This is a genomic window from Nocardia paucivorans NBRC 100373, assembly GCF_000308675.1.
GTDB lineage: Bacteria > Actinomycetota > Actinomycetes > Mycobacteriales > Mycobacteriaceae > Nocardia > Nocardia paucivorans.
Genome location: NZ_BAGE01000044.1, coordinates 1 through 115,343 on the forward strand (window position 1 = coordinate 1; position 115,343 = coordinate 115,343).

General features: G+C 67.0%; 102 protein-coding genes, 2 tRNA genes and 1 pseudogene (1 of these 105 running past the window's edge). 34 read left to right on the top strand and 71 right to left on the bottom strand.

Annotation, left to right across the window (positions count from 1 at the left end; translation table 11 throughout):
• The 14 genes from smc to ON32_RS14480 form a co-directional block, all read right to left on the bottom strand.
• A partial coding sequence (gene smc, locus ON32_RS14425; protein ID WP_040791444.1) for a chromosome segregation protein SMC occupies positions 1-2,410 on the bottom strand: 2,410 nt, incomplete at its 3' end.
• Positions 2,411-2,691: 281 nt separating this feature from the next.
• Positions 2,692-3,123, bottom strand: a complete 432-nt coding sequence (locus ON32_RS14430) for a DUF1707 SHOCT-like domain-containing protein (RefSeq protein ID WP_040791445.1) — start codon at positions 3,121-3,123, stop codon at positions 2,692-2,694.
• Between the two features lie 146 nt (positions 3,124-3,269).
• Positions 3,270-3,719, bottom strand: a complete 450-nt coding sequence (locus ON32_RS14435; protein WP_040791446.1) for a DUF350 domain-containing protein — start codon at positions 3,717-3,719, stop codon at positions 3,270-3,272.
• Positions 3,720-3,788: 69 nt separating this feature from the next.
• Complete coding sequence (locus ON32_RS14440; RefSeq protein WP_040791447.1) at positions 3,789-4,952, bottom strand: glutathionylspermidine synthase family protein; 1,164 nt, start codon at positions 4,950-4,952, stop codon at positions 3,789-3,791.
• A gap of 1 nt (position 4,953) precedes the next feature.
• Positions 4,954-5,607: a hypothetical protein gene (locus ON32_RS14445; protein ID WP_245551049.1), complete on the bottom strand. Its 654-nt coding sequence runs from the start codon at positions 5,605-5,607 to the stop codon at positions 4,954-4,956.
• A 31-nt stretch (positions 5,608-5,638) separates the two neighbouring features.
• Positions 5,639-5,935: an acylphosphatase gene (locus ON32_RS14450; protein WP_040791448.1), complete on the bottom strand. Its 297-nt coding sequence runs from the start codon at positions 5,933-5,935 to the stop codon at positions 5,639-5,641.
• Entirely contained in the window at positions 5,935-6,456 is a 522-nt protein-coding gene (locus tag ON32_RS14455; RefSeq protein ID WP_040791449.1) for an OsmC family protein, read from the bottom strand. Before ON32_RS14455 ends, ON32_RS14450 begins: the two co-directional genes overlap by 1 nt.
• Before the next feature lie 45 nt (positions 6,457-6,501).
• Complete coding sequence (locus ON32_RS28865; RefSeq protein ID WP_157224196.1) at positions 6,502-6,678, bottom strand: hypothetical protein; 177 nt, start codon at positions 6,676-6,678, stop codon at positions 6,502-6,504.
• A 199-nt stretch (positions 6,679-6,877) separates the two neighbouring features.
• Positions 6,878-7,483 carry a dihydrofolate reductase family protein gene (locus ON32_RS14460; protein WP_040791576.1) on the bottom strand — a complete coding sequence of 202 codons (606 nt, stop codon included), beginning with the start codon at positions 7,481-7,483 and terminating at the stop codon, positions 6,878-6,880.
• Positions 7,484-7,685: 202 nt separating this feature from the next.
• Entirely contained in the window at positions 7,686-8,594 is a 909-nt protein-coding gene (mutM, locus tag ON32_RS14465) for a bifunctional DNA-formamidopyrimidine glycosylase/DNA-(apurinic or apyrimidinic site) lyase (protein WP_040791450.1), read from the bottom strand.
• A 1-nt stretch (position 8,595) separates the two neighbouring features.
• On the bottom strand, positions 8,596-9,318 hold the full coding sequence (gene rnc / locus ON32_RS14470) for a ribonuclease III (protein ID WP_040791451.1): 723 nt from the start codon (positions 9,316-9,318) through the stop codon (positions 8,596-8,598).
• A 17-nt stretch (positions 9,319-9,335) separates the two neighbouring features.
• Complete coding sequence (gene rpmF / locus ON32_RS27770; RefSeq protein WP_083865003.1) at positions 9,336-9,518, bottom strand: 50S ribosomal protein L32; 183 nt, start codon at positions 9,516-9,518, stop codon at positions 9,336-9,338.
• Between the two features lie 2 nt (positions 9,519-9,520).
• Entirely contained in the window at positions 9,521-10,180 is a 660-nt protein-coding gene (locus ON32_RS14475; protein WP_040791577.1) for a YceD family protein, read from the bottom strand.
• Positions 10,181-10,293: 113 nt separating this feature from the next.
• Positions 10,294-11,046: a polarized growth protein Scy-related protein gene (locus ON32_RS14480; protein ID WP_040791452.1), complete on the bottom strand. Its 753-nt coding sequence runs from the start codon at positions 11,044-11,046 to the stop codon at positions 10,294-10,296.
• Between the two features lie 221 nt (positions 11,047-11,267).
• On the opposite strand from ON32_RS14480, the gene ON32_RS14485 reads away from it, so the two are divergent.
• Positions 11,268-11,795, top strand: coding sequence for a GtrA family protein (locus ON32_RS14485; RefSeq protein ID WP_040791453.1), 528 nt, complete (start codon positions 11,268-11,270; stop codon positions 11,793-11,795).
• An 88-nt stretch (positions 11,796-11,883) separates the two neighbouring features.
• Here ON32_RS14485 and coaD read toward each other — a convergent pair whose 3' ends face one another.
• The 3 genes from coaD to ON32_RS14500 are packed head-to-tail and all read right to left on the bottom strand — an operon-like array spanning position 11,884 to position 16,358.
• The gene (coaD, locus tag ON32_RS14490) at positions 11,884-12,369 is read right to left on the bottom strand and encodes a pantetheine-phosphate adenylyltransferase (RefSeq protein WP_040791454.1); all 486 of its coding nucleotides are present in this window, start codon (positions 12,367-12,369) and stop codon (positions 11,884-11,886) included.
• Positions 12,370-12,372: 3 nt separating this feature from the next.
• Positions 12,373-12,963 (bottom strand): 16S rRNA (guanine(966)-N(2))-methyltransferase RsmD, encoded by a 591-nt coding sequence (gene rsmD, locus ON32_RS14495; RefSeq protein ID WP_040791455.1) that lies wholly within the window; start codon positions 12,961-12,963, stop codon positions 12,373-12,375.
• Entirely contained in the window at positions 12,960-16,358 is a 3,399-nt protein-coding gene (locus tag ON32_RS14500; RefSeq protein ID WP_040791456.1) for a pyruvate carboxylase, read from the bottom strand. The genes rsmD and ON32_RS14500 overlap by 4 nt, the downstream gene beginning before the upstream one ends.
• 565 nt (positions 16,359-16,923) lie before the next feature.
• Between ON32_RS14500 and ON32_RS14505 the strand changes: the two genes are divergently transcribed.
• Positions 16,924-18,417, top strand: coding sequence for a short-chain fatty acyl-CoA regulator family protein (locus ON32_RS14505; RefSeq protein WP_174361635.1), 1,494 nt, complete (start codon positions 16,924-16,926; stop codon positions 18,415-18,417).
• 3 nt (positions 18,418-18,420) lie between these two features.
• On the opposite strand, the gene recG is transcribed toward ON32_RS14505, so the two are convergent.
• Both recG and fakA read right to left on the bottom strand, forming a co-directional pair.
• Positions 18,421-20,688, bottom strand: coding sequence for an ATP-dependent DNA helicase RecG (gene recG, locus ON32_RS14510; RefSeq protein WP_040791457.1), 2,268 nt, complete (start codon positions 20,686-20,688; stop codon positions 18,421-18,423).
• Between the two features lie 144 nt (positions 20,689-20,832).
• On the bottom strand, positions 20,833-22,614 hold the full coding sequence (gene fakA / locus ON32_RS14515) for a DAK2 domain-containing protein (RefSeq protein ID WP_245551051.1): 1,782 nt from the start codon (positions 22,612-22,614) through the stop codon (positions 20,833-20,835).
• Between the two features lie 281 nt (positions 22,615-22,895).
• Here fakA and rpmB point away from each other — a divergent pair, with 281 nt between their 5' ends.
• Both rpmB and ON32_RS14525 read left to right on the top strand, forming a co-directional pair.
• The gene (gene rpmB, locus ON32_RS14520) at positions 22,896-23,087 is read left to right on the top strand and encodes a 50S ribosomal protein L28 (protein ID WP_040791580.1); all 192 of its coding nucleotides are present in this window, start codon (positions 22,896-22,898) and stop codon (positions 23,085-23,087) included.
• 111 nt (positions 23,088-23,198) lie between these two features.
• Positions 23,199-23,732, top strand: coding sequence for a GNAT family N-acetyltransferase (locus ON32_RS14525; protein ID WP_051133252.1), 534 nt, complete (start codon positions 23,199-23,201; stop codon positions 23,730-23,732).
• Between the two features lie 7 nt (positions 23,733-23,739).
• Here the strand turns inward: ON32_RS14525 and ON32_RS14530 are convergent, their stop codons facing one another.
• Genes ON32_RS14530 through ON32_RS14545 form a run of 4 tightly spaced genes read right to left on the bottom strand, consistent with a single transcriptional unit; the run spans position 23,740 to position 26,659 of the window.
• Positions 23,740-24,642, bottom strand: a complete 903-nt coding sequence (locus ON32_RS14530) for an alpha/beta fold hydrolase (RefSeq protein WP_040791582.1) — start codon at positions 24,640-24,642, stop codon at positions 23,740-23,742.
• Between the two features lie 48 nt (positions 24,643-24,690).
• Positions 24,691-24,954 (bottom strand): hypothetical protein, encoded by a 264-nt coding sequence (locus ON32_RS14535; protein ID WP_040791458.1) that lies wholly within the window; start codon positions 24,952-24,954, stop codon positions 24,691-24,693.
• 35 nt (positions 24,955-24,989) lie between these two features.
• On the bottom strand, positions 24,990-25,673 hold the full coding sequence (locus ON32_RS14540) for a uracil-DNA glycosylase (RefSeq protein WP_040791459.1): 684 nt from the start codon (positions 25,671-25,673) through the stop codon (positions 24,990-24,992).
• An 11-nt stretch (positions 25,674-25,684) separates the two neighbouring features.
• Complete coding sequence (locus tag ON32_RS14545) at positions 25,685-26,659, bottom strand: thiamine-phosphate kinase (RefSeq protein WP_083874523.1); 975 nt, start codon at positions 26,657-26,659, stop codon at positions 25,685-25,687.
• A gap of 170 nt (positions 26,660-26,829) precedes the next feature.
• Between ON32_RS14545 and ON32_RS14550 the strand changes: the two genes are divergently transcribed.
• Entirely contained in the window at positions 26,830-27,456 is a 627-nt protein-coding gene (locus tag ON32_RS14550; RefSeq protein WP_040791460.1) for a DUF3515 domain-containing protein, read from the top strand.
• Between the two features lie 9 nt (positions 27,457-27,465).
• On the opposite strand, the gene ON32_RS14555 is transcribed toward ON32_RS14550, so the two are convergent.
• Positions 27,466-28,578 carry a D-alanine--D-alanine ligase family protein gene (locus tag ON32_RS14555; protein ID WP_040791461.1) on the bottom strand — a complete coding sequence of 371 codons (1,113 nt, stop codon included), beginning with the start codon at positions 28,576-28,578 and terminating at the stop codon, positions 27,466-27,468.
• Positions 28,579-28,643: 65 nt separating this feature from the next.
• Complete coding sequence (locus ON32_RS14560) at positions 28,644-29,639, bottom strand: NAD(P)H-dependent glycerol-3-phosphate dehydrogenase (protein WP_040791462.1); 996 nt, start codon at positions 29,637-29,639, stop codon at positions 28,644-28,646.
• Between the two features lie 30 nt (positions 29,640-29,669).
• On the opposite strand from ON32_RS14560, the gene cofC reads away from it, so the two are divergent.
• The 3 genes from cofC (at position 29,670) to ON32_RS14575 (ending at position 33,620) form a co-directional block, all read left to right on the top strand.
• Positions 29,670-30,413: a 2-phospho-L-lactate guanylyltransferase gene (cofC, locus tag ON32_RS14565; protein ID WP_083874524.1), complete on the top strand. Its 744-nt coding sequence runs from the start codon at positions 29,670-29,672 to the stop codon at positions 30,411-30,413.
• Positions 30,414-30,483: 70 nt separating this feature from the next.
• A complete protein-coding gene (locus tag ON32_RS14570; protein WP_040791463.1) occupies positions 30,484-32,652 on the top strand; it encodes an RNA degradosome polyphosphate kinase in 2,169 nt (722 codons plus the stop codon).
• A 20-nt stretch (positions 32,653-32,672) separates the two neighbouring features.
• Positions 32,673-33,620: an NUDIX hydrolase gene (locus ON32_RS14575; protein WP_040791464.1), complete on the top strand. Its 948-nt coding sequence runs from the start codon at positions 32,673-32,675 to the stop codon at positions 33,618-33,620.
• A gap of 323 nt (positions 33,621-33,943) precedes the next feature.
• Here ON32_RS14575 and ON32_RS14580 read toward each other — a convergent pair whose 3' ends face one another.
• The 3 genes from ON32_RS14580 to leuC all read right to left on the bottom strand — a co-directional run bounded on the left by ON32_RS14580 (position 33,944) and on the right by leuC (position 36,858).
• The gene (locus ON32_RS14580; RefSeq protein WP_040791465.1) at positions 33,944-34,567 is read right to left on the bottom strand and encodes an HU family DNA-binding protein; all 624 of its coding nucleotides are present in this window, start codon (positions 34,565-34,567) and stop codon (positions 33,944-33,946) included.
• 156 nt (positions 34,568-34,723) lie between these two features.
• On the bottom strand, positions 34,724-35,332 hold the full coding sequence (gene leuD, locus ON32_RS14585) for a 3-isopropylmalate dehydratase small subunit (RefSeq protein ID WP_040791466.1): 609 nt from the start codon (positions 35,330-35,332) through the stop codon (positions 34,724-34,726).
• 110 nt (positions 35,333-35,442) lie between these two features.
• On the bottom strand, positions 35,443-36,858 hold the full coding sequence (gene leuC / locus ON32_RS14590) for a 3-isopropylmalate dehydratase large subunit (protein ID WP_040791467.1): 1,416 nt from the start codon (positions 36,856-36,858) through the stop codon (positions 35,443-35,445).
• Positions 36,859-37,026: 168 nt separating this feature from the next.
• Here leuC and ON32_RS14595 point away from each other — a divergent pair, with 168 nt between their 5' ends.
• The 3 genes from ON32_RS14595 (at position 37,027) to ON32_RS27775 (ending at position 38,682) form a co-directional block, all read left to right on the top strand.
• Positions 37,027-37,728, top strand: a complete 702-nt coding sequence (locus ON32_RS14595; protein ID WP_040791468.1) for an IclR family transcriptional regulator — start codon at positions 37,027-37,029, stop codon at positions 37,726-37,728.
• Positions 37,729-37,809: 81 nt separating this feature from the next.
• Entirely contained in the window at positions 37,810-38,334 is a 525-nt protein-coding gene (locus tag ON32_RS14600; RefSeq protein WP_040791469.1) for a pyridoxamine 5'-phosphate oxidase family protein, read from the top strand.
• A gap of 165 nt (positions 38,335-38,499) precedes the next feature.
• On the top strand, positions 38,500-38,682 hold the full coding sequence (locus tag ON32_RS27775) for a DUF5302 domain-containing protein (protein WP_083874525.1): 183 nt from the start codon (positions 38,500-38,502) through the stop codon (positions 38,680-38,682).
• Positions 38,683-38,766: 84 nt separating this feature from the next.
• On the opposite strand, the gene ON32_RS14610 is transcribed toward ON32_RS27775, so the two are convergent.
• The 4 genes from ON32_RS14610 to ON32_RS14625 form a co-directional block, all read right to left on the bottom strand.
• Positions 38,767-38,839: transfer RNA gene (locus tag ON32_RS14610), tRNA-Glu, on the bottom strand.
• A gap of 186 nt (positions 38,840-39,025) precedes the next feature.
• Positions 39,026-39,097, bottom strand: a tRNA-Gln gene (locus ON32_RS14615).
• Between the two features lie 280 nt (positions 39,098-39,377).
• Positions 39,378-40,850 carry a glutamate--tRNA ligase gene (gene gltX, locus ON32_RS14620; protein ID WP_040791471.1) on the bottom strand — a complete coding sequence of 491 codons (1,473 nt, stop codon included), beginning with the start codon at positions 40,848-40,850 and terminating at the stop codon, positions 39,378-39,380.
• Positions 40,851-40,863: 13 nt separating this feature from the next.
• Positions 40,864-41,640 carry a fumarylacetoacetate hydrolase family protein gene (locus ON32_RS14625; RefSeq protein ID WP_040791472.1) on the bottom strand — a complete coding sequence of 259 codons (777 nt, stop codon included), beginning with the start codon at positions 41,638-41,640 and terminating at the stop codon, positions 40,864-40,866.
• A 232-nt stretch (positions 41,641-41,872) separates the two neighbouring features.
• Between ON32_RS14625 and ON32_RS14630 the strand changes: the two genes are divergently transcribed.
• Positions 41,873-43,069, top strand: coding sequence for an MFS transporter (locus tag ON32_RS14630; protein WP_217998061.1), 1,197 nt, complete (start codon positions 41,873-41,875; stop codon positions 43,067-43,069).
• A gap of 316 nt (positions 43,070-43,385) precedes the next feature.
• On the opposite strand, the gene ON32_RS14635 is transcribed toward ON32_RS14630, so the two are convergent.
• The 3 genes from ON32_RS14635 to ON32_RS14645 form a co-directional block, all read right to left on the bottom strand.
• Positions 43,386-44,393: a 3-isopropylmalate dehydrogenase gene (locus ON32_RS14635; RefSeq protein ID WP_040791473.1), complete on the bottom strand. Its 1,008-nt coding sequence runs from the start codon at positions 44,391-44,393 to the stop codon at positions 43,386-43,388.
• Positions 44,394-44,477: 84 nt separating this feature from the next.
• Entirely contained in the window at positions 44,478-46,076 is a 1,599-nt protein-coding gene (serA, locus tag ON32_RS14640) for a phosphoglycerate dehydrogenase (RefSeq protein ID WP_040791474.1), read from the bottom strand.
• 721 nt (positions 46,077-46,797) lie between these two features.
• Entirely contained in the window at positions 46,798-47,001 is a 204-nt protein-coding gene (locus ON32_RS14645; protein WP_040791475.1) for a cold-shock protein, read from the bottom strand.
• Between the two features lie 451 nt (positions 47,002-47,452).
• On the opposite strand from ON32_RS14645, the gene ON32_RS14650 reads away from it, so the two are divergent.
• The gene (locus ON32_RS14650; RefSeq protein WP_040791476.1) at positions 47,453-47,749 is read left to right on the top strand and encodes a hypothetical protein; all 297 of its coding nucleotides are present in this window, start codon (positions 47,453-47,455) and stop codon (positions 47,747-47,749) included.
• Between the two features lie 79 nt (positions 47,750-47,828).
• On the opposite strand, the gene ilvC is transcribed toward ON32_RS14650, so the two are convergent.
• The 3 genes from ilvC to ON32_RS14665 form a co-directional block, all read right to left on the bottom strand.
• On the bottom strand, positions 47,829-48,842 hold the full coding sequence (ilvC, locus tag ON32_RS14655; protein ID WP_040791477.1) for a ketol-acid reductoisomerase: 1,014 nt from the start codon (positions 48,840-48,842) through the stop codon (positions 47,829-47,831).
• Between the two features lie 166 nt (positions 48,843-49,008).
• Positions 49,009-49,512, bottom strand: coding sequence for an acetolactate synthase small subunit (gene ilvN, locus ON32_RS14660; RefSeq protein WP_040791478.1), 504 nt, complete (start codon positions 49,510-49,512; stop codon positions 49,009-49,011).
• On the bottom strand, positions 49,509-51,449 hold the full coding sequence (locus ON32_RS14665; RefSeq protein WP_040791479.1) for an acetolactate synthase large subunit: 1,941 nt from the start codon (positions 51,447-51,449) through the stop codon (positions 49,509-49,511). The genes ilvN and ON32_RS14665 overlap by 4 nt, the downstream gene beginning before the upstream one ends.
• A gap of 539 nt (positions 51,450-51,988) precedes the next feature.
• Here ON32_RS14665 and ON32_RS14670 point away from each other — a divergent pair.
• The 3 genes from ON32_RS14670 (at position 51,989) to ON32_RS14680 (ending at position 55,231) form a co-directional block, all read left to right on the top strand.
• Positions 51,989-52,540, top strand: coding sequence for a PH domain-containing protein (locus ON32_RS14670; RefSeq protein ID WP_245551053.1), 552 nt, complete (start codon positions 51,989-51,991; stop codon positions 52,538-52,540).
• Between the two features lie 359 nt (positions 52,541-52,899).
• Positions 52,900-54,741: a dihydroxy-acid dehydratase gene (gene ilvD, locus ON32_RS14675; protein ID WP_040791480.1), complete on the top strand. Its 1,842-nt coding sequence runs from the start codon at positions 52,900-52,902 to the stop codon at positions 54,739-54,741.
• 67 nt (positions 54,742-54,808) lie between these two features.
• Positions 54,809-55,231, top strand: a complete 423-nt coding sequence (locus ON32_RS14680) for a nuclear transport factor 2 family protein (RefSeq protein WP_040791481.1) — start codon at positions 54,809-54,811, stop codon at positions 55,229-55,231.
• Between the two features lie 31 nt (positions 55,232-55,262).
• Here ON32_RS14680 and ON32_RS14685 read toward each other — a convergent pair whose 3' ends face one another.
• Positions 55,263-56,225, bottom strand: coding sequence for a DoxX family protein (locus ON32_RS14685; protein ID WP_245551054.1), 963 nt, complete (start codon positions 56,223-56,225; stop codon positions 55,263-55,265).
• Positions 56,226-56,331: 106 nt separating this feature from the next.
• Between ON32_RS14685 and ON32_RS14690 the strand changes: the two genes are divergently transcribed.
• Complete coding sequence (locus ON32_RS14690) at positions 56,332-57,438, top strand: PQQ-dependent sugar dehydrogenase (RefSeq protein ID WP_040791482.1); 1,107 nt, start codon at positions 56,332-56,334, stop codon at positions 57,436-57,438.
• Positions 57,439-57,665: 227 nt separating this feature from the next.
• Here ON32_RS14690 and gatB read toward each other — a convergent pair whose 3' ends face one another.
• From gatB to ON32_RS14725, 7 genes are all read right to left on the bottom strand, one after another.
• Positions 57,666-59,171: an Asp-tRNA(Asn)/Glu-tRNA(Gln) amidotransferase subunit GatB gene (gene gatB, locus ON32_RS14695; RefSeq protein ID WP_040791483.1), complete on the bottom strand. Its 1,506-nt coding sequence runs from the start codon at positions 59,169-59,171 to the stop codon at positions 57,666-57,668.
• A gap of 89 nt (positions 59,172-59,260) precedes the next feature.
• Positions 59,261-60,640: an alpha/beta hydrolase family protein gene (locus ON32_RS14700; protein ID WP_040791484.1), complete on the bottom strand. Its 1,380-nt coding sequence runs from the start codon at positions 60,638-60,640 to the stop codon at positions 59,261-59,263.
• Positions 60,641-60,712: 72 nt separating this feature from the next.
• Entirely contained in the window at positions 60,713-61,747 is a 1,035-nt protein-coding gene (locus tag ON32_RS14705) for an ATP-dependent 6-phosphofructokinase (RefSeq protein WP_040791485.1), read from the bottom strand.
• An 89-nt stretch (positions 61,748-61,836) separates the two neighbouring features.
• Positions 61,837-62,601 carry a serine hydrolase gene (locus ON32_RS14710; RefSeq protein WP_174361636.1) on the bottom strand — a complete coding sequence of 255 codons (765 nt, stop codon included), beginning with the start codon at positions 62,599-62,601 and terminating at the stop codon, positions 61,837-61,839.
• A 274-nt stretch (positions 62,602-62,875) separates the two neighbouring features.
• Positions 62,876-64,825 (bottom strand): serine/threonine-protein kinase, encoded by a 1,950-nt coding sequence (locus ON32_RS29600; protein ID WP_040791486.1) that lies wholly within the window; start codon positions 64,823-64,825, stop codon positions 62,876-62,878.
• 48 nt (positions 64,826-64,873) lie between these two features.
• Positions 64,874-65,569 (bottom strand): response regulator, encoded by a 696-nt coding sequence (locus ON32_RS14720; RefSeq protein ID WP_051133254.1) that lies wholly within the window; start codon positions 65,567-65,569, stop codon positions 64,874-64,876.
• Between the two features lie 16 nt (positions 65,570-65,585).
• The gene (locus ON32_RS14725) at positions 65,586-66,905 is read right to left on the bottom strand and encodes a sensor histidine kinase (RefSeq protein WP_051133255.1); all 1,320 of its coding nucleotides are present in this window, start codon (positions 66,903-66,905) and stop codon (positions 65,586-65,588) included.
• 259 nt (positions 66,906-67,164) lie between these two features.
• Between ON32_RS14725 and ON32_RS14730 the strand changes: the two genes are divergently transcribed.
• Both ON32_RS14730 and ON32_RS14735 read left to right on the top strand, forming a co-directional pair.
• The gene (locus ON32_RS14730) at positions 67,165-67,470 is read left to right on the top strand and encodes a hypothetical protein (RefSeq protein ID WP_040791487.1); all 306 of its coding nucleotides are present in this window, start codon (positions 67,165-67,167) and stop codon (positions 67,468-67,470) included.
• A gap of 82 nt (positions 67,471-67,552) precedes the next feature.
• Positions 67,553-68,278, top strand: coding sequence for an ABC transporter ATP-binding protein (locus ON32_RS14735; RefSeq protein ID WP_083874527.1), 726 nt, complete (start codon positions 67,553-67,555; stop codon positions 68,276-68,278).
• 24 nt (positions 68,279-68,302) lie between these two features.
• Here the strand turns inward: ON32_RS14735 and ON32_RS27095 are convergent, their stop codons facing one another.
• The 3 genes from ON32_RS27095 to ON32_RS14750 all read right to left on the bottom strand — a co-directional run bounded on the left by ON32_RS27095 (position 68,303) and on the right by ON32_RS14750 (position 72,271).
• The gene (locus ON32_RS27095; protein WP_051133256.1) at positions 68,303-70,228 is read right to left on the bottom strand and encodes a serine/threonine-protein kinase; all 1,926 of its coding nucleotides are present in this window, start codon (positions 70,226-70,228) and stop codon (positions 68,303-68,305) included.
• Positions 70,229-70,344: 116 nt separating this feature from the next.
• On the bottom strand, positions 70,345-71,007 hold the full coding sequence (locus ON32_RS14745; RefSeq protein ID WP_040791488.1) for a response regulator: 663 nt from the start codon (positions 71,005-71,007) through the stop codon (positions 70,345-70,347).
• Between the two features lie 49 nt (positions 71,008-71,056).
• Positions 71,057-72,271, bottom strand: a complete 1,215-nt coding sequence (locus tag ON32_RS14750) for a sensor histidine kinase (protein WP_083874528.1) — start codon at positions 72,269-72,271, stop codon at positions 71,057-71,059.
• Positions 72,272-72,436: 165 nt separating this feature from the next.
• Between ON32_RS14750 and ON32_RS14755 the strand changes: the two genes are divergently transcribed.
• Positions 72,437-73,162: a hypothetical protein gene (locus tag ON32_RS14755; RefSeq protein WP_157224197.1), complete on the top strand. Its 726-nt coding sequence runs from the start codon at positions 72,437-72,439 to the stop codon at positions 73,160-73,162.
• 29 nt (positions 73,163-73,191) lie between these two features.
• Complete coding sequence (locus ON32_RS14760) at positions 73,192-73,626, top strand: SRPBCC domain-containing protein (RefSeq protein WP_245551056.1); 435 nt, start codon at positions 73,192-73,194, stop codon at positions 73,624-73,626.
• Between the two features lie 58 nt (positions 73,627-73,684).
• On the opposite strand, the gene gatA is transcribed toward ON32_RS14760, so the two are convergent.
• Complete coding sequence (gene gatA / locus ON32_RS14765) at positions 73,685-75,157, bottom strand: Asp-tRNA(Asn)/Glu-tRNA(Gln) amidotransferase subunit GatA (RefSeq protein ID WP_040791490.1); 1,473 nt, start codon at positions 75,155-75,157, stop codon at positions 73,685-73,687.
• The gene (gene gatC / locus ON32_RS14770; protein WP_040791491.1) at positions 75,154-75,453 is read right to left on the bottom strand and encodes an Asp-tRNA(Asn)/Glu-tRNA(Gln) amidotransferase subunit GatC; all 300 of its coding nucleotides are present in this window, start codon (positions 75,451-75,453) and stop codon (positions 75,154-75,156) included. Before gatC ends, gatA begins: the two co-directional genes overlap by 4 nt.
• 322 nt (positions 75,454-75,775) lie before the next feature.
• Between gatC and ON32_RS14775 the strand changes: the two genes are divergently transcribed.
• On the top strand, positions 75,776-76,426 hold the full coding sequence (locus ON32_RS14775) for an ACT domain-containing protein (protein ID WP_040791492.1): 651 nt from the start codon (positions 75,776-75,778) through the stop codon (positions 76,424-76,426).
• 40 nt (positions 76,427-76,466) lie between these two features.
• Here ON32_RS14775 and ON32_RS14780 read toward each other — a convergent pair whose 3' ends face one another.
• The 6 genes from ON32_RS14780 to ON32_RS14805 form a co-directional block, all read right to left on the bottom strand.
• The gene (locus ON32_RS14780; protein ID WP_040791594.1) at positions 76,467-76,811 is read right to left on the bottom strand and encodes a hypothetical protein; all 345 of its coding nucleotides are present in this window, start codon (positions 76,809-76,811) and stop codon (positions 76,467-76,469) included.
• A gap of 131 nt (positions 76,812-76,942) precedes the next feature.
• Positions 76,943-78,187, bottom strand: coding sequence for an AAA family ATPase (locus tag ON32_RS14785; protein WP_040791493.1), 1,245 nt, complete (start codon positions 78,185-78,187; stop codon positions 76,943-76,945).
• Positions 78,188-78,302: 115 nt separating this feature from the next.
• Complete coding sequence (ligA, locus tag ON32_RS14790; RefSeq protein ID WP_083874547.1) at positions 78,303-80,435, bottom strand: NAD-dependent DNA ligase LigA; 2,133 nt, start codon at positions 80,433-80,435, stop codon at positions 78,303-78,305.
• Between the two features lie 164 nt (positions 80,436-80,599).
• Entirely contained in the window at positions 80,600-81,637 is a 1,038-nt protein-coding gene (locus tag ON32_RS14795) for a methionine synthase (RefSeq protein WP_040791494.1), read from the bottom strand.
• Complete coding sequence (gene mnmA / locus ON32_RS14800; protein ID WP_040791495.1) at positions 81,634-82,734, bottom strand: tRNA 2-thiouridine(34) synthase MnmA; 1,101 nt, start codon at positions 82,732-82,734, stop codon at positions 81,634-81,636. Before mnmA ends, ON32_RS14795 begins: the two co-directional genes overlap by 4 nt.
• Before the next feature lie 3 nt (positions 82,735-82,737).
• On the bottom strand, positions 82,738-83,964 hold the full coding sequence (locus ON32_RS14805) for a cysteine desulfurase family protein (protein WP_051133259.1): 1,227 nt from the start codon (positions 83,962-83,964) through the stop codon (positions 82,738-82,740).
• A gap of 1,042 nt (positions 83,965-85,006) precedes the next feature.
• Here ON32_RS14805 and egtD point away from each other — a divergent pair.
• The 4 genes from egtD to ON32_RS14825 all read left to right on the top strand — a co-directional run bounded on the left by egtD (position 85,007) and on the right by ON32_RS14825 (position 89,183).
• Positions 85,007-85,981: an L-histidine N(alpha)-methyltransferase gene (gene egtD / locus ON32_RS14810; protein WP_040791496.1), complete on the top strand. Its 975-nt coding sequence runs from the start codon at positions 85,007-85,009 to the stop codon at positions 85,979-85,981.
• A complete protein-coding gene (locus ON32_RS14815) occupies positions 85,978-87,525 on the top strand; it encodes an MFS transporter (protein WP_245551058.1) in 1,548 nt (515 codons plus the stop codon). Before egtD ends, ON32_RS14815 begins: the two co-directional genes overlap by 4 nt.
• A 456-nt stretch (positions 87,526-87,981) precedes the next feature.
• Positions 87,982-88,401 carry a hypothetical protein gene (locus ON32_RS14820; RefSeq protein ID WP_157224198.1) on the top strand — a complete coding sequence of 140 codons (420 nt, stop codon included), beginning with the start codon at positions 87,982-87,984 and terminating at the stop codon, positions 88,399-88,401.
• A 122-nt stretch (positions 88,402-88,523) separates the two neighbouring features.
• Positions 88,524-89,183, top strand: coding sequence for an endonuclease V (locus tag ON32_RS14825; RefSeq protein WP_040791498.1), 660 nt, complete (start codon positions 88,524-88,526; stop codon positions 89,181-89,183).
• Between the two features lie 286 nt (positions 89,184-89,469).
• Here ON32_RS14825 and ON32_RS30690 read toward each other — a convergent pair.
• From ON32_RS30690 to ON32_RS14840, 3 genes and pseudogenes are all read right to left on the bottom strand, one after another.
• A pseudogene (locus ON32_RS30690) lies at positions 89,470-90,180 on the bottom strand (lysophospholipid acyltransferase family protein); the annotation flags it as partial.
• 6 nt (positions 90,181-90,186) lie between these two features.
• Positions 90,187-91,014, bottom strand: a complete 828-nt coding sequence (locus ON32_RS14835) for a GNAT family N-acetyltransferase (RefSeq protein WP_040791499.1) — start codon at positions 91,012-91,014, stop codon at positions 90,187-90,189.
• A 248-nt stretch (positions 91,015-91,262) separates the two neighbouring features.
• On the bottom strand, positions 91,263-92,576 hold the full coding sequence (locus tag ON32_RS14840; RefSeq protein WP_051133260.1) for an NAD(P)/FAD-dependent oxidoreductase: 1,314 nt from the start codon (positions 92,574-92,576) through the stop codon (positions 91,263-91,265).
• Positions 92,577-92,686: 110 nt separating this feature from the next.
• On the opposite strand from ON32_RS14840, the gene ON32_RS14845 reads away from it, so the two are divergent.
• Positions 92,687-93,544, top strand: coding sequence for a LysR family transcriptional regulator (locus tag ON32_RS14845; protein WP_040791600.1), 858 nt, complete (start codon positions 92,687-92,689; stop codon positions 93,542-93,544).
• A 479-nt stretch (positions 93,545-94,023) separates the two neighbouring features.
• Here the strand turns inward: ON32_RS14845 and ON32_RS27100 are convergent, their stop codons facing one another.
• From ON32_RS27100 to ON32_RS14855, 3 genes are read right to left on the bottom strand one after another with little or no spacing between them, the layout of a single operon-like run.
• Entirely contained in the window at positions 94,024-95,373 is a 1,350-nt protein-coding gene (locus ON32_RS27100; RefSeq protein WP_051133261.1) for a hypothetical protein, read from the bottom strand.
• Between the two features lie 2 nt (positions 95,374-95,375).
• The gene (locus ON32_RS27780) at positions 95,376-95,987 is read right to left on the bottom strand and encodes a DUF3558 domain-containing protein (protein ID WP_083874529.1); all 612 of its coding nucleotides are present in this window, start codon (positions 95,985-95,987) and stop codon (positions 95,376-95,378) included.
• Positions 95,987-96,355, bottom strand: coding sequence for a hypothetical protein (locus tag ON32_RS14855; protein ID WP_051133262.1), 369 nt, complete (start codon positions 96,353-96,355; stop codon positions 95,987-95,989). Before ON32_RS14855 ends, ON32_RS27780 begins: the two co-directional genes overlap by 1 nt.
• A gap of 423 nt (positions 96,356-96,778) precedes the next feature.
• On the opposite strand from ON32_RS14855, the gene ON32_RS14860 reads away from it, so the two are divergent.
• Positions 96,779-97,966, top strand: a complete 1,188-nt coding sequence (locus ON32_RS14860; RefSeq protein ID WP_040791603.1) for a GDSL-type esterase/lipase family protein — start codon at positions 96,779-96,781, stop codon at positions 97,964-97,966.
• Between the two features lie 50 nt (positions 97,967-98,016).
• Here the strand turns inward: ON32_RS14860 and ON32_RS14865 are convergent, their stop codons facing one another.
• On the bottom strand, positions 98,017-98,595 hold the full coding sequence (locus tag ON32_RS14865; protein WP_040791500.1) for a hypothetical protein: 579 nt from the start codon (positions 98,593-98,595) through the stop codon (positions 98,017-98,019).
• A gap of 366 nt (positions 98,596-98,961) precedes the next feature.
• Positions 98,962-102,243, bottom strand: a complete 3,282-nt coding sequence (locus ON32_RS14875) for an arabinosyltransferase domain-containing protein (protein ID WP_083874530.1) — start codon at positions 102,241-102,243, stop codon at positions 98,962-98,964.
• 240 nt (positions 102,244-102,483) lie between these two features.
• Here ON32_RS14875 and ON32_RS14885 point away from each other — a divergent pair, with 240 nt between their 5' ends.
• A complete protein-coding gene (locus tag ON32_RS14885; protein ID WP_157224199.1) occupies positions 102,484-103,374 on the top strand; it encodes an SDR family oxidoreductase in 891 nt (296 codons plus the stop codon).
• 206 nt (positions 103,375-103,580) lie between these two features.
• Here ON32_RS14885 and ON32_RS14890 read toward each other — a convergent pair whose 3' ends face one another.
• Positions 103,581-104,537 (bottom strand): electron transfer flavoprotein subunit alpha/FixB family protein, encoded by a 957-nt coding sequence (locus ON32_RS14890; protein ID WP_040791503.1) that lies wholly within the window; start codon positions 104,535-104,537, stop codon positions 103,581-103,583.
• A 42-nt stretch (positions 104,538-104,579) separates the two neighbouring features.
• Positions 104,580-105,365: an electron transfer flavoprotein subunit beta/FixA family protein gene (locus tag ON32_RS14895; protein ID WP_040791504.1), complete on the bottom strand. Its 786-nt coding sequence runs from the start codon at positions 105,363-105,365 to the stop codon at positions 104,580-104,582.
• Between the two features lie 179 nt (positions 105,366-105,544).
• Here ON32_RS14895 and ON32_RS14900 point away from each other — a divergent pair, with 179 nt between their 5' ends.
• From ON32_RS14900 to ON32_RS14910, 3 genes are read left to right on the top strand one after another with little or no spacing between them, the layout of a single operon-like run.
• Positions 105,545-106,372 carry a class I SAM-dependent methyltransferase gene (locus tag ON32_RS14900; protein ID WP_373284305.1) on the top strand — a complete coding sequence of 276 codons (828 nt, stop codon included), beginning with the start codon at positions 105,545-105,547 and terminating at the stop codon, positions 106,370-106,372.
• Entirely contained in the window at positions 106,369-107,910 is a 1,542-nt protein-coding gene (locus tag ON32_RS14905; RefSeq protein ID WP_040791506.1) for a 1,4-alpha-glucan branching protein domain-containing protein, read from the top strand. Before ON32_RS14900 ends, ON32_RS14905 begins: the two co-directional genes overlap by 4 nt.
• Entirely contained in the window at positions 107,907-109,169 is a 1,263-nt protein-coding gene (locus tag ON32_RS14910; protein WP_040791507.1) for a glycosyltransferase family 4 protein, read from the top strand. Before ON32_RS14905 ends, ON32_RS14910 begins: the two co-directional genes overlap by 4 nt.
• 37 nt (positions 109,170-109,206) lie before the next feature.
• On the opposite strand, the gene ON32_RS14915 is transcribed toward ON32_RS14910, so the two are convergent.
• On the bottom strand, positions 109,207-110,541 hold the full coding sequence (locus ON32_RS14915; protein WP_245551060.1) for an outer membrane protein assembly factor BamB family protein: 1,335 nt from the start codon (positions 110,539-110,541) through the stop codon (positions 109,207-109,209).
• Positions 110,542-110,680: 139 nt separating this feature from the next.
• On the opposite strand from ON32_RS14915, the gene ON32_RS14920 reads away from it, so the two are divergent.
• Both ON32_RS14920 and ON32_RS14925 read left to right on the top strand, forming a co-directional pair.
• A complete protein-coding gene (locus ON32_RS14920; RefSeq protein ID WP_040791607.1) occupies positions 110,681-111,430 on the top strand; it encodes an acyltransferase in 750 nt (249 codons plus the stop codon).
• Positions 111,431-111,820: 390 nt separating this feature from the next.
• Positions 111,821-112,357, top strand: coding sequence for a hypothetical protein (locus ON32_RS14925; protein WP_040791508.1), 537 nt, complete (start codon positions 111,821-111,823; stop codon positions 112,355-112,357).
• A 36-nt stretch (positions 112,358-112,393) separates the two neighbouring features.
• Here ON32_RS14925 and ON32_RS14930 read toward each other — a convergent pair whose 3' ends face one another.
• The 3 genes from ON32_RS14930 to ON32_RS14940 all read right to left on the bottom strand — a co-directional run.
• A complete protein-coding gene (locus ON32_RS14930) occupies positions 112,394-113,602 on the bottom strand; it encodes a THUMP-like domain-containing protein (protein ID WP_040791509.1) in 1,209 nt (402 codons plus the stop codon).
• Entirely contained in the window at positions 113,603-114,577 is a 975-nt protein-coding gene (locus ON32_RS14935; RefSeq protein ID WP_040791510.1) for a class I SAM-dependent methyltransferase, read from the bottom strand.
• A 79-nt stretch (positions 114,578-114,656) separates the two neighbouring features.
• Positions 114,657-115,343: the 3' portion of an enoyl-CoA hydratase-related protein gene (locus tag ON32_RS14940; protein WP_040791511.1), read on the bottom strand. 90 nt of this gene lie beyond the right edge of the window; only the last 687 of its 777 coding nucleotides appear in the window; its start codon lies beyond the right edge, outside the window — the gene reads right to left on this strand; the stop codon is at positions 114,657-114,659.

Genomic DNA, 115,343 nt, shown 5'->3' on the forward strand with positions numbered 1-115,343 from the left:
GCCGGGCCTCCACCTCCATGGCCCGCGCCTCGGCCAGGGCGGCGGCGGCCTCCTCCCGGGCCGCGGCGGCGGCTTCGGTACCGGCGGCGCCGAGACCATCGGCGTCGAAACCGTCCTGTTCGCGTTCCGCGTGCCGCAGCCGGTCCTCGAGTTCGGCGAGCGCGGCCACCGTCTCCTGGCGGTTCTGCTCGGCCTGTGCTCGCTGGGTGGTGAGACGTTCGCATTCGGCCTGTGCGGTGCGGGCGGCCTGGCCGAGCCGGCCGAGACGGTCGTAGACGGCCAGCAATGCCTGATCGGATTCGTGAAGGGCGAGCAGGGCGTGGTCGACGGCCTCTTTGCGCTCGGTCTGTTCCTCCAGTGCCCCGGCCAGGGCCGCTTCCAGTTCCTCGGCATGTCGGCGGGCCGCGACCAGTTCGGCCTCGGCCGCATCGATATCGGACTGAATCTCCAACCGGCTGGGCACCCGTTCGGAACCGCCGATGAGCCAACCGGCCCCGGCCAGATCACCGTCGCGGGTTACCGCCCGCAGGTTCGGGTGCGCGACCAACAGCTCGGCGGCGGCGTCCAGATCGTCCACCACGACCACCCGATCGGTGAGGGCCACGATGGCGGCGCGCACCGACTCCGGGCAGTCCACCACATCGACCAGCCGATGCGCCGTCTCGGGAAGGTGTGGGATCTGCGACTCCGTGAAGTCGCCCGACCCGGCGTAGACCAGTGCCGCGCGGCCGCTGTCGGCCTGTTTGAGATCCCGCAGGGCCGCGTAGGCGTCGGTACGGGATTCGGCTGCCACGGCATCGGCAACCGGCCCCAGCACCGCGGCCACCGCAGCCTCGAAACCGGTGTGCACCCGAATGAGCCCGGACAGCGGACCCAGCAACCCGTCCGGGTGGTGCTCGGTGAGCCAGGCGGCGCCGTCACCACGGGCCAGGTTCATCCGCAACGCCTCGATGCGAGCGGCGAGCGAGGCGACCCGTTTACCGGCGTCACGGTCCTGGGCGCGAAGTTCGGCGACCCGCTGATCGGCCAGGTCGAGCGCTTCGACGGCATGTTCGTGCTGCGCGTCCAATCCGGCCTCGCCCGCGTCGAGTTCGGCGAGTTCGTCCTGGACGGCGTCGTATTCCGCCTGCGCCTCCTCTCCACGGGCCCGCGCTTCGGTGATGGCCGTGGACAACCGGGCGATATCGGCATCCATCGATTGGGCCTTGGTGCGCATGTTCTCCACCTGCCCGGATAGGCGCACCAGACCTTCCCGGCGGTCGGCAATGGCCCGGACGGCGGCCAGATGCGCCTGTTCGGCGGCCTTGGCGGCATGCTCGCGTTCGGCGAGGGCGTCGCGGGCGGCTTCCAGGGTCTCGACCGCCATCTCCACCGCGGCGCGCAACTCCACCTCCTCCGCTTCCACCCGATCGGCCTCGGCCTCGAGCTGTTCGGGATCGCGGCCGGTGGCGGCGGGCGCGGCGGTATCGAGGTGTCGGGCCCGGTCGTGGGCGATCCGAATGGTGGCGTTGACCCGTTCGGCCAGCGCCGACAGCTGGAACCACAATTGGCCCGCGGCCTCCGCGCTGGGGGTGAGCCGGGCCAGCTCGAACTCCTGCTCGGTCAGGGCCGCATTGGCGGCGTCCAGCTCGGCCTGCACCGTGATCTGCTGCTCCCGGGCGTAGGCTTCCTTGCTCTGTTGGCTTTCCAGTTCGGCGCGCCGGGTGACCAGGTCGTCGGCGGCCAGGCGCAGCCGAGCGTCCCGCAGGTCTGCCTGAACGGTCTGGGCGCGACGCGCCACTTCGGCCTGCCGGCCCAGCGGTTTGAGTTGGCGGCGCAGTTCTCCGGTGAGGTCGGTGAGACGGGCCAGATTGGCCTGCATGGCCTCCAGTTTGCGGAGGGCCTTTTCCTTGCGTTTGCGGTGCTTGAGGACCCCCGCGGCCTCTTCGATGAAGGCGCGGCGGTCTTCGGGGCGCGATTCCAGAATCGCCGAGAGCTGCCCCTGGCCGACGATCACATGCATTTCCCGACCGATACCGGAGTCGCTGAGCAGTTCCTGGACATCCATCAGGCGGCAGGAGTTGCCGTTGATCTCGTATTCCCCCGCACCGTCGCGGAACATGCGCCGGGTGATGGATACCTCGGCGTAGTCGATGGGGAGCGCACCGTCGGAATTGTCGATGGTGAGGGTGACCTCGGCCCGCCCCAGTGGGGCCCGACCGGCCGTGCCGGCGAAGATGACGTCCTGCATCTTGCCGCCGCGCAGCGCCTTGGCGCCCTGTTCTCCCATCACCCAGGTGAGCGCGTCGACGACATTGGATTTACCGGAGCCATTGGGGCCGACCACGCAGGTGATACCCGGTTCGAATCGCAGTGTCGTCGCGGACGCGAAGGACTTGAAGCCCTTCAACGTCAAGCTCTTCAGATGCAATCCGGCGACCCTTCCGTGTGTGCTCGCACCGCTCGGCGGCGGCGCGGGGTCGAGCCCTCGTGACCTCGGGGCCCGCCGCCCTCCACGATGCCGCCGACACGAAATCGTTCCGGTCGGCCGAACCCCGAGACGGACCCGACCACCATGGCGAACAGGTATGGACAGCGATGTTATGCGACCAGGGTATGAGGCCGGGTGCGGGCCCGGTCCTCATACCCACGACGCCACGCCGGATCCCCCACGGACGGTTCGACGGGTTACCGCGCTCGGACCGATACGGTTCAGGTCCGCCGTTTCCCCAAACCGGCCTCGATACCGGTGACGGCCCGGAATGCCAGGACCACACCCCATGGAACGATCACCCAGAAGGGCCAGAAGTAGGTGATTTCCCCGACCCCGATCGAGATGGCGGCCCAGATCAGCAACACCAGCACACTCACCGACAACCAGGCGCCCGCTTCGATCCGCTGCCAGATCGGGATGCGAGACCGCCGGGAGGGCCCCTTGTCGAGGCCGGCGGACTCGGCGGGCAGCTCGGGCAGATCCGACAGGACCCGCGTCAACTCCTCGCGGATCGGGGTGCGGTAGACCTGCGCGACCCGCTGATCGTATTCGGCGATATCGATCCGACCGTCGGCCATATGCCGGCCGAGGAGGCGCACCACGCGATCCCGCTCGGCGTCGGAGGCCCGGGTGCCCGACGAAATATCCATGACCACTCCCCTTGGGACATATTCACACTCCACAGTGGAATATGACCAGAATGGTCATTCCACTGTGGAATGTCAAGGGGTTGTCGGGGAAACCACCGAACCCCCCGGCCGTCATCACACCGACCCCGGGATATCCGAAGCGAATGTCACAAAATCGCGAAGGCGACCACCAGGCCGAGTGCGAAATGCGCCGCCGCGACCACCAACACCTCGGTCGTATAGCGGTCCGCATGCAGCACGGCGCCGATATCGACACCGGTCACCCGCTCGATCACCCGCACCGAGACCACCTGCGCGACAATCCCGACCAGGCCGAAGACCAGCGTGGCGATGAGTCCCTCCAGCAGTCGTCCCTCCGAGGAGAAGATCGCCAGGACCACGATCAGCGCCATGCTCACCATGCCCGCCGCGGCCACGATGACGGCGTTCGGCTTACCCTCCAACACCAGATCGCGCAGCCGGCCCGGGGTGGTCAGATCAATGGCGAAAAAGCCGACCAACATCAACACCAGGCCGCTGAGGGCGTAGAGGAGAATCGCCCCCACGCCCTCGCCCAGCGAACTCCAATAGCCCGATTCGAGGGAGAGTGCGGTCATCTATATCCCTTTCGAGGAGTGACTCCCTTTCGAGGAGTGACGAAACGAAACGGGCGCCCGCGGGCGCCCTCAGGTGACGATCCGATGCGGCACGAAAGCGGCACCGTCATCGGTGATCAGGCCCGCGGTCTCCCGGATACCGAGCCCGGCGGCACTGTCACCGACGATCCAGGCACCCAGCACCGGACGCATATCGTCGAAAACCGGCAGCGGATCGAGCAGCTGGTACACATAGCCCTCTTCGCCGTAGACCCCTCCGGTGGAGGTCTCCATCCCGGCGCCCACAATCGTCATATTCGCGCCCTCACGCCCGAGCTTCGGCTTCTTGATGTATTCGGTCAGCTCGTTCGGCCGGTCCAGATAGGCGGGCAGCAGATTCGGGTGACCGGGGTACATCTCCCACAGCACGGCCAGAATCGCCTTGTTGCTGAGCAGGGTCTTCCACAGCGGCTCGATCCACAGCGTCTCCGGCAGGCTCTCCACCACGCGCCGACCGAACTCGTCGTCGAGCACCCACTCCCAGGGGTACAGCTTGAAGATCGACTCGATCGGCGCCTCGGCCAGATCCACGAACCGCTCCAGCTCGGTGTCGAATCCGACCTCCTCGATGGGCAGCGCGATGGTGTCGAATCCGGCCTCGGCCGCGGTCTCCTGCAGATAGGCCGTGGTGACATTGTCCTCACCGGTGGCGTCGGCACCCGACCAGCTGAAATGCAGATGAGCGCCGGGCAGCGTACCCCGCAACGAACGCCAACGATCCACCAACTGTTCGTGCAGCGAGTTCCACTGGTCGTCATCGGGATACACATCGGTGAGCCAATGCCACTGCACAATGGCCGCTTCCAGTAGCGAGGTGGGGGTATCGGCGTTGTACTCGAGCAGCTTCGGGGGGCGGCGGCCGTCATAACGCAGGTCGAACCGCCCGTAGACGTGCGGGTCGGCACGCCGCCACGATTCGGCGATCGGCCCCCAACTCCATTCGGGCAGGCCGAAATCGGCAAAACGTTCGGTGAGCACGATCTGCTCGACCGCTTTCAGACACATGGTGTGCAGCAGTTCGACGGCGGCCTCGAGGGCGAGGATCTCGTCCATCTCGAACTCGTAGTGCACCGATTCGTCCCAGTACGGCCGCGGTTGCCCACTCGCGTCCCGACCCGGTGCGCCGTAAACCAGTCCCTGGTTCTCGATTGTCTGTTGCCACCCCGGCCTGGGGGTGCTCCGGACCCGACGCATATCAGGTGCCCCCACCGAATCGGCTACCGAGCCCACCGCGCTGGATAACCGTTCCGCTCTTGGTCTTGATCTCGGCCCCCTTGGGTTTGACGGTGGTGCCACCGGTGGGCGGTTTGCCGACCGTATTGGGTCCCCCGTAGTAGTACCGGTACTGACTGCCGTTCAGCCACATGACCCCACCGGTGGAGCCGGAACGTGAGGCACGTCGGCAGTAGTCGTCGTCCACGACGACCTCTTTGCCCTTCTCGTCACGCACGATGCAGTAGGCGGTGACCCGATCCGGGGCGGCGATTGCCCGGTAGGCGAGATAACCGCCACCCACCAGCGCGGCGACACCGACCACGGCGGCCCCGCCCATCATCGCCCGCTTGCGGGTGCGCTGTTTGGCCTGCGCCGCGGCCGCTTCGGCCCGGGCTGCCGCCTCGGCCCGCCTGCGGGCCTTGTCCCTGGCCCGCGCCTCGGCAACCGTCGGCGGACGCGGACGGGTGGCCCCGGGTTCCTGGCGTTCGATACGGCCCGACTCCGAGCGCTCCTCGGGCTCCGGCGCCGATTTATCGAGCCAGGACCCATTGTCACCCGAGGTATTACCACTATTCGGTGGCTGCGGCCCCTCCGCACCTGGGGGTCCCTCCGCACCTGGGTACTGATTGCTCATCGTCGCCTCCCCCGAGTCACCGAACCTCGCACTATCGTTCCTCGAAACCGCGCATATCGCCACGCGCGGGCTCCCAGCTTTCCACAACCAGAGTCACCCGCCCCGGCGTTTCGCCGGATCGCAACAACTCGAGCAACCGCTCGGCGGCGGGCCGCGGCCCCTCCGCGACCACCCGCACCCGCCCGTCGGCGGTGTTGGTGGCATGCCCGACCAACCCCAATTCCAAAGCCCGGGAGCGGGTCCACCACCGAAAACCCACTCCCTGAACCCGTCCGTGCACCCAGGCGGAGAGCCGAACTGTCTCCGCGGCGCTCGCCGAGCCGGTCATCACGCAGGCGTCTCGCGCTCGTCGAGGGTATCGATATCGAACGACAATGTCACCGTGGTGCCCGCCTTCAGGGTCCGCCCCACGGTGCAGACCTTGTCCACCGCCCGCTGAACGGTCACCAACAACCGTTCCCGCGCCTGTTCGTCGAGTTCGCTCAGATCGAGTTCGACGACCTCGTCCAGCTGCGGGTAGACCTCGTTCTCCCGGTCGGCGGCGCCGGAGACCCGGATGGTGGTGTCGTAGTCGTCACCCAGCCGGCGCGAGAGCGGGAAATCCGTGCTCATACCGGTGCACGCGGCCAGGGCGATCTTGAGCAGTTCACCGGGCGTGAAAACCCCGGGGACCCCCTCCGAACCGATCAGCACCTCCGCGCCACGGGAGCTGCGGCCGATGTAACGCCTGGTTCCGGTACGTTCCACCCACAAGGTGGTGGGCCCGGGCGCGGCTGCCGTGGACGATCCCGCACCTGCGGCCGGCGCGGTGGTATCTGCTGTCGCTGGGGTGGCGGTGTGTTCGGCCATGGCCTCGATCCTGCCATGTAGGCCTCGGCGCGCCCGGCGCGGATCTCACCGGCTCCGGACGGCGCCGAGGTGAACTCGTGGTCCACCGCACCGTACCGTCGTCGCCGGTCGGGTGCCGCCACCCTCCGGGTGTTGCCGATCGACCGCGGCCCTGCCCGCCACCCGGATGAGCAGGATGGCGCAGACGAAACCGATGATCAGCGCATATGTCACCAGCAACATCGCATCACCTCTTCGTACCCGATACAACGACCGGGTACGGCGGTGTGTTTCCACCCGAGCGGGCCGCCGTTCCCACCCGCGAACACCGGAAAACCGGTTCCGCACGGCGCCGCGACCGGATGCGCGGCCCGGACCGGTGACCGTGCCACCGGGATCATCGGCCGGCGATCGGATCGGCCGGCAGGTCGTAACCCGACGCCTACGCCGAGCCACCCACGCCGAACTCGGTGGGCCGCGAATATTTCACGAATACGACCCCATCGTCGAACACCTGGCTGGTGACCACCCGAAACCGCTCCGGTTCGGGTAGCTGTCGGCCGGGTCCGAACAACGACCGTCCGCGTCCGAGCACGATCGGATACAACTTGAGGAAGATCTGATCGATCTCCGGCAGCAGCGTCTGGGCCAGTTCACCGCCGCCGCACAACCAGATCCCCAGTCCGGGTTCTCGTTTGAGTTCCCGCACCCGACCGACCGGATCTTCCGAGATCAGCTCCACCGCGGGGTCCGGGCTCTCGGGCAAGGTGGAGGACACCACGAACTGGCGCAGATGCGCGTACGGGCTCGAGGTGCCGGTACGCACACCGAAATCATGGGTTTTGCGGCCCATCAGCACGGTGTCGAACGTGGTGTTGCGTTTATCGATGCCGAGGGCTTCCCGCACCTTGGTCGGCAGTGTTTCCGGATATTGGGCAGTGATCGCCGGCCCGTGGTCACCACCGACCGGGAAGAAGTCCACGGCCCCGTTCTCGGTGGCGATGAAACCGTCGATGGTCGCGGCGACGTAATAGGTGAGCTTGCGCATGGCTCCTTCCCGGGCGACCGGGACGGCCCGGTTCGTCAGGGCACGAACGGCACGCTCCACAACTCGGCCACCCGGGCGGGGCCGACTCTCGTACCGCTTTCCGGTTCACCCGTTGAAAACGGTAACTCGCCCACGGGCATCAGGGCGACCCCGCGGTGTGGACCGAATGGCCGCACCGCCGTCCGGATGCGCTCGCCGAGGACTATCGTCGTCGACCTCGAGCGGTGATCCGCGCGGGCCGGCATCGAGGAGCGGGCTGGCACCGAGGACAGGAATACGAAGAACGGTTCATGAACTTCTCGCGCACGATCGGCGCACCACAGCGGGTGCAGGGCTCGTCCCCCCGTCCGTATACGGCCAATGATCGCTCGAAGTAGCCGGACTGTCCGTTGACGTTCACATACAGGGCGTCGAACGAGGTGCCGCCCGCGGCCAGGGCATCGGTCATCACAGCCCGAACCTCACCGAGCAGGCTGCGGACCACGGGTCGGGTGAGATCGGCGGCCGGATGCCCACCGTGGATACGGCTACGCCACAACGCCTCGTCGGCATAGATGTTGCCGATGCCCGAGATCACCGTCTGGTCCAGCAGGACCCGTTTGATCTCGGTGCGTTTACCGCGCACGGCCGCCACCGCGGCCTCGATATCGAAACGAGGATCGAGCGGGTCCCGGGCGATATGAGCGACCGGCTCGGGTACGGCGGTACCGTCCACCTCGACCAACGGCACCAGCGCCCATCCGCCGAAGGTGCGCTGGTCGACGAATCGGAGCTGGGTACCGTTGTCGAGGTCGGCACGAATATGGGCGTGCTTCTCCACCGGCGCGTCGATGGGTCGCACCAGCATCTGCCCGCTCATTCCCAAATGGACGACGAGCGCGATATCACCGGAGCCCCATCCGGACTCGTCGAAGGTCAGCCACAGATACTTGCCCCGCCGCCACACCGCGGCGAACCGCAGTCCGGTGAGTCGCGCCGCCAGGTCCGCGGCCCCGGCGATATGCCGCCGCACCGACCGCTGGTGGGTGATGGTGACCGAGTCGATGACCCGGCCCCGCACATGCTCGTCCAGACCACGTCGGACGACTTCGACCTCGGGTAGTTCCGGCACGTCAGGATTCGGCGGTCAACGCCCGGTACGCCGCGCCGGCAGCCTTCTGCTCGGCTTCCTTCTTCGACCGGCCGACGCCCTGACCGTAAGGATTACCACCGATCATGGTGGTGGCGGTGAACTCCTTGTCGTGGTCGGGCCCGGTGGAGGTGATCTCGTAACTGGGCACCCCGAGACCACGTTCGGCGGTCAGCTCCTGAAGGCTGGTCTTCCAGTCCAGGCCGGCACCCATGCGGGGACCGCGTTCGAGCAGATCGGCGAACAAACGCAGCACCACTTCGCGGGCCACATCGATACCGTGCTCCAGATGCACCGCGCCGAGCAGCGATTCCATCCCGTCGGCGAGAATGCTCGGTTTGTCCCGACCGCCGGTGAGTTCCTCGCCCTTGCCGAGCAACAGATGCGCACCCAGTCCACCCTCGCCGAGCCCACGGGCCACTTCGGCGAGCGCGTGCATGTTCACCACGCTCGCGCGCAGTTTTGCCAGCTCACCCTCGGATTTGTCCGGATGCTCATGGTAGAGCCGCTCGGTGATACTCAGGCCGAGCACCGAGTCACCGAGGAATTCGAGGCGCTCGTTGGTCGGCAGGCCGCCGTTCTCGTACGCGTAGGAACGATGGGTGAGCGCCAGCCGCAGCAGATCCGGCGATATCTCGACGCCGAGTGCCGCGAGCAGGCTCGTGTGGTCACCGGTGGCGCGGGGTGTGTTCTTGCTCGCTGTCACAAGTACCCCGCCCCGACTCAGACGGCCGAGGCGACCTGACGGCCCCGGTAGGTGCCGCAGGACGGGCACGCGATATGCGGCAGGGTCTTCTCACCGCAGGCCCGGTTCGGGCAGGTGATCAGGGTAGGCGCGGCAGCCTTCCACTGGCTGCGCCGCGACCTGGTGTTGGAACGGGACATCCGGCGCTTGGGAACGGCCACGACTACTTCTCCTCTGTGCTCTTACCTGGTGTATGGGCGGTATGGTCTTCGGTGGCCGCACCCGGTTCGGTGCTGCCGCTGCCGGGCGATCCGGTGGCGAATTTCGCCAGCCCGGCCCAGCGGGGATCAAGTATCTCATGCCGATGCTCCGGACCTGCAATCGCCATCCGCACGCCGCATTCCGGGCACAGTCCCGCGCACTCGGGGGCGCACAGCGGCTGCAGGGGCAATTCCAGCCCGAGAATGTCGATGATCAGCGGTTCCAGGTCGATCAGATCCTCGTTCATCCGATAGACCTCGTCATCGGAGGCGGTCCGATCGGTGGCGCTGTCGGGGTAGGCGAACAGCTCGGTCACCGACAGTTCGATGCGGTCGGTGAACGATTCCAGGCAACGCGAGCACTCACCGACCAGCGGCGCCTCGACGGTTCCGGTGACCAGCACCCCTTCCGATACCGCCTGCAACCGCAGATCCAGTTCCACCTCGGCGCCCGCGACCACTCCGATCAGGTCGAGGCCGATATGGTCGGCGACGGTAACCGTTCGCCGCAGCTCGCGCATGGTTCCCGGCACACGGCCGAGACTGCGCACGTCCAGCACGAAACCGGAGGCCGGCGCATGGCGCGTGCCGCTGCGTGAACGCGAAGCGGAATCGGCGGGCATCGAGATCACTCCAGAAAGGGTCGGCTGTTCGGTACGGTCGCTCGAAGGGCAACCACTCCACCGTACGCGAACAGAATACCGCCCACCACAGTGCCCGGGACCACCTCGATCCGTCAGAGACCCCGCCGATACTCGGTGGCGTAGTCGGGAATGGAGACCCCGCTGCGCAGTTGTTGCCGGCCGCGGCCGACGGTGCGCAGGGTGGTGGTGAGCGTCTCCTCCAGTTCGGCGAGTTTGGTGTCGACATAGTGGTCGCAGTCGGCGCGCATCCGATCCGAATCGGCGTGCGCGGCGTCGATGAGCCGTGCCGATTCGGCATGCGCGGCCCGCACCACCTCGGTCTGTTCCACCAACCGCGCCTGTTCCGCCTTCCCGTCGGCCACGGAACGGTCGTAGGACGCCTTACCCGCCTCGATCATCCGCTCGGATTCGACCCGGGCCCGCTCGGTCAGCGTCTCGTATTCGGTCTTGGCCTCGGACAGGATGCGGTCGGCCTCCGCCTGCGCGGTATCGACCAGTCGATCGGCGTGGGCGGTGGCCTCGGCGACCATCCGATCGGCGTGGGCCTTGGCCTCGGCGAGAATGCGGTCGGCCTCGTTTCGGGCCTCCGTGAGGGTTTCGGATGCCTGGGCGTCGGCGGTGGCCACGGCCTGCTCGGCGCCCGTGCGGGCATCGGAGATGATCTTGTCCCGATGGTCGAGCACATCCTGGGCATCGTCGATTTCGCTCGGCAGCGCCTCACGCACATCGTCGAGTAGATCGAGCACCTCACCCCGCGGAACGATGCAGTTGCGGGTGGGCGGGATACCCCGCGCCTCTTCGACGATGGCGACCAGCTCGTCGAGCGCTTCGAATACCCGATACATGCTCTCTACCCTCCTGCGGCTTTCGGCGACATACCCGCCGTGCCCAGTGTGCCTGTCGTCACGGCCTGCCGCCGGGGCAATTTCGGGTGTGTCGCGGATTCGGTCGGATGTTCGATGTGACGGAAACCAAGTGGAGGGATTTTCTCCACTTGGTGTTTAATGCATGAGAGTCCGGCGCCACCGCGCCGGACCTCGTATACCCGTGCTCGATCGGAACGACCATGACCGTCCTACCACTGCCGCAGGCACCACTCACCATGAGTGATCTGGGCACCGCGGTCGGGGAATTGGGAACCGAGTGGACCGATCGCTACACCGGACGACGGCGCGCCCGAAAGCCCGGCCGACTCCTGCGCTATCTGCGCACGGACCGCGCACTCCCCCAACTGATTCGATTCGCTCTGGTGGGCGGCACCAGCAATATCACCTATGTGCTGCTGTTTTTGACCATGACCGCCGCCGGTCCCCTGGCCGCGAATATCGTGGGTTCGGTTGTCAGCACCGTACTGGCCAACGAATTGCACCGGCGGCTGACCTTCCACGCCGCCGACCGGGTCGGCTGGTTCACCGCGCAATGGGAAGGCGGCGGGCTGGCGCTGGTCGGTCTGGGCATCAGCACTGCGGCGCTGGCCGCGCTGGGATTCTGGGTCCCCGGGCTCGGCGAGCTCGGCCAGGCCACGGCCGTCCTGGCGATCACCGCGGCGGTCGGCGGGTTGCGCTTTCTGGCCTTGCGGGGACTCGTCTTCTGACCATCCCACCGCCGGCGTCCCGGTGACCGGGCTACGCCTCGATGTCCGTGGACGACGAGGTGCGGACCGACCGCGGAACGGGAATCGTTCAGTCCGTTCGCTCGGACAGGCGTTCCAGCAGCCGCTTGTGCACCATGGGCGGCAGCATATCGCTCACATCCCCGCCGAAACTCGCCACTTCCTTGATCAGAGAGCTGGACAGATAGCCGAAGGCCGGATTGGTGGCGACGAAGAAGGTGTCCACCCCCGACAGCTTCTTGTTCATCTGCGCCATCTGTAGTTCGTAGCCGAAATCGGTGGCATCGCGCAGACCTTTGACGATGGTGGTGATGCCCTGTTCCCGGGCGAAGTCGACGAGCAACCCGTGCCAGGATGCCACCCGAACGTTGGACAGATGCGCGGTGGCGTCCCGCAACATCTCCATCCGCTCGGCGATATCGAACATGCCCTTCTTCTTCTTGTTGACCATGACCGTGACGACGACCTCGTCGAATTGGGCGGCCACCCGCTCGAAGACGTCGATATGCCCATTGGTCACCGGGTCGAACGAACCCGGGCACAGCGCTCCAGCCATGTCTCAGACGCTAGCAGGCGGAGCCACCTCCGACTCCGAGAGCTCGTACTCGGCCATCTCGATGCGCGTCTCCCCATAGCGGCGCGCGCGCCGAACGAGAAAACCCGCCGGCCAGGTGAGCTCCTCCGACCGATCGGATCGTTCCACCACCACCAGGGCCTCGGGCGCCAACCACCCGGTTTCTGCCAATGCGGTCAGATCCGCGACCACGGCGGACGTCGGCAGATCGTAGGGCGGGTCGGAGAACACCAGATCGAATTCACCGGCGCCCCCGGATGCCAATACCTGCGCCACCGCCCCGATGCGCACCTGCGCCCCGGACAAACCCAGATCGGCGATATTGCCGCGGATCACCGCCGCTGCCCTGCGATTGGTCTCCACCAACAGGGCGGTACGCGCGCCGCGGGACAACGCTTCCAAAGCGAGCGCACCGGAGCCGGCGTACAGGTCGAGCACTCGCGCGCCGTCGAGATCCATTCGCGCCTCGATCGCGGAGAACAACGCCTCACGAACCCGGTCCGAGGTGGGGCGGGTGCCGGCCGGCGGAACCCGTAACCGGCGCCCACCCACCGCTCCGGCGACGATGCGGGTCATTCGGACTGACGGACGGTGAGCTCGACCAGCAGGTCACCGCCTTCGACCTGCTGCACCCGGCCGATGGCCACCCGGCCGACCACACCACCCCGGGGAGCAGTGATGGCGGCCTCCATCTTCATGGCCTCGATGGTGCCGATGGTGTCCCCGGCGGAGATGGTGTCCCCTTCCTCGACCGCCAGGGTCACCACCCCGGCGAACGGGGCCGCGATATGGCCGGGGTTGGATTTGTCCGCCTTCTCCGCGGTCGGGATCTCGCCGGCGATCGACCTGTCCCGGACCTGCACCGGACGCAGTTGACCGTTCAGAATGCACATCACGGTGCGCATACCGCGATCGTCGGGTTCGGAAATGGCCTCGAGCCCGATGAGCAGGGTGACGCCCTTCTCGAGCTGCACCCGATGCTCCTCACCACGGCGCAGGCCGTAGAAGAACTGGTTGGCCGACAATCCCGAGGTGTCACCGTATTTCTCCCGGTGCGTCAGGAATTCGGCGGTCGGGCCGGGGAACAGCAAACGGTTGAGGGTGGCGCGGCGGCGGCCGGAGTCGCCGGAGAGTCCGGCCTCGTCCTCGGGACTCAACGGGGTTTCCGGTTTGGCCGGGGCTCGGCCGGCCAGGGCCTTGCTGCGGAACGGTTCCGGCCAGCCGCCGGCCGGGGTGCCGAGTTCGCCGCGCAGGAAACCGATCACCGAATCCGGGATGTCGTACCGACCCGGGTCGGCGGCGAAGTCCTCGATGTCGACCCCACTGCCGACCAGCGCCAACGCCAGATCGCCAACCACCTTCGAGGAGGGGGTGACCTTGATCAGCCTGCCCAACAGCCGGTCGGCCGCAGCGTAGGCGACCTCGACCTCCTCGAACCGGTCGCCCAATCCCAGTGCGATGGCCTGCTGGCGCAGGTTCGACAGCTGACCGCCGGGGATCTCATGGGTGTACACCCGACCGGTGGGGGACGGCAGCCCGGACTCGAACGGCGCGTACACCTTGCGCAGCGCCTCCCAGTAGGGCTCCAGATCGCAGATATTGCGCAGATTCAGACCGGTGTCGTATTCGCTGTTGGCCGCCGCCGCCACGATCGCCGACAGTGCCGGTTGACTGGTGGTGCCGGCCATGGGGGCGGCCGCGCCGTCGACGGCGTCGGCCCCGGCGGTCCAGGCCGCCAGATAGGTGGCCAACTGACCGCCCGGGGTGTCATGGGTGTGCACATGCACCGGCAGGTCGAAGTTGGCGCGCAGCGCGGTGACCAGTTTGGTCGCCGCCGGGGCGCGCAGCAGTCCGGCCATGTCCTTGATCGCCAGCACGTGCGCGCCGGCATCCACGATCTGCTCGGCCAGTTTCAGGTAGTAGTCGAGGGTGTAGAGGGTTTCGTCCGGATCCGCCAGATCGCCGGTGTAGGACAGGGCCACCTCGGCGATCGCCGTTCCGGTCTCGCGCACCGCATCGATTGCCGGACGCATCTGATCGACATTGTTGAGTGCGTCGAAGATACGGAAGATATCGATACCCGTCGCGGTCGCTTCGGCAACGAAGGCGCGGGTGACCCGCTCCGGATACGGCGTGTAGCCGACGGTATTGCGCCCCCGCAACAGCATCTGTAGGCAGATATTCGGAATCGCCTCCCGCAGTGCGGCCAGTCGCTCCCACGGATCCTCGTACAGAAACCGCAGCGCCACATCGTAGGTGGCCCCGCCCCAGCACTCCACCGAGAGCAGCTCGGGGGTCAAGCGCGCGATATGCCCGGCCACGTCCAGCAGACCGTTGGTCCGGACTCGGGTGGCCAACAGCGACTGGTGCGCGTCCCGGAACGTGGTGTCGGTGACCGCGACCGCCTTCTGCTCGCGGAGCGCCCGCGCAAATCCCTCCGGCCCCAACCGCAGCAGCTTCTGCCGTGACCCGTCCGGCGGCGGCGCAGACAGATCGATGGTCGGCAACTTGTCGTGGGGATACACCGCGGTCGGCCGTTTGCCATGCGGGGAGTTGACGGTGATATCGGCCAGGTATTTCAGGATCTTTGTCCCGCGGTCGGCCGGCTCCGGCAACTTCAGCAGCTGCGGACGTTCATCGATGAACGAGGTGGTGACCCGGCCCGTCGTGAAATCGGGATCGTCGAGCACCGCCAGCAGGAAAGGAATATTGGTGGTCACCCCACGAATGCGGAACTCGGCCAACGCCCGCCGCGCCCGAGCCACCGCAATGGGGAAATCACGTCCCCGGCAGGTGAGCTTGACCAGCATGGAGTCGAAGTAGGCACCGATCTCCGCGCCCAGGTTCGCTCCGCCGTCGAGTCGAATCCCCGCCCCGCCCGGGGTGCGGTAGCCGGTGATGCGACCGGTGTCGGGTCGGAATCCATTGGCCGGGTCCTCGGTGGTGATTCGGCATTGCAGCGCCGCGCCGCGGACGGTCACCGACTCCTGACTCAACCCCAGATCCGCCAAACTCTCCCCGGCCGCGATCCGTAGCTGTGCCTGCACCAGGTCCACATCGGTGATCTCCTCGGTCACCGTATGTTCCACCTGGATCCGCGGATTCATCTCGATGAACACATGGTTGCCGCGCTCGTCCAGCAGGAACTCCACCGTCCCGGCGCAGCTGTAGCCGATCTGTCGGGCGAACGCCACCGCGTCCGCACAGATCCGGTCGCGCAGCTCGGGGTCCAGATTCGGTGCCGGCGCCAGCTCGATCACCTTTTGATGCCGGCGTTGCAGCGAACAGTCCCGCTCGAACAGATGCATCACATTGCCGTGGGTGTCGGCCAGGATCTGCACCTCGATATGGCGCGGATTCACCACCGCCTGCTCCAGGAACACCGTCGGATCGCCGAACGCCGACTCGGCCTCCCGGCAGGCGGCCTCGATCGCCTCGCGCAGCCCTTCCGGTGCGGCCACCCGGCGCATACCGCGCCCGCCGCCACCGGCCACCGCCTTGACGAACACCGGGAACTCCAACCTCTCGGCGGCCGCCAGCAACTCCTCGACATCGGAGGAGGGCGCGCTGGACTGCAATACCGGCAGACCCGCCGCCCGCGCCGCTTCCACCGCCCGGGCCTTGTTTCCCGCCAACTCCAGCACCCGGGCCGAGGGGCCGATGAAGGTGATGCCTTCCCGCGCGCACGCCGCGGCGAGATCGGGATTCTCCGACAAGAAGCCGTATCCCGGGTAGACGGCATCCGCACCGGCGGTCTTGGCTGCCTCGATAATCGCCTCGATCGACAGATACGCCCGGACCGGATGCCCTTCCTCCCCGATCTGGTACGCCTCGTCCGCCTTCAGACGGTGAACCGAATTGCGGTCCTCGTACGGAAACACGGCCACCGTACCGATGCCGAGCTCATAGGCCGCGCGAAAGGCGCGAATAGCGATCTCGCCACGATTGGCAACCAAGACTTTCGAGAACATTGATCCAAAGTACCCGCCCCCACTACCTGAGGGTACATCGAAGTCCCCTTCGCGGGATTTTTCACAAAACATCCTCGCAAGGATGCGAAGGCGCGGTGATCCCGGCTCGTCCTCGCCGAAGCGGAATCACCGCGCCGTATTCACGACGGAATAGCGGCTCAGTCGAGTTCCTCCGCTTCGCCCTTTCGCGAAGGCCGGCACCGACACCCGCGCTCACCGAGCATTCGTAACACCGGACGCCGCCGCTGTTCGCCCCCCATTCGCCGTCCCACCGATCGACAGCCGCGTCGTCGTTCCATGATCCCCCTCCTGTTCTCACGCCGACATATCCCTTTCGCCATATTTCGACGCGGCCGATGCGCCGGCGGTTCCCTCTACGTGCTTTTCGCCGGATATTGCGCACTCCGTCCCGCGCCACACCCTGTGGAACACGGCGCTTCCACGGCGGTGATTCGCACGCTACGCATAAATGGCCGAGAGCAAACCGCCATGCAAACCGACTAGTCTTGAACAACAAGTGGCCATCTTGCGATGTTTGCGAAGCCGAACTGGGTACGATCTCGCCGTGCGCAAGATGTACGCGGGGGCCCGACTTCGGCGGCTCCGTGAGGAACGCCGGATGACCCAGGCCGCACTGGCCAAATCGCTGGACCTGTCGCCCAGCTACCTCAACCAGCTCGAGCGCGACCAGCGTCCGCTCACCATTCCCGTACTCCTCAAACTGAACTCCACCTTCGATCTGGACGGGGACTTCTTCACCGCGGATGCCAATGCGCGACTGATCTCGGAGTTGCACGAGGTCCTGATGGATGCGGCCGGCGGTGCCGGCGCACCGGCCGCGCAGATCGAGGAACTGGCAACCCGGCAACCGGAGATCGCCAAACTGGTCGTCGCCATGCACCGGCGGCTCCGGGCGGCCACCGACCAACTCGATCTCCTCTCGGCCCGGGCCACCGCGACCGACGGTGTATCGACCCCGGCCATGCCATACGAGGACGTCCGCGATTTCTTCTACGACCATCACAACCACATCGACTCGCTCGACCTGGCCGCCGAGCGACTGTTCGACGAATGCGGACTCACCATCGGCTCCCTGGACCGCCAACTCGCCCGAGTCGCCGAGGAACGCGCCGGAGTGAAGGTATTGGTCCGCGGCGACGGAGCCGATACGTCCATCCCGAAACGCCACTACGACCCGGCCGCCCGCACCCTCGTCCTGGCCCGGCGACTACGGCCGGGCCAGCGCGCTTTCCAGATCGCCGCCACTCTGGCCTTCCTGCTGTACGGCACCGAACTCGACGAGGTGCTGAACGAAACCCCTTCGCTGACCGGCGAATCCCGCGCCCTCGCCCGCGTCGCGCTGGCCAATTACTTCGCGGCGGCGCTGATACTGCCCTACGGTCGCTTCCTGCGCTCGGCCGAGGAATTGCGCTACGACATCGACCTGCTCGGATTACGTTTCGAGGTCGGATTCGAAACCGTCTGCCACCGGTTGACCACGCTGCAGCGCCAAGGACAGCGCGGGGTGCCGTTCTTCCTCGTCCGCACCGACCGAGCGGGCAATATCTCCAAACGCCAGTCCGCCGCCGCGTTCCATTTCTCCCGGGTCGGCGGCAGCTGCCCGCTGTGGGTGGTGCACGAAACCTTCGCACATCCGGGTCGGACCCTCACCCAGATCGCGGAACTACCGGACGGCCGCCGCTATTTCTGGGTGGCACGCACCATTACGCCCGCCCCTCAGGCATTCGACACCGCGACCCACCGTTTCGCGATCGGCCTCGGCTGCGATATCGAGTACGCCGACCGGCTGGTCTATGCCCGGGGCGTACCACTCGCCGATCCGGCCGCCGCGGTCCCGATCGGGGCCGGCTGCAAGGTCTGTGACCGACCGGCCTGCCCACAGCGGGCCTTCCCACAGATCGGCACCCCGCTGGCGGTTTCGGAACACACCTCCATGGACCTGCCCTATCCCCGGGTGATCCGCACCAACGGCCAACCCGCCGCAGACCCGCCCACCGAGCAGCAGCGCCCCGGATCGCTCACCCGCCGCCGCCCCTGAAGATCAGGATTTGGCCAGATACTCGAGCCGCTCGGCATCGACCGCGGCGTGCATCATGGCCGCCAGTCCCGGATGTCGCACCAACCCCGGATCCTCGTCGACCACGCGCCGCGCGAGATCCCGGGCAGTGGTGATGACCTCCAGATCGTCCAACAGCGACAGCAGTCGTAGCGAGCGCGTGGTACCCGACTGGGCTGCGCCCAGCACATCGCCCTCGCGACGCTGCCGCAGATCCAGCACCGCCAATTCGAATCCGTCGGTGGTGCCCGCCACCGCCTCCAGCCGCACCATGGCCGAACTCCCCGGCCCCGCATCGGTGATCAGCAGACACAGACCCGGGTGTCGACCACGTCCGACCCGGCCCCGCAGCTGGTGCAGCTGGCTCACCCCGAACCGGTCGGCGTCCATGATCACCATGACCGTCGCATTGGGCACATCGACGCCGACCTCGATCACCGTGGTACATACCAGCACGTCGATCCGGCCCTCGGTGAAGGCACGCATCACCGTGTCCTTCTCATCCGCCGGTAGCCGTCCGTGCAGCAGACCGACCCGCAGTTCGGACAGCGGTCCGGTGCGCAGCTTGTCGTACACCTCCACCACGGCCTGCGTGGTAGGGGGTTCCTTACCGTTCGCGCCCGCCCGTCGGGACCTGCCGGTGCCCGAACCGTCCTCGTCGTCGCCGATCCGCGAGCACACCACATACGCCTGACGTCCCTCCCGCACCTCCTCGGTGATCCGTTCCCAAGCGCGATCCACCCAGTTCGGATGCAGCCGTCGGGGCACGACCCGCGAGGTGATGGGGGACCGCCCGCGCGGCAGCTGGGTGAGGGTGGAGGTCTCCAGATCCCCCAGGGTGGTCATGGCGATGGTGCGCGGAATCGGGGTGGCCGTCATCACCAGCAGATGCGGGCTCACCCCGGCTTTCGCCTTGGCCCGCAGGGCATCTCGCTGTTCCACACCGAACCGGTGCTGTTCGTCGACCACCACCATGCCCAGATCGAAGAATTCCACCGCGTCCTGGATCAGGGCGTGGGTGCCGATCACGATACCGGCATCGCCGTTCACGGCGGCCAACAGCGCGGCCCGTTTCGCCGCGGCGGGCATGGAACCGGTCACCAGCACCACCCGCGTCGCTTCCTCGGCGGCGCCCAGCTCCCCCGCCGTGCCGAGATCACCCAGCATCGAGCGCAGCGACCGATAGTGCTGGGCGGCAAGCACTTCGGTGGGCGCCAGCAGCGCGCACTGCTGGCCGGCGTCGACCACCTGGAGCATGGCGTGCAACGCGACGATGGTCTTACCCGAGCCCACCTCGCCCTGGAGCAGTCGGTGCATGGGCCGACTCCGGGACAGATCCGCGGCGATCTCCGCGATCACCTGCCGCTGCCCCTCGGTGAGTTCGAACGGCAGCCGTTTGCCGAAGGCGGCGGCGATACCGTCGGAACGTGGCGGGCACGGCCGGGCGGTGCGGGTGGCGACCTCGTGTCGCCGATCGGCCAACACCAGTTGCAGGGCCAGGGCCTCGTCGAAACGCAGCCGGGCCCGCGCGGACTCGATATCGGATTTACGTTCCGGCAGATGGATCAACCGCAGAGCGTCGACGACGGGCAGCAGGCCCTGATCGTCCCGAATCCGTTGCGGCAGTGGGTCCTCGATCGGGTCGAGCTGGTCGAGCACCTGCCGCACACAGGCCAGGATCTCCCAACTCTGCACCTTGGCGGTGGCCGGATAGACCGGGATGAACTCCCGCTCGAAAAACGACATGTCCACACCGTCGGCGCCTTTGGCGCTCTGCGCCAGCCCGCGCAGATCCCCACCGCCGCGTACGGTGGTGAGGGCGAGTTCGTCGTCGCCGGTCTCGGGCAGGATCAGGTATCCGGGGTGGCTCAGATTCCACTGGCCGGGTCGCCAGTAGTTCACCGTGCCCGACATCATGGCCCGCACCCCTTGGCGGATCGCGTATTTCACTTTGTCGCCGTTGAAGAACGTCACATCGACACCGCGACCGGAACCGGTGTCGAGCACAACCTTGAGCAGCGACCCCCGCCGCTGCCGCATCGGCCGCAGCTCCGCCTTGGTGACTCGCCCGATCACCGTGATATGCGAACCGTCCTCGGGGGCCTCCTCGGTGAGGGGTTGCCCCTGGGTGGCATAACGCAGCGGATAGTGCCGCAACAAATCCTCGACGGTGCGCATATCGAAGGCATCGGCCAACGAGGCGGCGGCCTTCGCGCCGAGCAGATGATCCAGCCGGTCGCTCAGGGTCGCCATGGCCGCACCCCCGTCGTCATCCCGCGCCCACTCACCCGACCATCTCGTTCCACGCCTGTCCGCATCCGATCACCCGACGCCCATTTACTCGATGCCCATTTACTCGATGCCCGTTTACTCGATGCCCGTTTACTCGATGCCCGTTTACTCGATGCCTATCTGCACCAGATCACCGTGCTGGCCCCCGGTATACACGGTGACCTCGACACCGGGGAATTCCGCGCCGATATGTTCCACCAAACCGTCGACGAGCCCGACCGGCGCGACCGCACCCACCAACAGGGTGACCAGTTCACCGCCCAGACCGAGCATGCGATCCAGCAGTGTCCGTCCGGCCGCCCGGACATCCCGATCGATCACGACCACATCGTGTCCGACCAATCCCAGTCCGTCTCCGGCCGCGCAGGTACCGACCATGGTGAGCGCCCGCCCCTGGGCCACTCGCAGCGAACCCCAACGGGTCGCCGCGGCCGCCTCCGACATGGCGAAGGCGTCGTCCACCGCGATCCGCGCCCGGTCGTGGACGGCCAGCGCCGCCAACCCCTGCACCATGCAGGCGCTCGGCAGCAACAACACATCCCGACGCGCGTGCCGGGCCGCGACACCGACCGCGACCAATTCCTGCGCGGGCAGCGCTCCGTTGGGCAGTACCAACACCTCCCGGTGCGGCATCCGACGGATCGCCGTCAGCAGCGTCCCGGTATCCACCGGACCGTCACCGCCCACCACCACCGCGCCCGCCGCCTCGAACAGAGCGACGGCGCCCGCCCCCGACGCCACGGCGAGCACCCCCCGGTCGTGCTCGGCGCCAACGACCCGCGACGACCCGGGGACCGGGCCGACTCCGGCGCGCGCAGAACTCGCACGCTCCCCTCCCGAGCACACGCCGCCGTTTCCCGCCGATCGGCCGGCGTATTCGGCGCGCCGGTGCGGCTCGACGGTGAAACTCTCGATCCGGATCTCATGCAGCGCACCCGCCGCCAATCCGGCCTCCACCGCCGCGCCGGCGTCCGTGCAGTGCACATGCGCCGACCAGGCACGGTCGCCGTCACCGACGACGACCACCGAATCGCCCAGTTCTCCTAGTCTGCTCCGCAACGCCGCCACCCGGCGTTCATCGGTCTCGGTGAGCCGGTACATCACCTCGTACCCGATCGACGGACGACGCTCACCTACGGCGGCACCCCCGGGCTCGGCGCGCCGGTACTCCGGTCGGGCAGGTGCTCGGCCCGTGGTGAGGGCAACCGCGCTGTCCAGCAGCACCAGCAAACCGCGGGCACCCGCGTCGACGACACCCGCCTCGGCCAATACCCCGAGTTGTGTGGGCGTATCCTCCAATGCCCGCGCTGCGGCCTCCGCCGCCGCTGCCACGACCGCGGTCAGTTCGGGGTCGGCGCAGTCGACGGCCGCGCGTCCGGCCCGTTCCAACACGGTCAGCACGGTCCCCTCGACCGGCGTACTGAGTCCGGCACGCACCAGGGCGGCCGCACGCATCAGCGCCGTCCGGTACGTCACCCCGGTCAGCGGGCCCGCCTCGGCCGCTTCGGCGATACCCCGCAACACCTGGGACAGGATGATTCCCGAGTTCCCGCGTGCTCCCGCCGTCGCGCCCCGTGCCATGGCCATCGCCACCGGATGGGCCGGCACCCGCGCGATATGCCCGCCGCCCGATGTCACCGCGTCATCGTCGGGATCGTCGGGCACGACCGACTCGGCGGCGGATACGGCGGCGCGCATGGTGGCCAGTAGATTGGTCCCGGTGTCCCCGTCCGGGATCGGGAAGACATTGAGCGCGTCGATCTCCGCACGTCGATCCTCGAGCCCGGCCAGACAGATCCGTCCCCAACGCAGCAACGCCGCACCGTCGAGCGCTTCGCGATCGAGGACTTCGGGACCGCTCACCTGCCGGGATTCGGGCAACGCCACCTCGTTCCTGTCGTCGGGTCGGTGCCCGCCAGGTTAGTCGGCAACGCTCGCGCCGCCGCCGTCACCCGAGGACCTGCCCGATCGCCGGATGCGTCCGGCAGGGTGAGCAAACCCCGGTTTGGTGGATCGACGCGCGGGCGGATACTCTTGCAGGGTTGCCTCGCGTGGCCGTCGCCGGCCTGCGCTGGCCGACCGAGTCGGCAGGCATGAAGACATATGATCTCGGACCGGCTGTCACGCCACAGCAGGTCCCCCTCGAGGACATGAAGGAGTTCGCGACTATGGCTGCCGTCTGCGACGTCTGCGCCAAGGGCCCCGGCTTCGGGAAGTCGGTCTCGCACTCGCACCGACGCACCAACCGTCGTTGGAACCCGAACATCCAGACCGTGCGCGCGCAGGTCTCCCCGGGCAACACCCGCCGGATGAATGTGTGCACCTCCTGCCTGAAGGCGGGCAAGGTCGTTCGCGGCTGAATCGGCCGATACGCCGGTTCCCCAACGTCGCCCCGGCACCCGTATGGGTGATCCGGGGCTTCGTCGTTCCCGCGCTCACCCCGAGTGGACGCCGATTGCGAAGGGCCGCCGATGAGTCTTTCGTCCGGGTCCGACGCCCCATGGCGTATCTCCCCCCTCGCCCTCGAACACATCCGTTCGCTGTCCGAATGCCATATCGCCTGTTGGGATGAGGCATACCGCGATCTGGTTCCCGATCATGTGCTGGACGCGTTCGACGAGGATCGGAACACCGAACAGTGGGAGCGCAGATATCGCGGCGGTCCCGGGCGGACCTGGGTCGCGTTACTTGGCGACGTGGTGATCGGATTCGCCGGCACCGGACCGCCCCGCGACGAACCGCCGGTGGCGGAGATCGAACTCGGGGCCATGTACATCCGCGCATCCTGGTACGGCACCGGGCTCGCCCATGACCTCATGGGCGTCGCGCTGGACCCGCGTCGGTCGTGTTCGCTGTGGGTCTTCGAACACAATCCTCGGGCCAGGGCGTTCTACGCCAAATATGGATTCGTACCGGATGGCACCGCCCGAACCGAACATTTCGCGGGTATCACCGAGATCAGGTTGGTGCGCCCCGGAATCGAGGCCCCTCGTCCCTCGGGGTGACCGCAGGTCATTCCCGAATCGGCCCCGCCCCGCCCGCTCGGAGTACGAACTCGGTGACCGCGTCGGTGAACGCGTCGTTGTCGTCACCGGCCGCGGTATGCGCCGCATCACCGATCTCCACCAGTTCGGCATGCGGTACCAACTTCTGGAACTCCGCGGCCGCCTCGGCGCTCACCACATCCGACCGCAGACCGCGGACCAGCAGGACCGGGATGCTCAGTGCCCGGGCGGCACGCTCCAGCGTGCGGGTCATCTCCTCGGAGTCCACCAATCGGGTCGCATCCACCGTGCGATCGCCGAGCATGTCCGGGTCCCAGTGCCAGTACCACCGGCCGTCGCGGTGCCGCAGATTACGTAGCAGCCCGTCGGTGCTCTTCGGACGCGGCCGGTGCGGAAGGTACGCGGCCACCGCGTCGGCGGCCTCCTCGACGGTGTCGAAACCGTTGCGATACCTGCCGAGGAAATCGAGCACCCGGGTAACTCCCTCGGGTTCGGGCCGGGCCACGATATCGACCAGGACCAGCGCGGATATCGCTTCCCCACCCGGGGCGGCAGTGGCCAACAGCCCGGTGATACCTCCCATGCTGGCCCCCACCACGACGGCGGGACCACCGCCCAGCTGGTCCAGCACCTCGATCAGGTCGGCGACCATGGTCTCGCGGCTGTAATCGCGGTCCGGCGCCCACTGGCTGTCACCGTGTCCGCGGGCATCGACGGCGACGGCTCGCAACCCGGCCGCCCCCAGCATCGCACCACTGCGCTTCCACGAGTACCGGGTCTGCCCACCGCCGTGCAGGAAGACGACGAGCGGGCCGTCGGGAGGACCGTAACGGTCCGCAACGAGCTCGATCCCGCCCAAACCGCGCAGCCGCAGTCGGACGGGATCGAGCAGATTGTTCGCATTACTCACGATCCGAGGATCGCACAATGCCGGCGTTACGCCGTAAAAACGACGGAATCAGCAGTCCAGCTTCATCCCGCTGAAGGTCCGCTGGAACAGGCAGGCGAACGTACCGGTGACCGACGAAGAAATCGTCGACGAACCGGTGGAGGTGAACTCCTCGCCGACCGGATTCGCCTCGGGCTCGGTGATCGGGGTCTGCTCCCGCTCCAGGGCGAGCGGCGCCGCGCTCGCGCTCGCCGCACCGGCGGCCAGGGCGGCGCAGACCGCGAACGTGGCGGTGGTACCGCGCAGTGCACCGCGAACGGTGGTGGTGTGCATGTAGGTGCTCCTCACTTCTTTCCTCTCGACGCCTGTCAGGGCAGGCGCCAGTCCACCGGTTCCGCGCCGAGTTCGTCGAGCAGTTCGTTGACTCGGGAGAACGGGCGAGAACCGAAGAATCCCCGGGACGCCGACAACGGCGAGGGGTGCGGTGACTCTATACAAGGAACCTCGGCACGGGCCAGTGTCGGTTTCAACGAGGCGGCGTCACGGCCCCACAAAATCGCGACCAGCGGAGCATCTCGGGCCACCAAGGCGTGGATCGCCCGCTCGGTGACCTCTTCCCAACCCTTACCGCGATGCGAGGCCGGTTTCCCCGGCATAACCGTCAACACTCGGTTCAGCAGCAGCACACCTTGATCCGACCACGGGCTCAAATCGCCACACGACGGTGTCGGGTACCCGAGATCCTTGCTGTATTCGGCGAAGATATTGGCCAGACTCCGCGGAACAGGCGAAACATCCGGCGCCACCGAGAAGCTCAACCCCATCGGATGCCCCGGGGTGGGATACGGATCCTGACCCACGATCAATACCCGAACCTCGTCGAACGGACGCTGAAAAGCGCGTAACACGTCCTTCCCGGCCGGTAGATAGCCGCGACCCGCGGCGTTCTCGGCGCGGAGGAAATCACCCATCTGCGCAATTCGATCGGCCACGGGTTCCAGTGCCCGCGCCCAGCCCGGATCCACGATTTCCGACAGTGGTTTCGTGCCCATGACCGCACAACCTATCGCGATTCACCGACATCCGCCGAGTCCGCCCCGGAGAACGATTCCCACCCACCACAGCCCGACCACCGACCGCCGTCGACGGTAACCCCGTGACCGGCCGAGACGCCGCCGATGGGGGTCCATCCCGCCGGTATCGGCGCCCCCGGCGGCCATACCCCGACGAAGGCATGATCCTCACCGCCGGTCAGAATCCATTGCAGCGCATCGACTTCCAATGCCGCCGCCCAGTCGTCGAGTTCCGTGTCGCGCAGCGCGGCGGAATCGATATCGATGGCCACCCCCGATGCCGCGGCGATATGGCCGAGATCGGCGAGCAGACCGTCGGAGACATCGGTGAGCGCATCCGGTGCGGCACCCGCGGCCAGGGCCGCATGCACCGCCGCGTAGGGCGGCCGAGGAACCCGATGGACGGCAACGGCACCGGCCCACTCCGGTTCGTCCGCCCGACCCGCGGTCAGTACCGCGAGTCCGGCCGCCGACCGACCGAGGCGCCCGGCAACCGCGACGGTACCGCCCGCCCGGGCCCCCGACCGGGTGACAGGTTCGACGCCGATCGGATCGCCGAAGGCGGTCACCGAGATCACCACCTGCGGGCTGCGCACCAGATCACCACCGGCGATCGATCCGCCGGCCCGACCGGCCTCGTCCCAGAGCCCGTCGGCCAACTCTTCCGCGAACGCGACGGGCGTCTCGGCCGGACAACCCAATGCCACCACATAACCGGTCGGCACCGCGCCCATGGCGTAGACATCGGCCGCGTTCTGGGCAATGGCCTTGCGGCCGATATCGCGCGGACTCGACCAGTCCAACCGGAAATGCCGGTCCTGCACCAGCATGTCCGTGGTCACCACATACCGTCCCCGACCGGCCAGCACGGCCGCGTCGTCACCCGGACCCAGCACCACGCCCGGCCCCTGCACCCGGCCCCCGGTGATGCGCTCGATCAACGCGAACTCACCGAGTTCACGCACCGTCGTCGGTTGTGTCCCGATACCGATTTCCAGCCCTTTCCGACCCGATCCGCTCCATGTCCGCCCGGTGAGGTGTCCGCTCGACCGGAACCGTCCCGACGGTACCCTGTGCCCGAGTGACCAGGCATTTGCGCCCACGAGAACCAACCACGCAGGAAGGATCGTCGACGATGGCGGCGAAAACGCCGGACGAGCCGCGAACACCGGAGCCCACCGACAACGAGGAGACCGGGGACACCGCCGAAACCGAGCGCAATCCTTACCCGCCCGCCCTCATCGCGACCGCGGTGGCGCTGCCCATCGCCCTGGTGGTCGGTGTGGTGGTCGCCGCGGTGATCGTCCTGCGCACCCCCGTGGAACGGGAACCGCTGGCATTGGGTCCGGTCCCGGCCCCGGCCGCCACGAGTCCGGCCTGCGCGACCCTCGTTCCCGCGTTTCCGGCAGAACTGGGTGATTTCACCGAATCGACGCTGGTGCAGCCTGTCCCCCCGGCGACCCGCGCCTGGCAACGTCCCGACGGCGGCGCGCCGATCGTCGTGCGCTGCGGACTGGACCGCCCGATGGAATTCAACCGCGCGTCCCCCATCCAGATGGTCAACGACGTTCAGTGGTTCGAGGTCCGCGACCCGGCGGCCGTCGATACCGGACAGAGCACCTGGTACGCGGTGGACCGGGAAACCTATATCGCCCTGACCGTTCCCGACGGGTCGGGTCCCACCCCGCTACAGGTGGTGTCCGACACGATCACCGCGCACCTGCCGGCCCGACCGATCGATCCGGGCGAACTGCCCAACTGAATCCGTCCGCTACCGCAGCCCGGTGCCCCGTGCCAACGCGGTCTCGATGAGAGTGGAGACCAGGGTTCGGTAGTCGATCCCGGTCTGCTCCCACATTCGCGGGTACATCGAGATCGCGGTGAAACCGGGCATGGTGTTGATCTCGTTGATCACCGGTCCATCCGGGGTGACGAAGAAGTCCACCCGGGCCAACCCCTGGCAGTCCAGGGCGCGGAAAGCTCGTACCGACAGAGTGCGCACCTCCTCGGTGACGGCATCGTCCAATTTCGCCGGGACATCGAATTCGCAGACGTCATCGAGGTATTTGGTGTCGAAATCGTAGAAGTCCGGCCCGGCCGAGCCGGTATCCGCGGGGTCGGTTTCCGGCATCCGGATCTCGGCGAGCGCACTGGCCTGCACCCGACCGTCCGGGAATTCCAGCACACCGCACTCCACCTCGCGGCCCACGATGGCGGCCTCCACGATCACCTTCGGGTCGTGTGCCCGGGCCACCGCGATGGCGGCATCCAGATCCGCCCAGTCGGTGACCCTGGTGATACCGATCGAGGAACCGCCTCGCGCGGGTTTCACGAAAACCGGCAACCCGAGCCGCTCCCGGTCCACCGGCGCGACAGTGGCGTCACCGGGACGCAGCACCACCTGCAATCCCACCGGCAGCCCTTCGGCCGCCAGCAGCTTCTTGGTGAACTCCTTGTCCATCCCGGCCGCACTGGCCAGCACCCCGGGGCCCACGTACGGGATACCGGCCATTTCCAACAGTCCCTGAATGGTCCCGTCCTCACCGAAGGGGCCGTGCAGCACGGGGAACACCACATCCACGGCACCGAGTACCGTGCCCGGCTCGTCGAGGGCGACCAGCGCTCCGGAACGGCCGGGATCGGCGGCGAGCACCAGAGCGGTTCCGGTATCGGAGACCGATGGCAATTCCCGGTCTCGGGGAGCGAGCGCCGCGGCATCATCACCGGACAGGGTCCAGGCGCCGTCGGTGGTTATGCCGATCGGCACGGCCTCGTAGCGCTCCGGGTCCAGATGACGGAGCACCGCACCCGCCGATACACAGGACACGGCGTGCTCGTTGCTGCGTCCGCCGAACACCACGGCCACCCTGATCCGGTTCGTCATGCCCCGAACCGTACCTGCCCGGCGCCCTAAGCCTGGAGCGGACCACCGGGTCCGCATGGGCGTTTCTATTCCGGTTTGATCCGGCGGCCGAGCAGCCGGTCGACCGCCTGCCGCACCGCCAGCCCTTCGTGGCATACCTCGTGCACCGCCTCCGTGAGCGGCATCTCCACATCGTGCTTACGTGCCAGCGCCCGCACCGATGTGCACGATTTCACACCTTCGGCGACCTGACCGTGGGTGGCCTCCTGTGCGGCCTGCATGGATCCGCCCTCGCCGAGAACATGACCGAAGGAGCGGTTGCGCGACAGCGGCGAGGTGCAGGTGGCCACCAGATCACCCACACCGGCCAGGCCGGCCAGGGTGACCGGTTCGGCGCCGAGCGCGGTGCCCAGTCGAATGATCTCGGCCAGACCACGGGTGATGAGCCCCGCGATGGAGTTGTCCCCCAGCCCCATACCGGAGGCGATACCGCATGCCAAGGCGATGACGTTCTTGCAGGCACCACCGATTTCACAACCGATCACATCGGTATTGGTATAGGGCCGGAAATACCCGGTGGCGCACGCTTGTTGCACGACAACGGCCCGATCCGCGTCGGTACAGCCGATCACCGTCGCGGCGGGCTGCCCGGCCGCGATCTCCTTGGCGAGATTCGGGCCGGACAACACCGCGATCCGCTCCGGCTCAGCGCCGGTGACCGCGGCGATGACCTCGCTCATCCGAAGGAGGGTACCGGTTTCGATTCCCTTGGCCAGGCTCAGCAAAGTGGCGTCCGCACCGATTGCCGGCGCCCAGACCTGCAGATTCGTACGCAATGCCTGCGATGGCACGGCCAATACGACGATATCGGCGCCGTCGAGGGCGCGGATGTGGTCGTCGGTCGCGGCGACCGGCGGCAGCTGCACCCCCGGAAGGTAGAACGGATTGCGATGGTCGGTCGCCAAGGCCTCGGCCACCTCCGGTCGCCGCGCCCAGATGGTGACCTCGGTTCCCGCGTCCGCCAAGACCTTCGCGAATGCCGTTCCCCATGATCCCGCACCCAGTACCGCCGCCCTCGTCATCAGCCCAATATGCCATGGAAGGATGGCCCCATGCGTCAGCACACCGTGCACACCGTGTACGCCGTGATCGCGGTGAAAAGCCTCGACCGGGCCAAGAGCCGCCTGGCCGGTGCACTGCCGCCGCCGGATCGGGCGCGGCTGGTACTGGCCATGTTCTCCGATACGTTGCGCGCCGCCTGCGCCGTATCGGCCATCGGGTCGGTCACCGTGGTCACCCCGGATCCCGCCGTCGCGGAACTGGCGCGCGCACGCGGTGCCGAGGTGCATCCCGAACCCACCGATCGGTCACCGGTATCCGGTGAATCCGACCGCCTCAACACCGCCTTGGCCGCTGCCGCCGACACACTACGTCGGTGGCACGGCCCCATCGACCTATTGGCCCTGCAGGCCGATCTGCCGGCACTGCGCGCGGACGAACTGGCCGATATGCTCGCCACCGCGCCCGCCGCCCGTTCGCTGGTCGTCGACCATACGGGCACCGGCACGGCCGCGCTGCTGGCGCGCGCGGGAACACCACTGAATCCGCGCTTCGGCCCCGAGTCGGCCGCCCGACACAGCGCCGACGGTGCGATCGAACTGGACGGGGACTGGCCGGGACTGCGGTTGGACGTCGATACCGTCGCCGATCTGGACAAGGCAGTGGCCCTCGGCGCCGGCCCCGATACCAGGACGCTGTTGCGTACCCTCGGCCATCGGGTTCCCGCGCTCGGCGGTGGGTTCGCCTCGCCCGGCACCGGACCGGAGCCGGCCGAATCGATAACTACGGTGTGCTAGCGGATCGCCGCGACCGGAACACCTGGAGACGATCCCACCTCCCGGCTGCACACCGTACGGTTCGTAAGGAATGATCGTAGACGTGAGCGATACGGAAACCGTCAAGCAGCAGCGGGTACTTCCCGCTCCACCACCGGCCGCCGGCCCGGTATCCGACGGATCCGCCGCGCCACAGTTGCCCGCCGATCGCTATCTCAACCGCGAGTTGAGTTGGCTGGACTTCAATGCCCGGGTACTGGCGCTGGCGGAGGACGATTCGCTGCCGTTGCTGGAACGCGCCAAATTCCTCGCCATCTTCGCCTCGAACCTGGACGAGTTCTACATGGTGCGTGTTGCCGGTCTCAAACGCCGCGCCGAGACCGGGCTTACGGTGCGCTCCGCCGACGGACGTTCACCCAACGAGCAGTTGGCGCTCATCGCCGCCCGCACCCAGGAGATCGCGGTCCGGCACGCTCGGGTGTTCCTCGACGATGTACTGCCCGCGCTCATCGACGAAGGCATCGAGATCATCGACTGGACCGACCTCGACGACGAGGAACGGCACCGACTGTCGGCCTATTTCCAGGACCAGGTGTTCCCGGTGCTCACCCCCCTCGCGGTGGACCCGGCCCACCCCTTCCCTTATATCAGCGGCCTGAGCCTGAATCTCGCGGTGACGGTGCGGGACGAGACCGGCGGTGAGCATTTCGCCCGCGTGAAGGTTCCCGACAATGTCGACCGATTCGTGCGGGTGCGACGCACCGGTTCCACCTCCTCCATTGCGGCGTTCCTGCCGATGGAGTCGCTCATCGCGGCGCATCTGGATCAGTTGTTCCCCGGGATGACCGTGGTCGAACAACATTCGTTCCGGATCACCCGCAATGCCGATTTCGAGGTCGACGAGGACCGCGACGAAGACCTGCTGCAGGCGCTGGAACGTGAACTCGCGCGCCGCCGCTTCGGTTCCCCGGTCCGGCTCGAGGTCTCCGACGATATGACCGAGCACATGCTGGAACTGTTGTTGCGCGAACTCGAGGTCGATCCGGGTGATGTCATCCAGGTCCCCGGCCTGTTGGATCTGTCCTCCCTGTGGCAGGTCTACGGGGTGGACCGGCCCGCGCTCAAGGATCCGCCATACGTTCCCGCGACCCCACCGGCCTTCGGGGAACGGGAGACCCCGCGCAATGTGTTCGCCGCGTTGCGCGAGGGCGATGTGCTGGTACATCATCCCTACGATTCGTTCTCCACCAGCGTGCAGCGGTTCATCGAACAGGCCGCCGCCGATCCCCAGGTGCTGGCGATCAAGCAGACGTTGTATCGCACCTCCGGGGATTCGCCGATCGTGAATGCGCTCATCGATGCCGCCGAGGCCGGTAAGCAGGTGGTGGCGCTGGTCGAGATCAAGGCACGATTCGACGAACAGGCCAACATCAAATGGGCCCGGGCGCTGGAACAGGCGGGCGTCCACGTGGTCTACGGTCTGGTCGGGTTGAAAACCCACTGCAAGACCTGTCTGGTGGTGCGCCGGGAAGGCGCGACCATTCGTCGCTACTGCCATATCGGCACCGGCAATTACAACCCCAAAACCGCGCGCCTCTACGAGGACGTCGGATTGCTCACCGCGGCACCCGAAATCGGGGCCGATCTGACCGACCTGTTCAATTCGCTGACCGGGTATTCCCGCAAGGCCGAGTATCGCAATCTCCTGGTTGCCCCGTACGGGGTGCGGTCCGGGATCATCACCCGTATCGAGCGGGAGATCGAGGCGGCGCGGAACGGGGAAGCCGCCCGGATCCGGATGAAGGCCAATGCCATCGTCGACGAACAGATCATCGACGCCCTCTACCGTGCCTCCCAGGCCGGTGTGCCGGTGCAGATCGTGGTGCGCAGTATCTGCGGGCTGCGACCGGGAGTTCCGGGGTTCAGCGACAATATCGAGGTCCGCTCGATCCTCGGCCGAGTGCTCGAGCATTCCCGGATCATGCATTTCCAGGCGCAGGACGAATACTGGATCGGCAGCGCCGATATGATGCACCGCAATCTGGACCGGCGCGTGGAGGTCATGGCGCAGGTCCGGGATCGCCGTCTGTGCGCCCAGTTGGACGAGGTGTTCGAGTCGGCGCTGCATCCGATGACCCGCTGCTGGGTACTGCAATCCGACGGTTCCTGGACGGCCTGGCCCGAGCGCCGCGATACCGGCGACGGTGTTCGTGACCATCAGGTGTACCTCATGCACCTCCACCGCCCCGCACAACAGTGAAGGACTCGACCGACCACACGATGTCTCGTTCACCTCGGGCCAAGGCCAATATCCATGCCGCGGGAACGGTGTTGTGGCGTCGGGCGCCGGACGGTTCCGGCGCCGTCGAGATCGCCGTGATCCACCGGCCCAAGTACCAGGACTGGTCGCTGCCGAAGGGCAAACTCGACCCCGGGGAGACGCCGGTGCTCGCGGCCGTGCGGGAAACCGAGGAGGAGACCGGGCTACGCCCCCGACTGGGCCGCTATCTCGGCAAGGTCACCTACCCGATTCCCGGTCACCGCAAGCTGAAGCGGGTCGACTATTGGGCGGCCGAGGTCGCCGAGGGAGAATTCGCCGCCAATACCGAGGTGGACGAGCTGCGCTGGATTCGACTCGATCGGGTATTGGACGAATTGTCGTATCCGATGGACCGACAGGTGGTGCGCACTTTCGCCCGGTTACCGGTCGAAACCTCCACACTGTTGGTGGTGCGACACGCGAAAGCCGGCCGCCGCGACCGGTTCGACGGGCCGGACGATGCGCGGCCGCTGGAACCGGCCGGGCGGCGGCGGGCGCTGGCCCTGGTACCGAATCTGTTGGCGTTCGGCGCCCGGGAGATCTTCTCCGCACCCCCGTTGCGCTGTGTGCAGACGGTCCAACCGCTGGCCGAGGAGCTGGGGGTGGATATCGGCCTGGAACCGCTGCTGTCGGAAACGGGTTATGCGGCGGATCCGGACGCGGGACGGAAACGGGCCCTCGAACTGGTCTCCGATCGCACCGTGCGCGTGCTGTGCAGCCAGGGGAAGGTGATCCCCGATCTCTTGCAATGGTGGACCGAACGCGACGGAATAGCGTTACCGCCCGCGCGTAATCGCAAGGGCAGCGTGTGGGTGCTGTCGTTCGTCGACGGTCGAATGGTGGCCGCCGACCATCTGGAGCGGTCGCTGTCGATGGCCGTGGTACCTCCCACGGATACCGCCACCTGAAACCGCACCGAATACGGAATATCGACTCCGCCCGGTCCGCACGCGGTTCGCCGGGACCGTATCGGCGCCCGAAGCACAGGTGCCACGGGCACGAGCCTCGGGCGCCGATTCGGCGAGACCCGTGGGGGCCGCAACCCCCGCGCCGTCGAAGGTGGTTCGATCGACACGGCCCCGAAGACGGCGCGATGTAAACACAGAACGCCCCCAGGGATCTCCCGGGGGCAGTGGTCCGTCCGAAACACGGGTGATACGGGATCAACCCGATGGGTTGTCGGTGTGACGACGAGGGGCGGGGTGGGTTGGCGCCGACGCCGAACGTGAAATCAGCGGGTGCGACGCGCTGTGGTCTTCTTGGCCGTTGTCTTCTTGGCCGCGGCCTTCTTGGCCGTTGTCTTCTTCGCGGTGGCGCTCTTGGCGGCCGTGGCCCGCTTGGTGGTGCTCTTCTTCGCGGCGGTTGCCTTGCTCGTAGCGGTTTTCTTGGCCGTGGTCTTGGTTGCCGCCTTTTTCGCGGGCGCCTTGGTCGCCGCCTTCTTGGCGGGCGCCTTGGTCGCCGCCTTCTTCGCGGTGGTGCGTTTGGTGGCGGTCGCCGCCTTCTTGGTGGTCGACTTCTTGGCCGCAACCGGCGCATTGACACCGCGTTTCACCGCGGGACCGGTTGCCGCGAGCTTCTGTTTGCCCGCAATGACGGCCTTGAACTGAGCGCCGGGCCGGAATGCCGGCACCGAAGTGGGCTTCACCCTGACCGTTTCTCCGGTGCGTGGGTTCCGGGCCACCCGGGCCGCCCGTTTGCGTTGTTCGAATACACCGAATCCGGTGATGGTGACGCTCTGCCCTTTGTGTACTGCACGGACGATGGTGTCGACCACATGCTCGACTGCCGCGGTGGCCGTGCGCCTGTCAGTACCCAACTTTTCGGTCAGAACGTCGATCAGTTCCGCCTTGTTCATTGAATCCTCCGCAGACTAATGGCCCGTCGTCGGACCGACTAGCTACCACGGTAAACCCACAAAGGGCAAGAGTCTATGTGCCACGCCAAAATTCATGAGGTTTAGCACACATCCAGTTACCGGATGACCCGGAACCCAGCAAACGACACCGAGTGATTACGCCCGCAAAATACGTTCCGGAAGGGTGGTGGGTTTCCATGATGGCCTTGTCTTTTCGAACTCGGCGATCTCACCCTCCTTCCGCAGCGTCAGACCGATGTCATCCAAACCTTCCAACAGGCGCCACCTGGTGTAGTCGTCAATATCGAACGGCAACACGACGGTTCCCGCCGTCACGGTCCGCGCTTCGAGATCCACCACCAATTCGAGCCCGGGCTGTTCCTCGAGCATCTTCCAGAGCATTTCGACATCATTTTGTGACATTTGCGCGGCCAACACTCCGCCCTTACCCGCATTCCCGCGGAAGATGTCTGCGAAGCGGGAAGAGATAACCACCCGAAAGCCATAGTCCGACAGCGCCCACACCGCATGCTCCCGCGACGATCCGGTTCCGAAATCCGGACCGGCCACGAGCACACTGCCGCGCTTGTACGGTTCGATGTTCAGAATGAAGTCCGGGTCCGTTCGCCAGGCCGCGAAGAGTCCGTCTTCGAATCCCGTTCGAGTCACTCGCTTCAGATAGACGGCGGGGATGATCTGATCGGTGTCGACATTCGATCGGCGCAGCGGTACTCCGATCCCCTTGTGCACAGTAAAGGGTTGCATCCTGTTTCTCCTGTTCGAGCTGCGGCGGCGGGGGCCGCGGTTGGGCGGTGGTCGTTATGCGAAATAGCGATCCGAACCGCGGGGTGTTCGGATTTCACCCCGCGACGCGATCAGTTCAGGTCCGCGGGCGAGGCCAGGGCGCCACGGACCGCCGTAGCGGCCGCTACCGGGGGAGATACCAGGTGAGTACGGCCTCCCTTGCCCTGTCGGCCCTCGAAGTTGCGGTTCGAGGTGGACGCGCAGCGCTGGCCGGGAGCGAGCTGGTCCGGGTTCATTCCCAGACACATCGAGCAACCGGCCTGGCGCCATTCGGCGCCGGCAGCGGTGAAAATTTCCCCGAGCCCTTCTTTTTCCGCCTGCTTCCGCACCCGCATCGAACCCGGCACCACCAGCATTCGCACCCCCTCGGCGACCTTACGACCCCGCAAAACCTCCGCCACCGCACGCAAATCCTCGATACGGCCGTTGGTGCACGATCCCACAAAAACCGTATCGACCGTTACATCGCGCAATGGAGTACCCGGCTGCAAATCCATATACCGCAGCGCTTTCTCCGCGGCCTCGCGTTCGGTGGGATCGGCGATCTGCGCCGGGTCGGGCACCCGCCCGCCCAGCGGGGCGCCCTGCCCCGGGTTGGTGCCCCAGGTGACGAACGGGGTCAGTGCGCTCGCATCGATGTGCACCTCGCGGTCGAAAACGGCATCCTCGTCGGTCTTCAACGCCTCCCAGGCGGCCACGGCGGCGTCCCAGTCCGCGCCCTGCGGGGCGTGTGGACGTCCCTTCAGGAATTCGTAGGTGGTTTCGTCCGGAGCGATCATGCCCGCGCGAGCCCCGGCCTCGATGGACATATTGCAGATCGTCATCCGCGCTTCCATCGACATGGCGCGGATCGCCTCTCCGCGGTATTCCAACACATACCCCTGGCCACCGCCGGTACCGATCTCGGCGATCACCGCCAGAATCAGGTCCTTGCTGGTGACTCCGGGCGGCAGCGTTCCGTCGACGGTGATCGCCATGGTTTTGAACGGCCGCAGCGACAGGGTCTGAGTGGCCAGTACGTGTTCGACCTCGCTGGTGCCGATCCCCATGGCCAAGGCGCCGAACGCCCCGTGCGTCGAGGTATGGCTGTCCCCGCACACGATCGTCATTCCCGGCTGGGTCAGCCCCAATTGCGGTCCCACCACATGCACGATGCCCTGGTCGAGGTCCCCCATCGGGTGCAGCCGGATCCCGAATTCGGCGCAGTTACGGCGCAGGGTTTCGACCTGGGTGCGCGAAATAGGATCGGCAATCGGTTTATCGATATCGATGGTGGGAACATTGTGGTCCTCGGTGGCAATGGTCAGATCGGGGCGGCGCACCGGGCGCCCCGCCGCACGCAGACCGTCGAACGCCTGAGGACTGGTCACCTCGTGGACCAGGTGCAGGTCGATGTAGATGAGGTCGGGTTCGCGCGTGTCACCCGCACCCGACCCGCGAGCGACGACATGCTGTTCCCATACCTTCTCGGCCAACGTGCGTGGCATTGTTCTCGATCACCTTTCGGACCGGCACCCGGCTCGACCCGCGATGCGGCGGTGCCCGGATGCGCTGTTGATGAAAGCCGCGTCCTGCGATTTCGACCTCCGATCCGGTCCGTTACGCGGAACAACGGCGGAGTGGTTTCTCAAAATGCGAGACGCTAATATCGTTCTATGAGACAGCATAGCGGTATCGGCGTTCTGGACAAAGCGATGACGGTGTTGTACGCGGTCGCCGAGCAGCCGTGTGGTCTCACCGAGTTGTGCGAGCGCACCGGACTGCCCCGCGCCACCGCGCACCGGTTGGCCGTGGGCCTGGAAACACACCGGTTGTTGGTCCGCAACGGCGACGGCGCGTGGGGCCCGGGGCCCGCACTGGCCGAACTGGCCGCCGGCGCCGCCGATCCGATGCGGGAGGCCGCCATGGTGGTGCTGCCGCGATTGCGGGAGATCACCGGCGAAAGTGTGCAGTTGTACTGCCGAGACGGCCACTGGCGGGTATGCGTGGCGGCACTGGAACCACCCGCAGGCCTCCGCGATACCGTACCCGTCGGTTCCCGACTCCCCCTTACCGCCGGTTCCGCCGCGAAAGTACTGCTGGCCTGGGCCGATCCGGAACTGCAACGAAGCATTCTCGCGGAGGCCGTGTTCGGCGAACGCGCCCTGGCGGAGGTCCGCAGACGCGGCTGGGCGCAGAGCGCCGCCGAACGCGCCACCGGTGTGGCCAGCGTGTCCGCCCCCGTACGGGACCGCAATGGGAACGTGGTGGCGGCGGTATCGGTTTCCGGACCGATCGACCGAATGGGCCGCCGCCCCGGGGCCCGCTGGGCCGCCGATCTGGTTGCCGCCGCCGATGCTCTGCACCGGCGGTTGTAGCCGGCGCGACCACTCCGAAGAGCGAACCCCGATACGCCCGGGGTGGTGCCGGATGAGACGCCGCTCACTAGAGTTTCTCCAATGGGAGTTAACCAGCGATCACAGATCGTCATGACCGAGGCGGAGATCACCGATTTCCTGACCCGCAGCCGGGTCGCCACCCTGGCGACCCTCGGCCCGAATGGCACACCGCATCTGACCGCTATGTGGTACGCATTGCTCGAGTCGCCCGCGGATCCGTCCGGGGTTCCCGAACTGTGGTTCGAGACGAAGGCCAAATCACAGAAAGCGGTGAATCTGCGTCGGGATCCCCGGGTCACGTGCATGGTCGAGGCCGGCGAGACCTACGACACCCTGCGCGGTGTCTCCATCGAGGGCCATGCCGAGATCATCGATGACCCCGACATGTTGTTCGCGGTGGGTGTGAGCGTCTGGGAGCGCTATACCGGCCCGTACAGCGAGGAGATGCGCCCGATGGTGGAGGCCATGCTGAACAAGCGTGTGGCGGTCCGCGTGGTACCACAGCGGATTCGGAGCTGGGATCACCGCAAGCTGGGCCTGCCCCCGATGCCCCTGGGCGGCTCCACCGCCCATGCCCTGGACTGATCCCGTCCGTCGCGGGCTCCGCTCACGCACTCACCATCGCCCCCACGGCACGCTGCGGAAATACATCTGACACCGCCCCGCCTTCCGGACTAACGTCGAGTGCGTTCCACACAACCGGCTGCACAGGCCGCCGGCGCGCGCAGCCCGCGACGACAAGGAGCAACCATGGCGCAGAAAAGCCGTGCCCACGCCGATACGGACGAGCTCAAACGCAAGTTCCGTGAGGTCCTGGAGCGCAAGAATCAACAGCGGCCCTCCACCGCCGACCACCTGGACGGCCATTCGAAGGCGCCGGCCGCCCACGGCGCCGAAAGCCACCGACGCCAGTTCCGCCGGAAGAGCGGTTGATCCCCCTCGAACTTCATGATGAAAAACTTCATGATGAAACGGGAAAGGCCCATGCTCGCCATGAGCATGGGCCTCATACCTGAGTAGCCCCGACGGGATTCGAACCCGCGCTACCGCCTTGAGAGGGCGGCGTCCTAGGCCGCTAGACGACGGGGCCAGGACTTTTGCGCAACCCCTGGCTGGGGCTGAACTGAGAATCTCGCGATCCTCGAAGCTCGATCAGCGTAACCGACCGGCGCTCGGCGACCAAATCGCCAGGATATGCTCTGGCGATCTCGCTGGTGGTGAGTCCGTTCTCGTCAGATCCGGGTGGGATCGTGAGTCGATGCCGTGAGCTTCTCCGCTGGGGTACCAGGACTCGAACCTAGAATGGCTGAACCAGAATCAGCTGTGTTGCCAATTACACCATACCCCAATGACCTGGTCTTTCGGTCTCTCCCCTGGCTGAGGAGGACCGGCGTTCCGGCCGAGAAAGAGAGTACCAAACAGCTCCCGGTTCACTGCAAATCGCCTGGTCATCGGCCGCGTCGCGAGTATCGATACGCGCTTCGACACCCGATTCGACCGCGCCGACCGAGTTCCGTCGCTTCGACCACCGAGACCGGCACCCGCCTGCGCACCGGCCGTTTCGCCCCCCGGCCGGCGCTTCCCCCGACCGGACGCGTCCGGTCGGGGGAAGTCGCGATATCACCGACTCAGTTCGGTGGCGTCCATTCGCGGGCCGCCCGCAGCCGCTCCAGACTCGGTTCACGACCGAGTAATTCCAGGGATTCGAACAGCGGCGGACTGATATGCGATCCGGTTACCGCCACCCGAACCGGAGCGAATGCCTTACGCGGTTTCAGGCCCATTTCTTCGATGAGCGCATTTTTCAGAGCACCCTCGATCCCAGCGGTCGTCCAGGACGACAAAGACTCCAATGCAGTAATAGCGGCATCCAATACCGGGCGGGCATCCGGACCCAAATTCTTGGTGCCGGCCGCGGGGTCGATGGAGAACTGTTCGGCGGGGGCGAAGAGGAAACTCAACAGGTCCCACGCGTCCGACAGAACAACAATCCGGGTCTGCACCAGATCGGCCGCCGCGGCGAACACCTTGTCGTCGATCGTGGCGTCTATGTGTCCCTCTCGGATGAGATATTCCCGCAGCCGACGCGCGAAATCTGCCGGTTCCAGCAACCGGATGTGTTCGGCGTTGATCGCGTCGGCCTTCTTCTGGTCGAAGCGTGCCGGATTGGAATTCACGGTCGAAATATCGAAGGCCGCCACCATCTCGTCCATGGTGAAAACGTCGCGGTCGTCGGAGAGCCCCCATCCGAGCAGGGCCAGGTAGTTCAGTAGACCTTCGGGAATGAAGCCACGCTCCCGGTGGACGAACAGATTGGATTCCGGATCGCGCTTGGACAGCTTCTTGTTGCCCTGCCCCATGACGAACGGCAGATGCCCGAATTCGGGGGTGCCCTCGGCGATGCCGATCCGCTGCAGGGCGGCGTAGAGCGCGATCTGCCGCGGGGTGGAGGAGAGCAGATCTTCGCCGCGCAGCACGTGGGTTATCCGCATCATGGCGTCGTCGACCGGATTGACCAGGGTGTAGAGCGGCTCGCCGTTACCGCGGGTGAGGGCGTAGTCCGGGACGACCCCGGCCTTGAAGGTGGTTTCACCGCGCACCAGATCGTGCCAGGTGATGTCGGCGTCGGGCATCCGCAGGCGGATCACCGCGGGACGGCCTTCGGCCCGGTAGGCCGCGATCTGCTCGGCCGTCAGATCGCGGTCGTAGTTGTCGTAGCCGAGTTTGGGATCGCGTCCGGCGGCCCGATGCCGTGCCTCGACCTCTTCCGGCGTGGAGAAGGATTCGTAGGCCTCCCCGGCCTCGAGCAGTCGGCGCACCACATCCTGGTACAGCTCACGCCGTTGCGACTGCCGGTAGGGCCCGTAGGGGCCGCCGACCTCGGGGCCTTCGTCCCAATTCAATCCGAGCCAGCGCAAGGCCTCCAGGATCGCCTGGTAGGACTCCTCGGTGTCACGGGCGGCGTCGGTGTCCTCGATTCGGAAGACGAAGGTTCCGCCGTGGTGACGGGCGAAGACCCAGTTGAACAGTGCGGTTCGAATGAGACCGACATGTGGTGTACCGGTGGGCGACGGGCAGAAACGGACCCGTACGTTCGTCATGGCTCTCTTTCGGTCAGCGTTGGGCGGCTACAGGTTTGGCCGCGACGGGATTGGTCAGCGTACCGATGCCCGATACGGTCACGGACACTTTTTGTCCGTCGCGCATCGGACCCACTCCTTCGGGGGTTCCGGTGAGAATGACATCGCCGGGCAACAGGGTCATCACGGTGGATACCCATTCGACGAGTTCCGGAATATCGTGCAGCAGTAGCGATGTGCGACTGCGCTGGCGCACCTCGCCGTCGAGTTCGGTGACGATCTCCAGATCCCCTGGGTCGACATCGGTTTCGATCCAGGGACCGAGCGGGCAGAAGGTGTCATATCCCTTGGCCCGCGTCCATTGACCGTCATGGGCCTGCTGATCTCGGGCCGTCACATCGTTGGCGACGGTGTAGCCGAGAATCACGTCGCGGGCCCGAGCGGCGGGCACATCCTTGCAGGGGCGCCCGATCACCACGGCCAGCTCGCCTTCGAAGTCGACACGAGACGAGTTGGGCGGCAACAGAACAGGGGCGTTGGGGCCGATGATGGCGGTGCTCGGTTTCATGAAGATCACCGGGTCCTCGGGCGCGCTACCACCCATTTCCGCGGCGTGCGCGGCGTAGTTCTTACCCACGCAGATCACCTTGCTGGCCAGGATCGGCGCGAGCAGTCGGATATCGGCCACCGGCCAACTGCGGCCGGTGAACGTCGGGGTGCCGAAGGGGTGTTCGGCGATTTCCTTGGCGGTCTCGCCTTCGATGGCGACGAACGCGACCCCGTCGGGACTGGCAACTCGACCTAGACGCATGACCGGAGTCTATCCACCGCCCATTACCTGCCCGAATGCGCCCGACCGGACGGTGTGATTCCCGACCGAACCGAATCGCTTCCCATCCGACCGGCCTCGACGAGCAATACCGTCACCCGCGGGTGTACGGTGGGACCGTCGCTCACTCAATGAGATTGATATTCCATATATTGAGATTGCAAGGTAGCGTGCCATGATCGAGAGGCCCTCGATAACCAAATCCGGTCCCCCTATGGACTCTCATCCGCCCCTGTCGAACGATTCGATCTCGACGGTGCGGCGCTGGGCCATGCTCGCCCTCGGAGTGTTCGCCCAGGCGTCCAGCGCGGTCGTCGTCCACGGTGTGCCGTTCCTGCTGGACGCGTTGACCGATACGGGAATGCCGCTACCCACCGCCGGTCTGCTGGTGGCCATGCCCATGGTCGGTCTGGTCTGCACCCTCATCGCCTGGGGATATCTGGTCGACCGTATCGGGGAGCGGACGGTGCTGGTGCTGGGCACACTCGTCATGTGCGTCGCAGGCGCCGCGGCCGCGTTCACCGCGAACCACCTCGTGCTCGGGGCCCTGCTGTTTCTGGGCGGTGTCGGCGCGGCCAGCACCAACGGTGCGAGCGGCCGGGTGATCGTGGGCTGGTTCCCCCCGCAGCGCCGCGGATTGGCCATGGGTATCCGGCAGACCGCCCAACCGCTCGGCGTCGGTATCGGCGCGATGGCCATCCCGTATATGGCCGAAACCTTCGGTATCGCCACCGCCATGGCGGTGCCCGCGGCCATGGCCGGTGTGGCGGCCGTGGGATGCCTACTCGGAATCATCGATCCGCCACGGCCTCCCATCGCCCGAGGCGACCGGGTCAACCCCTATCGAGGCTCGGGCACCCTGTGGCGTATCCACGGCGTCTCGATCCTGCTGGTGGTTCCGCAGGGCACCCTGTGGACCTTCGCCCTGCTGTGGTTGCACCGGGATATCGGCTGGTCCATGACCGTGGCCGGGATCGTGATCACCGCCACCCAACTCCTGGGTGCGGTCGGCCGAATCGGGGCGGGCGTCTGGTCCGATCGGGTCGGCAGCCGGATGGGGCCGCTGCGCACCATCGCCCTCACCGCGGTCGCGACCATGGTGGCGCTGGGAATCACCGCATGGCTGCACTGGTGGTGGGCGGCCATACCGCTGATGGTCGTCGCCTCCGTGGTCACCGTCTCCGACAACGGTCTGGCCTTCACCGCCATCGCCGAAATCGCCGGACCCCATTGGAGCGGACGCGGCCTCGGCATCCAGAACACCGGCCAGAATCTGACCATGGCCGCCATTCCGCCGGTGTTCGGCGCCCTGATCGTCGCCACCGGATTCCCGGCCACCTATCTACTGGCCGCGGTCGCGGCAGCCGTCGCCGTCCCCCTGGTCCCGAACGATCCCACCCGAAACCCGTGAACCGAAACCTGCCCGCAGCACCGAGCGCCGCCTCGACGAGGCGAGCGAGGCACCGCGAGATCCGGTGTGCCGAAACCCTGCGGCCACCTCGACCAACCACTCGTCCTCGGGTTCGAATCCCTTGCCGCTCTCCGGCAATTCGTAGAGATCCGACATCGCATAGGGACCGAGGTCGGCATCGCCGATCGTGCGTCGAACCGTCATGACGCCCTCCAGAGATTCGGCCGTTCGTCGAATCCGGCCCGAACACCTCGATACCGCCAAAGCAGCTCGAAATCTCGAAATACTGTTCCGGCGGCAGGCCGTGGTCGACCGGTCAGAGGGCCTTCACGATACGATCGCCGATTTCCGAGGTGGAAGCCGTACCGGTACGGGTGGCCAGATCCGCGGCGACCGCGGCGTGGATGCGCCCGGCGGCCTCGGTATTGCCGAGGTGTTCGAGCAGTAGCGCCACCGACAGGATGGCGGCGGTGGGGTCGGCCTTGCCCTGCCCCGCGATATCGGGGGCGCTGCCGTGCACCGGCTCGAACATACTCGGGTTGGTGCCGGTGGCGTCGATATTGCCGCTCGCGGCCAGACCGATGCCACCGCTCACCGCGGCGGCCAGATCGGTGATGATGTCACCGAACAGGTTGTCGGTGACGATCACGTCGAACCGGTCGGGATCGTTGACCATATGGATGGTCGCGGCGTCGATGTGCTGGTAGGCGACCTGAACCTCGGGGAACTCGGCGGCGACCGCGTCCACGGTGCGCTGCCACAGCGAACCGGCGAAGGTGAGCACATTGGTCTTGTGCACCAGGGTGAGGCGCTTGCGTCGGGCCTGCGCCTTGGCGAAGGCATAGCGCACCACCCGCTCGACACCGAACCGGGTATTGGTGCTGACCTCGGTGGCGACCTCATGCGGGGTGTCCACCCGGATCGCGCCTCCGGTACCGGTGTAGGGGCCTTCGGTACCTTCCCGGACCACCACGAAGTCGATCTCCGGATTACCTGCCAGCGGACCGGTGACGCCGGGGAACAGTTTCGACGGCCGCAGATTCACATGGTGGTCCAGTGCGAAACGGGTGCGCAGCAGCAGGCCGCGTTCGAGCACCCCGCTGGGCACCGACGGATCGCCGATGGCGCCGAGCAGGATGGCGTCGTGCTGTTTCAGCTCGGGCAACACCGACTCCGGCAATACCTCGCCGGTCGCGTGGTAACGCTTGGCGCCCAGGTCGTATTCGGTCTTCTCCACTCCGGGTACGACCGCGTCGAGTGCCTTGAGCGCCTCGGCGATGACCTCCGGACCGATCCCGTCACCGGGGATGACAGCCAGCTTCATGAAAACAATGCTCCGTTCGGTTCTCCGCGACCGTGTCCGGGACGCACCGGCCCAACGCGGCCGGCACGTCCCGGGTTTCGGGAATCAGAACAGGTCGACCAGAACGACCTTGGTGGCACCGACCGCTTCGGCGATGGAGGACTGCACATCGGCGGGGACCTCGCGGTTGACCCGCAGCACCACGGTGGCGCCTTCCTTGTTCACGTCCTGGGTCAGCTGAGCGGCCAGGATATCGACATCGGCGGCGCCCAGCGCGGTGCCGATCCTGCCCAGTGCGCCCGGCCGGTCGGCGTAGTTGAGGATCGCCAGGTTGAGACCTTCGGCGCGCATATCGTAGTTACGGCCGTTGATGTTGACGATCTTTTCCACCTGCTGCGGTTCGGTGAGGGCACCGGCCACATTGAGGGTGCGACCGTCCCCGAACACCGCGCGCAGGTCGACCAGACTGCGGTGGCTGGGGCTTTCCGAATGCGTGGTGACCTCGGTGCCGATCCCGCGTTCGGCGGCCAGCGCCGGGGCGTTGACGAAGGTGACCGGCTCCTCGACATGAGCGGAGAAGATTCCACGCAGGGCCGCCAGCTCCAGCACCTTGACCTCACTCGCCGCCAGTTCGCCGCGCACCTGGATCTCCACGCTCACCGGCAGCTCGTCGGAGAGCGCGCCCAACAGCACGCCCTGTTTGCGCACCAGATCCAGCCAGGGGGCGACCTCGTCACTCACCGCACCGCCGGCGACATTCACCGCACCGGGCACGAACTCCCCGGCCAGGGCCAGCAACACCGACTTGGCCACATCGGTGCCGGCCCGGTCCTGCGCCTCGGTGGTGGAGGCGCCCAGATGCGGGGTCACCACGACCTGCGGCAGTTCGAACAGCGGGCTGTCGGTGCACGGCTCGGTCTCGTAGACATCGATACCCGCGGCGCGCACATGGCCGGACTTGATGGCCTCGGCCAGGGCCGCCTCGTCCACCAGCCCACCGCGGGCGGCGTTGACGATGATGACGCCCGGCTTGGTCTTGGCGATGGCCTCCTTGCCCAGCAGGCCCTTGGTCTCCGGGGTCTTCGGCAGGTGGATGGAGATGAGGTCGGCGCGTTCGAGCAGTTCGTCCAGGCTCACCAGTTCGATGCCGAGCTGCGCGGCGCGGGCCGGGGAAACATAGGGGTCGAAGGCGATGACCTTGGTCTCGAAGGCGGCCAGACGAGCCGCGAACAGCTGACCGATCCGGCCGAGACCGATCACACCGACCGTTTTGCCGTAGATCTCCACACCGTTGAACTTGCTGCGCTGCCAGGTGCCCTGGCGCAGGGTCGCGTCGGCGGCGGGGATCTGTCGGGCGGCCGCCAGCAGCAAGGTGACCGCGTGCTCGGCTGCGGTGTGGATATTGGAGGTCGGAGCGTTGACAACCATGACGCCGCGTTCGGTAGCGGCGGGAACGTCGACATTGTCCAGGCCGACACCGGCCCGCGCGACGATCTTGAGATTCTTACCCGCTTCCAGCACTTCGGCGTCCACCGTGGTGGCGGAACGAACCAGTAGTGCATCGGCCTCGGGGACCGCGGCCAGCAATGCCGGTCGGTCCGGGCCATCCACCCAGCGGACCTCGACGCCGTCACCGAGCGCGTCGACGGTCGACTGGGCGAGCTTGTCGGCGATCAGAACTACAGGACGGCCTGCTTGGCTCACTGTGGGTTACTCCTGGAAGGAAGGGGACGGTGGTTTACCGCAGCACAGCTTAGTGGGCCGGCTTCCGCCCTCGATCCCCACCTGGCAGTCGGCCGCCGTCCGATGCGGGAAACACACCCGGATTCGACCGTCCGCGGACACGACACCGCCCCGGACTTCGCGCGAAATCCGGGGCGGTGCGTGGAAAACAGGAGTATCGCTGTCTCAGCGACCACCGAACAGAAGCGTGCCGATGCTCTCCAGCAGAACGTTCAAAGTAGCGCTACCGCTTTCGATGATAATGGGGATCATGCGAATTCCTTTCCGTGTCCATTCGGTCGTGACGACCGACTGTCACACGGAACATCGACCGCCCCTTCGACGGAGTTACAAAATCGATAGAATTAGTGGCGTATAACACAAATGCATTGCCGAACCGCCGATACGGCGCAGAAAAAATAGCGCCGGACCTCGGAAGATGCGATCCAACCCACCGCCGGCCAGGTGACCGAACCCACACACGAGAGGGCGTCACCCGGCAGCGAAATGCGCTCCGAAGTGCAATGCCCGTGATTTTCGCTATCGGGCCGAACGCAACCACGAGAAGGCGCTCGCGGACACCGGGTCACACGCTGCGAGAAGCCGCACGACCTCTTGGGAAATCACCTCTTGGTGAAATCATTGCCTCGAATACGCGATGGGCCCCGCACCTGTCCGGTGCGGGGCCCATCGGTCATATCACTCAGATGGAGCGAACATCCTGAGCCTGCGGGCCCTTCTGGCCCTGGCCGATCTCGAACTCCACCCGCTGACCCTCTTCGAGGGTACGGAAACCTGTGCCGGCGACCGCCGAGTAATGCACGAAGACGTCAGGACCGCCCCCGTCTTGCGCGATGAAGCCGAAGCCCTTCTCGCTGTTGAACCACTTCACACTGCCTTGAGCCATCTTGCTACTTCATACTTCCTGTAGGGAGCCAGGCAAATCACGTCGATGAGCCTGATCTCTCTGACAACGATGCCACGGCGCGAGAAGTTCCTCCACATGATATTCGTCCAAGTGTGAGGTAGAACGCCCTGAACGGTGTCCGGTTATGACGCGTCCACCGGACCGCACCACTCGTGATGTCAGGGTTCCCACCTAGTACTCGGGGGCGATTTTCCGCCCAATTGGGCCACATCGATACCGCCGAACGATGTGATGGGAAAGACTGAGAGCGCGTCGGCCGGATAGGACGGCCGCACCGTGTGTTCGCCCGGTGAAGTCGCTTCGACGGCCGAGCGGCAAGCCCGCCAGGGCAGTTCCATTTCCGCTTCCGGGGTGGAGTCGTCCCGGTCGGAGCGGCGCGTTCGGTGCCGGCCCACCCGAACCGACGCCCCGTAGGAAAGGAAACGAAAGTATGTTCTCGACAACCGAATCGACCGCGATACGGCGGACCACCGCGCGTATCGCGGTGATCGGCGCGCTCACCGCGATCCCGGTGGCGGCGGCGGTACCGGCCATGGCCGAACCGGCACCTTCCGCCCCCACGGTCACCGATGTCCACCATCCCCGTCACGGACATCACGACCGGGGCCGGCCCGGCGGTCATCGTCACCATGACCGGGATTGGGATCGGGGCCACGGATGGCGCGACAACGGCCCGGGCCGGTGGCCACGCCACCTCCTGCCGCCCGGCCTGTTCGGCAGCAGCTGATCGATAGCCGAAAGGGGCTCGTCCGAAAGCCGGACGAGCCCCTTTTCGTCACGTGCCGAAACGGCTACGACGTTGTGCGTCAGGCGGTTTCGGTGATCGGCCGATCCACCCAGCTCATCAGCCCGCGCAGCTTGGCACCGGTGACCTCGATCGGGTGCTCGGCATTCTGCTTGCGCAGCGCCTCGAGCTCCTTGTTCCCACCCTCGACATTGGCGACCAGCCGCTTGACGAAAGTACCGTCCTGGATATCGCGCAGAATGTCCTGCATCCGCTTCTTGGTGTCGGCGTCGATGACCCGCGGACCCGACAGGTAACCACCGAACTCGGCGGTATCGGAGACCGAGTAGTTCATGCGGGCGATACCACCCTCGTACATCAGGTCGACGATCAGCTTCAGCTCGTGCAACACCTCGAAGTAGGCCATCTCCGGGGCGTAACCGGCCTCGACCATGACCTCGAAACCGGTCTTGACCAGTTCCTCGGTACCACCGCAGAGCACGGCCTGCTCACCGAACAGGTCGGTTTCGGTCTCTTCCTTGAAGGTGGTCTTGATGACGCCGGCGCGGGTGCCGCCGATGGCCTTGGCGTACGACAGGGCCAGGGCCTGCCCCTCACCCTTCGGGTCCTGCGCCACCGCGATCAGCGCGGGCACACCCTTGCCGTCGACGAACTGACGGCGCACCAGGTGGCCGGGCCCCTTCGGCGCGACCATACCGACGGTGACATTCGCCGGCGGCTTGATCAGACCGAAGTGGATGTTCAGGCCGTGACCGAAGAACAGCGCGTCGCCGTCCTTCAGATTCGGCTCGATGTCATTGGTGTAGATGGACGCCTGCGCGGTGTCGGGAGCCAGCAGCATGATCACATCGGCCCACTCCGAAACCTCCGCGGGCGTGCCGACGGTGAGCCCGGCCTCCTCGGCCTTCGGCCGCGACTTGGAGCCGGGGGCCAGACCGACGCGGACCTCGACACCGGAGTCGCGCAGACTCAGCGAGTGCGCGTGCCCCTGGCTGCCGTAACCGATCACCGCGACCTTGCGGCCCTGGATGATCGACAGATCGGCGTCGTCGTCGTAGAACAGTTCGACTGCCACTATGTGGTTTCCCTTCTGAAGTGTCGTAACCCGCTCGGGCGGGCACGGAGATATGAGCTGTGTCCTTCGGCACGGCCGATCGGTGTCCTGCGTGGTTCACGCGCTGCCTGTTCCGAACACTGGGCCGGTCGTGCGGTCGGCTACCGCGCTGCGCGGATTCTGCCGGCTAGCGGGTTGCGGTGATCGACTTGGGTCCCCGACCCAGCGCCACGACACCGGACTGCACGATCTCCCGAATACCGTACGGTTCGAGCATCCGCAGCAGGGCGTCGAGTTTGGACCGGGTTCCGGTCGCCTCGACGGTGAGCGAATCCGGGGACACGTCGATGACCTTGGCCCGGAACAGGTTGACGGCCTCGATCACCTGGGTGCGCACACTGGCATCGGCACGCACCTTCACCAGGATCAGTTCGCGCGCGACCGAGGTCTCCGGGTCCTGCTCGACGATCTTGATGACATTGACCAGCTTGTTCAGCTGTTTGGTGACCTGTTCCAGCGGCAGCTCGTCCACGGTGACCACAATGGTCATCCGGGAGATGTCCTTGACCTCGGTCGCACCGACCGCCAAGGACTCGATATTGAACCCTCGCCGGGAGAACAGGCTCGCCACCCGGGCCAGCACGCCCGGTTTGTCCTCGACGAGGACGCTGAGGGTGTGGGTGGTGCTCATGCGGGTTTGTTCCCCTCGTCCGTACGCGCCTGGTCCCGCCCGTGGGACATGGCCTCATGGATAACGGCCGGTTCGGCGGCCTGCTCGTCCTCGTCGAACAGCGGCCGAATACCGCGGGCGGCCATGATCTCGTCGTTACTGGTGCCCGCGGCGACCATCGGCCACACCTGGGCGTCCTTACCGACGATGAAATCGATCACCACCGGCCGATCGTTGATGGACTGCGCCTCCCGGATGGCGGGCTCCACATCCTCTTCCCGCTCCACCCGGATGCCGTGGCAACCCAATGCCTCGGCGAGTTTCACGAAATCGGGGATGCGTAGACTGTGCGTGCCCAGCTCGGTATTGGAGTAGCGCTCCTCGTAGAACAGCGTCTGCCACTGACGCACCATGCCGAGGTTGCCGTTGTTGATGAGCGCCACCTTGATCGGCACGCCCTCCACCGCGCAGGTGGCCAGTTCTTGATTGGTCATCTGGAAACAGCCGTCGCCGTCGATCGCCCACACCTCACGGTCCGGTTGCCCCATCTTGGCGCCCATGGCGGCCGGCACGGCATAGCCCATGGTGCCCGCGCCACCGGAGTTGAGCCAGGTGCGTGGCTTCTCGTATTTGATGAACTGGGCCGCCCACATCTGATGCTGGCCGACACCGGCGCAGTAGATGGCATCGGGGCCGGCCAGTCGGCCGAGGGTTTCGATCACGAACTCGGGCGACAGCGACCCGTCCGCGGGCGGGGTCCAACCCAGCGGGTAGCTGTTACGGATCCCGTTGAGGTAGGACCACCAGTCGGTCAGATCCAGATCGATCCCGGCCGGGTCCGAGCGCAGGGTATCCACCAGTTCGGCGATGACCTCGCGGCAGTCGCCCACGATCGGCACATCGGCATGCCGGTTCTTGCCGATCTCGGCCGGGTCGATATCGGCGTGGATCACCTTGGCGCCCGGAGCGAAAGAATCCAGCCGCCCGGTCACCCGGTCGTCGAACCGGGCTCCGAGGGTGATCAGCAGATCCGAGCGTTGTAATGCCGCCACCGCCGCGACCGTGCCGTGCATACCCGGCATACCCAGGTTGAGCTCGTGACTGTCGGGGAACGCGCCCCGCGCCATCAGGGTGGTGACCACCGGGATCCCGGTGAGTTCGGCCAGCTCGCGCAGCTGCGCCGACGCGTCGGCCTTGATGACACCCCCACCGACATACAACACCGGCGCCTTGGCCTGCGCGATCAGCCGCGCCGCCTCGCGCACCTGCTTACCGTGTGGTTTGGTGACCGGGCGGTAACCGGGCAGTCGCATCTCCGGCGGCCAGCTGAAGGTGGTCTGCTGCTGCAGCACGTCCTTGGGGATGTCGACCAACACCACGCCCGGACGACCGGTGGCGGCCAGATGGAACGCCTCGGCGAGGATACGCGGAATATCGGTGCCCTCGGTGATGAGGAAGTTGTGTTTGGTGATCGGCATGGTGATGCCGGAGATATCGGCTTCCTGGAAAGCGTCGGTGCCGATCAGCGAACGCCCCACCTGACCGGTGATGGCCACCATCGGCACGGAGTCCATCTGGGCGTCGGCGATCGGGGTCACCAGGTTGGTGGCGCCGGGACCGGAGGTCGCCATGCACACACCCACCTTGCCGGTGGCCTGGGCATACCCGGTGGCGGCATGGCCCGCGCCCTGTTCGTGGCGCACCAGCACATGACGCACCTTGGTGGAGTCGAACAGCGGATCGTAGACGGGCAGGATCGCACCGCCCGGAATACCGAATACGGTGTCGACGCCGAGTTCCTCGAGCGACCGGACCACCGACTGCGCGCCGGTGACCCGCTCGGGCGGGACCTGGCGGCGGGTGGCCGCGTTCGTCGGAACGCCGGCGGAGGCCGGCTGGTTCGAAGGCGCGGGCCTACGGGCCGAGGAGGGCCCTGGCCGAGTTGTTGGTGCGCTCACCGTCTTGGTTCCTTACTGCTTGTCGTTTCGACCCCGGTCGCCCGGCCGGTGATCCGGTGCCCCGGATATCCACCACCGGCCCCGGACCGCGGTCGTGGTCCGGACACGTCATCTCGGCACATCACGTCGCCCGACATATCCCGTCTCGACCCATCTTCGTCGTACCGATGTCCCTGATTCGACACCCCAGGCTCCCGACACAAAAAAGCCCTCGACAGCCGGGGGCTGTTCGAGGGTGGCGCGTCGCAACGCGAGCTGACGTATTCGACTCAGGTAGTCGGGCTCAACGCTGGACGCGCCGACCGATTACGAGCAACTCGTTTCGCTTCACGCGCACGACGGTATGCGTGCGTGTGGTGCGGAGTCAAACAACTGAGCACCACGTTCCCATTATGTGGGACGACGGCGGTGCTCGGGTCCTTCCACCATGATGCGAGGATGGTGGGGTGTCATCACCGCATCAGTCCGTGCCACCTCCAGAATCGTCCCATACCTCCACGGCCGGGACCGATACGGGTAGCACATCCACCCGGCCGGGTGTGACGCGGGTCATCCGAGTGCCGCGCCTGGCCTTCCTCGGCGTGTTCATGCTGCTGTTGTGCGTGTTCTTCCCCATTGTGGGCTGGCCCGCCGGACTGTGGTGGTTGCTGCTGCTGCCGATCGGTGCCTCGGTCTGGCTGCTGCGCACCCGGACGACCATCACCCCCGAGGGTCTGCACCTGCGGACGGTTTTCGGTTCCCGGTTCGTCGCCTGGGAGCGGGTTCGCGGCCTGCGCATCCCCAAACGCGGCTTCGTCCGTGTCCATCTGGACGACGACACCGAGGCGAAACTACCGGCCGTGGGCTACGACCGCCTTCGCGATCTGGTGGCCGCCTCCGGCGGCCGCATCCCCGACCCCTTCGCCCCGCCGCCGACCCTCGCGACGACCGCGGACGCCGAGGGCCCGAGGCCATCCCGGTCCCGGACCGATTCCCCCGCCGCGGACGGTGACCCCGCTGAAGGCGAGAGCGCCGAAAGCGGCAATGCCGACAGCGACGACACCGCCGCGAAGAACCACACCGATACCACGCCGCCCGGAACACCGGAGTAGCGTGGAGCAGTCATGAACTGAATATCCCGGGCTCACGACTCTCCGGTTCCGTAGCTCTCGGAGTCGACTCTCGGAGTCGACTCTCGGAATTCACAGCCCCGTCCCGACCCGGACCGGTCGAGACGATTCCGCGCCGGCGAAGCCGCGGAGGCAGAAGACCCAGGGCGCCAGTGGTACGCGGACGACACCGTCCACCGACGGAATTCTCAGGGTTCGCGGCCTGCCTCGGGTCCGGACCGACCGGAGTGCTTCCGTGACAACGGAATCGACAACGGAATCGCGGAGAGAGGGAAGACCCGAGGTAACAGGGCCGCGAACACGCGTCGCCGAACAGCGGCGCAATGAGACACAGGACCAGCATGCCACCGCTTCGTTCACGCACCACCACCATCGGCCGCAATGCCGCGGGCGCCCGCGCTCTGTGGCGGGCGACCGGCATGACCGACACCGATTTCGGCAAGCCGATCGTCGCGATCGCGAACTCCTACACCCAGTTCGTCCCGGGACATGTGCATCTGAAGGACGTCGGCGAGATCGTGGCCGAGTCGGTCCGCGCCGCGGGCGGGGTGCCGCGCGAGTTCCACACCATCGCCGTCGACGACGGTATCGCCATGGGCCACGGCGGCATGCTCTATTCGCTGCCCAGCCGGGAGATCATCGCCGATTCGGTGGAATACATGGTGAATGCGCACACCGCCGACGCGCTGGTGTGTATCTCCAACTGTGACAAGATCACCCCGGGCATGCTCAATGCCGCCCTGCGGCTCGACATCCCCACGGTCTTCGTCTCCGGCGGACCGATGGAGGCCGGTAAGGCCGTGGTCGTCGGCGGAGTGGCACAGGCCCCCACCGACCTCATCACCGCCATTGCGGCCAGCGCCAACAGCGGTGTGACCGAGGAAGGGCTGACCGAAGTCGAGCGCAGCGCCTGCCCCACCTGTGGGTCCTGCTCCGGTATGTTCACCGCGAACTCGATGAACTGTCTGACCGAGGCGCTCGGCCTCGCGCTGCCGGGCAACGGATCCACGCTGGCCACCCATGCCGCGCGGCGCGCCCTGTTCGAGCGGGCGGGCAAGGTCGTCGTGGAGATCGCCAACCGCTGGTACCGCGACGACGACGCTTCGGTGCTGCCGCGCAATGTCGCGAACGCCAAGGCATTTCGCAATGCGATGGCCCTGGACGTGGCCATGGGCGGTTCCACCAATACGGTGCTGCACACCCTGGCCGCCGCCCAGGAGGGCGAGATCGACTTCGACCTGTCGACCATCGAGGAGATCAGCCGCCGGGTGCCCACCCTGTCGAAGGTCTCGCCCAACTCCGACTACCACATGGAAGATGTGCATCGGGCCGGCGGTATCCCCGCCATCCTGGGTGAACTGCGCCGGGCCGGACTGTTGGAAACCGATGTGACCACGGTGCACACACCGACACTGGACGAGTGGCTCGACACCTGGGACATCCGTTCCGGCAAGGCCTCCGACGAGGCGATCGAGCTGTTCCACGCCGCCCCCGGCGGGGTGCGCACCACCGAACCGTTCTCCACCGAGAACCGCTGGTCGTCACTGGACACCGATGCGGCGGGCGGTTGTATTCGCGATATCGAGCACGCCTACACCGCCGAGGGGGGCCTGGTGGTGTTGCGCGGCAATCTCGCCCCGGACGGGGCGGTGCTCAAGACCGCCGGTATCGACGAGGAGCTGTTCACCTTCCAGGGTCCGGCGGTTGTGGTGGAATCCCAGGAGGAAGCCGTATCGGTGATCCTGGAGAAGAAGATCCGCCCCGGTGACGTGATCGTGGTCCGTTACGAGGGTCCGGCGGGCGGCCCGGGCATGCAGGAGATGCTGCATCCCACCGCGTTCCTCAAGGGAGCGGGTCTGGGCAAGCAGTGCGCGCTGATCACCGACGGTCGGTTCTCCGGCGGCACCTCAGGGCTGTCCATCGGCCACATCTCCCCCGAGGCCGCCGGCGGTGGCACGATCGGCCTGGTGGAAAACGGCGATCAGATCCGCATCGATGTCGCCTCCCGCACCCTGGAGGTGCTGGTGGACGACGCCGTGCTGGCCGAGCGCCGAGCCAAGATGGAAGCGCGTGAACGGCCATGGCAGCCACTGCACCGGGAACGTCCGGTCACCGCCGCGCTGCGCGCCTACGCCGCAATGGCGACCTCCGCCGACAAGGGCGCCGTCCGCCGCGTCCCCTGATATCGCACCGCGTGGCCCGCCGGCCGGAAGAACAAGTCGCCGGCGGGCCACGCATAGGCTTGCGGCCATGAGCGAAGCCGACACACGAACCGTCGTCACCGAATTCCTGCGCCGTGTCACCACCGGCGATCCGGATGCCATCGCCGATCTGTTCACGGAAACCGTCGACTGGCGGGTCAACTGGCCGGAGGGAGAGCATCCCTCGACACCGTGGATCCGCCCGCGCTCGACCCGTGCCGAGGTGGCCGACCATTTCCGTGCTCTCGCCGAATCGCATGTCCCTGCCGCGCCGCCCACCGACGCCCCGGCGCCGACCATTCTGGTCGACGGCGCCGACGCCGTGGTTCTGACCGAGATCCGACAGACGGCCGCCCTCACCGGACGGTCCTACACCGCCGGATGCGCGCTGCACTTCACCGTGCAGGACGGTGTCATCACCCGTTACCACATCTACGAGGACAGTCTCGCGGTCGCGCGGGCATTCGCCTGAACGGTCACGCGCCCGGCCCGGTCGACGGGAATCAGTCCACCGGGCCGATACCGACGAACGGGTTTCCGCCGTGCAGATACCACCAGGTGGCCACGGCGGCGGCAATCGCCAACACCAGCACCACGAAAGAACCGATACCCGGACGAGTGGCCCAACTCCGGCCACGATCCAACGACCAACGACCCGGACCGGTGAGGATGACAACCGTAGCGATTCCGGCGAGAACGGACTCGTACTCGACCGCGCCGGGGCCCGCCTTGTACTGGAGACCGGGATGCATTCCCTGTTTCCAGGCCCAGGCGTCGAGAATCACCGCCAACACCGCACCGGCGGCCAAAGGGGTGGCCAATCCCAGGACGAGCAGCACGCCGCCACCGACCTCCCCCGCGGTGAGCAGCGCGGTTGCCAACGAGGGCCGATCCCAACCGCCCTGCTCCATCATGTCCCGGGTGCCGTCCAGACCGGGTCCGTGGAACCAACCCGTCAATTTCTGCAACCCGTGATAGAGGAAAGTGGCGCCGAGGATCACCCGCAGCAGGAACAGACCGAAATCGAGGGTGCCGCGGCGGTGATCGCCGTTACGGCGCAACCGAACGGTGCCGTTCGGCGGATTCGACGCCGGCGGGATACTCGCATAGGAGTACGGGCCGTTGCCGCTTGGCGACAGCTCCCCGCCGGGTTCATCCGCCCCCCGCGGGTCGGCGGCCGAGGAACCCCCTTGCGGGCCGGGGCCGGACGGGACGGTCGCCCGCACCTCGGAGTCTGCGAGATCGGGTTCCAGACCGAGTTCCTCCTCGGTGCGCGGTAACGGTTTTCCACCCGGACCCACCGGGGTGAACTGCCCGGTCGGCAGATCGTAGGGGCTGCCCACATCCCCTCCGTTGGTGGACACACCCGCGTGCGCGCCACCGGTCTTCCCACCACCCCCGGACACCTGTTTTCCGACGGTCGGCGACGATTCGGCCACGACCCCGTCTTTCGACTCGGCACTCACGCGTTCAGCCTAGGCCGCCGGCGCGGCCCGCACCCTCACTATGACCGGCGTGTCCGTGCCACCACCGAGAGGCGCGGCGACAGCACCGTCCGATACGTTTGGAGGTATGAAGGCGGTTGGCGCGCGACATGTGATGGTGGCAGTGCTGTTCGGCGCACTTGCGCTGGGCGGATGCGCCCGCTTCGACGATTCGGCGTCCGGCCCGTTCACTCCGGAACCCACCCTGCACGGGGCGAATATCGACCCGAAGAGGCCCCAGCAACCGCCTACCTCCACCACCCGACCGAGCGGTCCGTGTATGGACCCCGACCCGGCGGTGGTGGTGACCTGCCTGGACACCACCGGCGGTCTGATCTCCCTCGGCAACTCTGCTCTGGTGGGCGAACGGCGCACCGGCCGAATCCTGCAGGTGGTCCCCCAACAGCCGCCCGTGGAAATCGCCCGCGTGGACGTCGACCCCACCGGCGACGGCGGGCTCAGCGATATCGCCCTGTCCCCCACCTATGGCGAGGACGGGCTGATCTACGCCTACATCACCACCGGCAGCGACAATCGAGTGGTGCGCATCGCCCCCGGCGGTCCGCCGAAACCGATCCTCACCGGAATCCCCAAGGGCGCCACCAACAACCGCGGCGCCCTCGACTGGATCGACCCCGACCGACTACTGGTGCTCACCGGCGATGCGGGTAACCCGGGTGCCGCCGCCGACCCTGGCTCGCTGGCCGGCAAATTGTTGCGCCTGAACTCCCCCGCCCCGGGCAACGCCAACCCGGAGGTCGCGGTCACCGGAATCGGCGGCGCCGGTGATATCTGCCCGGGCGGCGACCAGGTCTGGATCACCGACCGCGCCCCCGGTGTGGACCGACTCCAACGTCTCTCCCCCGACGGCCAGATCACCACCGCGTGGACCTGGCCGGACCGTCCCGGTGTCGCCGGATGCGCGGTCACCGCCGACGGCGTCGCGATCGCTCTCACCGAAGCGAAGGCGCTCGCCCTGGCCACCGCCGACCCTGCCACTCACACGGTGACCGCCGAACCCACCCTGGTGGCGCAGAACAGATACGGCCGCCTACTCGGCGCGGCCCCCGGCGGCGACGGCAGTATCTGGGTCGGCACGGTGAACAAATCCGAAGGCGGCCAACCCGGCCCCTTCGACGACCGCGTGGTACGCATCCCGCCCCCCACCGCCGGAGGCAACGGCGGATCGGACTGAGCTACCCGGCTCTCGCTCCGTGCGGGCGTGCTCGCTGCCTTTTGGTCTCGTGTCTCCGCCCTCGACACCCGTGCCCTCGACACCCGTGCCTTCGACACGGCGCTTCGGGTAGCGGGGGCACGAGGTTTTCGGAGTGTGCGCCTCGCACGGTTATGGCCCTACAGCGGTACGGCCACCGGATCGATCCGGTGGCCGTACCGCTGTAGGGGTGAAGAGCGAACGGGTGGTCAAGAACAGGCGGCGAGGACCAGCTCACGGACGCGGGCGGCGTCGGCCTGGCCTCGGGTGGCCTTCATGACATCGCCCACGATCTTGCCGGCGGCCTGCACCTTGCCACCGCGGATCTTGTCCACGATATCGGGGTTGGCGGCCAGTGCCTTGTCGACCTCGGCCTGCAGAGCGCTCTCGTCGGTGACCATGCCCAGGCCCTTGGCCTCCACGATCTGCTTCGGCTCGCCCTCGCCCGCCAGAACCAGGTCGACAACCTGCTTGGCGACCTTGTTGTTCACGGTCTTGGCTTCCACCAGCGCGATGACCTCCGCCACCTGGGCGGGGGTGATGGGCAGGTCGGCGAGCTCGACACCGCGTTCGTTGGCCTTCTCGGTGAGGTAGGCGACCCACCAGGAACGGGCCTGGGCCGGGGGAGCGCCGGCGTCCACGGTGGCGATGATGAGGTCCAATGCGCCGGCGTTCACCAGATCGCGCATCACCTCGTCGGAGATACCCCATTCGGACTGGATACGGGCCCGGCGCAACCACGGGTACTCCGGAATGGTGCCACGCAATTCCTCCACCCAGGCGGCGTCGGGGGCGACGGGCTCGAGATCGGGTTCGGGGAAATACCGGTAGTCCTCGGCGGTTTCCTTGCGTCGGCCCGGCGAGGTGGAACCGTCGGTTTCGTGGAAATGCCTGGTTTCCTGGATCACGGTACCGCCCGCGGCGAGCACGGCCGCCTGCCGACGCATTTCGAACCTGACGGCGACCTCCACACTCTTGAGCGAGTTGACGTTCTTGGTTTCGGTGCGGGTACCGAATTCGGTCGACCCGACAGGCATGAGCGATACGTTGGCATCGCAGCGCAGCGAACCGTGCTCCATGCGGACGTCGGAGACACCCAGTGCCTTCAACAGGTCGCGCAATGCGGTGACATAGGCCCGCGCCACCTCCGGGGCCCGCTCCCCCGCGCCGGTGATCGGCTTGGTGACGATCTCGATCAGCGGGACACCGGCCCGGTTGTAGTCCAGCAGGGAATGGCTGGCACCGTGGATCCGCCCGGTGGCACCACCGATGTGCACGGACTTACCGGTGTCCTCTTCCATATGAGCGCGTTCGATCTCGACCCGGAAAGTGCTGCCGTCGTCGAGTGGGACATCCAGGTAGCCGTTGGTGGCGATGGGTTCGTCGTATTGGCTGATCTGGTAGTTCTTCGGCTGGTCCGGGTAGAAGTAGTTCTTGCGCGCGAACCGACCCCACGGGGTGATGGAACAGTTGAGCGCCAGGCCGATGCGCACCGCGGACTCGACCGCCTTCTGGTTCACCACCGGCAGCGAACCGGGCAAACCGAGGCACACCGGGCAGACCTGCGTGTTCGGCTCCGCGCCGAATGTGGTGGGGCAGCCGCAGAACATCTTGGTCTCGGTGGACAGCTCGACGTGGACCTCCATGCCCAGAACCGGTTCGTACCGGGTCACGACATCGGCGTAATCCATCAGTTCGACGGTTGGTGCGCTCATGGCCAACAGTCTATGGCGTACTCCCACACACCGGACCGCCGGCGCGGCTCACCGGACAACCGACCGCCGGCGCGGGTCCGCACCGATGGTCACTTTCGCGCGAAACGCCGGTCCAGCCAGTCGGTGACGGCGTCGAGTACCACCGGATCGATGGTTGTTTCGATCGTGGCGTATTCGTCGACCAGACCGGTGTCGGCCGGCTGCATCAGATGATTGAGACCCTCGAATGTGCGCACGGTGGCGTCGGGATCGTCGGACAGTAGCCGTCGCATCACCGGATCGTTCTGCGCCGCGCGCACCTGCAGATCCTTGGAGCCGAACAACGCCAACACCGGTATACGCAATGCGGACAACGCCGGGGCCGGGTCGTAGCCCGCCAAGGCCGCCATATAGGGGGTCGCGATGGAATCGAGCTGCTCGGGCGGAACGCGTTCGTCCTCCGGTTGGGATTCGTTGTGCGTTCGCGCGATCTCCCGGACCCGCGCCAGATCTCCGTCCCGCAGCGCCCCGGCGAGCTCGGCGATGTAGGCCAGATGGGCGTCCGTCTCTTCCGGTGACGCGTCCGAGGCACGCAGCATATCCCGGTTCTGCTCCAGCAGAATATCCGCGCCCGGAACGGCCGGACCTGCCACGGAGACCACGAAGGCCACCCCGCTGTCCGGTTGCGCCGCCACCAGCGGAGCGAGGTAGCCGCCCTCGCTGTGGCCCAGCAACCCGATCCGATCCGGGTCGATATCGGGGCGTGCGCGCAGGAAATCGAACCCGGCCCGGATATCGGCGGCCAGTTCGTCGTAACCGACCTCCCGCAGCTCCCCACCGGTGCCGCCGACACCGCGGTCGTCGACGCGCAGGACCGCGTAACCGGCGCGGGTGAGCGCATCCGACCACACCAGGAACGGCTTGTGGCCGGCGAGTCCTTCATCACGGTCCTGCGGCCCGCTGCCGGTGATCAACAGGAGCGCGGGAAACCGGCCCGGACCTTCCGGATGGGTGAACGTGCCGGCGACGGAGATATCACCACTGCGATACGTGATGTCCTCGGACACATACGGCAGCGGCGGTTTCGGCTCCTGCGGCCGCTCTCGCCCGGCCACCGCACCGCGTTCCATGGCCAGTGTGATCGTCCGACCGTACTGGGTGAAATCGCCGACGATGCGATCGGTTCCGGTATCGAGGCGGCCGTGAAAGGCCGGATCGCCCGCGAGATTCGGAACGACGAATTCCACTCGCCCCGGCTCCGTGACGACCATGTCGAGATCCACTCCCACAAGGCGCTGGGCCGGGATATCGATGGTGGCGCTGCCGGCGCCGGTGAAGTCCACCCCGATCGCCAACGACCTTCCGGGGAGCGCGATGGTCCCGTGCCACTGTCCACGCACCGTATTGTCACCGGACTCCGCAAGGGAACACCCGGTGAGCAGCGCGACGACCACGGACAAGGTCAGCAGGACCCTCCGAGCGGTGCGCATGCGCCCCACTGTACCGACGAGCCGCCGCAACGGAGTGGATATCGGCTCGTCGGAGGGGCGATCCGCCCCCGCTCAGCCGAAGAAGGCCTGCGCTTCCTGATACCGCTCGGCCGGAACTCGTTTGAGCTGCTTGGTGGCCTCGGACAACGGGACCAGGCCGATCTCGGTGCCGCGCAGGGCAACCATCTGGCCGAAATGGCCCGCGTGTACCGCCTCGGCGGCGTGCAGACCGAAACGGGTGGCCAGGATCCGGTCGTAGGGGGTGGGGCTACCGCCGCGCTGGACATGGCCGAGGACGGTGGTGCGCACCTCCTTGCCGATCCGACGTTCGATCTCGGGGCCCAACTGTTGAGCGACGCCGGTGAAACGTTCGTGCCCGAATTCGTCGATACCGCCCTCGCGGAGAGTGAAACCGGTGTCGGGGGCGGGATGCGAGCCTTCGGCGACCACGCAGATGAAATGTTTGTCCCCACGTTGGAAGCGGCGCTTGATCATGGCGCACACCTCCCGCACATCGAACGGTTCCTCGGGAACCAGGGTCAGATGGGCGCCCGCGGCCATTCCGGAGTTGATCGCGATCCAGCCCGCATGGCGTCCCATGACCTCCACCAGCATGACCCGCTGATGCGATTCCGCGGTGGTGTGCAGCCGATCGATGGCCTCGGTGGCAATGGTCAACGCGGTGTCGTGACCGAACGTGACGTCGGTGCAGTCGATGTCGTTATCGATCGTCTTGGGCACCCCGACCACCGGAACGCCCTCTTCGGACAACCAGCCGGCGGCGGTGAGCGTTCCTTCGCCACCGATCGGGATCAGGGCCTCGATGCCGTTGTCGTCCAGGGTCTGCCGAATACGACCCAGTCCCTGGCGCAGCACGTCCGGATTGGTACGGGCGGTCCCCAGAATGGTGCCGCCCTTGGTGAGCAGGCGGTCGGTGCGTTCGTCGTTGAAAATCTTGATCTTGCGGTCTTCCAGCAGGCCCCGCCAGCCGTCCTCGAACCCTACGATCGCATCGCCGTACCGGCCGTTCGCGGTACGGACGATGGCGCGGATAACAGCGTTCAGCCCAGGGCAGTCCCCGCCTCCGGTCAAGACTCCGATGCGCATGGCGCTATCTTGCCCGGTTTCCGCCGGCCGTGGTCCTCCGCCCCCATGACAATCGGGTTACGCCGGCCCGGACCGGCTCGTCGCGGAACTCAGGGCGTGCACACACCGCCGGTGAACTCGTCGAGATGTTCCGACACCAGGGCGGCGATCTTGTTCACCATACTCACTCCGTCGGAGTAGGTGCCCGAATCAGGTTGCGCCGCAAGGGCTATAGCCAGCTTCCCGCCGGTGGTGGGCACCAGCCCGAACTGGCGGACCAGATAGTCCCCGGAGGTGTCGGGCCCCCACCCGCCCTTGTACTCCGCCTTGTCGAACTCCGCCCCCAGACCCCACTGTTGACTCGAGGCGACCTCGTCCATCAGGTCGACCACCACCTTCGAACCGGACAGGCACGGTAATCGGGAAGCGAAGAGCACCTGATCGGCCAACGCCCACTCGGCCTGACCGAAAGCCGAGTAGTCGGTGCGGGCGCGTTTGGCCGGTACCGTGGTCACGGTGTCCCCTGCTTCCCGGAGCACATCCTGCACCGCGGCGGCGGCCTGTTGGGGAGTTCCCAACGAGTCCCACAGCGCGTCGGCGGCGGAATTGTCCGAGGCGGTGATGGCCGCCGAGACGGAATAGTTCGTCTTGCCCGAGTTCTTGCGCACGGCTGCGATCGCCAACGGAACCTTCATGGTCGACCAGGCCGGACCGGTGGTCCAATTGCCGAGAACCACCGGCCGGTCACCGCCGACCGGCATGATCGCCAACCCGATCTGCCCCTCCTGGGCGGCCTGGAGGTCGGCGAATCCGGCGGCCAACGTACCCGGTACGGTGACCGACATGTCCTCGGCACCGTCCGCCGCGTAGGTCACGTGTGTGCGGGACTGTTCCGGGGCGGGGGCGGTGGGTTCGGCAGCGCAACCGGCGAGTGCGGTGAAAGCCGTACAGGCGGACGCAACGAGCCACCGGCGAGCCAAGGGTACGTCCCGGTGGTTCTGGGTATATACATCTCGGCGCATCGTGGTACGGACTCTCACTATTCCCGATATCGGCAGTACGGTCGAGAAACCTACTCCATCCTGGCGCTTTCCGCGTCTTTACGTGGAGGTTGGACGGTGGAAACACCGGTACGCGGTGGCCCTGAGCTCAGTAGACGTAGACCACCGCGTTCTCTCCGCCACTACAGGTGACCAGCCCTTTTTCCGCGGTGCAGGTCATGGTGTAGCTGCGGCCGGTCACGGGACTGGTGGCCGTCACAGTGACCGATGTTCCGTCCGTGGCGCCGGCCCCGGCGCTCGCCAGATAGGCCTTGCGGACCTCCTCTGCGAAACCGCAACTGGTGACCGAGGTACCGGTTGCCGACCGGTCGAGGCCCCGCGTGTCGGACCGGCTCCGTGTATCGGACCCGGTCCGCGGGCAGGGCTGCGCACCCGCCGGTAGGGCGGCCGGGGTCGTGGTGGTGGAAGAGGTGGGGGTCGTGGACCGCGGGGCGATGCTCGTCGAGGGTGCGGTGGACGGCCCGGTGGGTGCCGCGGAACGAACGGCGACACCGGCCGGTGCAGCGGACGGTTCCGTGGAACCCAGCAGCTGGAAACCGAGCACCGCCACGATCGCGACCACCGCGACCACCATGATCCCGACCAGGATGGGTACGGCGACGCCGTGATCGGGCCGCGGCTCGGGAGGTTCGGATCGGACGCGCCGCCCGCGGAGCGCGGACCTCGAGCGCGTGGGAGAACCGTCGGTCGGCGGGCCGAGAAGCTGCCCGGGGGCAGGCGTATCGGGCGCGGAAAGACCCGAGCCCTCCCGACCGCTCGCCGGATGAGGGGGTGCCAGGTTCGGGGTGGGGGATGCGGGGAAGCCCCCGGTCGTCGGACCGAGCGGATACCCGGTTCCGTGGACTCGGGTGGGGTCGTCGGGCGGATACGGCGCGAGCGCCGGGTCACCATCGGAGAGCGCAGCCGGGTGCACCTGCTCGTCCCGGTACAGGTGGGCGTCCGGGAACGGGCGTACGGGAGCGCCCGCTGTCCGGGGATCCGGCTCGGCGGGCGGTAGTGGCACGAGCTGGGTGTCGGAGGGTCGGATCTCGGTGGGGTCACTCGGGATGATGGCGGGCAGGACCCGTTCGGCGGATTCCGCCGATCCGTCCCCGGCACCGTCCGGCATCTTGATCACCAGGGTGGGGAAACCGCCCGTCGTGGGCGCGCCCGCAACACCTGTCGGGCGGGCGGACGGACCCGTCGGCCGAGCGGACGCCGCCCGCGGACCGGTCAGCGCGACCCGCGCGGCGCGGGCCAGCGCCCCGGCCGTGGCGTATCGGTCCTCCGGATTCTTGGCCATGCCCTGGGCGATCACCTCGTCGAACGCGGCCGGTATTCCGGTGCGCTGGGTACTGGGCCGCGGGGGTGGTTCGGACAGATGGGCGCGAATGAGCACACTGGTGCCGGTCGGCGGAAACGGCGGCGCACCGGTGAGACATTCGTACAGGACACAGGTCAGGGAGTAGATATCGGCCCGCGCGGTGAGCGGTCCGGTGTCGAAACACTCGGGTGCCATATAGGTGTAGGTGGCCGGGGTGATGCCCACCTGGGTGACGGCGCTGTCGCTCGCGACGTGCGCGGTACCGAAATCGGCGAGGTAGGCGAAATCGACATCGGTGACCAGGATGTCGGCCGGCTCGACATCGCGGTGTACGAGCCCGACGGTATGCGCGGCATCCAACGCGGCCGCGACCTGTTCGACGATACCGACGGCGCGGATCGGGGACAGCGCACCTCGTTCCCGCAGCAGGGTGCGCAGATCGAAACCACGGACCAGGCGCGTGTCGAGGAAAAGCCGACCCTCCAGCTCACCCCAATCGTGGACCGGGACGATATGCGGTTCGGTCAGCCGGGCCACCAGCTGCGCTTCTCGCCGAAACCGGGTCCGGTACTCCGGATCCCGCGCGAGCTCCTCGGCCAGCAGCTTGAGCGCGACGACCCGATCCTTGTCGGTGTCGTACGCCTCGTAGACCTCCCCCATGCCCCCACCACCCAACAGTGACCGCAACTCGTACGGCCCGAACCGACCTCCGACCTCGGCCCCAGGTGCTTGCACCCGTCCTCCTCCGCATTCCGGGCGGACGGCGTCCGACCGTGTTGCCCGTCAGACAGGAGATTGTCCGGGGGAAACCACCCCGTGGTCAAACGCGAAGACGATGGCCGCCGCGCGGTCGCGTAAACCCAGTTTGCCGAAGATATGCCCGATATGACTTTTCACGGTGACTTCGGAAATTCCGAGAGCGTGGGCTATTTCACTGTTGGCGTGGCCGCGACCGATCAGCCCGAGCACCTCGAGTTCGCGGGCGGTCAACTCCGTGAGCCCGCTACCGGCCACCGGCGCGGCGGGTCGCGTGGTGCGATAGGCGGCCAGAACCCGTCCGGTGACCGCCGGGTCGAGCCACGCACCGCCGGCGGCCACGGTGCGCACCGCCCGAATGAGATCCTCGGCCGGGGAATCCTTGAGAATGAAACCCGCGGCACCTGCGCGCAACGCACCGGACAGCAGCCGGTCGTCGTCGAAAGTGGTGAGCACCAGAACAGGCGGCCGATCGGCCCGAGCCCGCAGCAGTCGGGTCGCCTCGATACCGCCGACCCGTTTCATCCGCAGATCCATGAGCACCACATCGGGCGGGTTCGCCGCGACCGTCGCCAACACCTCGTCGCCATCGGCACATTCGTCGACGCGAAATCCATCCCGGCGGCGCAGGATCCGCCGCAATCCGCCGCGCACCAATTCCTGGTCGTCGACGACCAGGACATCGATCACTTCGTCGGGGGTGTCGGTATTCGACCCGGTCATCGCGGCTCCTGTCGATTCATGTCATCGGAATCGAAATCGGGGTGCGCCGAGGCGGATGTCCCGCTCGACCACGGACAGCGCGATCGACCGTTCTGCCCCGACGCCATGGCCGGGGTGAGGGGGAACTCCGCGTGCACCGTCCATCCGCCATCGTCCGGCCCGGCCCGCAGTCGGCCGCCGAATAGTTCGGTACGTTCCCGCATACCGGCGATACCCATACCGCTGCCCCCGCGGGCCGGGCGGCGGGGACCGTATTGCGCACCCGCACCGATACCGACTCGGCGCCGACGGCCAACCGGAAATCGGCCTCGGCGCCGGGCGCGTGCTTGGCGATATTGGCCAGTGATTCCTGGCCGATGCGGTACAGCGCCAGGCCGAGGGCCGCCGATACCGCTCCCAGATCACCGGTGATCCGGCGCCGCACGGTGAGCCCGGCGTGGACGAATTCGTCGATCAACGCGTCTATATCCCCGGCACCGGGCTCGGCTCCCCGCATCGACGGCCGGGTGTCGAGCAGACCGACGGTGCGCCGAATATCGGCCATGGCCTGTCGGCCGAGCCGTTCGGCGTCGGTGAGCGCGTCCACCGCCTCGTCCACATCACGGTCGGTGACGAGCGCGTGTCCGGCCGCGGTGAGATGCAGCAGGGTGATGCTCAGCGAATGTGCGATGACATCGTGGACCTCGCGGGCGATACGGCCGCGTTCCTCCACGGCGGCCCGGGCGGCCCGGGCGTTTTGATACTCGCGTTCCTGGTAGAGAAACCGGCGCCGGTTCTGCAGCATGACACCGACCAGCCACCCGAACAGCACCCCCGTCACATACATCGGCACGCCGGCGCGCAATCGGGTGTCGTCCCACAACAGCGCGCCCAACTCGGCGAAGGCGATCAATTCGGCCACCGCGACCAGGACCCACACCACACTCATTCGTTTCGGCGCGATGGCGGCGATCTCCCCGATCGCCACGGTCAGGACGAATGGCGCGAAATCGGAGCCCACCGGCTGCACGAAGAACAGGGCGGCGGCCGCCACGGCGGACAGGCCCAGTTGCAGCGGCGAAGGCACCACGCCGAAGTAGACGAACAAGGGGAACGAGAGGAACAGCAGCGCCAGTGCCACCAGGGGTAGGAGGGTGGGAAAGTACTCGTGCCGCTGGACGCAGGCCGCCACACCGACCACCAGATAGGCCATATCGGCGCCGACCACGATGCTCGGCGGATAGTCGAAGGGCAGTTCGGACAGAGGATGACGCACCCCGGGCAGGCGGATGCGGTGGGTCCACGAACGGAGTCGATTCCGGACGCCCCGACCGGCCCGCAAAGCCGCGCGTGTCATCCGACCGGAGGGCTCCCCACGGGGGTTTCCCGGGACACGGGGTCGTGGGTTGTGACGCGGCTCGCAGACACAATCCCAGGTTGGCCGGCGACGGGACGTGGGCACATCCTCCCGCGGCAGGTTCGGCTCTCCACCCCTGGTAGGACAGCGATCCTCGTCCCCGGCACGACGACAGCGCCGGCCCCGATCCCTACCGTGAAAACCATCGTCGTATCAATGCCCACCACATCAATGCCCACCCACATGAAAGGGCTCGGCCATGTCCTGGGAAGACCAGCACCGACGCACCGATATCCTGCACACGATCCTGGATCGGGCGGCCGTCGATCCCCGTCGCCCCGACCTGTTCGACGGTATTCCCGATCTGGAGCGACTGTTCGACGATGCCGATGGAGTGGTTGCGGCGCTGCGATATCGGTGGAAGATTCATCTCGACGCCAAGCTGGAGATGGCGGCCGAAAACGGCCGGACCGCCGCCGATGCGTATCTCGAGTTAGCGGCCGAACAGCCCGTGCTCCGCGCGGTGCTCGATGCCCGAACGGCGCCGCGGGTTCTCGTGGCATGAGGTAGCCCGGCCTCGGCCCGCCGACGGGTGGGAGAACCCACGGACGCCCGAACGACCATCCACGGAAGGGACGGGGGATGCAATGACGCAGCCTGCCATGCTGGAACTGTCGAATGTCGTCAAGGAGTATCGGGTCGGCGGTCAGACGGTCCGCGCGCTCGACGGTATCGACCTGCGACTCGAGGCCGGGGATTTCACCGCGGTGATCGGCCCGTCCGGTTCCGGGAAGAGCACCCTGCTGCATCTGCTGGGCGCGTTGGATCGCCCGGATTCCGGTTCCATCCGATTCCGGGGGGAGGAGATCGGTGATCTCGACGAACGACGACAGTCCGAATTCCGTCGACACCGCGTGGGCTTCGTCTTCCAGTTCTTCAATCTGTTGCCCACCCTGTCGGCGTGGGAGAACGTCGCGGTCCCGAAACTGCTGGACGGGACCGGGCTGCGCAAGGCCAAACCGCGGGCGCTGGAGCTCCTCGACCGGGTTGGTCTCGGCAATCGGGCGGCGCACCGCCCGACAGAGCTGTCCGGTGGGCAGATGCAGCGGGTAGCGGTGGCGCGGGCGCTGATCATGGATCCGCCACTGATCCTGGCCGACGAGCCCACCGGCAATCTGGATTCGAAAACCGGAGCGTCGATTCTCGAATTGCTCGGTTCGGTCGCCGAGTCCGGTAATTCGGTGGTGATGGTGACCCACGATCGGAGTGCGGTGCGGTACTGCGATCGGGTCGTCACGTTGAGCGACGGGCGAATAGGTTCGGACGAGCGCGTCACGACGGATCACCGAGATATCTCGGCGGTCGGCACCTGATCCGACCGCCACATCCACACCGCGTTACAGTGGCGCGTCGTCCCACCATCGCATTATGGCGATATCGGGTGACAACGGCGCGGAATCGGGGTCCTCTTCTCCCGAATAGCTCACATAGAGCAGGCAATTCGACCGGTTCGGATCGGATTCGAAACTGACGACCAGCATGGTGGTGTAGCTGCGGCCGGGCGGACCGGGCCGACTCCAGGTGTGGGTCGTGTAGAGCGCGCCGCTCTTCGAACCGACCGTACTCTCGTGCGGCGGCAGTTCCTCGACCACGGCGCGCGCGTCGGCGGCGCTGTCGTAGGTGATGATCCGGTAGCTCATATGCCTTTGGTCCTCATCGTGCCTACGACACCCCCACAGCACCTCCCAGGGGGCGGTCTCCAATACGTCGGCGAGGTCCTCGACGGGGTCGCCGGGTTCGTACCGAAAACAGGACGACTTCTGATACCCCTGTCCCGCGGGGCTCGTTCCCTGCGGTAGCAGGGTCGGGAACAATGTGCGGGTCCGCTCCCCCGGATCCGCCGCCTGCGGTGACGGTGGATCGGTCTGCAGGGTCGAGATCTCACCGCCTTCCGGACCCGCGGCCGCATCCGTACCGTCCCCATCGGTCCGCCCGATCACGAACAGCACCCCGGCCACCATCAGCGCGGCGACGAGGATGGGTACCAGTACCAGCGCGGCGATCAGCGGCGCACGAGTGCCCCGTTTCGGGGGTGCGGGATGGATACCGGGCCGATTCCTACCGTGTCCACCGGGCGGGGCGCTGTACCCGGTCACCACCGGGCCGACCGGATGCGGGGGGTATCCGACGGCCGAGACCTGTCCGTTCTCCCCAGCCGCGGGCCGGTCGATGGAAACACCCGCGACGGTGGGTCCATCCGCTTCGGCCCCCCGCCCCGGCTGCGAGACGCCGTCTCCCGCACACACCGCGACATCCGCTGCCGGGGGCGCCGCGACCTGCGGCGACACTCCGGCTCCGGGATGAGGTGAAATACCGGCGACGGGCTGTCCGGCGGGCGCCCCCGGCGCACCCGCAGCGGGCGGGACGCCGGGGGCGCCCGGATATCCGGAGCTCACGGTCCCCGTCGCCGCGTAATCCGGGGACGCCACCGGTGTGTTCAACGCCCGGCGGGCGGCGGCGGCGAATTCGGCGCAGTGGGCGAATCGTTGGGCGGGATGTTTGGCCATGGCGCGGGCCAACACGGCATCCAGACCCGTGGGCAGACCGGGGCGTTTCACGGCCAGCGGCGGTGGGGCGAGCTGCAGGTTGCCGTGGATGATGTCGGCGGGGTTCGGCGAATCGAACGGCGCCATCCCGGTGAGCAACCAGTACAACGCACAGGCCAGCGAATACTGGTCCGAGCGCGGATCCAGTTCGCCTCCGGTCATCTGCTCCGGTGAGGCGAAGGCCAGCGTCGCGGTGAACATCCCGGTCTGGGTGAGACGGGTGGTTTCCGCGCGCAGGCGGGCCAGTCCGAAGTCGGTGAGGAACACCCGCTCGCCCTGACCGTCCTTGGCGCGAGCGAGCAGAATATTGGCCGGTTTGACATCGCGGTGCAGAACCCCCATGCCATGCGCGTAGTCCAGCGCCTCGGCGACCCCCTCGATGATCTGCACCGCCTTCTCCGGCGGCAGTGTCAGCGGATTGACCGTTCCCGCGTCCGCGCCGTCGATGTACTGCATGCACATCCACAGCTGGTCGCCCTCGATGCCACGGTCGTATACGGCGACGATCCCGGGATGGTCCAGGCGCGCGGCCAGATCGGCTTCGCGTTCGAACCGGGTGCGTATCGCGGCATCGGCGAACAGTTCACGGTTCAACAGTTTGAGGGCGGTCGGTTTGCCCAGGCGAGGATGACGGGCCAGATACACCGAGCCCATACCGCCCTGCCCGAGCAGTCGCTCGATGGCGAACCCGGCGAATACGTCACCGCTGTTCAGCAACTACAACCCCCTTCGGGAAACAGACGGCTCCGTGAGCCTACCGGGCACCGGGAGCACGTTCACCATTCCGCGGCACATATCCGTCACCGTCGGCCCGGAACGACTCCGCCGACGAATCAACCGGGGGTGACCAGGCCGGACTCATAGGCCAACACCACCGCTTGGGCCCGATCGCGCAACCGGAGTTTCGTGAACACCTTGGAGACATGGGTTTTCACCGTCTGCTCGGCGACATACAGCGCCGCGGCGATCTCGGCGTTGGACATTCCCTTGGCGATCAGCTCGAGCACCTCCCGTTCCCGCGGCGTCAAGGTGGCCAGCTCGGCCGGGGGCCTTCGGCGCACCGTACGTCGACGCACCACATCGGCGATGAGGCGCTGGGTCACCGTCGGCGCCAACAGCGCCTGCCCCTCCGCCACCACCCGGACCGCGCGAATCAGCTCCTCCGCCGGCGCGTCCTTGAGCAGAAATCCACTCGCCCCCATGCCGAGCGCCTCGTACACGTAGTCGTCGATATCGAAGGTGGTCAGCATCAATACCCGCACCGGCGGGTCGAAGTCGGACCCGAGAATGACCCGCGCCGCGTCCAGCCCGTTCATCTCCGGCATACGCACATCCATGAGCACGACATCCGGTCGCAGTCGACGCGCCTCGGCCACGGCGGCCCGACCGTCGGCCGCGTCGCCGACCACACTGATATCGGGTTGCGCAGAGAGCAGAGCACCGAACCCCTGGCGCACCATCGCCTGATCGTCGGCAATCAACACGGTTATCGCCACGGACCCACCCTAATTCGTGATCATGCGCACGGGGATGTCATCGGATCGGTCACGGATGGACCGACGGCACCCGGGCTCGCACCTCGAATCCGCCGTCGGCGCACGGCCCGGCCGTGATATCGCCGCCGACCGCGCGGGCGCGGGCCCGCATACCCGGCAGTCCGTGTCCCCCGACGCCGCTCGCCGGCACGGGCGTGACCGGGGCGTCGTTGACGATCACCAGTTCGATCTCGCGATCGCAGACGATCCGGGCCCGTACCGCCGCGCCGGGTGCATGCCGGGCGGCGTTCGACAGCGCTTCCTGCGCAATCCGATACAGCGCGAGGCCCACCGCATCGGATACGGCCGCGAGTTCACCGTCGACCGTCCAGGTGATCGCCATCCCGGCCCGCTCGGCGCCGGTGAACAACGAGATCACCTCGGTCGCGGTGGGCGCGGGTGTCCGCTCGGCGACCTGTCCGTCACTGCGCAGCACGCCGAGCAGACCACGCACCTCGTTCAACGCTTCCCGAGCATTGGCGCCGATGGACTCGAATTCCGCCCGCACCTGCGGGGTGACCCCCTCGATCCGATATGCCGCGGTCTGTGCCTGCACCACAGTCAGCGACATCCGATGGGCCACCACATCGTGCAGGTCACGTGCAATCCGCGCCTTCTCCTCGAGCACGGCGCGCCGGGCCCGCTCCAATTCGGTGGCCTCTTCCTGCCGAGCCAGCCGGCGGCGGGCGAGCACCACCCAACGCAGGAGCAATGCCGTGAGCACCACGCTGCCCAGGGACATCGGCCACATCCATGGGGGACTGTCCGTGACGGGAGCCAGTTCTGCGGCCAGCAGCAGCGATGTGGCGCCCCACACCACTCCGATCATGGGCGGTGACATTCGCAGCGCAACCGCGAACAGCAGGAAGTTCAGGGCGACGATATGCACCACCTGGAAAGGGATCTCGTGATCGGGTCGGTTCGGCAGGAGCTGCGCGAAAATCAACGCCGATCCGGCCGAGATCGACCATCCGAGAGTGGGATTGGCCCGCAGCAGCAGTACCGGTAGCGCCGCGAAGGCAGCGATGAACGGTTGGACCGGCACGGGCACGGCATGGGTGAGGTGCAGGGTGGGCCAGGCCACCGCGAACAGCACCGATGCCGACAGCACGACGGCCGCGTCGAGTAGATGCACCGCGCTGATTCGGGAAAGGCGGCTTCGGAGCGGGGCGGCACCGGGATCCTCGGCCCCGGTGGACGTATCGGTGGCGCTCGCGTCGGTCATGGTCCGATGCTAGGAAACGACCGTTGGTCCGGCCTCATACCGACGAACGACTTCCACCCCCTACCGGAGAGCCACTACCTGCCGGGTCTGCTCTTCGGACGGTAGGCGGGAGGTCTCCGACGCGCGGTGCGACTCCCGCGGCACGGACCCCTAAGGTGGGCCATCATGATCTCTGCGAGCAGCCGTTCCCGATGCCCGGCTCCATGGCCCACGGCCCTCACCGCCGCCACCGTGTCCTCCTTGGTGACCATGGCCGTTCTGGCTCCCACGGCCGACGCGGTGAGCCCCGATACGGGGTCTGCGACACCGCTCGACACCGCGGTGATCGCGGCGACGTCCGACGGCCCGAACCCGGCCGCGATCCCGGCCGATTTCGTGGAGATCATCGGTTATCGGCCCGCCGTCGTGGACGGCGTACTGGTCGCGCCGGACGGCGCCTGTTCCTCGCCGGTATCGCTACCGCCGGAATTCGATACCCCTTGTAAGGCACACGATCTCGGTTACGACCTGCTCCGTTATGCGGCGCGGCGCGGGTCTCCGTTGGGCCCGTGGGCCCGACAGACGCTCGATCAGGCGCTCGATCAGCGCATGCACGCCGCGTGCGCCACATTGACGGACCCGTTGCCGCGTACCCGGTGCGATACCGTGGCCGAGATCGCCGCCACGGCCGTGGAGCTCAATTCCCGACGGCAGGAATACGGTGTGCCGGTGGAGGAGACCCTGGTCGGCGCCGCCACGGCGGATACCCCGACCCGGCCGTGGTTGTGGCGCTCGGCGGGGTTCGTCGTCACCGCGATCGTGGCGGGCGGGGTGATGCTGTGGCGCCGCCGGAAGCCGACCCCCCTGGTCGAGGCCCCCGCGCCGGCGCCGCGCGAGTTGACCCACATCTGAAACGTGTTCTAGCTTGAGGTGTGCTCGTTGTGGACGACGTGATCGAGGTGGACGCGCCCGCCGAGGTGGTGTGGTCGGTACTCACCGACGTGGCCGCATACGGCGAGTGGAATACGTTCATCGACCACTGTGAATCGACCCTCGAGGTCGGCGCGCCGATCGATATGGTCGTCCGACAGCTCACCCCACGCCCCATCCGCATGCGGGAATACATCCGCAGCCACACTCCCGGCCGGGAATTCAGCTACGCCATGCGGCCACTCCCGCTCGGAGCGCTGCGCAGTCTACGGTCCCACACCGTGATTCCGCTCGCGGCCGAGCGCGCCCGCTACGAATCCCATTTCGAGCTCGCGGGCTGGCTGTCGCCGCTGGTCGGAATGTTTTTCGGGCGTGGTTTCCGCCGCGGATTCCCCGGGATGACCACCGGGGTCGCCCGGCGGGCCGAACAGCTCCACGCGGGATGATCCCGCCTCCCGGTGGCGGTCTTCGAAAACCACACCGGGAGGCGGCCCGATCGAACGGTCAGGCGATATCCCCGCGCGCGGCCTCGTACGCGGCACCCACCCGGTACAGCCGGTCGTCGGCCAGCGCCGGGGCCATGATCTGCAGGCCCACCGGTAGACCGTCGTCCTCACTCAACCCCGACGGCACCGACATGGCGGGATGACCGGCCAGATTGGTCGGCAGGGTGCACAGGTCCGACAAATACATGGCCAGCGGGTCGTCGACCTTCTCACCCAGCTTCCACGGGGTGAAGGGACTGGTCGGCGAGACCAGCACATCGGCCTGCTCGTAGGCGGCGGCGAAATCACGCGCGATGAGGGTGCGCACCTTCAGCGCCTGGCCGTAGTAGGCGTCGTAGTAGCCGGCCGACAGGGCGTAGGTACCGATCATGATGCGTCGCTTGACCTCCGGGCCGAACCCGGCGGCCCGTGTGGCGGCCATCACTTGTTCGGCGCTGCGGGTGCCGTCGTCGCCGACGCGCAGGCCGTAGCGCATGGCGTCGAACCGGGCCAGGTTGGACGACACCTCACTCGGCATCACCAGATAGTACGAGGACAGCGCGTATTCGAAGTGCGGGCACGACACCTCGACCACCTCGGCGCCCAGGTCCTTCAGCACCCCGACCGCGGCGTCGAAGGACGCCAGCACCCCCGGCTGGTAGCTGTCGGAGTGCAGTTCCTTCACCACACCGATCTTCATTCCACGCAGATCGCCGGCGGCGCCCTCACGGGCGGCGGCGACCACCGGGGCGACCGGGACATCACGGGAGGTGGAATCGCGCGGATCGTATCCGGCGATCACCTCGTGCAGCAGCGCCGTGTCGAGCACCGTACGCCCACACGGGCCACCCTGGTCCAACGACGAGGCGCAGGCGACCAGCCCGTACCGGGACACCGTGCCGTAGGTGGGTTTGGTGCCGACGGTCGCGGTCATCGCGGCGGGCTGACGGATGGAACCACCGGTATCGGTACCGATGGCCAGCGGCGCCTGATACGAGGCCAGCGCCGCCGAGGAGCCACCGCCGGAGCCGCCGGGGATGCGATCGGTATCCCACGGGTTCCGGGTCGGACCGTAGGCGGAGTTCTCGGTGGACGAACCCATGGCGAACTCGTCCATATTGGTTTTCCCGAGAATCGGGATACCCGCCGCGCGCAGCCGCTGGGTCAGGGTCGCGTCGTACGGCGAGACCCAGCCCTCGAGGATCTTCGAGGCGCAGGTGGTCGGCATATCGGTGGTGGTGAACACGTCCTTGAGCGCCAGCGGCACCCCGGCCAACGGCGAGACGGGCGCGTCACCCGCGGCAAGCGCGGCATCGACCTGCTCCGCGGCCGCCAGCGCCTGTTCCTCGGCGACATGCAGGAAGGCGTGATACTCGCCGTCCACCTCGGCGATCCGGTCCAGATGGGCCCGGGTGACCTCCACCGAGGTGATCTCGCGGGCGTGGATCTTCGCCGCCAGTTCGGCGGCACTCAGCCTGGTCAGCTCGCTCATTCCGGCTCCCCCAGGATCTGCGGGACGACGAACCGCTGCTCTTCCACCGCGGGCGCGGCGGCGAGCGCCTCCTGCGGGGCGAGACCGGGTGTCACCACATCCGGCCGGGTCACATTGGTCTGCGGATCCGGCGACGCGGTGGCGGGCACATCGGCGGCCGCGACTTCGGAGATGGTCCGAACATGGCTGAGGATCGAATCCAGCTGACCGGCGAACTGATCCAGTTCGGCATCGGTCAGGGCGAGCCTGGACAGCCGGGCGAGGTGTGCTACCTCGTCGCGGGAGATGGCGGTCACCGCGAACCCCTTTCGGCTAGTACGTGTTGATCTTCGGCTGGTACGTATCGACCGACTCGACCATGGCCCAGCCGAACGATTCGACTGGAGTCGAGCGAGTACCGGACAGCCTAGTAGGCGTCGCCGGGCGGCAAACCGCAGCGCCCACCATGGACGACGCGCGGCGGCGGACGCGCCCGATCCGACCGTTCGGACCCCACTCGAACACCCGCTCCCAGGATTCATCCGACTTTTTGACTCGATAACCGGACGCAATGGGTGTAAGGATGGTCAGACCGGGTACTCGTGAAGGACCTCGGCCGTATATGAAAGGGATACGCACGTGTCATATCTGCTCCGCGTGCAACTTCCGGATCGTCCGGGCAGCCTCGGTGCGCTAGCGGTCGCCCTCGGCTCGGTCGGCGCGGACATCCTCTCGTTGGACGTGGTGGAACGCGGCGCGGGCTTCGCGGTGGACGATCTGGTCGTCGAAGTGGCCCCGAACGCACTCCCCGATACGCTCATCACCGCTGCCGAATCGCTCACCGATGTGCGAGTCGATTCGATCCGACCATATTCCGGGATCCTCGATACCCACCGTGAGTTGGAGTTGATCGATCAGGTCGCCGGAGCCCGGGACGATCGGCTCCAGGTTCTGGTGGACGGTGTCCCACGGGTGCTGCGAGTCGGTTGGAGCACCGTCCTGGGCATCGGTCCGCAAGGCGCCTACCGGGTGGTCGGCAGCCAGAGCGCGCCGCAGACCCAGGCGGCGTCGACACCGTGGATGCCATTGGAAAAACCCACCGTTCTCGATCCCGAGGCCGACTGGGTGCCCACGATCTGGCGGGAAATGGACACCAAGCTGGCGGCCGCGCCGCTGGGCGACTCGGGTAAAACACTGTTGTTGGGACGTCCGGGCGGGCCGGATTTCCGTCCGTCCGAGGTCGCGCGTCTCGGCTATCTGGCCGGGATCGTCGCCACCGTTCTCGGCTGAGCGGCACCGCTCCGCACGGCTGCCGCCGACCCGAACCGGTTCAATCGCCGAGGTTTCCGGCTCCGGGTCGAGCGATCTGCCACTGCTGCGGTTTCCCCGGTGGATAGACGACGGTCAGGGTGTCGCCGATGGACGGCCATGCGGCCGCATCCCAGACGAACCGCCCGTAGACCACCGTGCCCGGCACCGTGGGGCCGGTGAGATTACCGGTCAGGGTGACGAACTGTTCTCCCATCGCGTCCGGACGCGGACTGACACCGGTGAGGTAGAGAGTTCCGACCTCCGCCTGCTCGGGCATGCGCGCCCCACGCCGCCCACGCAGTACCAGAGCGAGCATCCCGGCCAGAGCGCCCATCATGATCACGAGCATCGCAATCTCGAACACATGGTCCATGCTAGGCGTTGTCCGCACATGCCCCGGCGGGCGCGGGCTCGACGACCGAACACCGGCCCCGGTCGATGCCCGCCCGGGCGGCGGCCCGGTTCCTCGGGCTCGATCGCATTCGGATCGGCTGCTCAGCGGGCCTCGAGGACGCCGGCGCCGTACTCGGTGCGGCGAATCTGCCAGACCGTCGAACGGGTGCGCTGGGAGCGCCCGTTACCGCGGTCGACGAGCGCCCGATCACCGGTGGTGTAGATCAACTGCGCACCACGGGTATTGGTCTCCGGATTCTGGAACAGTTGCACCAGTCGATCGGTTTCCTCCACCGTCAGGTGCGCCCCGATATCGTCGACCGCGAGCACCCGGCCGGTGTCCAGCGCGTCGAGCAGGATCGGTAACAGCCTGAGCAATGCCACGGTCGCGGTGGATTCCTCGGCGAGGGTGAACACCGGATCGACACCGTCGTGGACCAGACGCAACCCCACCCCGTATCGATCCACCATGCGCGTGTACAGGGCGTCGCGGGCATTGCGCATATTGGTCAGTTCCCGTGCCAAGGCCACCGGCGTGACCCCGCTGTCCTGCTCCAATCGCTGCGCGTAGGCGGGCGAGGCGGCGCAGCGTTCGATCTGCTCGGCCAACCCCGCGATATCGGTGTCGAGTTCGCTCAGATATTCGGCGTAACCGGGATCGTGTTGGGCGATGAGCAGATCGGTGATACCCAGATCGGCCGATTGCAGCAGGGTGAGCAGCCGGGCGGCGTTCTCCGTCGACCGGGACAGGTGGGCGCCGAGCCGCAGTTCCACCGCGGCCGGATCGGCTGCGCCGTGCACCACCTCGAGTAGGGTGTCGAACCACCGATACGCCGGTACCAGGGCTTCGGCGTATATCTGCCCGGCCAGCCCCAACAACAGGGAATTGGGTCGCACCAGCGGGGTGAGCGCGGTGATGCCGTAGCGGGCGGCCTCGAACATCGGACCTACCCGGATCCGGTCGCCCATCCGCTCGAAGACGATCCGCTTACGCGAGTGCGGATGGCTGTACAGCCATTCCGCGGCCACCTCGGCGGAGTCCAACCGGAATCCGTAGGTGTAGGGGCAGCCCTCCGCCAGGAAGACGGCCTCGAATTCGGTGGGCCGGTCCACATATCCGATATGCGGGCTGCGCACCGGACCGGCATAGGGATCCCATCCGGTCACCGAATTCAGTACCGCGTCACGCATCTGCGCCAGCGCATCGATCAGGTTCGACTTCCCTGCGGCCGGACCGCCGTGAATCGCCGTCACCGGCACCGCCACCGGACCGTTACCGCGAACCAACCGCAACTCCTGCGGTTCGACCAGCGATTTGTGATTTGTCACCCGAAAACTGCGCAGCATGCCGCCATCCTCCCGCCTCGGCCCCACCGGCCGAACTCCGCGCCCTCGGCCCGACCCCGGACCGGAGTCGGTGCGCCGGTCCGGGACGTCGCGCCCGGTGCCTGCGGTGCAGACGCTACTCGCTCGTGTTCTCCTCGGCCGATTCCTTCGGCTGCACCGCCTCCGGTCCGGACTCCAGCAACAGCCGGAACCCTTCCTCGTCGAGTACGGGCACACCGAGTTCCTCGGCCTTCGCGGCCTTCGATCCGGGCGAATCCCCGACCACGACGAAAGCCGTCTTCTTCGACACCGATCCGACGGCCTTCCCGCCGCGCCGCAGAATCGCTTCCTTGGCGTCGTCGCGGGAGAAGCCCTGCAGCGAACCGGTGACCACGATGGACAGCCCTTCGAGAGTGCGCGCGATGGACTCGTCGCGTTCGTCGACCATCCGCACCCCCGCCGCCCGCCATTTGTCCACGATCGCGCGATGCCAGTCGACGGTGAACCATTCGGCCACGGCGGCGGCAATGGTCGGCCCCACCCCATCGGTATCGGCCAGCTCCTCCACCGAGGCCTTTTCGATCCGTTCCAGACTGCCGAATTCGGCGGCCAGGGCCCGGGCCGCGGTGGGACCCACATGCCGAATGGACAGGGCCACCAGCACCCGCCACAGCGGACGGTCCTTGGCGGCGTTCAGGTTTTCCAGCAGGCGGCGGCCGTTCGCGGACAGGTTGCCGTTCTTGTTCACGAACAACGGAACGGTCTTCAGCCGTTCCTCGGTGAGGTCGAACAGATCGCCTTCGTCGGTGATGGCACCGGATTCCAGGAGCGCGATCGCCGCCTCGTAACCGAGCGCCTCGATATCGAACGCCCCCCGCCCGGCCATGTGGAACACCCGCTCCCGCAACTGCGCCGGACAGGTGCGGGCATTGGGGCAGCGGATATCGGCGTCGCCTTCTTTCTCGTAGGCGAGTTCGGTACCGCATTCCGGACAGTGCGTGGGCATGACGAATTCCCGTTCGTCACCGGTGCGCGCGTCGACCACCGGCCCGAGCACCTCGGGAATCACATCGCCGGCCTTGCGAATGGTGACGGTATCGCCGATCAACACCCCCTTGCGGACCACCTCGGAGGCATTGTGCAGGGTCGCCATGGACACCGTGGACCCGGCGACGACCACCGGCTCCATCACCGCGAACGGGGTGACCCGCCCGGTGCGGCCGACATTGACCGCGATATCCCGCAGTTTGGTGGTGGCCTCCTCCGGCGGGTATTTGTAGGCGATCGCCCAGCGCGGCGCCCGGGAGGTGGCACCCAGCCGCCGCTGGATCGCTCGTTCGTCGACCTTGACCACCAAACCGTCGATTTCGTGCTCGATATCGTGACGGTGTTCACCCCAGTAGGCGATACGTTCCAGCACCGCGTCGATGCCCTGCACCCGAACCGTGTGCGTGGACACCGGCAGCCCCCACGCGGCCAACGCCTCGTAGGCACGGTGCAGTGAATCCGGGGTGTAGCCCTCGATATGGCCGATACCGTGACAGAACATTCGCAGTTTGCGCCGCGCGGTGACCGCCGGGTCCTTCTGCCGCAGCGATCCGGCGGCGGTATTGCGCGGATTCGCGTACGGGGGTTTGCCCTCGGCCACGATCGCTGCGTTCAGGTTCTCGAAATCCTCGAGCCGCATGTACACCTCGCCGCGCACTTCGAGCACCTCGGGAATGGGATGGTCGGGATGCTCGGTCAGGGTGACGGGAATATCGTCGATGGTGCGGGCATTGAGCGTGACGTCCTCACCGGTCCGCCCGTCGCCCCGAGTGGCCGCCCGCCACAGGCGACCCTTGCGGTACACCAGATTCAGGGCCACACCGTCGATCTTCACCTCGCACAGATAGTGCAGATCGGTCCCGGCCTCGGCCTCCACCCGGCTCACCCAGGCCCGCATGTCCTCGACGGTGAATGCGTTGTCCAACGACAACATTCGCTCCAGGTGGTCCACCGGAGTGAAGTCGGTGGCGAAACCACCTCCCACCAGCTGGGTGGGCGAATCCGGGGTACGCAGATCCGGGTACTTCTCCTCCAGCGCCTGCAGCCGACGAAAGAGCTCGTCGAACTCACCGTCGGAAATGATCGGCGCATCCCGCACGTAATAACGGAACTGGTGCTCACGCACCTCGTCGGCGAGTTGCTGCCATTGCGCGCGTTGGGCGGCCGATGCCGGTTCGGGGGCCGCGGTATCCGGTTCGGCGGGAAGTCCGAGATCGCTCACCTCTCGCAGGTTAGTCGAGCCCTCCGACAAGCTCGTGTCATGTTCTGGCACGTCGCCATCGGCTTTCTCGTACGCGAATCCACGCCCCTCGGTAACCACATGAAGCGGGGGTTCGACCCCGCTGGTCGATCACGGACGTGTCGGTCCCCGACGATCCACCGGTCTCAGGAGACCGCGAGCGACTCCGGGTCCTCCGCGAACGCCTCGGCCGCATCGACGGTCAACCGCAACGCCCTTCGCGCCCAGGCCGTCGAGGCCCCGGCGAGACCGCAGGCCGGGCTCACCGCCACCCGCTCGACCAGTGTGGATCGCGCGAATCCGAGACGATCCATCAGCCGCGCGCCGGGTTCGGCGACCACTCGCCAATCCATCGGACCGCTCGGGGCCGAGGTGGGTACCAGGCCGAGGATCAGATATTTACCCGCGTCGATGGCAGCGCCGAGATCGTCGAGCTGCCCGGTGGTCCCGATGGTCGACATATCGAGTCCGATCGCCGTGGCCGCGCAGCGGCGCAACAGACCCACGGGGGGTTTATCCGCGCAGGTGTGCACCGCGACCGGCACCCGCTGGTGACCGATCACCGTGTCCAACACCGTCACCGCCTCCGGCTCGGGCAGCGCAGGCACCGTGTTCAGCACGCTCGCCCCTGGCAGAGAGCCCGTCAGGACATCGGTGAGCGCCGGTTCGTCCAGTTGCAGTACCACCTCGGCGTTCAGCCGCCTACCGACCTCGGCGATATGCCCGGCCACCCCCTCGGCCAACGACTCCGTCAGATCCCGCAGCGCGCCCGAATCGGTCAGGGCCCGATGCCCACTCGCCAATTCGACCTGCGCCGCCAATGTCAACGGACCGATGGCCTGCACCTTCACCATCCGTCCGGAGCCGGACAGGCCCGCGTTCTCCCACGCCTCCTCCAAGGCGTCGATATCGGTGCGCAGCAGATCTCGCGCCCGCCGCGAAACCGCACCCGGCCGAGCGGCCAGTCGATACCCGCGCGGGGTGGTGTCGAACCGCAGATCCACCAGCAGCGCGGAGGCGCGGCCGACCATATCCGCGCCCACACCGCGGGCGGGTAACTCCACCAGATGCGGCAGCTCCGGCAACTCCCCCACCACGACGGCCGCCGCCTCCCGCGGATCGGTCCCCGGCCACGAACCGACTCCCGTTGCGACTCCGGCCGGGAAAACGCCGGCGGAGCTCACCGCGCCACGCCGGCGGGGGCGGTCCGGGAGGTCGCGGAGATGGTGCCGCTGCCGATCACCCGGTCACCGTCGGCATCGGGGGCATACAGCACCACGGCCTGGCCTCGCGCCACACCGCTCAACGGCTCCCGCAACCGCACCGTCAACCCGGCGCCCACCGCCTCGGCGACCGCCGGGGCGGTACCGCCGTGCGCCCGCACCTGCGCGACACAGTCGAACGGGCCCTCCGGTGTCGCGCCCGAGGTCCACACCGCCCGGTCCGCCTCGACCGTCCACACCTGCAGATCCTGGGCCTGCCCCACCCGCACGGTGCCGGACTCGGGATCGATATCGGTCACATACCGCGGCCTACCGTCCGCGGCCGGACCCGGCAACCCCAGTCCCTTGCGCTGTCCGATGGTGAATCCGTGCACGCCTTCGTGCCGCCCCAGCTCGGTGCCGTCGGCGTCGACGATCGCACCCGGCCGGATACCGATCTTCGCCCCCAGGAACGCCCGGGTGTCACCGGACGGGATGAAGCAGATGTCGTGACTGTCCGGCTTGTTCGCCACCGCCAGCCCCCGCCGCGCGGCCTCGGCCCGGATCTGCGGCTTCGGGGTGTCCCCGACCGGGAACATGGCCCGCGACAATTGCTCGGCGGTGAGCACCGCCAACACATACGACTGATCCTTGTCGGTGTCCACGGCACGGCGCAGTACCCCGTTGTCCAGGCGCGCGTAGTGTCCGGTCACCACGGCGTCGAATCCGAGTGCCACCGCCCGATCCGCCAGCGCCGAGAACTTGATCTTCTCGTTGCACCGCAGACACGGATTCGGCGTCTCGCCGGCCGCGTACGACGCGACGAAGTCGTCGATCACGTCTTCCTTGAATCGATCCGCGAAATCCCAGACGTAGAACGGGATCCCGAGCACATCGGCGGCGCGACGGGCGTCCCCGGCATCCTCCTTGGAGCAGCAGCCGCGCGACCCCGTGCGCAGGGTTCCCGGCGCCGACGACAGTGCCAGATGCACTCCGACGACCTCATGTCCGGCGTCGACCGCCCGCGCCGCCGCCACCGCCGAATCGACCCCTCCGCTCATCGCGGCGAGTACTCGCATACGCTACGCACCTCCTCTCGCACCGGCCAGACCGGCGGCCTTGGCCCGCTCCACCACCTGCGGCAATACATCGAGCAGGGCATGCACATCGGATGGCACCGAGGTGTGCCCCAGCGAGAACCGCAGTGAACCGCGCGCCTGCCGCGGCTCCACTCCCATCGCGATCAGCACATGACTGGGCGAGGCCACCCCCGCGGTACAGGCCGATCCGGTCGAACATTCGATACCCGCGGCGTCCAGCAGCATGAGCAGGGAATCGCCCTCACAACCCGGGAAGGTGAAATGCGCGTTCCCCGGCAGTCGCCGCCGGCCGGTGGGTCCGTTGAGCACCGCGTCGGGTATCAGTTCCCGCACGCCGGCGATCAGCTCGTCCCGCATGGCCACCAGCTCCGCCGTTCGGTCGGGCATTTCCCGGACGGTCTGGTGCAGCGCCGCGGCCAAACCCACCGCGGCCGCCACGTCGGAGGTCCCCGAGCGCAGGTCGCGCTCGTGTCCGCCTCCGTGCAGCAGCGGCACACACGGCACCTGCCGGCCCAGCAGCAACACCCCGATTCCGTGCGGACCGCCGACCTTGTGTCCGGCGATACTCGCCGCCGCCAACCCACTCGCGGCGAAATCGATGGGTAGTTGCGCCGCGGCCTGTACCGCGTCGCTGTGCATAGGAACGTCGAACTCCCGCGCCACCGCGGCGAGTTCCGCCACCGGCTGAACGGTTCCGATCTCGTTGTTCGCCCACATCACGGTGACCAGAGCGACCTCGTCCCCGTGTTCGTCGAGCGCCGCCCGCAACGTCTGCGGCGATATCGCGCCCTCGTGGTCCACCGGCAGCCAGGTGACCCGCGCGCCCTCGTGCTGTTCCAGCCATTCCACCGCGTCCAGCACCGCGTGGTGCTCGGTGGCGCCGGCCAGGATGCGAGTACGGCCGGGCTCGGCGTCGCGGCGGGCCCAATAGATGCCCTTGACCGCCAGATTGTCGCTCTCGGTCCCACCGGAGGTGAAGATCACCTCCGACGGTCGTGCTCCCAGATCGGCGGCAATGGACTCACGCGCCTCCTCCAGCCGCCGCCGCGCCGTTCGTCCGGCGCCGTGCAGCGAGGAGGCGTTTCCGAGCATTCCGAGGGCGGCCGTCATCGCCTCGATGGCGGCGGGCAGCATCGGTGTGGTCGCCGCATGATCGAGGTAGACCGTCGTGGGCACACCATTGACCGCACCCGGAAACGCCGACTTCATGACCGATAAAGCCTATCCCACCATTGACCTGCACGACTTCGGGGCCTATTCCCGGTCGCTACGTTTTCCACTACGACATACCCCCGATTCACAACAGTGCACATATCACCCGACATTCCCGCCCTTGCGTGTCCGGTAGGGGACCCGCCACCGGGCGCACCGGCCGGCCGGGGTCGGGCCGGATAAACCTGTCCGGGGACCGGAGTGGACCGGGCGAGCCGGCCGAGCCGTTCATCCCCCGAGGGAAGTGCACAAGGACGCCGTCCACTCCTCCCGTTACGCCGAGCGATATATCGGAGAATCTGTGCGGTCGACGTATCGCCCCCGACGGCATCGGCGAAGTACCGGACTCGCCATGGCAGACCGCGGCCGTGAGAACCGGCGCTGTCGGCCGGGGCGACGAGGCCACTGCATCGGATCTGTCATCGACTCGATCACACGCCGGCACACCGAGCCGTCCGGGGCCGCACCTTTACGGCCACAGCCGGATCTACGGCCACAGCCGGAACGCGTCCCGGTTTCTCCCCCGGGGCACCGACTCCGCAGCTCTTACCGCCTCCCGAGGAATGCCGCCGGCACCCCGAGCCCCGACCCACATAACAACGGCGGCCGGCCCCGCTGGAGACCGAGCGCCCATCCCCCGTCCGTCCCCGGAAGGGTCGGCGACGGACGGCCCCGGCGGTACATCGGAATGACGCCGCCGCCCACCCGATCCACCTCGTATCCCGAGCTGCGCCCGATCGCGATATCGGGACACATGAGGCAGGTATCGAGCGCGCCATCTCTTGGCCGGCACACCGATTCGATCCACGAGCGTCCAGGCCGAACCACCGGGAAACCGCGCCGCCGACCGGCCGGCGGCGCATCCCGAGCAAACATCGGGTTTGCGCCGTAAACTGTCCGCACTCCGGCCTCGACCGGAGGAGCACGGCCCACCGGAGGGGGCGTCCGTTTCGGAATTCGGATATTCGCCCCGCGATGGCGGGTTCCTCGACACGGCAGCCCTGTTTTCCGGCGACAGCCGTGGAAAGAGAGGAATCCAATGGCTATCGCACCCACCTTCGATATTCAGCTCACCGAGTCCGATCTTCGCGAGCAGCTGCGGGCCGATGTACTCCGAGGCCTGTCCGCTCGGCAGAAATGGCTCCCACCCAAATGGTTCTACGACGCCCGGGGCAGCAAACTGTTCGATCTCATCACCGAGCTCCCCGAGTATTACCCGACCCGCACCGAACGGATGCTGCTGCGTTCCTGTGTGGATGAGATCGCGCGCCACGCCTCGGAGGCAATCGAACTGGTGGAACTGGGTTCGGGGTCTTCGGAGAAGACACGACTGCTGTTGACCGCGCTGAGCACACACGGATCGCTGTGCTCCTACATACCGCAGGATGTCTCCGAGAGCGCGTTACGGGCTGCGATCGACCGGATCGGCGAAGAGTTCCCAAAGCTGTCCATCCACGGGATCGTCAGCGATTTCACCACCATGCTCTCGGCATTACCGCAGGGCGACCGTCGACTGGTCGCCCTGCTCGGCGGCACCCTGGGCAATCTGCCGCCGCTCGAACGCACCACCTTCCTGGGTGAATTGCACGGGGTGCTCGAGCCGGGCGAACAACTGCTGATCGGCATCGGTCTGGTCACCGATCCCGCTGTTATGGTGCCCGCCTACGACGACGCGGAGGGCGTCACGGCGGAGTTCAACCGCAATGTGCTGCAGGTGGTGAACGACCGCCTGGGAGCCGATTTCGATCCGCTCGGGTTCGCCCATATCGCGATATGGGATCCCGATAACGAATGGATCGAAATGCGCTTGTCCGCCACGAAACCGATGCGGGTGACAATTCCCGATCTCGATCTGGTGGTCGATTTCGCCGAGGGCGAGCAGCTACGCACCGAGATCTCGGCGAAGTTCCGGCCGGACGCATTCCGCGCCGAACTGGCCGCTGCCGGATTCCTGGTACGCCAGGTGCGGACCGATCCCGACCACCGATTCGCGCTGATGCTCGCCGACAGATGAACACCCCATCGATTCGCGGCGTATCGACGGGGGAATTGATCAGGCTGCACAGCGGTTCCGGACGCCGGCTCATGGCGGCCACCGTCCTGGGCTCGGGACTGGTATCGCTGGACGCCACCGTGGTCACCCTGGCGGTACCCAGGATCGGAGCCGATCTGGGGACCGGGATGGCGGGCCTGCAATGGGTGCTCAGCGGCTATCTGCTGTCATTGGCCTCGCTGATCCTGGTCGGCGGGGCACTCGGCGACCGGTTCGGTCGGCGCGCGGTGTTCGTCGCGGGCACCGTACTGTTCGCGGCGGCATCGCTGGGATGCGGGCTCGCCGACAGTGTTATCGCACTCGTCGGCGCCCGAGTCCTCCAGGGAGTGGGCGGCGCGTTGGTGACCCCGGCGAGTCTGGCGTTGATCGCGGCGGCCGTCGACCCGCGCGATCGCGGGGCGGCGATCGGAATGTGGGCGGGCCTCGGCGGAATCGCCGGAGTGGCGGGGCCCGTCGTCGGGGGGTGGCTGGTGGAGGCGGGGGGTTGGCGCACCGCCTTCCTGGTCAATATCCCCTTGGCGGCGATCGTGGTGGCGATCTCGCTGCGCCACGTTCCCGAATCTTGCGATCCGCCGGCGAGACCGCGGGTGAACGCGATGGGTGCGCTGCTGCTGGTATTACCACTGGGCATATCGACCTATGGATTGATCGCGACCCGCTGGTGGTGGGCCGGTTTCGGCGCCGTCCTGCTGTGCGCGGTGCTCTCGGCCCAGGGTCGCGGCCGTAACCCGTTGATACCGTCGTCGCTGTTCACTTCCCGCGCGTTCACCGTCGTCAATCTGGTCACCCTTCCGGTATACGCGGCGCTGGGCTGTGTGCTGTTCCTGCTGGCACTGTGCTTGCAGATCGTGGTCGGATACTCGCCCGCGGGTGCGGGTGCGGGTGCGGCGACGGTACCGGTCACCGCGGTTCTGCTCGTGGGCTCGACCCGGGCGGGCCGGTATGCACAGCGCCGCGGAGCCCGTGGGCCCATGGCCGTCGGTCTGGCCGTCACCGCGGCGGGCGCGCTGCTGCTCGCCGAGATCGGCCCGGATGCCGGATATCTCGTCGATGTGTTGCCGGGGCTCCTGCTGTTGGGCCTGGGACAGGCGATCTTCGTCGCGCCCTTGACCGGTGCCGTCTTCGATGCCGTGCCCGCCGCGCATGCGGGCACGGCATCGGGAATCAACAACGCGATCGCCCGCACCGGACATCTGCTCGCGGTCGCCGCCGTCCCCGGAATGGCGGGGATCACGGACACACCGCTGACCGATTCCGGGGCTTTCGGGACCGGTTACCGGATCGCGGTGTGGATCTGTTCCGGGTTCTTCCTCGCCGGCGCCGCTCTGTCGGCCGCGCTCATGCCCCGACCGGAAACGTGCTCACGGAAGCGATCGGCCACGGAAGCGGTCACCGCGACCACCACCGATGGCGATATCCATACCCGGGAAAGTGCCGAAATACCCGACCGACCCGACGAAACGGCCGAGCACTGTGGCCCCGAACCCGCGGGCGACTTCGGATGAATCGAATTCCGGCACCATCGCCCGGGTAATGGGCCATTCATCTCCTCGGCGCTCTTTGCCGTATTCGATACCGACCGCGCCGACCCACCCGACCCGCCGGACCCCGACCACTCGACATGCGGCGGGGAAAATCCTGGAACCGGGGGGCCGGCGCGGTATTCGGGGCCTCCTTGTACTCTTCACCCCATCATCGGCCGCGGGGCGCGGGTCTCCGCGGTCCGGCGCGTTTCCACTTCCCCGCTCTGATCGAGAAAATACACATACATTATTGAACGTGCCGTTATTTAACGGTACGGTATTCGATGTCAGAGCACGCCGGTGCAGTGCCCTACACCCCGGATATTCCGGACCCCCGGCGGCGACAACCGAACGAGGACCCCGATGAATTCGACCTACCCCCGGGCGCGACGCACACTCGTCCGTATCGCGACCACCGCCATACTTACCGTCGTACCGATGGCGACCGTCTCCGTCTCCGCACTCGCCGAGACCCCGGCAGCCCCATCAGGCATCCAACTCGACAATATCGACCGTCCCGGCAAGGGCCGCGGCAACAACAACCGGCCCACCAGCCCCCACGACCACTCCCGCCAACACAGGGACCCGCACGACCATTCCCGCCAACACAGGGACCCGCACGACCACTCTCGCCTGCACAATGGTCGTCGCGACCGCGACCGCGACCGGCACGACCGCGACCGGCACGACCGCGACCGGCGCGACCGGGACTGGAACCGGGGTCGTCACGGCCATCACGCCAACCCGCCGCGGAACCTCCCGCCGGCCCCGAACCTGCTGCCCCCGCCGCCCCCGCCCATCCTGCTGCCACCGCTGGTGCTCCCGTTCCCGCTCCCGTGGACCGGAAGCGCCTTCTGATCTCTCCCGCAGATCACCGCATCCGATCCGAGGCGCCTCATCCCCGGTGAACCGCCTCGGATCGGACACCGCGTGCCGCTCCACGGCAACGATCCGTAACCACCGGTGCATACCATCGCCCCATGATCACCGTTCGGAACCTGCACGAATGGCCATCGACCGAACAGGAGGCCCTGGCCGTTCAGCAGCGTCTGCGCCGATTGGTCCGCGTCGAGCCCGGACCGACCGGGATCCGGACGGCCGCCGGCCTGGACGTGGCCTATCGCGACGACGACCGGCTCATCGCCGTGGTCACGGTTGTGGATGTGACGACCCTGGAGGTTCTGGACACCTCCGTGGTCCACGGCTCCGCCGAATTCCCCTATATTTCCGGTCTGTTCGCCTTCCGGGAAGCTCCACCATTGCTCCGGGCCCTCACCCGACTGGGCGTCGACCCCGATATTCTGGTCTGCGATGGCCACGGTCTGGCCCATCCCCGACGATTCGGGCTCGCCTGTCATCTCGGTGTGCTCACCGATCTCCCCAGTATCGGCGTGGGCAAAACCGCTATCGGAACCTACGAACAACCCGGTCCCCAGCGCGGCGAACACACCCCCGTGTTCTTGGACGGCGAACCGGTCGGCCGCGCCCTGCGCACCCAACCGAATGTCAAACCGGTCTTCGTCTCGGTCGGTCACCGCACCGATCTCGATACCGCCTGCGATCTCGTCCTGCGCCTCGCCCGTAGATACCGCCTGCCCGAAACCACCCGAACCGCAGACCATCTCGGCCGTGTCCTCTGAAACCGAATCGGGAAGGTCGAGCCGCGCGAAGCGATTCACCCGCAGGAAGATTCGCCGCGACGGGTACCGTATCCGTCGGATCCGTGGCCCACACCGCGCGTGCGCAGCGCAACGCGAGCTCCCGGCGGTCGTTTCCCGGTCGTTCGAGTGGCGCCAACACCAGTTCCGCGGTGACCCCGCGCGACCGCAGCACCCGCAACACCGATACCACGAAGGTATCGTCTCCAGCGAAACTCGTTGCTGTGCAACAGTTTCCCCACCGATCGAGATAGCGCAGCCGAATGGGCTGCACCGGGGTGTCGGTATCGATCGCGGCCTGGAGAAGAGCGGGCCGCAGGCGACCATGGGCGCGCCCACACCAGGTGGTGCCCTCGGGAAAGACACCGATCCGTTCCCCGGCCGCCAATCGTTTCGAAACCTGGTCGACCACCTCGGGCAGGCGACGCAACCGTTCCCGATCGATCGGCACCACCCGCATCCATCGGGCCAACCATCCCAACAGCGGCCAGTCGATGAGATCCGCCCGAGCGACGAATCCGAGCGGTTGCACGGCGGCCATAGTGAGAATATCGGTCCAACCGATATGTCCGGCAACGACCAGAACCCCGCTCCCGGGCTCCGCGTATCGCGGAACCCGCTTCCGCATCCGCGATACGACTCGGCCGCCGGCCTCGTCGTCCACCGAGACCCGTAGGTCGACCACCCGAAGGCGAATACCGCAACCGCGCAACAGGAACCGAGCGAAACGCCGCTGCACACCGGAACGCAGACCGACCGGAGTCAGCAGATGAACCAGCGGATACATCACCGACACCGCGAGCACGGTCACCACTCGCCCGGCGATACGCAGCACCCCCACCTTCCCGGTGGATCGCGCGCACCCGGGCCCGCAGGGGCTCGTCGGCATCCAGGCGTGCGAGGGCGCCGCCGGCGCGGTTTCGGTGGTGTGCTCAACCGCCGACCTGGCCTGCTCGACCGTCTCCGACCGGAATACCATCGGAATTCACCGCCCACCGTCGAAGGCCGCGGCGGCACAACGCAACCGGTCGAGATATCGGGTGTTGATGGTCGCCAGGCCGAGTAGCGCCACGAAGTCCGCAACCGCGAAATCGGGGTCGTGCGCCGGCTCACCACAAATTTCGGCATTGAGCCGCAGATATCCCCGAAGCAGGGGCGGCAGTTTCGGGCGCAGCGGGGAAGGCAACTCGTCCAACGAGCGACCGCCCACCGTCACCGGGCGATACGGTCGCACCCGCCGCGCGGGATCACAGCCGTGCCGAGCCAGTACATGGTCCCGCACACCCCGCACGTTCACGCCGATCGGATCGGCCGGTGCGTCCCGCATGGGCACCGAGACACAACCCATCACCCATTCGTATCCGGTGAGCCGAATGTAGTGCAGGATCCCCGCCCACATCAGGGTGAGCACCGAACCGTTTCGGTGTTCGGGAACCACGCAGGCACGGCCCATCTCCACAACCCGTATACCGGTGGGATTCAGGGCGGTGAGATCGAATTCGGTGGCCGTGTAGTATCCGCCGGCAACGACGGCCTTGTCCGGCGGCAACATTCGGTAGCAGCCGACGAACTCGCCGGTCGGTTCATCGCGGACCAGTAGGTGATCGCAGTACTCGTCGAAGTGGTCGGCGTCGAGCCCGGTGCCGTTATCGGGAATACGAAACCCGGGTTCGGCGGCGAAGACGTCGTAGCGTAGCCGTTGGGCCGCCCTGCGATGCTCGGCATCGGACGAGACGACCAGTGTGTATCGGGACCTCGATCGCCCGCTGTCCGCGGATCGGACCGGGGCGGTCGGCAGGGACGTGATAGCCATACCCGTAAGCAGACCGGCCGTATCCTGCGTAGGAGCATCCGCCGAGTGTCGCGTCCATGCCGACTCGGTGAACGAGATGTGGGTCACACCCGACGTTCACCACGGCGTCGGCAATCGTTCGCCGCGGGTCCACGCCGGCTTCTTCGAACAGCGCGAGCCGAGCGGATGTGCGCCGACTCGGTCCACACACCTCGTACCGACCGATCCGGCGTAGGCCGTGTTCCCCCACCGTGATCCGGGCACGATGCTCACGCCGCGGCGTGCGTTCGCTCCGCCGGCCGCTGCTTGGCCTCCTTTTCGACCTCCGCGAATCCCGGCCGTCCCGTCCCGATGAACGCCACCAGCCACGAGAGCACGGCCATGAACCGGTTCCGGAACCCCACCAGGTAGAACAGGTGCACCGCCAACCACATGAACCAGGCGATGACACCACGGAACTTGATGCGGTCGTTGAGTTTGGTGACCGCGCTGAACCGGCTGATCACCGCCATGCTGCCCTTGTCCCAGTACACGAACGGGGTGCCGGGAAGAGTTTTGCGGCGAATGATGTCGGCGACGTGTCGTCCTTCCTGCATGGCCACCGGCGACTGACCGGGATAACCGTTGAGCGAGGTCATATCGCCGATGGCGTAGATATCGGCGTAGCCGCCGACGGTGAGGTCCTGGTTGACGAGCAGCCGCCCGGCCCGATCGGTCTCGCAGCCGGTGGCCTCGGCCAACAGGGCCGCGAACCCACCCGCCTGCACACCGGCCGACCACACGATGGTCTCGGCCTCGATCTGCCGCTCGACACCGCTTTTGTCCTTGACGGTCACCTTGCCGTCCTCGATATCGGTGACGAAGGTGCCGAGCAGCACCTCCACCCCGCTGCGGCTCAACGATTTCTTCGCATATGCCGACAGCCCGCCGCCGAAGGGGGGCAGCACCTCACCCGCGCCTTCCACCAGGGTCACCGAAACATCCTGCTTGTAGTGGCGTTTGGCCAGTTCGGTGAGCTGACCCGCCACCTCGACACCGGTCGCACCCGCGCCGACCACCACGAAGCTCAGCAGTTTGGCCCGGGTCCGCTCGTCGGCCGTGCGGGCCTCGGTGAAAACCCGTGCGATCTGGGCCCGCAACAGCTTGGCGTCATCGATGGTTTTCAGCGAGTAGGTCTTGTCGGCGAAATCGTCGCGTCCGAAGTACGACTGGCTGGCACCGGTGGCGGCGATCAGCGAACCGTAGCGGATACGCCGGGTGCCCTCGGGGGTGTCATAGGTGAGTTCGGCGATGTCCGGGTCGATTCCGACGACCTTGCCCAACCGCACATCGGCTTCCCGGTGCCGACGCAGAATCCCCGCAATAGGAGGCGCGATCTCCTCGGACGCCAACACCCCGGTGGCGACCTGGTAGAGCAACGGCTGGAACAGGTGTTCCGGCGTGCTCGAGATCAATACATAGTCCACACCCGACTTGGCCAGCTGTTTGGCGGCGGCGAGCCCACCGAAACCCGATCCGACGATGACGACATCCGCGTACTCGGTTCCGGTGTCGACCGCAGCGATGTTCTGCCTTTTCTGCATTACAGCCTCCTTCACCATTACGAACCGTAATTATCGACAGAGATATTTCGACCTTCAGAGCGCATAATTATGAAGACTCTTATCTGGATCGCTCATAAATGGAGGTCGATGTGGAACTTCGCCAGCTCACGTACTTCGTCGCGGTGTGTGAAGAGCTCAGTTTCAGCCGGGCTGCGGCACGGTGTTTTATCTCACAGTCGGCGATCAGCCATCAGATCGCCCGTCTGGAACACGACCTCGGCGTCCAACTCTTCGAACGCTCGACCCGCTCCGTCTCCCCCACCGATGCCAGCACCAAGCTCCTACCCCTGGCCAAACAGATGCTCAGCCTCGAATCCGCCATCCGGGCCGCCGTGCGCACCTCCGGACCGAGAATCCGACTGGCCGCCAATATGTCCTTCGCCACCCGCTCCCTGTCTGCCATCGCGGAAACCCGCGAAGCCCACCCGGGTGCGGAGATCGAATTCGTCATCAAACCCTTCCGCCAGCGTATATCCGCCGTCGCCGATGGCGATTGTGACCTGGCCCTCATTCGCGGCAGCGTCGATCAGCCCGGCCTCACCGTGGAGCAACTCTGGGTCGAAGACCTCATGCTCGCCACCGCCCCCGCCCATCCCCTCGCCGGCCGCACCGACGTCACCCTGCACGAACTCGGCAACTACCCCCTGCTCTTGCCCCCCGAATCCGAACAGGTCCTGCTGCACACGGTGATCCGCAACGCCTTCGCCGACCTGGCCGTCGGCCCCACCTACGGCCCACCCATCCCCCCCGACCACACCGCCACCATGGAACTCATCAACCACCCCGACGCCTGGACGGTGCTCTACGCCAACAGCCCCACCGAGGGAATCGCCACCATGACCCTCGCCGACCACCGTCTGCGCATACCGGTTTCCGCGGTCATACGCTCGGATACCCGCCGGTCCCCCATCCTGACCACCCTGTTGAACGCCCTACATTCCGCATAGCCCCCCGCTCGACACGGAGGACACCCCGCAACCGTGAGCCGAATGACCGGTACCAGCGGAATACGCCGAAAGCACCGAAACCGGGCGGCGGCCGGGCCGGTGCCTCGGGTGGCCATTACCTCTGCGTAGACACCTCTTCGTAGACGAACCCCCCTGCTCGAGCCGCTCGGTGGAACGGGGACGGACGATTCTACGGATTCGCCGATCGCCACGACCCTGTCCTGGATCGTCACACAGTTCCCGAGACAACCGATACGACCTGAGCCCCGTCCCCGCATAGACAGCGACCGCTGAGGCCGGCAAGGCGACGATTGCGGCGGAACCGCTACGAAGACATCGGATATCCCATTGCGGTTCGCACCCGTTCGCCCCTCCGGTCGGAGTTCGTGCGGTTCCCCGCCTTCGACATCACCTTCTCGGACGGACTCCCGCCGAACGAAAGCAACCGGGTTACACCATTTTTCGAGCAGACCTCGTGGTCATCGATAGAAATCATCGTCGGTCGAGGCCGGATTGGCGGCCGGGGCATCGGCCCCGAGCGCGGGCGGAACCGTCCGCTGCGGCGGACCGAACAATTCCTCCTGCCGGTCGCCGATCAGATAGTCCGGCGTCTTGCGTTCGGACTCATCGTCACCACCGCGTCGAGCGCCACCCGGCGACATCATCCCCGGCATACCGGACATCCCCATGGGGCGAGCGGTCCTGGACGCGGCGGCCGCCGCCGGCGTGTTCGCACCAGGGATGCCCGGTGCGCCGGGCACACTGCGACCGGGTGCGGGAACCTGCGGTGTGCCCGTCCGCCCCGGAACGCCGGGACGGCTCGGAATCCCCGGACGGGACGGGGTTCCGGTTACCGTCGGTGTGCCGGTGGGGATGCCGCGCGGTGTGTCACTCGGGGTCGTACCGGGGCTCGTGCCCGTTTGGGTCGTCGGACTCTGGCCGGTGGTGCCGGCCTGCGTGGTATTGGCGGCGACGGTCTGCGGGTCTTCGATGCCGGTTTGTTGCGAATTCGGTTGTCCCGGCGATGTGGTGGTAGGGGTTCCGGTGGTCGATCCCGGAACGTTCGAACCCGGACCGGACGGGGACGGTCCGGTGGTCCCCGGCACCGAACCCGTCGGGTCGTCCCCGGGGGCAGACACGGGAACGAAAGTCGGCACACCTTCACCCGCGGGCTGATAGGTCGGCTTGTACACCGAGTTCATCACCCCGATCGCGACCTGCCGCATCTCCTCCTTCTGCCGCTCGAAGGCAGCAGAATCCGATGGTGACGTGGCGCCCACTATTATCTGGGTGATCTGTTCGGCCTTATCCGACTTGCCATCCGTCGACGCCACTCGAGTGGGTGGTGGTGGCACCGACTTCTTCACCACATCGGCGCCGTGTGCCACCGACTCGATCCGATACCCGACCGCTCGCACCACCCGCTGCAGGTTCTCGACCCCGTCGAAGAACCGATCCGCCGCCGCCTCGGCAGCCGCGGCGAACTCACCGGAGAAACCATCCGACAATGCCCGATGCATTGCGAGTCGAGAACCCAGGGATTTGGCGCTCATGGCATCGGCGATATCGATCCACTTCTTCCCCAGCTCGGTGATGGCACCGATGTTCATGACCTTGACGTTGTTATGGATCTCCTCGTGCGACAGCCCCTCGAAATGCTCCATCGAGGAGATATAGGGCGGGTCCTGGGAATCATGTGTGAGATCACCCTGAGTACTCGCGACCCCGTCCTGATAGCGACGTGAAAGAACCCGCGACTGCATGGCTTCCGGAGAAATGTTGAGCTGCGGTGCGGGAATCCACAACTCTTGGGAAGTATTGTCTCCCACAGTCAGTTCCCTTCTCCGATCTCCTTTTCGATCAGCGCCGCCGTCTTCTCGATCCCCTGACATGGATCAGCGCCCTGCGTACGCCCTTTCAACGTCAGCATCTGGTTCACGAACACCACTCCCACAGCTGTACGCATGTTTATGGTGCAAGTATTCTGCCCGGGCTCACGCCCGAATGTTGCTTCACGACCGTTGACAGTGGTCGGTTTCTGCCATGAACCGTTCTTGGCAATCTCTTCTTCCAAGGTCACATTTCCAGACATGACAGAAAGGTTGATCAGTTCGGAATCAAAGTGACAGATCAGAAAAGTCCATTCGGCCAGCCAGTCATCTCCACGGCTACGCGTCGCCGGATCGTAACCGGCTTCTCGAATGGTGTCATCACCAATCCACGTACACGGATCGAATACCACATCCGGCCGGTCCTTGTTGACATACTCGCCTTCTTGAGCGGGGGGCTGCAGATCAGGCGCTGTCAACGTGGGCCGTGATGGTGATACAGTCCGCTCTGCAGAAGAGATGGGTGATGGCTCTATAGCGGCCTGACTCGATTCTCCCGAACAACTAGTGGCCATTATCGCAACTACAGCGACAACGACACCGATATACCGCATTATTCCGGTATTCCTTCCCCAGCCAACATCATCGCTTGGCGGTTCATATCATCGGCTTCTTCGAACAACTGCCCTGCCCTCAGGTAGGCGGCTGCCATTCGTAGAGCCGCCTCCTGTGCCCCTTCCAAGGCTTCTTTCAGCTTCTCGCCCTTTGTCTTGAACCCGGCCTGTAATTGGATCGCCGACTGGAACCCACCAAAACCCTCGGCTCGGCGAGTGTCCTCGGCCTTCCGTACCTGCTCGTCCAGGCTCTCTGCGAACCGCTGGAACACCTCCGCGCACCGACGAGCCGCTTCCGGCTCCATGCGAAAAGTCCCCGCCCCCGCCTGCTGCCATAGCTCGGCGGCCTGCCCCTGCCCGACGTCCACAGCACCCACCCTTCATAGAACTGCACTCACTGTATCGGACGCGCCACGGCCACTTCGGGTTCCGTCGCATGGGGTCCCAGCTCACCGCGACGGTTCCGATACCACGCTCGACATCCTCGAGGAACCACCGAGCCCCACACCGGTGCCGGCATATTCCGCGTCTCGCCCCGACCGGCGCACCGCGAGGACACGCTGCCGAACCGACCCATAGGAGACACCCTTTCCTTGCTCCTCTCCCCACCACCCCGAGAGCACCGAGCCGGGACACATACCCCGTCACCTGCTGCGATGCGCGCCACGATCGCCCTGTCCGGATTTGTATCGGCACTCCACCGCACACTCCGGCCCATCGCCCGCGCCCGACGCCGTTCGGGACCGGTGGTATCAACAGACCGTCCCGACTCCGATCAACAGGTAGAGACGATGCACACCGACCCCTGCTGGATCAGCACGTCCATCACTCCGGATCTCCTGCGCGGCGCTCTCGAGCTGGAGCGCACCGAGCACGGTGTGTTACCGCATCGACTACCGGCGTGGGCACGGGCCCAGTGCTCGGACCCGCAGTTGGCCATGGCGGAGTCGCAGCCTTCCGGGGTACGGGTGGTATTCCGTACTCGCGCCACGGCCATCGAACTCGACACCCTGCCCGACAAGCGTGTCTATGTGGGCGCTCCACCGCGCCCGGCGGGCAGATACGACCTGGTGGTCGATGGTCATCGTCTCGACCGGGTGTTCACCACCGACGGCCGGGTGCAACTCATCGATCTGATGACCGGTTCCGTGGAGAACCGTTCGGGCCGTATTGCCACACTCCGTTTCACGGGTTTGCCCGATCGGGTCAAGGATGTCGAGATCTGGTTGCCGTACAACGAGACCACCGAACTGGTCGCCTTGCGCACCGACGCCGAGATCGAGCCGATCGTGGGGACGGATCGTCGGGTGTGGTTGCATCACGGCAGTTCGATCAGCCAGGGTTCCAATGCCGCCGGTCCGTCGAGCACGTGGCCCGCCGTGGCGGCCGGCCTCGACGGGGTCGAGTTGATCAACCTGGGTTTGGCCGGTAGCGCTCTGCTCGACCCGTTCACCGCCCGCACCATCCGCGACACACCCGCCGATCTGATCGGTCTCGAGATCGGCATCAATCTGGTCAACAGCGATGTGATGCGGGTACGGGCCTTCGCTTCGGCGGTGCACGGATTCCTCGACACCATTCGGGAAGGCCATCCCACCACACCGTTGGTGGTGGTATCGCCTTTCTACTGCCCGATTCACGAGGACACTCCCGGCCCGGGCGCATTCGATCTGGAGGCGCTGCGCGCCGGGAAGTTGCGCTTCCGGGCCACCGGTGATCCGAGCGAACGTGCCGAGGGGAAGTTGACGCTCACCGTGATCCGGGAAGAGCTGTCCCGGATCGTGGCGCAGCGGGCGGCCGAGGATCCGAATCTGCACTATCTCGACGGTTTGCAGTTGTACGGTCCGAAGGATTTCGCCGAACTGCCGCTACCCGATGGATTGCATCCCGACGCCGCCACCCATCGGCTCATCGGGGAACGTTTCACCAAGGTGGTTTTCGGCAACGGCGGACCGTTCGCGGCGGACCGGAAGTGCTGAGCGGACGGCGCGACGGGGCGGGCTTCCGCGCGCCGTCGGGTCGAGAAGCATCACACCGGCGGTGGTCCGGGCTCCGCAGGCGGCGAAGGGGGCTGCCCCCAGGGCATATGGTTCGGGGGCGGGTAGATGTGTGGCTGCCCGACCGGACCGGTATACCGGAATGGCGGCGGCATCGGCCCGGCTTCCAACCATCGTGTGGTCGATGGGGAGAGGCACAGACTCACCACCAGTATGCCCAGTGTCAGGATCAGCCCTCCGGATACCGCGGTCAGCGGGACCCCGAGTGCGAGACCGACGACGATGGAGATGAGACTGCCGAGGCTGCCGACCACCGAGAGTCCGATCAGCATGATTCGACCCGCGGGTTTGCACTGCAACAGCAGCATGCCGGCCACGAACCACAAGAAGGCGAGCACACCTTCGACCGCGGCCAACCCGCGCAGGTTGGTGACCACAGACGAGTCCTTGTCCTCCAGCCGGAGCGAATCCGCCTGGTTCAGGGCGATAACCACCCCGACACCGGCCACTACCGCGACCAGAATTCCCAGGAAGCCGGCTGCCGTGGCGGTACTACCGTTGGGTCTGCCGGGGACCCGCCCGTACGGCGCGAAGGCCGCCGGACCGGGCATTCCCGCAATCGGTGGCGAGTACGGAGTCCCTGGATGGCCCGGGATCCCCGGCGGTGGCGGCACGGCGGCGGACCCACCGGGATACCCCGGGCGAGCGTGTCCACCGGAGAACCCCGGCGGTGGATACGGAGTGCTGATCACCGGCCCCCTTTCGATCGAAACTCGAGCTGCCGATCCTGTACCGTGCGCGGACTACACTGCGCATCCGAAGATTTTCTCTCTGGTGAAATCCGGCTGCTCTCCGGTGTTCTCACGTTCCGACCCGGCAATGACGAGTGGTGATCGGTCGGTTCCCGTCGATGTTCTCGCGCTGCGGTTCCGAGTCATCCGGTTGTGTGTCCGCCGGGGAGTTCCCGGCCTGTCGCGTCAGTAGGCGGTGATGATGTGTCCGGGGCTCCACATTCCCCCTCGCCGTACCGTGTTGCGCACGATCCGGGCGGGTCTGGCGTCGCGGTCGAGCGGGATGAATCGCTCGATGGAACCCCAGTCGCGATCCCAGTCGTCGTTCAGATAGGCGGGCAGGGTCCGGGCGGTGAACAGCAACTGGGTCCAGCCGAGTGGGCCGCCGCCGTCGTGACCCTGCCACAGATTGGTGATGGTGGCACCGTTGCGGTCGGGCAGGATGCGGTATTCGGGTAGTTGGGAGACACCGGATCGGGTGGGCAGGTGGTTCTGGCAGGGGAAGTTCAGGCCGACGGCCCAGTCGAGCAGGACGGGGGTGCGCGAGCCGACCAGGTCGTTGAGGGTGGTGGTCTGTGGAACGCGCGGCGGGGTGACCGCGAGCCATTGGTCCCGGTTCAGGTCCCGGTCGTCGGCCACCAGACGTACGGCGTCGGCATCACCGGGCAACCGGTCCAACGGTACACGCAGATTGCGCCACATGGGGGCGGGTCCGATATCGATGGGAAGCACCCGTCCCAGGGCCTGCACACTGCCGTCGGGGTTGGTGCGGCCGTATTCGAGTTCGAGGCTTTGGCCGTAGTGCTCGATACCGTCGGAGTCGACGGAGCGGATCCGACCGGCCACGGCGATGGCGATGATCTCGCCGCGGCCGCCGGTGGTGGCGTCGGGGAGCCCGTACCAGCCGGTGGTCAGAGTGGCGGGGGTCTGGTCGCCGTCCCGGTAACTGCCGAGGATGGGGGTGCTCGCGGGGTCGAGCCCGAAGGGCAGGGCGGCGCCGCTGCCATTGACCCCGGTGCCCTGCGAGGTGTCCGATTGGGAGCCCGCCGAGCGGGCGGCGTCGCGAAGTTCGTCGGGGTTGTCGGAGACGGAGTTGGCGCGGCCGGTGGTGGATTCCACCTCGTCGGAGGTCAGCACCGGGGCGACACCGTTCGGATCGAAACCGGTGGACTCGGTTCCGGCCAGGGCGGTGGCGATATCACCGGACAGCGGACGCAGCATGGACGCATTGGGGTCGGTTTCCACGAGTACGTCGTCGGCCAGACCACATCCACCGGAGAACGCCGCGGCCACATTGGATTTCGTCAGCGAATACGCCGGGTACTGGGCGAGGGCCGCCTTGACGAACGACAGCATCAGGAACACCACCATGCCCGCCGACACGACCGCCAGGATCGGTATCCGGGCCAATGGTCGGTGGATGCGTCGGGGACGCGTATCCGGCCGGATATGGAACCAGGCGGCCACGGCCAGCGCGCCCAGCGCCGCGGCCGCCGCCACGGTCGACAGACCCGTCCCCGCCAGGGTGGGGGGCTTGTCCCACCAGGGGATTCCCCATGAGGACACATACCAGTAGCCGTTGGCGCCCACGAAGGTCATGGCCAATGCGAAGAAGACCGCGGCGGCGAACAGCGCGCGGTTGCGCAGCGGCCGCATGACCCGGGGATCGACGGCGACGGCGGTCAGGGCGGCGACACAGGTGCCGAGCCCGGCGAAAACCCCGAACTGATGGGTCCATTTGGTGGGGGAGAACATCATCAGCGCCATGGCGGCGACGGTGATGCCGAGGACGCGTCGCGACGGTCCCACCGCCGTCCCCGGGATGTGCCCGCCGCGACGCAGCATTGTCGCCACGCAGACCACCAGACCCAACAGCATCACGAACATGCCGAACCGTCGGGTGAGCCAGCCGTCGGCATTGAGCTGCAGTAGGTATTGGTAGCGCAGGACTTCGAAGAACCATGGTTCGCCCGGACCTATCCGCCCGTGTACCCGCACCATTTCGAGTACCGCCGCCAGGGTGCGATCGGCGAACACCACGCTCAGGACGACCAGGCTCGCGGCGAGTCCCGGCAACAGCAGGGCGGGGTACCCGACGATCCGCGCGCGCCGCACGAGTATCTCGACCAGTCCCCGCGCCCCCGCCAGCAGCGCGCCGATACAGATCAGACCCGACGGGGCGACGGTCAGAGTGAAGGCGGCGACGATGATCGCCACCGCGGCGGGCAGCAGCCGACGGGTGGCGAGGGCCCGTTCGACCGAGACCCAGGTGAGAACGACACCTGTCGCCACGAACGGTTCGGCCCGCAATCCATTGTTGTACGGCAGCCAGAACGCCAGGAACACCAGAGCGGCGGTCCACACCACCACTTTGTCGCGGTGCGCGGCCCGGCCGAGGCGCGGCAATACCTCGCGGCTGATCACCCACCAGGTGAGCGCGGCGACCAGCAGGCTCGGCAGTCGAACCCACGGGCTCGCCGTCGACACATGCGTCAACCAGGAGATGACATCGGTGTAGGGGGTGTAGAACGGGCCCTCGTCGACACCGAACCACCGGTAGTAGTTCGACATGTATCCGGAATTGCGGGCATCCCGGGCCATGCCGAGGATGTAACCGTCGTCGGAGGTATTGGCCCCGATGAAATGCCACACCACCAGGGTGGTGAACACCACCCAATCGGTAGGCCGCAACCGCCACCAATGCTCGGGCAGGAATCGGCGGGTCCGTCGACCGTCGACACCGTCCAGACGGTGCAATGCCATCAGCGCGATCGCGGTCGCGAGCACACACACCGCGATCACGATGGTTTTCCACAGGGTCGGCGAGGTGGCGAAGCGCGAGTCGACATCGATATCGACGCGCATATCGCCGGGCACGACGGTCAGCTCGCTGAACACACCCACGACCTGCGGACGCAGATCGGCGTCGACCGTATTACCGGCATCCGCCGACCCGTTCACCGATATCACGGTGCGCGCCGCAGACATCTCCACCGCGATCGAGCAGTCCCGCCCGCGAACGTATTCCAATGGGGTCGACCACAGCAGTCTGTTCCGGGAGACGATATCGACCCGCCCCGGGCGGTCGGCGGTATCGGCGACAACCTTCGCCACGAACCCGTACCGTTCCATATCCGGCGATTGCCGCGGCACGGTCGAGACGGCGACACCTCCGCTATCGGTGAGCGAGGCGAACGCCGCACAGGGAATGCGGGCCGACAGCGCGGCGGGTGCGTAGGCGGTCAGCGGCGCCTCGATATTGTCCGTCGTGCCGGCCTCCGGCCAGGTCACCGCCGCGGACTCCACCTCGACCGGCAGGAATGGGAGCACCACCGCGAGCAGCGCGCCCAGCGCACCCGCGATCCATACGACCGGACGGACCCATCCCGGCAGTCCGCTCCGCTGCGTGGGTCGGCGCTCGGGTTCGCCCACGGACGGCCGCACCGCCCGGATCACAGTGTCAGCCACAGGCGGTGATCGTAGTTGACCGATTTCGACGAGGTCGGCCACCACCGGCCGTGCCGGAGCTACCGTAGACGCCTGCGGCCCGACGAGCACGCGGCGACCGGCCGCGCCACCGGTCACGGATCCGGCTTCGTTTCGCGGGCAATACGACCATACGGGCTCGTCGCCACCGATCCGCGGCGATACCGGTCTACTCTCCGGTATGCGGACGAGTAGGTGACATCCCTACAGGAAGGTTTGTCCATGGAGCTGGAAGCCGGGCAGGTCGCGGTCGTCACCGGCGCCGCGAACGGAATCGGGAGGGCACTCGCCACCGCTCTCGCCGGTCGGGGCCTGCGGGTGGTTCTCGCCGATATCGATGCCGAACCACTCGAGCGGCTCGCCGGGGAAATCGGCGAACCCACCCTGGCGATACCGACCGACGTCGCCGACCTCGATCAGGTCCGGCGATTGGCGGATCGGACACTGGAGGTGTTCGGCCGGGTCGACCTCCTCGTCAACAACGCGGGTATCACGACCGGCGGTCCCTGCTGGGAGATCGATCCGGCGCAATGGCGTCGACTGTGGTCGGTCAATGTGGAGGGCGTGGTGAACGGAATCCACGTATTCGTCCCACATCTGATCGCGGCCGGTCGGGGGCATATCGTCAATACCTCCTCGCTGGCCGGGCTCACGACCGGACCGTTCGGCGCCCCGTACTCGTCGAGCAAGCACGCGGTCCTGTCGATCTCGGAGGCCCTGCACGCGGAGTTGGAGCTTCTCGCACCCGAAGTGCATGTCACCGTGGTGTGCCCGGGTCCGGTGGACACCCGGATGATGCGCGACCTGATCGACGGCGTGGCCGACTCCCGCGCGCGAAACGACGCGACCCGCGCGTTACCTCCCGAGCTGGCGGAGAAGCTCGCGCCCCTGGCACAGCATGTCGAGGAGATGGCGAAGGACCTCGTATCCACCGAGCGGGCCGCAGAGATCATCATCGCGGCGATCGAGTCGAACCAGATCTATGTCACCACCCATCCGGAGATGGCCCAGGCCGCCCGTACCCGAACGGAGACCATTCTGGCCTCCTTCGGCACATCCGCCGCCGTCGGCCGGGAACCGTCCCGAAGCGGTTCGACACCGCAGGTCGGGTAGGGGCGGCCCCCATCCGCGACCACCCACGTGTACACCGGAATACGTTGTCAGGTATGGATTCTCGCTCGGAACGAGACGACCGACGACCATCTGCCCCGGTCACCCGGCGGGACCACGAACGCCCGGATGGTGCCCGATAACGACAAACGCCCGGCGGGGGCGGACCCACCGGGCGTTTGTGCGAACCGTGCGCGGAAAACCGCGTATCAGCCCTTGTGCTTCTTGATCTCTTCGGTCAGCTGCGGAGCGACATTGAACAGGTCGCCCACGATGCCGTAGTCGGCGATCTCGAAGATCGGCGCTTCCTCGTCCTTGTTGACGGCGACGATGGTCTTCGAGGTCTGCATACCTGCGCGGTGCTGGATGGCACCGGAGATACCGAGCGCGATGTACAGCTGCGGCGAGACCGTCTTACCGGTCTGACCGACCTGGAACTGGCCCGGGTAGTAGCCGGAGTCGACGGCGGCGCGGGAGGCGCCGACGGCGGCGCCGAGCGAGTCGGCCAGCGCTTCGACCACCGCGAAGTTGTCGGCGGAGCCGACGCCGCGACCACCGGAGACGACGATGCTCGCCTCGGTGAGTTCCGGACGGTCACCGCCCACCACGGGCTCGCGGGAGACGATCTTCACGACGCCCTCTTCCTGCGCCGGAACCTCGACGGTCACCTTCTCGCCGGCACCGGCCTGGGCATTGACCTCGATCGAGCCCGGACGCACCGAGATGATCGGGACGTCGCCGTTGGCCTTGGCGTCGACGGTGTAGGCGCCACCGAAGATGGAGTGCACCGCGGAGCCGTCGGGGTTCACGGCGATGACGTCGGAGAGCAGGCCGGAGCCGATGCGGGCGGCCAGGCGACCCGACACCTCCTTGCCCTCGGCGGACGCGGCGACCAGCACGGCGGCGGGCGAGGCCGATTCCACCAGGCCGGCGAGCACGTCGACCTTCGGGGTCACCAGGTAGTTCTCGGCGTCGTCGGATTCGGCGACATAGATCTTCTCGGCGCCGGCGGCGGCGAGGGCGTCGGCGAGTTTGTCGGTGGTGCCGGGGGCGGCGACCACCACGGCCGACGGTTCGCCGAGGGTCCGGGCGGCGCTGAGCAGTTCGGTGCTGACCTTCTTGAGCGCACCCTCGGCGTGCTCGATGAGCACAAGTACTTCTGCCATTGTCTTAATCTCCTGAAGTTTCTCGACCGGTAGGGGCGCGGGTCAGATGATCTTCTGGGCGACCAGGTACTGGGCGATCTTGGTGCCACCGTCGCCCTCGTCGGCGATCTTCTCGCCCGCGGTGCGCGGCGGCTTCGGGGTGGAGGCGGTGACGGTGCTGCCCGCGTTCTCCACACCGACGGTCGACGGGTCGATACCCAGGTCGGCCAGGGTGAAGGTCTGCACTTCCTTCTTCTTGGCGGCCATGATGCCCTTGAAGGAGGGGAAGCGCGGCTCGTTGATCTTCTCGGTGACGCTCACGATGGCCGGAAGGGTGGCCTCCAGCTTGAACACGCCTTCGTCGGTTTCCCGCTCACCGGTGATCTTGTCACCGTCGACGGTGAGCTTGCGCAGGTGGGTGAGCTGCGGAATTCCGAGGTATTCGGCGATGATGGCGGGCACGGAGCCCATGCGACCATCGGTGGCCTCGTTACCGGCGATCACCAACTCGACGCCCTCGACCTGGCCCAGCGCACCGGCCAGCACCCATGCGGTCTGCACCGCGTCGGAGCCGTGGATGGCCGGGTCGTTGATGTGGATGGCCTTGTCGGCACCCATGGACAGCGCCTTGCGGATGGCCTCGGTGGCACGGTCGGGACCGGCACACAGCACGGTCACCTCACCGCCCTGGGCCTCCTTGAGCAGCAGAGCTTCCTCGACGGCGCGCTCGTTGATCTCGTCGAGCACCGCATCGGCGGCCTCGCGGTCGAGGGTGTAGTCACCGTCGGTCAGCTTGCGCTCGGACCAGGTGTCGGGAACCTGCTTGATGAGTACGACGATGTTCGGCATCGGTCTTCGTCGACCTCCTGTTCTGGTTACCTGATGGCGGTCGCACGATCCGGGCGGCCGTACGTCCTTGTGGGTAGGTCAGGGCGAGACATTACCCTACGTTAAGTTACCCGTGGGTAACTTACTTGTCGAGTGTAGCGGAGGGCGCGCCGGCGACCCCTCCGACCGCCCGCCCGGCGATGTCTACCAGTAACGTCAGTGGGATGAGCGAGGCCGTGCTTCCCGCCACACCCACCGATATCGACACCCCCACCGACAGCGCCGCTGTCGAACCGCTTCCGCTGACCGGTGAACGCACCGTCCCCGGGATAGCCGAGGAGAACTACTGGTTCCGCCGGCACGAGGTCGTGTACGCCCGACTGCTGGATCGTTGCGTCGGCAAGGTGGTCCTGGAAGCCGGGTCGGGCGAGGGCTATGGCGCGGACATGATCGCGTCGGTCGCCGAGCGGGTCGTGGGCCTGGACTACGACCGCACCGCGGCCGCGCATGTGCGCGCGCGATATCCGCGCGTGGCGATGCTGCGCGGCAATCTGGCCGATCTGCCGCTCGCCGCCGACACCGTCGACGTGGTGGTGAACTTCCAAGTGATCGAACACCTCTGGGATCAGGCGCGTTTTCTGCGCGAATGTCTGCGGGTCCTGCGGCCCGGCGGCGAACTGCTGATCAGCACACCCAACCGGATCACGTTCTCCCCTGGCCGGGATACCCCGCTCAACCCCTTCCACACTCGTGAACTCCACGCCGGCGAACTCACCGAACTGCTGGTGGAGGCCGGATTCCGCGTCGAGTCGATGAGCGGTGTGCACCACGGACCGAGTCTGCGGGCCCTGGACGCCAAGCACGGTGGTTCGTTCATCGACGCCCAGATCGAACGCGCCCTGGCCGGACAACCCTGGCCCGCCGAACTGACCGCCGACGTCGCCGCGGTCGGTATCGACGACTTCGACCTGACCACGCACGACATCGATGCCAGCCTGGATCTGGTGGCCATCGCGGTGAAACCTTGAGCAACGCACAAACATCCGACGCGGTACCCGGCCAGTTCACCCTGGTCCTGCACTCCCATCTGCCCTGGCTGGCCCACCACGGCCGCTGGCCGGTCGGCGAGGAATGGCTCTACCAGTCCTGGGCCGCCTCCTACCTTCCCGTGGTCGACGCACTGAGAACCCTTGCCGCCGAGGGACGCTCGCATCTGCTCACTCTCGGCATCACCCCGGTGCTGGCGGCGCAGCTCGACGACCCGCACTGTCTGGCCGGTATGCACCACTGGCTGGGCAATTGGCAACTACGCGCCGACGAGGCGGCCATGGCGGGCAATATCGCGCTCGGGCGGCACGAACACCGCCTGGCCACCGCCGCACTCACGGAGTTCGAGCAGCGCTGGCGACACGGGGCCGCCCCGGTGTGGCGGGAACTCCTCGACGCCGACACCATCGAACTGCTCGGCGGCCCATTGGCGCACCCGTTCCAGCCATTGCTCGACGAACGGTTACGCCGGTTCCAGCTGGTCGAGGGACTCGCCGATGCCCAACTGCGCTGGGGTCACACCCCCACCGGAATCTGGGCCCCGGAATGTGGTTTCACCCCTGGCATGGAGACCGGATACGCCGCCGCGGGTGTGACACATTTCATGGTCGACGGCCCGGCGCTGCGCGGCGACACCACCCTGGGCCGACCGGTATGGGATTCGTCGGTTCTGGCGTTCGGTCGGGACCTCCAGGTCAGCTACCGGGTGTGGTCGCCGAAGTCGGGATATCCAGGACATGGCGCCTACCGTGATTTTCATCACTACGACCACGCCACGGGTCTGAAACCGTCCCGGGTCACCGGTAAGACCGTCGCCGGGCCGGACAAGGCGCCCTACGACCCGGAACTCGCCGCCGCCGCCGTGAAACGCGATGTGGCGGATTTCGTGCGGACCGTGCGGGAACGGTTGATCGACGAAAGCGAACGCATCGGACGGCCCGCCCTGGTGGTCGCCGCCTTCGACACCGAGCTGTTCGGCCACTGGTGGCACGAGGGGCCGCAATGGCTGGCCCAGGTATTGCGCGCCCTGCCGGAGGCCGGGATCACCGTCGGCACCCTGGCCGACGCCCGGGACCGCGGTTTCGTCGGCGAACCGGTGGAACTCGCCGATTCCTCCTGGGGATCCGGTAAGGACTGGCGGGTATGGGCCGGGGATCAGGTACGTGACCTGGTGGAACTCAATGCCGATATCGTCGGGCTCACCCTGGACACCATCGGTAAACTCCGCGGCGACGCCGCGCCCGGCCGCGACTCGGTGGCCGACCAACTGCTGCGAGAGGCGATCCTCACCGTATCCAGCGACTGGGCTTTCATGGTGAGCAAGGACTCCGCCGCCGGTTACGCGCGCGAACGGGCGCACCAGCACGCGCACGCGGTTCGAGAGATCGCCGCGGCCGTGGAATCCGGCCGGCTCGCCAAAGCCCGCCGATTGGCGGCAGGATGGGCCGTGGCCGACGGCCTGTTTCCGGCCCTGGACGCGCGGCGCCTGCGCGTCACCCCGGCAGAAGGACAACGATGAAGATCTTGATGGTGTCGTGGGAGTACCCACCGGTCGTGGTCGGTGGGCTGGGCCGGCACGTCCATCACCTGGCCACCGAACTCGCCGCAGCCGGACACGAGGTGGTCGTACTGTCCCGGCGTCCCACCGGCACCGATGCCACCACGCATCCCACGGCCTCCCATATCGCCGATGGTGTGCTGGTGGTGGCGGTCGCCGAGGATCCACCGGTCTTCGATTTCGGCGAGGACATGCTCGCCTGGACCCTCGCTATGGGCCATGCCATGGTGCGCGCCGGAATCGCGTTGAACAAACCCGGTATCGGCGACGGCTGGAGCCCCGATGTGGTGCACGCGCACGACTGGCTGGTCGCGCATCCGGCGATCGCCCTGGCCGAGTACTACGACGTGCCCTTGGTATCCACCATTCACGCCACCGAGGCCGGTCGGCACAGCGGCTGGGTGGCCGGACGGGTGAACCGGCAGGTGCACTCGGTGGAATGGTGGCTGGCCAACGAATCGGACGCACTCATCACCTGTTCGGCGTCCATGCAGGACGAGGTGGAACGGCTCTATCGCCCCGAAGGCGTGCCGCTGACGGTGATCCGCAACGGGATAGACGTGGGGGCGTGGACGTTCCGTCCGCGGCTGCCCCGCAGTGGGCCGCCGAAGTTGCTGTATGTGGGCCGCCTCGAATACGAGAAGGGTGTGCAGGATGCCATCGCCGCGCTACCGCGCATCCGGCGCTCGCATCCGGGTACCACCTTGACCGTGGCCGGGGTCGGCACCCAGTTCGAATGGTTGCGGGAACGCGCGCGTACCCACCGGGTGGCCCGAGCGGTGCATTTCGCCGGACAGCTGGGCCATGAGGAGCTGCTCGGCTGGTTGCACGGCGCGGACGCCATTGTGTTGCCGAGTCGCTACGAACCGTTCGGGATCGTGGCGCTGGAGGCCGCGGCCGCCGGCACCCCCCTGGTGACCTCCACCGCGGGTGGACTCGGCGAAGCGGTGATCGATGGCGTGACGGGGGCCTCGTTCGAACCCGCCGATATCGACGGTCTGGTCGAGGCGGTGCGGACCGTCCTCGACGATCCGGTCGGCGCGCAGCAACGTGCCTACGCCGCGCGAGAACGGCTCACCGCGGACTTCTCCTGGGATGTGGTGGCCACCGAAACCGTTCAGGTGTACACGTCCGCGAAACGCCGGGTGCGCACCCCGCTGGGGCGGCCGGAGATCGTACAGCGCCCACTTCCGGAACGGGACCCGGGCCGACCGCTGTAGTGACCGCCGCCCACGCGGCGCACGGGCGATCGCCGGCTCAGCGCGCGGGTTGGAAGGCGAAGATCTCCCCCATCCGGGTCGCCACCACGACCTCGCCTTCCTCACCGACCGCCGTTCCGGTGGTGGTGCCCTGCCCGCCCGGCAACCGATCGGAGTCGATGGTGGTGCCGGTTTCCGTGTCGAAGGTGACCAGGTGCAATCCGTCGCCGAGTGCCACGGTGACATAACCGGTGCCGCCCGCCGTCTGCACCGGCATACCGCGAAGCGCCAGATCCTTGCGCGTCCACACCGGCTCGGCCCGATCACCGAGGTCGCGCAGGGCCATCAGATAGCCCTCGTCGCCGGCCGGGATGATCAGCCCCTCATCGGAGACGGAGATACCGCGACGCGGCTCCCAGTCGAGCGGAGTGGCCCATTTGGTGCGCCCGTCGGCGGTGTCGACGGCGAGCAGCCGTTTGCTGTTGTCACCGACGTAGAGGGTGCCGCCGTCGGCCGACAGGGCCGGCGCGGTGGCACTGCCGCCGTCGAGGATCTCCACCTGCCACTCCCGCTCGATCCTGCCGTCCGCATAACGCAACGCGACCAGCGCGGCCTGGGAACGGCCCGGCTCCCGGACGGTCACGTAGATGCGGCCGGTATCGGTGTCGACGGCCGCATTGGTGGCCACCGGGCACTCGGGGCCGCCGGTCGCGCAATCCTCGAGCCCTTCCCCTGGGGGCGGCCAGTCCAGACCGGGGTCGGTCAGAAAATCGGGTTGTCCCAGCAGCTGCATGGTGGGGACCACGCGTTTGCCGGTCTGCCGGTCGAGCACATCGACCTGGCCGGTTTGGGTGATGCTGAGCAGATGGCTGTCACCGGTGAACTGCAAGGTCACCGGCACCCCCGCCACCGGGACACGCCAGCGGGGCTGGCCGAGATAGTTCATCGAGCCCACTCCGCTGTCGTCGCCGACATAGACGTTGGCCATCCCGTCCAGCAGGGTGGGCGAGTAGACGGCATTGGGACCCAGCGGGTTGCAGAACCGTTTGCGACCGGTCGCCATCTGGAAGGTGAAGATATTGCAGTCGGCGTCGGTGCGGGTGGTGAGGAACATCTGTCCGTCGTGGGCGAGGGTGAGCGGTTGCAGCACCGGCCCACCCACCGGACGCGACCAGTTCGCACTCAACGCCCGCGCACCGGTAACCGGGCTGGTCGCGCTGTTGCGACCGTCGTGTCCGGCCGCGGGCCACCCGAGGCCGGGGCCCACACCGATATCGTCGATGTAGGTGCCGCAGCCGGTGAGCGTGGCCGTTCCCGTCACCACCAGCGCCGCCGCATACACCAGGGCCCGTCCCGCCCCTGGCACGGCTCGTACGCCGCCGCCGATTCGCACCTGCCGTCTCCCTCTATCGTGGTCTGCACCCCGGGCCCGCGCCGTCCGAGGTTAACGGAAGGGTATCGGCCCGGCGGCCGGCCCGCGAAAGTAGGCTGTTGCGCGGTACCGACGATCGGCGATGACAGGAGAACAGGTCGTGACGAGCATGTGGGGCGCACCGTTGCGTTCACGCTGGCGGGGTTCGCGGCGACGCGACCCGCGACAGGCCCGTTTCCTCACCTTGGCCTCGTTGCGCTGGGTGCTCGCCAACCGGGCCTATACCCCCTGGTACCTGGTGCGTTACTACCGGCTGTTCAAATTCCGCCTGGCCAACCCGCATATCATCCTGCGGGGCATGGTGTTCCTCGGACGTCGGGTGGAAATCCACGCCACGCCCGAGCTGGGTCGACTGGAGATCGGCCGATGGGTGCATATCGGCGACGGGAACGCCATCCGCTGCCACGAGGGTTCGCTGCGCATCGGCGACAAGGTGGTGTTCGGTAAGGACAATGTGGTCAACACCTACCTGGATATCGAGATCGGCGAGTCCACCCTGATCGCCGACTGGTGCTATATCTGCGACTTCGACCACCGGATGGACGATATCCACACGCCGATCAAGGATCAGGGGATCGTCAAGAGCCCGGTGCGGATCGGTCCCGACACCTGGGTCGCCGCCAAGGTCACCGTATTGCGGGAGACCCGGGTGGGCCGCGGCTGCGTCCTCGGCGCCCACGCGGTGGTCAAGGGTGATATTCCCGATTACAGCATCGCCGTCGGCGCCCCGGCCCGGGTGGTGAAGAACCGTAAGGAGGCCTGGGAGGCCGGGGCCGAGGCGCGAGCCGCCTATATCGCCGCGCTGGAGGACATCGAGCGGAAGAAGAACGGGCTGACGCAGCAGGCGTGAGCCCATCGGACCGACAACACGGGTGAGCGGGGGCGGGCGGGTTCGCCCCCTCCCGCAATCATGAACCCGGAGAAAACTTTTCGTGAAAACAAATTGTCGTCCGCGTTGATGAATATCGCTGCGGATATCTCGGACGCACCTCCATGGCAAGCCCTCGACAACTCCGGTCCGCCTCATATGCCCTGAAAGATCTTGGCAGAGCGCATTACTCGTCGAGAATTCGTCTCGCGGGCGTTCACCACTCGAATGTGGACGGACGAATTTCCGCGCCTCTGCCCGACGGCACGCCCCCATACGCCAGGAATAGCTCCCGCACAGGTCTATAGACTTGTTGTGATGACCGAATTACTCACGGGGACTACGGAATCCGCTTGGCCCGTGGTTACGCGCATGTTGCTTCGAGCCGACGACTCGATGACGAAATTATTGGAAGCGCTCCTCGGGGAGCCGCTATTTCTCGATGCGCTCGACCAACGTCGTACCACCGCTGCCGAGTTGTCGGGTGCGACGAGGTCGGCCCTGCGATGTCGGACCGCCGATCGGGTGATCCTGCGTCGGTCCCTCCTCACCACCGACAACGGCCGGATCGTCTCCGAGCACTCCGTGGCGATAATGGCGGAGCACGAACTCGCTGCCGTCCTCACCGACGAGCGCACCCCCATCGGACACAGTCTGTCCGCCGCCGGCCGGTATGTGGTGCGCACGATTCTCACCACCGGGGTCACCACATGGACGGCATCCGGGCAGCGCACCGGCACCCGATGCGCCTACCGGGAATGCGTGCTCGAGGACCATGCCGGCGTGCCGGTGGCGTATATGCACGAAAAAGTGGCCCCCGCTGTCGCTCCGCTGGAAAAACGGGCGTGGCGATATGGGCGAGGCGATATCGATCGGGGTTCCCCGAGAACCGGTGCGAGCCTGCGATAGGGCTCCACCGACGCGCCCACGTGAGAACCACGCCCGCTACGCTTCCGCGTCGCGGTGCGCGGTGCAGAGGAAAACGGTCGCGGCACGTCCTATACGGGTGACGACCAGGGTGTAGGGGCGGGAACCGCTCGGTTTCAGTCGCTGTCGCAGCCGATCGGGGTCGATGTCCACACCGCGGACCAGGATTTCCAGTGGGCCGCAGTCGCGACGGCGGAGCTCGGATCGAAGCGCCTTCTCTCGGAGGTCGAGGCGGTCCAGGACGCGGAACCCGCGGACACCGGCGGGGAGCCGGTCACCGGTGAGGTAGGCGATCCGCGGATCCAGCTGCCACAGACCGTGCCGGGCCGCGTAATGGCGCACCAGACCGGCGCGCACCACGGCGCCGTCCGGATCGACGATCCACTCCCCCGGCGCGCGTTCGGGAATATCGTCGGGATCGGCGTCGGTGAGCGTGGTCGCGGTGCCCGCTGTGGTGAGCACGGTCGCGCGACGGGTGATCCCCGGTTCGGTGAGACCGGGCGACCAGAGGCAGGCCTCGCGAACCGAACCGTCCAACGACACGATCTCCACTTCTCCCGCCCAATCCAGGCGGTCGAAATCCAGTCCGGGCGCGCATTTCACGGCCAGTTCGCGACCGAAGTAGGCGTCGAGCAGGTCCGGGAGCGGTGGTTGCAGTTTCGCCGGATCATAGGTCCGTCTGCCGTCCGCGCGACGGGCCGGATCGGCGATGACGACGGTGCCGGTACTACAGGGGCGCAGTGCGTCGCCCCGCACCAACACGACCTGCGACGTCACCGATGTCGCGTCGGTCGGCTCGTCGCGGTGTGCCAGGTTGTGGCGGGCCATCCGGAGCCGGACGGTATCCAGATCGCTGCCGACGACAGCCGGACACACCCGCGCCAGTTCGGCGAGTTCCGCGCCGATGGAGCAGGTCACATCGTGCACGGCCCGTCCCGCCAACCGGGTGGCCCGATGTCGGGCCACCATGGTGGGGGTGGCCTGTTGTAGTGCGTCGTCGGTGAACAGCCACTGCCGCGCGCCGATCAGTTTGGCCGCCGCGCGGCGTCGCAACCGCACCGTTTCGATCAGCGCCGCCGACCACGGCCCGTACTCCCGCCGAACCCGCTGCACATCACGCAACCGGGTGGCCGAGGACAACTCCAACCGGTCGACCTCATCCAGCGCGGCGACACCGGCCGCGCTGGTGAGATATTCGATATCCGCCGGATCGAAGTCGTAGCCCACTTATTCGGCGGCGAGCGGTTTCACCCCGGTGATCATGGCGTTGTAGAAGAACCGACGCGGCACCACCCGCCGCATGATCTTCTCGTCGACCCAGCTCAATCCCAGCCACGCCCGGTACATGGCCATCCGGTAGCCCCAGGTGAGCTTCTCCTCCGGAACGGCGGCCTCGAAGGTACGCACCGGCCAACCCCACAGGGCGGCGGCGAACTCCTCGGTGTGCGCGGCGACATCCACGGCACCCGCCGAACGGGCCATGTCTTCGAGCTCGGACGGTTCGAAGGTGTGCAGGTCGACCACGGCCTCCAGCGCGGCGGCCCGGGAGGATTCGTCCAGCTCGGCCTGGGGGCGCCGCCAATCCCGCAGGAACGGGAGCTTGGTGATGGTGGTGGTGGCCTTCCAGGTGATGTTGCCCAGATTGCGAGCGTAGAGATTGCCGATGGTGGTCGGCTCGCCGGCGAAGACGAAACGGCCACCGGGTTTGAGAACGCGCAGGCATTCCCGCAACGCCAGTTCCACATCGGGGATGTGGTGCAGTACGGCATGGCCCACGACCAGGTCGAAGGTGTTGTCGTCGTAGGGGATGGTCTCGGCGTCGGCCACCCGGCCGTCGACGTCGAGGCCGAGGTTCTCGGCATTACGGAGTGCGACCTTCACCATGCCGGGCGACAGGTCGGTGACCGAGCCGCGCTCGGCAACGCCGGACTGCATCAGATTCAGCAGGAAGAAACCGGTACCGCAGCCGAGTTCCAGCGCCCGCTCGTACGGCAGCTGCACCGAACCGACGGCGGCGTCGAAACGGCCGCGGGCATAGTCGATACAGCGCTGGTCGTAGGAGATGGACCACTTGTCGTCATAGGTCTCGGCTTCCCAGTCGTGATAGAGGACCTGGGCGAGCTTGGTGTCCTCGAAAGCTGCTTCGACCTGCTCCGCGGTAGCGCGTGGGTTCGGTGCGGGGTCGTCTGGGCGTACCGTCATGGTGGCACAGCCTAATGGACCGGGCCGGACGGCGAACCGCCGCCGGCCGTGCGCACCGTTCGACGGCGGCCGACCGCCGTCAGCGACCGACGAATGTCGCGGAGCCGGGGCCGTCGTGGACGTAGGAGCGGGTCCCGATCCACCGATCCTCGGTCTCGAAGAGCTGCGCCCATTCGGTGCGGGCCCGATCGTGGCCGTGGGCGCCGGCTTCGAATACGGCCTTCGCGGCGGCGAGAGCGCGGGCCGGACCTGTGGTGAACCGACGGGCCCAGGCGAGAGCGGCCGTATAGACGTCGTCGGGGGCGACGACCCGGTCGACCAGGCCGATATCGTGCGCCTCGTCGGGGGAGACGAACCGACCGGTGTAGACGAGATCCCTGGCGACCCCGGGCCCGACGAGAGCGGTCAACCGGCGGATACCGGCGAGCGGGATGAGCCCGGCGTGGATCTGCGGAAGACCCAGCTTCACATTGTCGCCGGCGATGCGGTGGTCGGCACCGAGCGCCAGCTCCAGGCCGGCTCCGAGGGCGTAACCACTGATGGCGACGACAGTGGGCTGCGGAACCCGCGCCAGGCAGCCCAAGGCGTGCTGTAGATCCGCCGCCATGGTGGCGGCCCGCTCGGCGTCCAGTTCGGCGAGTTCGGCGAGATCGTCGCCGGCGCAGAACACCCGTTCGTCGCCGTAGACCACCAGGGCCGCGATCTGCGGATCGGCGGCCACCTCGGCGGCGGCCGCGGCCACCTCGCGCACCGCTTGGGCGTTCAG

What these genes read in the sequence shown, in the direction of transcription:
- ON32_RS14430 (WP_040791445.1), bottom strand. Translation starts at nt 3,123, where the DNA reads ATGGATATTTCGTCGGGCACCCGGGCCTCCGACGCCGAGCGGGATCGC.
- ON32_RS14435 (WP_040791446.1), bottom strand. Translation starts at nt 3,719, where the DNA reads ATGACCGCACTCTCCCTCGAATCGGGCTATTGGAGTTCGCTGGGCGAG.
- ON32_RS14440 (WP_040791447.1), bottom strand. Translation starts at nt 4,952, where the DNA reads ATGCGTCGGGTCCGGAGCACCCCCAGGCCGGGGTGGCAACAGACAATC.
- ON32_RS14445 (WP_245551049.1), bottom strand. Translation starts at nt 5,607, where the DNA reads ATGAGCAATCAGTACCCAGGTGCGGAGGGACCCCCAGGTGCGGAGGGG.
- ON32_RS14450 (WP_040791448.1), bottom strand. Translation starts at nt 5,935, where the DNA reads ATGACCGGCTCGGCGAGCGCCGCGGAGACAGTTCGGCTCTCCGCCTGG.
- ON32_RS14455 (WP_040791449.1), bottom strand. Translation starts at nt 6,456, where the DNA reads ATGGCCGAACACACCGCCACCCCAGCGACAGCAGATACCACCGCGCCG.
- ON32_RS28865 (WP_157224196.1), bottom strand. Translation starts at nt 6,678, where the DNA reads ATGTTGCTGGTGACATATGCGCTGATCATCGGTTTCGTCTGCGCCATC.
- ON32_RS14460 (WP_040791576.1), bottom strand. Translation starts at nt 7,483, where the DNA reads ATGCGCAAGCTCACCTATTACGTCGCCGCGACCATCGACGGTTTCATC.
- ON32_RS14475 (WP_040791577.1), bottom strand. Translation starts at nt 10,180, where the DNA reads ATGCCCGCCGATTCCGCTTCGCGTTCACGCAGCGGCACGCGCCATGCG.
- ON32_RS14480 (WP_040791452.1), bottom strand. Translation starts at nt 11,046, where the DNA reads ATGTATCGGGTATTCGAAGCGCTCGACGAGCTGGTCGCCATCGTCGAA.
- ON32_RS14485 (WP_040791453.1), top strand. Translation starts at nt 11,268, where the DNA reads ATGACCGTCCTACCACTGCCGCAGGCACCACTCACCATGAGTGATCTG.
- coaD (WP_040791454.1), bottom strand. Translation starts at nt 12,369, where the DNA reads ATGGCTGGAGCGCTGTGCCCGGGTTCGTTCGACCCGGTGACCAATGGG.
- rsmD (WP_040791455.1), bottom strand. Translation starts at nt 12,963, where the DNA reads ATGACCCGCATCGTCGCCGGAGCGGTGGGTGGGCGCCGGTTACGGGTT.
- ON32_RS14500 (WP_040791456.1), bottom strand. Translation starts at nt 16,358, where the DNA reads ATGTTCTCGAAAGTCTTGGTTGCCAATCGTGGCGAGATCGCTATTCGC.
- recG (WP_040791457.1), bottom strand. Translation starts at nt 20,688, where the DNA reads ATGGCGACCCTGAGCGACCGGCTGGATCATCTGCTCGGCGCGAAGGCC.
- rpmB (WP_040791580.1), top strand. Translation starts at nt 22,896, where the DNA reads ATGGCTGCCGTCTGCGACGTCTGCGCCAAGGGCCCCGGCTTCGGGAAG.
- ON32_RS14525 (WP_051133252.1), top strand. Translation starts at nt 23,199, where the DNA reads ATGAGTCTTTCGTCCGGGTCCGACGCCCCATGGCGTATCTCCCCCCTC.
- ON32_RS14535 (WP_040791458.1), bottom strand. Translation starts at nt 24,954, where the DNA reads ATGCACACCACCACCGTTCGCGGTGCACTGCGCGGTACCACCGCCACG.
- ON32_RS14540 (WP_040791459.1), bottom strand. Translation starts at nt 25,673, where the DNA reads ATGGGCACGAAACCACTGTCGGAAATCGTGGATCCGGGCTGGGCGCGG.
- ON32_RS14550 (WP_040791460.1), top strand. Translation starts at nt 26,830, where the DNA reads ATGGCGGCGAAAACGCCGGACGAGCCGCGAACACCGGAGCCCACCGAC.
- ON32_RS14555 (WP_040791461.1), bottom strand. Translation starts at nt 28,578, where the DNA reads ATGACGAACCGGATCAGGGTGGCCGTGGTGTTCGGCGGACGCAGCAAC.
- ON32_RS14560 (WP_040791462.1), bottom strand. Translation starts at nt 29,639, where the DNA reads ATGACGAGGGCGGCGGTACTGGGTGCGGGATCATGGGGAACGGCATTC.
- cofC (WP_083874524.1), top strand. Translation starts at nt 29,670, where the DNA reads ATGCGTCAGCACACCGTGCACACCGTGTACGCCGTGATCGCGGTGAAA.
- ON32_RS14570 (WP_040791463.1), top strand. Translation starts at nt 30,484, where the DNA reads ATGATCGTAGACGTGAGCGATACGGAAACCGTCAAGCAGCAGCGGGTA.
- ON32_RS14575 (WP_040791464.1), top strand. Translation starts at nt 32,673, where the DNA reads ATGTCTCGTTCACCTCGGGCCAAGGCCAATATCCATGCCGCGGGAACG.
- ON32_RS14580 (WP_040791465.1), bottom strand. Translation starts at nt 34,567, where the DNA reads ATGAACAAGGCGGAACTGATCGACGTTCTGACCGAAAAGTTGGGTACT.
- leuD (WP_040791466.1), bottom strand. Translation starts at nt 35,332, where the DNA reads ATGCAACCCTTTACTGTGCACAAGGGGATCGGAGTACCGCTGCGCCGA.
- leuC (WP_040791467.1), bottom strand. Translation starts at nt 36,858, where the DNA reads ATGCCACGCACGTTGGCCGAGAAGGTATGGGAACAGCATGTCGTCGCT.
- ON32_RS14595 (WP_040791468.1), top strand. Translation starts at nt 37,027, where the DNA reads ATGAGACAGCATAGCGGTATCGGCGTTCTGGACAAAGCGATGACGGTG.
- ON32_RS14600 (WP_040791469.1), top strand. Translation starts at nt 37,810, where the DNA reads ATGGGAGTTAACCAGCGATCACAGATCGTCATGACCGAGGCGGAGATC.
- ON32_RS27775 (WP_083874525.1), top strand. Translation starts at nt 38,500, where the DNA reads ATGGCGCAGAAAAGCCGTGCCCACGCCGATACGGACGAGCTCAAACGC.
- gltX (WP_040791471.1), bottom strand. Translation starts at nt 40,850, where the DNA reads ATGACGAACGTACGGGTCCGTTTCTGCCCGTCGCCCACCGGTACACCA.
- ON32_RS14625 (WP_040791472.1), bottom strand. Translation starts at nt 41,640, where the DNA reads ATGCGTCTAGGTCGAGTTGCCAGTCCCGACGGGGTCGCGTTCGTCGCC.
- ON32_RS14630 (WP_217998061.1), top strand. Translation starts at nt 41,873, where the DNA reads ATGGACTCTCATCCGCCCCTGTCGAACGATTCGATCTCGACGGTGCGG.
- ON32_RS14635 (WP_040791473.1), bottom strand. Translation starts at nt 44,393, where the DNA reads ATGAAGCTGGCTGTCATCCCCGGTGACGGGATCGGTCCGGAGGTCATC.
- ON32_RS14645 (WP_040791475.1), bottom strand. Translation starts at nt 47,001, where the DNA reads ATGGCTCAAGGCAGTGTGAAGTGGTTCAACAGCGAGAAGGGCTTCGGC.
- ON32_RS14650 (WP_040791476.1), top strand. Translation starts at nt 47,453, where the DNA reads ATGTTCTCGACAACCGAATCGACCGCGATACGGCGGACCACCGCGCGT.
- ilvN (WP_040791478.1), bottom strand. Translation starts at nt 49,512, where the DNA reads ATGAGCACCACCCACACCCTCAGCGTCCTCGTCGAGGACAAACCGGGC.
- ilvD (WP_040791480.1), top strand. Translation starts at nt 52,900, where the DNA reads ATGCCACCGCTTCGTTCACGCACCACCACCATCGGCCGCAATGCCGCG.
- ON32_RS14680 (WP_040791481.1), top strand. Translation starts at nt 54,809, where the DNA reads ATGAGCGAAGCCGACACACGAACCGTCGTCACCGAATTCCTGCGCCGT.
- ON32_RS14690 (WP_040791482.1), top strand. Translation starts at nt 56,332, where the DNA reads ATGAAGGCGGTTGGCGCGCGACATGTGATGGTGGCAGTGCTGTTCGGC.
- gatB (WP_040791483.1), bottom strand. Translation starts at nt 59,171, where the DNA reads ATGAGCGCACCAACCGTCGAACTGATGGATTACGCCGATGTCGTGACC.
- ON32_RS14700 (WP_040791484.1), bottom strand. Translation starts at nt 60,640, where the DNA reads ATGCGCACCGCTCGGAGGGTCCTGCTGACCTTGTCCGTGGTCGTCGCG.
- ON32_RS14705 (WP_040791485.1), bottom strand. Translation starts at nt 61,747, where the DNA reads ATGCGCATCGGAGTCTTGACCGGAGGCGGGGACTGCCCTGGGCTGAAC.
- ON32_RS14720 (WP_051133254.1), bottom strand. Translation starts at nt 65,569, where the DNA reads ATGACCGGGTCGAATACCGACACCCCCGACGAAGTGATCGATGTCCTG.
- ON32_RS14725 (WP_051133255.1), bottom strand. Translation starts at nt 66,905, where the DNA reads ATGACACGCGCGGCTTTGCGGGCCGGTCGGGGCGTCCGGAATCGACTC.
- ON32_RS14730 (WP_040791487.1), top strand. Translation starts at nt 67,165, where the DNA reads ATGTCCTGGGAAGACCAGCACCGACGCACCGATATCCTGCACACGATC.
- ON32_RS14735 (WP_083874527.1), top strand. Translation starts at nt 67,553, where the DNA reads ATGACGCAGCCTGCCATGCTGGAACTGTCGAATGTCGTCAAGGAGTAT.
- ON32_RS14750 (WP_083874528.1), bottom strand. Translation starts at nt 72,271, where the DNA reads ATGACCGACGCGAGCGCCACCGATACGTCCACCGGGGCCGAGGATCCC.
- ON32_RS14755 (WP_157224197.1), top strand. Translation starts at nt 72,437, where the DNA reads ATGATCTCTGCGAGCAGCCGTTCCCGATGCCCGGCTCCATGGCCCACG.
- gatA (WP_040791490.1), bottom strand. Translation starts at nt 75,157, where the DNA reads ATGAGCGAGCTGACCAGGCTGAGTGCCGCCGAACTGGCGGCGAAGATC.
- ON32_RS14785 (WP_040791493.1), bottom strand. Translation starts at nt 78,187, where the DNA reads ATGCTGCGCAGTTTTCGGGTGACAAATCACAAATCGCTGGTCGAACCG.
- mnmA (WP_040791495.1), bottom strand. Translation starts at nt 82,734, where the DNA reads ATGCGAGTACTCGCCGCGATGAGCGGAGGGGTCGATTCGGCGGTGGCG.
- ON32_RS14805 (WP_051133259.1), bottom strand. Translation starts at nt 83,964, where the DNA reads ATGAAGTCGGCGTTTCCGGGTGCGGTCAATGGTGTGCCCACGACGGTC.
- egtD (WP_040791496.1), top strand. Translation starts at nt 85,007, where the DNA reads ATGGCTATCGCACCCACCTTCGATATTCAGCTCACCGAGTCCGATCTT.
- ON32_RS14815 (WP_245551058.1), top strand. Translation starts at nt 85,978, where the DNA reads ATGAACACCCCATCGATTCGCGGCGTATCGACGGGGGAATTGATCAGG.
- ON32_RS14820 (WP_157224198.1), top strand. Translation starts at nt 87,982, where the DNA reads ATGGCGACCGTCTCCGTCTCCGCACTCGCCGAGACCCCGGCAGCCCCA.
- ON32_RS14825 (WP_040791498.1), top strand. Translation starts at nt 88,524, where the DNA reads ATGATCACCGTTCGGAACCTGCACGAATGGCCATCGACCGAACAGGAG.
- ON32_RS14835 (WP_040791499.1), bottom strand. Translation starts at nt 91,014, where the DNA reads ATGGCTATCACGTCCCTGCCGACCGCCCCGGTCCGATCCGCGGACAGC.
- ON32_RS14840 (WP_051133260.1), bottom strand. Translation starts at nt 92,576, where the DNA reads ATGCAGAAAAGGCAGAACATCGCTGCGGTCGACACCGGAACCGAGTAC.
- ON32_RS27780 (WP_083874529.1), bottom strand. Translation starts at nt 95,987, where the DNA reads ATGCGGTATATCGGTGTCGTTGTCGCTGTAGTTGCGATAATGGCCACT.
- ON32_RS14860 (WP_040791603.1), top strand. Translation starts at nt 96,779, where the DNA reads ATGCACACCGACCCCTGCTGGATCAGCACGTCCATCACTCCGGATCTC.
- ON32_RS14865 (WP_040791500.1), bottom strand. Translation starts at nt 98,595, where the DNA reads ATGCCCGGTCCGGCGGCCTTCGCGCCGTACGGGCGGGTCCCCGGCAGA.
- ON32_RS14885 (WP_157224199.1), top strand. Translation starts at nt 102,484, where the DNA reads ATGGAGCTGGAAGCCGGGCAGGTCGCGGTCGTCACCGGCGCCGCGAAC.
- ON32_RS14890 (WP_040791503.1), bottom strand. Translation starts at nt 104,537, where the DNA reads ATGGCAGAAGTACTTGTGCTCATCGAGCACGCCGAGGGTGCGCTCAAG.
- ON32_RS14895 (WP_040791504.1), bottom strand. Translation starts at nt 105,365, where the DNA reads ATGCCGAACATCGTCGTACTCATCAAGCAGGTTCCCGACACCTGGTCC.
- ON32_RS14900 (WP_373284305.1), top strand. Translation starts at nt 105,545, where the DNA reads ATGTCTACCAGTAACGTCAGTGGGATGAGCGAGGCCGTGCTTCCCGCC.
- ON32_RS14910 (WP_040791507.1), top strand. Translation starts at nt 107,907, where the DNA reads ATGAAGATCTTGATGGTGTCGTGGGAGTACCCACCGGTCGTGGTCGGT.
- ON32_RS14925 (WP_040791508.1), top strand. Translation starts at nt 111,821, where the DNA reads ATGTTGCTTCGAGCCGACGACTCGATGACGAAATTATTGGAAGCGCTC.
- ON32_RS14935 (WP_040791510.1), bottom strand. Translation starts at nt 114,577, where the DNA reads ATGACGGTACGCCCAGACGACCCCGCACCGAACCCACGCGCTACCGCG.